Annotated in this window: 114 protein-coding genes, 2 tRNA genes, 4 pseudogenes and 1 riboswitch (2 of these 121 only partly in view); of the genes and pseudogenes, 102 read left to right on the forward strand and 18 right to left on the reverse strand. The window is 37.6% G+C overall.

The window, feature by feature from the left end; translation table 11 throughout:
- The 3 genes from EEI45_RS02835 to EEI45_RS02845 form a co-directional block, all read left to right on the forward strand.
- Positions 1-2,877, forward strand: partial view of a DUF1542 domain-containing protein gene (locus tag EEI45_RS02835; RefSeq protein ID WP_125164070.1) — the 3' portion only. The gene continues 384 nt to the left of window position 1, outside the view; the window shows 2,877 of its 3,261 coding nt (coding positions 385-3,261); the start codon falls outside the window, past its left edge; the stop codon is at positions 2,875-2,877.
- A gap of 335 nt (positions 2,878-3,212) precedes the next feature.
- Positions 3,213-5,792: a calcium-translocating P-type ATPase, PMCA-type gene (locus EEI45_RS02840; protein WP_125164071.1), complete on the forward strand. Its 2,580-nt coding sequence runs from the start codon at positions 3,213-3,215 to the stop codon at positions 5,790-5,792.
- Positions 5,793-5,915: 123 nt separating this feature from the next.
- The gene (locus tag EEI45_RS02845; protein WP_125164072.1) at positions 5,916-6,764 is read left to right on the forward strand and encodes a PRD domain-containing protein; all 849 of its coding nucleotides are present in this window, start codon (positions 5,916-5,918) and stop codon (positions 6,762-6,764) included.
- Between the two features lie 41 nt (positions 6,765-6,805).
- On the opposite strand, the gene nagE is transcribed toward EEI45_RS02845, so the two are convergent.
- Positions 6,806-8,242 (reverse strand): N-acetylglucosamine-specific PTS transporter subunit IIBC, encoded by a 1,437-nt coding sequence (gene nagE, locus EEI45_RS02850; RefSeq protein WP_125164073.1) that lies wholly within the window; start codon positions 8,240-8,242, stop codon positions 6,806-6,808.
- 462 nt (positions 8,243-8,704) lie between these two features.
- Here nagE and EEI45_RS09885 point away from each other — a divergent pair, with 462 nt between their 5' ends.
- The 33 genes from EEI45_RS09885 (at position 8,705) to EEI45_RS03000 (ending at position 37,526) form a co-directional block, all read left to right on the forward strand.
- Positions 8,705-8,827, forward strand: coding sequence for a hypothetical protein (locus EEI45_RS09885; RefSeq protein WP_267128142.1), 123 nt, complete (start codon positions 8,705-8,707; stop codon positions 8,825-8,827).
- A gap of 63 nt (positions 8,828-8,890) precedes the next feature.
- Positions 8,891-11,407, forward strand: a complete 2,517-nt coding sequence (locus tag EEI45_RS02855; RefSeq protein WP_228410479.1) for a sigma 54-interacting transcriptional regulator — start codon at positions 8,891-8,893, stop codon at positions 11,405-11,407.
- Entirely contained in the window at positions 11,404-12,216 is an 813-nt protein-coding gene (locus tag EEI45_RS02860) for a sugar phosphate isomerase/epimerase family protein (protein WP_125164074.1), read from the forward strand. Before EEI45_RS02855 ends, EEI45_RS02860 begins: the two co-directional genes overlap by 4 nt.
- Positions 12,217-12,630: a PTS sugar transporter subunit IIA gene (locus EEI45_RS02865; protein ID WP_125164075.1), complete on the forward strand. Its 414-nt coding sequence runs from the start codon at positions 12,217-12,219 to the stop codon at positions 12,628-12,630.
- 9 nt (positions 12,631-12,639) lie between these two features.
- Complete coding sequence (locus EEI45_RS02870) at positions 12,640-13,092, forward strand: PTS sugar transporter subunit IIB (RefSeq protein ID WP_125164076.1); 453 nt, start codon at positions 12,640-12,642, stop codon at positions 13,090-13,092.
- 26 nt (positions 13,093-13,118) lie between these two features.
- Positions 13,119-13,889: a PTS mannose/fructose/sorbose/N-acetylgalactosamine transporter subunit IIC gene (locus EEI45_RS02875; protein ID WP_125164077.1), complete on the forward strand. Its 771-nt coding sequence runs from the start codon at positions 13,119-13,121 to the stop codon at positions 13,887-13,889.
- A complete protein-coding gene (locus tag EEI45_RS02880; protein ID WP_456073047.1) occupies positions 13,876-14,700 on the forward strand; it encodes a PTS system mannose/fructose/sorbose family transporter subunit IID in 825 nt (274 codons plus the stop codon). Before EEI45_RS02875 ends, EEI45_RS02880 begins: the two co-directional genes overlap by 14 nt.
- A gap of 9 nt (positions 14,701-14,709) precedes the next feature.
- Entirely contained in the window at positions 14,710-15,705 is a 996-nt protein-coding gene (locus EEI45_RS02885) for an SIS domain-containing protein (RefSeq protein ID WP_125164079.1), read from the forward strand.
- Between the two features lie 96 nt (positions 15,706-15,801).
- A tRNA-Val gene (locus EEI45_RS02890) sits at positions 15,802-15,877 on the forward strand.
- A 306-nt stretch (positions 15,878-16,183) separates the two neighbouring features.
- Positions 16,184-17,092, forward strand: coding sequence for a hypothetical protein (locus EEI45_RS02895; RefSeq protein WP_228410480.1), 909 nt, complete (start codon positions 16,184-16,186; stop codon positions 17,090-17,092).
- Entirely contained in the window at positions 17,079-17,681 is a 603-nt protein-coding gene (locus EEI45_RS02900; protein ID WP_125164081.1) for a hypothetical protein, read from the forward strand. Before EEI45_RS02895 ends, EEI45_RS02900 begins: the two co-directional genes overlap by 14 nt.
- Positions 17,678-18,367, forward strand: a complete 690-nt coding sequence (locus EEI45_RS02905) for a hypothetical protein (RefSeq protein ID WP_125164082.1) — start codon at positions 17,678-17,680, stop codon at positions 18,365-18,367. The genes EEI45_RS02900 and EEI45_RS02905 overlap by 4 nt, the downstream gene beginning before the upstream one ends.
- Complete coding sequence (locus EEI45_RS02910; RefSeq protein WP_125164083.1) at positions 18,354-19,001, forward strand: ATP-binding cassette domain-containing protein; 648 nt, start codon at positions 18,354-18,356, stop codon at positions 18,999-19,001. The genes EEI45_RS02905 and EEI45_RS02910 overlap by 14 nt, the downstream gene beginning before the upstream one ends.
- Positions 18,995-19,504, forward strand: a complete 510-nt coding sequence (locus EEI45_RS02915; RefSeq protein WP_125164084.1) for a hypothetical protein — start codon at positions 18,995-18,997, stop codon at positions 19,502-19,504. Before EEI45_RS02910 ends, EEI45_RS02915 begins: the two co-directional genes overlap by 7 nt.
- A 137-nt stretch (positions 19,505-19,641) precedes the next feature.
- Positions 19,642-20,574: an alpha/beta hydrolase gene (locus tag EEI45_RS02920; protein WP_125164085.1), complete on the forward strand. Its 933-nt coding sequence runs from the start codon at positions 19,642-19,644 to the stop codon at positions 20,572-20,574.
- Positions 20,575-20,641: 67 nt separating this feature from the next.
- Positions 20,642-20,717, forward strand: a tRNA-Arg gene (locus tag EEI45_RS02925).
- 187 nt (positions 20,718-20,904) lie between these two features.
- Positions 20,905-23,031, forward strand: coding sequence for a bacteriocin transporter (locus tag EEI45_RS02930; RefSeq protein ID WP_228410481.1), 2,127 nt, complete (start codon positions 20,905-20,907; stop codon positions 23,029-23,031).
- On the forward strand, positions 23,032-23,724 hold the full coding sequence (locus EEI45_RS02935) for an ATP-binding cassette domain-containing protein (RefSeq protein WP_125164087.1): 693 nt from the start codon (positions 23,032-23,034) through the stop codon (positions 23,722-23,724).
- A 227-nt stretch (positions 23,725-23,951) separates the two neighbouring features.
- Entirely contained in the window at positions 23,952-24,989 is a 1,038-nt protein-coding gene (locus tag EEI45_RS02940; protein WP_125164088.1) for a hypothetical protein, read from the forward strand.
- The gene (locus EEI45_RS02945; RefSeq protein ID WP_125164089.1) at positions 24,970-25,824 is read left to right on the forward strand and encodes an ABC transporter ATP-binding protein; all 855 of its coding nucleotides are present in this window, start codon (positions 24,970-24,972) and stop codon (positions 25,822-25,824) included. The genes EEI45_RS02940 and EEI45_RS02945 overlap by 20 nt, the downstream gene beginning before the upstream one ends.
- The gene (locus tag EEI45_RS02950) at positions 25,821-27,335 is read left to right on the forward strand and encodes a lantibiotic ABC transporter permease (RefSeq protein ID WP_228410482.1); all 1,515 of its coding nucleotides are present in this window, start codon (positions 25,821-25,823) and stop codon (positions 27,333-27,335) included. The genes EEI45_RS02945 and EEI45_RS02950 overlap by 4 nt, the downstream gene beginning before the upstream one ends.
- A 68-nt stretch (positions 27,336-27,403) precedes the next feature.
- Positions 27,404-27,682 carry a hypothetical protein gene (locus tag EEI45_RS08975; RefSeq protein WP_228410483.1) on the forward strand — a complete coding sequence of 93 codons (279 nt, stop codon included), beginning with the start codon at positions 27,404-27,406 and terminating at the stop codon, positions 27,680-27,682.
- Between the two features lie 80 nt (positions 27,683-27,762).
- Positions 27,763-28,452: a pseudouridine synthase gene (locus EEI45_RS02955; protein ID WP_125164090.1), complete on the forward strand. Its 690-nt coding sequence runs from the start codon at positions 27,763-27,765 to the stop codon at positions 28,450-28,452.
- A 101-nt stretch (positions 28,453-28,553) separates the two neighbouring features.
- A complete protein-coding gene (locus tag EEI45_RS02960; RefSeq protein ID WP_125164091.1) occupies positions 28,554-29,357 on the forward strand; it encodes a hypothetical protein in 804 nt (267 codons plus the stop codon).
- Between the two features lie 132 nt (positions 29,358-29,489).
- A complete protein-coding gene (locus EEI45_RS08980; RefSeq protein ID WP_228410484.1) occupies positions 29,490-29,819 on the forward strand; it encodes a hypothetical protein in 330 nt (109 codons plus the stop codon).
- Positions 29,820-29,831: 12 nt separating this feature from the next.
- Positions 29,832-31,211 (forward strand): ABC transporter ATP-binding protein, encoded by a 1,380-nt coding sequence (locus EEI45_RS02965; protein ID WP_228410563.1) that lies wholly within the window; start codon positions 29,832-29,834, stop codon positions 31,209-31,211.
- Positions 31,195-31,446, forward strand: a complete 252-nt coding sequence (locus tag EEI45_RS08985; protein ID WP_228410485.1) for a hypothetical protein — start codon at positions 31,195-31,197, stop codon at positions 31,444-31,446. The genes EEI45_RS02965 and EEI45_RS08985 overlap by 17 nt, the downstream gene beginning before the upstream one ends.
- Positions 31,447-31,472: 26 nt before the next feature.
- The gene (locus tag EEI45_RS02970; RefSeq protein WP_267128143.1) at positions 31,473-32,918 is read left to right on the forward strand and encodes an ABC transporter ATP-binding protein; all 1,446 of its coding nucleotides are present in this window, start codon (positions 31,473-31,475) and stop codon (positions 32,916-32,918) included.
- An 11-nt stretch (positions 32,919-32,929) separates the two neighbouring features.
- On the forward strand, positions 32,930-33,910 hold the full coding sequence (locus EEI45_RS02975) for an ArsR/SmtB family transcription factor (RefSeq protein WP_125164092.1): 981 nt from the start codon (positions 32,930-32,932) through the stop codon (positions 33,908-33,910).
- 107 nt (positions 33,911-34,017) lie between these two features.
- Positions 34,018-34,392, forward strand: a complete 375-nt coding sequence (locus EEI45_RS02980; protein ID WP_181950066.1) for a helix-turn-helix domain-containing protein — start codon at positions 34,018-34,020, stop codon at positions 34,390-34,392.
- Positions 34,389-35,252: an IS3 family transposase gene (locus EEI45_RS02985; protein ID WP_267128160.1), complete on the forward strand. Its 864-nt coding sequence runs from the start codon at positions 34,389-34,391 to the stop codon at positions 35,250-35,252. Before EEI45_RS02980 ends, EEI45_RS02985 begins: the two co-directional genes overlap by 4 nt.
- A 372-nt stretch (positions 35,253-35,624) precedes the next feature.
- A complete protein-coding gene (locus EEI45_RS02990; RefSeq protein WP_125164094.1) occupies positions 35,625-36,410 on the forward strand; it encodes a hypothetical protein in 786 nt (261 codons plus the stop codon).
- Positions 36,411-36,935: 525 nt separating this feature from the next.
- Positions 36,936-37,526 (forward strand): ATP-binding cassette domain-containing protein, encoded by a 591-nt coding sequence (locus EEI45_RS03000; RefSeq protein ID WP_125164096.1) that lies wholly within the window; start codon positions 36,936-36,938, stop codon positions 37,524-37,526.
- Positions 37,527-38,107: 581 nt separating this feature from the next.
- On the opposite strand, the gene EEI45_RS03010 is transcribed toward EEI45_RS03000, so the two are convergent.
- Entirely contained in the window at positions 38,108-39,046 is a 939-nt protein-coding gene (locus tag EEI45_RS03010; RefSeq protein WP_125163807.1) for an IS30 family transposase, read from the reverse strand.
- Positions 39,047-39,111: 65 nt separating this feature from the next.
- On the opposite strand from EEI45_RS03010, the pseudogene EEI45_RS03015 reads away from it, so the two are divergent.
- Positions 39,112-40,457 (forward strand): annotated as a pseudogene (locus EEI45_RS03015) (IS3 family transposase).
- 157 nt (positions 40,458-40,614) lie between these two features.
- Here EEI45_RS03015 and EEI45_RS03020 read toward each other — a convergent pair.
- Genes EEI45_RS03020 through EEI45_RS09890 form a run of 4 tightly spaced genes read right to left on the reverse strand, consistent with a single transcriptional unit; the run spans position 40,615 to position 42,195 of the window.
- Positions 40,615-40,932 (reverse strand): DUF898 family protein, encoded by a 318-nt coding sequence (locus tag EEI45_RS03020; protein WP_125164098.1) that lies wholly within the window; start codon positions 40,930-40,932, stop codon positions 40,615-40,617.
- Between the two features lie 14 nt (positions 40,933-40,946).
- On the reverse strand, positions 40,947-41,234 hold the full coding sequence (locus tag EEI45_RS03025; protein WP_125164099.1) for an MFS transporter: 288 nt from the start codon (positions 41,232-41,234) through the stop codon (positions 40,947-40,949).
- 12 nt (positions 41,235-41,246) lie between these two features.
- A complete protein-coding gene (locus tag EEI45_RS03030) occupies positions 41,247-42,089 on the reverse strand; it encodes a linear amide C-N hydrolase (protein WP_267128144.1) in 843 nt (280 codons plus the stop codon).
- Positions 42,058-42,195 carry a linear amide C-N hydrolase gene (locus EEI45_RS09890; RefSeq protein ID WP_267128145.1) on the reverse strand — a complete coding sequence of 46 codons (138 nt, stop codon included), beginning with the start codon at positions 42,193-42,195 and terminating at the stop codon, positions 42,058-42,060. The genes EEI45_RS03030 and EEI45_RS09890 overlap by 32 nt, the downstream gene beginning before the upstream one ends.
- Before the next feature lie 213 nt (positions 42,196-42,408).
- Here EEI45_RS09890 and EEI45_RS03035 point away from each other — a divergent pair, with 213 nt between their 5' ends.
- Together EEI45_RS03035 and EEI45_RS03040 are read left to right on the forward strand one after the other, a co-directional pair.
- Complete coding sequence (locus tag EEI45_RS03035) at positions 42,409-44,100, forward strand: Na/Pi cotransporter family protein (RefSeq protein WP_125164100.1); 1,692 nt, start codon at positions 42,409-42,411, stop codon at positions 44,098-44,100.
- 22 nt (positions 44,101-44,122) lie between these two features.
- Complete coding sequence (locus EEI45_RS03040) at positions 44,123-44,494, forward strand: MazG nucleotide pyrophosphohydrolase domain-containing protein (RefSeq protein WP_125164101.1); 372 nt, start codon at positions 44,123-44,125, stop codon at positions 44,492-44,494.
- A gap of 57 nt (positions 44,495-44,551) precedes the next feature.
- Here the strand turns inward: EEI45_RS03040 and EEI45_RS03045 are convergent, their stop codons facing one another.
- On the reverse strand, positions 44,552-45,730 hold the full coding sequence (locus EEI45_RS03045) for an ROK family transcriptional regulator (protein ID WP_125164102.1): 1,179 nt from the start codon (positions 45,728-45,730) through the stop codon (positions 44,552-44,554).
- 223 nt (positions 45,731-45,953) lie between these two features.
- Here EEI45_RS03045 and EEI45_RS03050 point away from each other — a divergent pair, with 223 nt between their 5' ends.
- From EEI45_RS03050 to EEI45_RS09020, 17 genes and pseudogenes are all read left to right on the forward strand, one after another.
- Positions 45,954-47,231: a PTS sugar transporter subunit IIC gene (locus tag EEI45_RS03050; RefSeq protein WP_125164103.1), complete on the forward strand. Its 1,278-nt coding sequence runs from the start codon at positions 45,954-45,956 to the stop codon at positions 47,229-47,231.
- Positions 47,232-47,300: 69 nt separating this feature from the next.
- Positions 47,301-48,154: pseudogene (locus tag EEI45_RS03055) on the forward strand (DUF7916 family protein).
- Between the two features lie 21 nt (positions 48,155-48,175).
- Positions 48,176-50,251, forward strand: coding sequence for a family 16 glycosylhydrolase (locus EEI45_RS03060; RefSeq protein WP_125164104.1), 2,076 nt, complete (start codon positions 48,176-48,178; stop codon positions 50,249-50,251).
- 115 nt (positions 50,252-50,366) lie between these two features.
- A complete protein-coding gene (locus EEI45_RS03065; RefSeq protein ID WP_125164105.1) occupies positions 50,367-51,932 on the forward strand; it encodes a PTS transporter subunit EIIC in 1,566 nt (521 codons plus the stop codon).
- Between the two features lie 134 nt (positions 51,933-52,066).
- On the forward strand, positions 52,067-53,461 hold the full coding sequence (locus tag EEI45_RS03070) for a family 20 glycosylhydrolase (protein WP_125164106.1): 1,395 nt from the start codon (positions 52,067-52,069) through the stop codon (positions 53,459-53,461).
- A complete protein-coding gene (locus tag EEI45_RS03075) occupies positions 53,443-54,615 on the forward strand; it encodes a family 20 glycosylhydrolase (RefSeq protein ID WP_228410487.1) in 1,173 nt (390 codons plus the stop codon). The genes EEI45_RS03070 and EEI45_RS03075 overlap by 19 nt, the downstream gene beginning before the upstream one ends.
- Before the next feature lie 408 nt (positions 54,616-55,023).
- Positions 55,024-55,962, forward strand: a complete 939-nt coding sequence (locus tag EEI45_RS03080) for an ABC transporter permease (protein ID WP_228410488.1) — start codon at positions 55,024-55,026, stop codon at positions 55,960-55,962.
- Positions 55,963-55,970: 8 nt separating this feature from the next.
- On the forward strand, positions 55,971-56,882 hold the full coding sequence (locus EEI45_RS03085; RefSeq protein ID WP_125164108.1) for a carbohydrate ABC transporter permease: 912 nt from the start codon (positions 55,971-55,973) through the stop codon (positions 56,880-56,882).
- A gap of 53 nt (positions 56,883-56,935) precedes the next feature.
- Positions 56,936-58,009 (forward strand): ABC transporter substrate-binding protein, encoded by a 1,074-nt coding sequence (locus EEI45_RS03090; RefSeq protein ID WP_228410489.1) that lies wholly within the window; start codon positions 56,936-56,938, stop codon positions 58,007-58,009.
- Positions 57,997-58,380, forward strand: coding sequence for a DUF3502 domain-containing protein (locus EEI45_RS08990; protein ID WP_228410490.1), 384 nt, complete (start codon positions 57,997-57,999; stop codon positions 58,378-58,380). Before EEI45_RS03090 ends, EEI45_RS08990 begins: the two co-directional genes overlap by 13 nt.
- Positions 58,381-58,467: 87 nt before the next feature.
- Positions 58,468-58,725 carry a DUF624 domain-containing protein gene (locus EEI45_RS08995; RefSeq protein WP_228410491.1) on the forward strand — a complete coding sequence of 86 codons (258 nt, stop codon included), beginning with the start codon at positions 58,468-58,470 and terminating at the stop codon, positions 58,723-58,725.
- Positions 58,722-59,078, forward strand: coding sequence for a hypothetical protein (locus EEI45_RS09000; protein WP_228410492.1), 357 nt, complete (start codon positions 58,722-58,724; stop codon positions 59,076-59,078). The genes EEI45_RS08995 and EEI45_RS09000 overlap by 4 nt, the downstream gene beginning before the upstream one ends.
- A 25-nt stretch (positions 59,079-59,103) precedes the next feature.
- Positions 59,104-59,400, forward strand: a complete 297-nt coding sequence (locus EEI45_RS09005) for a hypothetical protein (RefSeq protein WP_228410493.1) — start codon at positions 59,104-59,106, stop codon at positions 59,398-59,400.
- The gene (locus tag EEI45_RS09010; RefSeq protein WP_228410494.1) at positions 59,321-59,668 is read left to right on the forward strand and encodes a hypothetical protein; all 348 of its coding nucleotides are present in this window, start codon (positions 59,321-59,323) and stop codon (positions 59,666-59,668) included. Before EEI45_RS09005 ends, EEI45_RS09010 begins: the two co-directional genes overlap by 80 nt.
- 9 nt (positions 59,669-59,677) lie before the next feature.
- Positions 59,678-60,586 (forward strand): sensor histidine kinase, encoded by a 909-nt coding sequence (locus EEI45_RS09015; RefSeq protein WP_228410495.1) that lies wholly within the window; start codon positions 59,678-59,680, stop codon positions 60,584-60,586.
- Positions 60,579-61,907: a response regulator gene (locus tag EEI45_RS03105; protein ID WP_228410496.1), complete on the forward strand. Its 1,329-nt coding sequence runs from the start codon at positions 60,579-60,581 to the stop codon at positions 61,905-61,907. The genes EEI45_RS09015 and EEI45_RS03105 overlap by 8 nt, the downstream gene beginning before the upstream one ends.
- Complete coding sequence (locus EEI45_RS09020; protein ID WP_228410497.1) at positions 61,837-62,076, forward strand: helix-turn-helix domain-containing protein; 240 nt, start codon at positions 61,837-61,839, stop codon at positions 62,074-62,076. Before EEI45_RS03105 ends, EEI45_RS09020 begins: the two co-directional genes overlap by 71 nt.
- An 11-nt stretch (positions 62,077-62,087) precedes the next feature.
- Here the strand turns inward: EEI45_RS09020 and EEI45_RS03110 are convergent, their stop codons facing one another.
- Positions 62,088-64,202: a GH92 family glycosyl hydrolase gene (locus EEI45_RS03110; protein ID WP_125164109.1), complete on the reverse strand. Its 2,115-nt coding sequence runs from the start codon at positions 64,200-64,202 to the stop codon at positions 62,088-62,090.
- 10 nt (positions 64,203-64,212) lie between these two features.
- The gene (locus tag EEI45_RS03115; protein WP_125164110.1) at positions 64,213-65,241 is read right to left on the reverse strand and encodes a GntR family transcriptional regulator; all 1,029 of its coding nucleotides are present in this window, start codon (positions 65,239-65,241) and stop codon (positions 64,213-64,215) included.
- 180 nt (positions 65,242-65,421) lie between these two features.
- Between EEI45_RS03115 and EEI45_RS03120 the strand changes: the two genes are divergently transcribed.
- From EEI45_RS03120 to EEI45_RS03180, 14 genes and pseudogenes are all read left to right on the forward strand, one after another.
- The gene (locus tag EEI45_RS03120; protein WP_125164111.1) at positions 65,422-66,714 is read left to right on the forward strand and encodes a glycoside hydrolase family 125 protein; all 1,293 of its coding nucleotides are present in this window, start codon (positions 65,422-65,424) and stop codon (positions 66,712-66,714) included.
- 3 nt (positions 66,715-66,717) lie between these two features.
- Entirely contained in the window at positions 66,718-67,560 is an 843-nt protein-coding gene (locus EEI45_RS09025; protein WP_228410498.1) for a glycoside hydrolase family 38 N-terminal domain-containing protein, read from the forward strand.
- Between the two features lie 101 nt (positions 67,561-67,661).
- On the forward strand, positions 67,662-69,401 hold the full coding sequence (locus EEI45_RS03125; RefSeq protein ID WP_267128147.1) for a glycoside hydrolase family 38 C-terminal domain-containing protein: 1,740 nt from the start codon (positions 67,662-67,664) through the stop codon (positions 69,399-69,401).
- Positions 69,385-70,769 (forward strand): annotated as a pseudogene (locus EEI45_RS03130) (glycoside hydrolase family 1 protein). The gene EEI45_RS03125 and the pseudogene EEI45_RS03130 overlap by 17 nt, the downstream one beginning before the upstream one ends.
- Complete coding sequence (locus EEI45_RS03135; RefSeq protein WP_125164112.1) at positions 70,770-71,648, forward strand: ROK family protein; 879 nt, start codon at positions 70,770-70,772, stop codon at positions 71,646-71,648. It begins immediately after the preceding pseudogene.
- On the forward strand, positions 71,645-72,538 hold the full coding sequence (locus EEI45_RS03140; protein WP_125164113.1) for an ROK family protein: 894 nt from the start codon (positions 71,645-71,647) through the stop codon (positions 72,536-72,538). The genes EEI45_RS03135 and EEI45_RS03140 overlap by 4 nt, the downstream gene beginning before the upstream one ends.
- Positions 72,539-72,585: 47 nt before the next feature.
- Positions 72,586-73,548 (forward strand): type I phosphomannose isomerase catalytic subunit, encoded by a 963-nt coding sequence (locus tag EEI45_RS03145; protein ID WP_125164114.1) that lies wholly within the window; start codon positions 72,586-72,588, stop codon positions 73,546-73,548.
- A gap of 91 nt (positions 73,549-73,639) precedes the next feature.
- Positions 73,640-74,308, forward strand: a complete 669-nt coding sequence (locus EEI45_RS03150) for a histidine phosphatase family protein (protein WP_125164115.1) — start codon at positions 73,640-73,642, stop codon at positions 74,306-74,308.
- A gap of 43 nt (positions 74,309-74,351) precedes the next feature.
- Positions 74,352-75,572 carry a GNAT family N-acetyltransferase gene (locus EEI45_RS03155; protein ID WP_125164116.1) on the forward strand — a complete coding sequence of 407 codons (1,221 nt, stop codon included), beginning with the start codon at positions 74,352-74,354 and terminating at the stop codon, positions 75,570-75,572.
- 26 nt (positions 75,573-75,598) lie between these two features.
- Complete coding sequence (locus EEI45_RS03160; protein WP_125164117.1) at positions 75,599-76,279, forward strand: HAD-IIB family hydrolase; 681 nt, start codon at positions 75,599-75,601, stop codon at positions 76,277-76,279.
- Between the two features lie 98 nt (positions 76,280-76,377).
- Positions 76,378-77,604 (forward strand): hypothetical protein, encoded by a 1,227-nt coding sequence (locus EEI45_RS03165; RefSeq protein WP_125164118.1) that lies wholly within the window; start codon positions 76,378-76,380, stop codon positions 77,602-77,604.
- Between the two features lie 10 nt (positions 77,605-77,614).
- On the forward strand, positions 77,615-78,739 hold the full coding sequence (locus EEI45_RS03170; RefSeq protein ID WP_125164119.1) for an SPFH domain-containing protein: 1,125 nt from the start codon (positions 77,615-77,617) through the stop codon (positions 78,737-78,739).
- Positions 78,732-79,085, forward strand: coding sequence for a hypothetical protein (locus EEI45_RS03175; protein WP_164503752.1), 354 nt, complete (start codon positions 78,732-78,734; stop codon positions 79,083-79,085). The genes EEI45_RS03170 and EEI45_RS03175 overlap by 8 nt, the downstream gene beginning before the upstream one ends.
- Before the next feature lie 3 nt (positions 79,086-79,088).
- Positions 79,089-79,631: a hypothetical protein gene (locus tag EEI45_RS03180; protein ID WP_125164120.1), complete on the forward strand. Its 543-nt coding sequence runs from the start codon at positions 79,089-79,091 to the stop codon at positions 79,629-79,631.
- A 30-nt stretch (positions 79,632-79,661) separates the two neighbouring features.
- Here the strand turns inward: EEI45_RS03180 and map are convergent, their stop codons facing one another.
- A complete protein-coding gene (gene map / locus EEI45_RS03185) occupies positions 79,662-80,414 on the reverse strand; it encodes a type I methionyl aminopeptidase (protein ID WP_125164121.1) in 753 nt (250 codons plus the stop codon).
- A gap of 364 nt (positions 80,415-80,778) precedes the next feature.
- On the opposite strand from map, the pseudogene EEI45_RS03190 reads away from it, so the two are divergent.
- The 5 genes and pseudogenes from EEI45_RS03190 (at position 80,779) to EEI45_RS03210 (ending at position 84,874) form a co-directional block, all read left to right on the forward strand.
- A pseudogene (locus tag EEI45_RS03190) lies at positions 80,779-81,609 on the forward strand (PRD domain-containing protein).
- 18 nt (positions 81,610-81,627) lie between these two features.
- Positions 81,628-82,299 carry an N-acetylmannosamine-6-phosphate 2-epimerase gene (locus EEI45_RS03195; RefSeq protein ID WP_125164122.1) on the forward strand — a complete coding sequence of 224 codons (672 nt, stop codon included), beginning with the start codon at positions 81,628-81,630 and terminating at the stop codon, positions 82,297-82,299.
- Entirely contained in the window at positions 82,299-83,681 is a 1,383-nt protein-coding gene (locus EEI45_RS03200; protein WP_228410499.1) for a PTS transporter subunit EIIC, read from the forward strand. The genes EEI45_RS03195 and EEI45_RS03200 overlap by 1 nt, the downstream gene beginning before the upstream one ends.
- A gap of 179 nt (positions 83,682-83,860) precedes the next feature.
- The gene (locus EEI45_RS03205; RefSeq protein ID WP_125164123.1) at positions 83,861-84,331 is read left to right on the forward strand and encodes a PTS sugar transporter subunit IIA; all 471 of its coding nucleotides are present in this window, start codon (positions 83,861-83,863) and stop codon (positions 84,329-84,331) included.
- A 123-nt stretch (positions 84,332-84,454) separates the two neighbouring features.
- Entirely contained in the window at positions 84,455-84,874 is a 420-nt protein-coding gene (locus EEI45_RS03210) for a hypothetical protein (protein WP_125164124.1), read from the forward strand.
- An 80-nt stretch (positions 84,875-84,954) separates the two neighbouring features.
- Here the strand turns inward: EEI45_RS03210 and EEI45_RS03215 are convergent, their stop codons facing one another.
- A complete protein-coding gene (locus EEI45_RS03215) occupies positions 84,955-86,025 on the reverse strand; it encodes an endonuclease/exonuclease/phosphatase family protein (protein ID WP_125164125.1) in 1,071 nt (356 codons plus the stop codon).
- Positions 86,026-86,254: 229 nt separating this feature from the next.
- Here EEI45_RS03215 and EEI45_RS03220 point away from each other — a divergent pair, with 229 nt between their 5' ends.
- From EEI45_RS03220 to EEI45_RS03245, 8 genes are all read left to right on the forward strand, one after another.
- A complete protein-coding gene (locus EEI45_RS03220) occupies positions 86,255-86,455 on the forward strand; it encodes a cold-shock protein (protein WP_003775691.1) in 201 nt (66 codons plus the stop codon).
- A gap of 233 nt (positions 86,456-86,688) precedes the next feature.
- Complete coding sequence (locus EEI45_RS09030) at positions 86,689-89,058, forward strand: S8 family serine peptidase (protein ID WP_228410500.1); 2,370 nt, start codon at positions 86,689-86,691, stop codon at positions 89,056-89,058.
- Complete coding sequence (locus tag EEI45_RS09035) at positions 89,055-90,620, forward strand: Ig-like domain-containing protein (protein ID WP_228410501.1); 1,566 nt, start codon at positions 89,055-89,057, stop codon at positions 90,618-90,620. Before EEI45_RS09030 ends, EEI45_RS09035 begins: the two co-directional genes overlap by 4 nt.
- 270 nt (positions 90,621-90,890) lie before the next feature.
- Positions 90,891-91,100 (forward strand): hypothetical protein, encoded by a 210-nt coding sequence (locus EEI45_RS09040; protein WP_228410502.1) that lies wholly within the window; start codon positions 90,891-90,893, stop codon positions 91,098-91,100.
- Between the two features lie 110 nt (positions 91,101-91,210).
- Positions 91,211-92,059, forward strand: coding sequence for an undecaprenyl-diphosphate phosphatase (locus EEI45_RS03230; protein WP_125164126.1), 849 nt, complete (start codon positions 91,211-91,213; stop codon positions 92,057-92,059).
- Between the two features lie 111 nt (positions 92,060-92,170).
- The gene (locus EEI45_RS03235) at positions 92,171-92,764 is read left to right on the forward strand and encodes a PepSY domain-containing protein (RefSeq protein ID WP_125164127.1); all 594 of its coding nucleotides are present in this window, start codon (positions 92,171-92,173) and stop codon (positions 92,762-92,764) included.
- A gap of 25 nt (positions 92,765-92,789) precedes the next feature.
- Entirely contained in the window at positions 92,790-93,317 is a 528-nt protein-coding gene (locus EEI45_RS03240; protein ID WP_228410503.1) for a dihydrofolate reductase family protein, read from the forward strand.
- 140 nt (positions 93,318-93,457) lie between these two features.
- Positions 93,458-93,991 carry a TetR/AcrR family transcriptional regulator gene (locus EEI45_RS03245; RefSeq protein ID WP_125164129.1) on the forward strand — a complete coding sequence of 178 codons (534 nt, stop codon included), beginning with the start codon at positions 93,458-93,460 and terminating at the stop codon, positions 93,989-93,991.
- A 39-nt stretch (positions 93,992-94,030) separates the two neighbouring features.
- Here the strand turns inward: EEI45_RS03245 and EEI45_RS03250 are convergent, their stop codons facing one another.
- Positions 94,031-94,531 carry an FUSC family protein gene (locus tag EEI45_RS03250; RefSeq protein ID WP_125164130.1) on the reverse strand — a complete coding sequence of 167 codons (501 nt, stop codon included), beginning with the start codon at positions 94,529-94,531 and terminating at the stop codon, positions 94,031-94,033.
- A 533-nt stretch (positions 94,532-95,064) separates the two neighbouring features.
- Here EEI45_RS03250 and EEI45_RS03255 point away from each other — a divergent pair.
- The 7 genes from EEI45_RS03255 (at position 95,065) to EEI45_RS03280 (ending at position 100,903) form a co-directional block, all read left to right on the forward strand.
- Positions 95,065-95,175, forward strand: a complete 111-nt coding sequence (locus EEI45_RS03255) for an AgrD family cyclic lactone autoinducer peptide (RefSeq protein WP_018580021.1) — start codon at positions 95,065-95,067, stop codon at positions 95,173-95,175.
- Between the two features lie 95 nt (positions 95,176-95,270).
- A complete protein-coding gene (locus tag EEI45_RS09045) occupies positions 95,271-95,705 on the forward strand; it encodes a LytR/AlgR family response regulator transcription factor (RefSeq protein ID WP_228410504.1) in 435 nt (144 codons plus the stop codon).
- A complete protein-coding gene (locus tag EEI45_RS09050; protein WP_228410505.1) occupies positions 95,680-95,970 on the forward strand; it encodes a LytTR family DNA-binding domain-containing protein in 291 nt (96 codons plus the stop codon). Before EEI45_RS09045 ends, EEI45_RS09050 begins: the two co-directional genes overlap by 26 nt.
- Positions 95,971-97,266 carry a sensor histidine kinase gene (locus EEI45_RS03265; RefSeq protein WP_125164131.1) on the forward strand — a complete coding sequence of 432 codons (1,296 nt, stop codon included), beginning with the start codon at positions 95,971-95,973 and terminating at the stop codon, positions 97,264-97,266.
- Positions 97,267-97,345: 79 nt separating this feature from the next.
- Entirely contained in the window at positions 97,346-97,909 is a 564-nt protein-coding gene (locus EEI45_RS03270) for an accessory gene regulator B family protein (RefSeq protein ID WP_125164132.1), read from the forward strand.
- Positions 97,910-98,142: 233 nt separating this feature from the next.
- Complete coding sequence (locus EEI45_RS03275) at positions 98,143-99,459, forward strand: uracil-xanthine permease family protein (protein WP_125164133.1); 1,317 nt, start codon at positions 98,143-98,145, stop codon at positions 99,457-99,459.
- A 142-nt stretch (positions 99,460-99,601) separates the two neighbouring features.
- On the forward strand, positions 99,602-100,903 hold the full coding sequence (locus EEI45_RS03280) for a class II D-tagatose-bisphosphate aldolase, non-catalytic subunit (protein WP_125164134.1): 1,302 nt from the start codon (positions 99,602-99,604) through the stop codon (positions 100,901-100,903).
- A gap of 35 nt (positions 100,904-100,938) precedes the next feature.
- Here the strand turns inward: EEI45_RS03280 and EEI45_RS03285 are convergent, their stop codons facing one another.
- From EEI45_RS03285 to agaV, 4 genes are all read right to left on the reverse strand, one after another.
- Positions 100,939-102,819, reverse strand: coding sequence for an LPXTG cell wall anchor domain-containing protein (locus tag EEI45_RS03285; protein WP_125164135.1), 1,881 nt, complete (start codon positions 102,817-102,819; stop codon positions 100,939-100,941).
- A gap of 165 nt (positions 102,820-102,984) precedes the next feature.
- The gene (locus tag EEI45_RS03290) at positions 102,985-103,905 is read right to left on the reverse strand and encodes a PTS system mannose/fructose/sorbose family transporter subunit IID (protein ID WP_125164136.1); all 921 of its coding nucleotides are present in this window, start codon (positions 103,903-103,905) and stop codon (positions 102,985-102,987) included.
- The gene (locus EEI45_RS03295; RefSeq protein ID WP_125164137.1) at positions 103,895-104,701 is read right to left on the reverse strand and encodes a PTS mannose/fructose/sorbose/N-acetylgalactosamine transporter subunit IIC; all 807 of its coding nucleotides are present in this window, start codon (positions 104,699-104,701) and stop codon (positions 103,895-103,897) included. Before EEI45_RS03295 ends, EEI45_RS03290 begins: the two co-directional genes overlap by 11 nt.
- A 19-nt stretch (positions 104,702-104,720) precedes the next feature.
- Positions 104,721-105,197 (reverse strand): PTS N-acetylgalactosamine transporter subunit IIB, encoded by a 477-nt coding sequence (agaV, locus tag EEI45_RS03300; protein WP_125164138.1) that lies wholly within the window; start codon positions 105,195-105,197, stop codon positions 104,721-104,723.
- A 194-nt stretch (positions 105,198-105,391) separates the two neighbouring features.
- Between agaV and EEI45_RS03305 the strand changes: the two genes are divergently transcribed.
- Positions 105,392-106,582 carry an AraC family transcriptional regulator gene (locus EEI45_RS03305; RefSeq protein WP_125164139.1) on the forward strand — a complete coding sequence of 397 codons (1,191 nt, stop codon included), beginning with the start codon at positions 105,392-105,394 and terminating at the stop codon, positions 106,580-106,582.
- Positions 106,583-106,639: 57 nt separating this feature from the next.
- On the opposite strand, the gene agaF is transcribed toward EEI45_RS03305, so the two are convergent.
- On the reverse strand, positions 106,640-107,077 hold the full coding sequence (agaF, locus tag EEI45_RS03310; protein WP_125164140.1) for a PTS galactosamine/N-acetylgalactosamine transporter subunit IIA: 438 nt from the start codon (positions 107,075-107,077) through the stop codon (positions 106,640-106,642).
- On the reverse strand, positions 107,078-108,253 hold the full coding sequence (locus tag EEI45_RS03315; protein WP_125164141.1) for an SIS domain-containing protein: 1,176 nt from the start codon (positions 108,251-108,253) through the stop codon (positions 107,078-107,080).
- 153 nt (positions 108,254-108,406) lie between these two features.
- Between EEI45_RS03315 and EEI45_RS03320 the strand changes: the two genes are divergently transcribed.
- The 11 genes from EEI45_RS03320 to EEI45_RS09060 all read left to right on the forward strand — a co-directional run.
- The gene (locus tag EEI45_RS03320; RefSeq protein ID WP_125164142.1) at positions 108,407-108,868 is read left to right on the forward strand and encodes a hypothetical protein; all 462 of its coding nucleotides are present in this window, start codon (positions 108,407-108,409) and stop codon (positions 108,866-108,868) included.
- A gap of 114 nt (positions 108,869-108,982) precedes the next feature.
- Positions 108,983-109,489, forward strand: coding sequence for a hypothetical protein (locus EEI45_RS03325; protein WP_125164143.1), 507 nt, complete (start codon positions 108,983-108,985; stop codon positions 109,487-109,489).
- A complete protein-coding gene (locus EEI45_RS03330) occupies positions 109,482-110,162 on the forward strand; it encodes a hypothetical protein (protein WP_125164144.1) in 681 nt (226 codons plus the stop codon). The genes EEI45_RS03325 and EEI45_RS03330 overlap by 8 nt, the downstream gene beginning before the upstream one ends.
- A 29-nt stretch (positions 110,163-110,191) precedes the next feature.
- Positions 110,192-111,124, forward strand: coding sequence for a hypothetical protein (locus EEI45_RS03335; RefSeq protein ID WP_228410506.1), 933 nt, complete (start codon positions 110,192-110,194; stop codon positions 111,122-111,124).
- Between the two features lie 17 nt (positions 111,125-111,141).
- Positions 111,142-111,534, forward strand: a complete 393-nt coding sequence (locus EEI45_RS09055; protein ID WP_228410507.1) for a hypothetical protein — start codon at positions 111,142-111,144, stop codon at positions 111,532-111,534.
- Positions 111,535-111,700: 166 nt separating this feature from the next.
- Positions 111,701-112,045: a hypothetical protein gene (locus tag EEI45_RS03340; RefSeq protein ID WP_125164145.1), complete on the forward strand. Its 345-nt coding sequence runs from the start codon at positions 111,701-111,703 to the stop codon at positions 112,043-112,045.
- A gap of 133 nt (positions 112,046-112,178) precedes the next feature.
- A riboswitch (TPP riboswitch) is annotated at positions 112,179-112,300 on the forward strand.
- A 70-nt stretch (positions 112,301-112,370) separates the two neighbouring features.
- Positions 112,371-112,667 carry a thiamine-binding protein gene (locus EEI45_RS03345; RefSeq protein WP_013852597.1) on the forward strand — a complete coding sequence of 99 codons (297 nt, stop codon included), beginning with the start codon at positions 112,371-112,373 and terminating at the stop codon, positions 112,665-112,667.
- Positions 112,639-113,430 carry an ABC transporter permease gene (locus EEI45_RS03350; RefSeq protein WP_125164146.1) on the forward strand — a complete coding sequence of 264 codons (792 nt, stop codon included), beginning with the start codon at positions 112,639-112,641 and terminating at the stop codon, positions 113,428-113,430. The genes EEI45_RS03345 and EEI45_RS03350 overlap by 29 nt, the downstream gene beginning before the upstream one ends.
- Positions 113,427-114,392, forward strand: coding sequence for an ABC transporter substrate-binding protein (locus tag EEI45_RS03355; RefSeq protein WP_125164147.1), 966 nt, complete (start codon positions 113,427-113,429; stop codon positions 114,390-114,392). Before EEI45_RS03350 ends, EEI45_RS03355 begins: the two co-directional genes overlap by 4 nt.
- On the forward strand, positions 114,376-115,143 hold the full coding sequence (locus EEI45_RS03360; protein ID WP_125164148.1) for an ABC transporter ATP-binding protein: 768 nt from the start codon (positions 114,376-114,378) through the stop codon (positions 115,141-115,143). Before EEI45_RS03355 ends, EEI45_RS03360 begins: the two co-directional genes overlap by 17 nt.
- Positions 115,144-115,222: 79 nt before the next feature.
- Positions 115,223-115,343 carry the 5' portion of an HflX-like GTP-binding protein gene (locus EEI45_RS09060; RefSeq protein WP_228410508.1) on the forward strand. It continues 257 nt past the right edge of the window, so only the first 121 of its 378 coding nucleotides appear in the window; the start codon lies at positions 115,223-115,225; its stop codon lies off the right edge, out of view.

Genomic DNA, 115,343 nt, shown 5'->3' on the forward strand with positions numbered 1-115,343 from the left:
CAAGCTGGCTATGAATATTACTTTAGAGCTGAGCTGAAGAGTGTTCAAGGTACAAGCAACGGGATGTTAAATATTTATCCTGGAACTGCTACTTCAGGAAAAAATGGCCTTGCATCTGAAAGATTTAGCGCAACCAATAAATTAGAAATTGTTAGTTTGCCTTTTGTTGCTGATGGAAGTGGAGAAGTAACGGTTTCTTTACGTCATTTCGCTACAAACGATAAAAATACACACCTTGAAATTCATAGAATGGGATTCTTCCTAAAAGATGATGATTTAATTCAAAATGATAGTATTGATGCATTAATTAACGACAAGAAGTCAAGTCTTGATGCAGAAGCTAAAAAAGCTAAAGAAACGATTGATAAACTTGAAAACTTATCACAAACTGAAAAAGAAGAAGCAAAAAAATTGATTGATAAAACGGTCAATGACGCTTCAAAAGAACTGGATAAAGCAACGACACCATCAGATATCGACGCAATTTACAATCAAGGTAAAACAGATATTGGAAACGTTGTCGTTAAAGCAGAACTTGATGATGCCAAAACAAAAGCAATCGCAGATTTAAATGCTAAGGCGGAAGAAGTTCGTAAACAAATTGCTGATAAACCAGCGCTCTCTGATCAACAGCGTAAAGATGCCAATGATGAGATCGATCAGACACTTGCAGAAGCAATTAAACGTATTGAAGATACAACATTGATTGCAGATATTCCTGAAAATTTAAAAACTGGAATGGATGCATTAGATGCAATTGAACAAAAATATGAAGCAAAAAACACAGAAAATTTAGATAAGAAAAAAGACGATTCTAAATCTGAACTCGATAAAAAGGCAGAAGATGCAAAGAAAGAAATCGACAAGTTACCTAACTTAAACGATGACGAAAAGCAAAAAGCCAAAGATGATATCGACCAAAAAACCAAAGAGGGTAAAGATGCAATTGATCAGTTAAACGATCCAAAAGAAATTGAAAAAGTGATTGATACAACGGATAAACGCATCAACGATATTGTTGAGGACAACAAACTTCTGGATACAAAAAATAAAGCCAAAGATGATTTGGATAAAAAAGCGGAAGATGCAAAGAAAGAAATCGACAAGTTACCAAACTTATCGGATGATGAAAAGCAAAAAGCTAAAGATGACATCGATCAAAAAACTAAAGATGGTAAAGAGGCGATTGATCAAGGAACAACACCTAAAGATGTTGAAGATGCAAAAAATACAACAGATAATGCGGTAAACGAAATTGTTGATCAAAGCACATTACAAGATGCTAAAAATAAAGCGAAAAAAGATTTAGAAGCGAAAGCTGATGAGACGAAAAAAGCGATTGATGCATTACCTGGACTATCACAAGAGGTTAAAGACAAAGCTAAAGGCGAAGTCGATAATGCATTGAATAAAGGTCTTGAAAATGTAGAATCTGGTAAGACTATTGAGGATCTTAATAAAGTTGTTTCTGAAACTAAAACTGAGATGGATGCAATCAAAGATGCACTTGTAAAAGAAAACTTTGAGTCACTTGAGAAACTCAAGGATGATAAAAAAGCAAACTTAAATGCAGAAGCAGAAAAGGCTAAAGAAACAATCGATAAACTAGAAAACTTATCACAAGCTGAAAAAGATCAAGCGAAGAAAGTTATTGATAAAACAGTAAGTGACGCTTCGAAAAATATCGATAAAGCATCAACACCATCAGATATTAACTCAATTTACAACCAAGGAAAAACGGATATTGGAAACGTTGTTGTCAAAGCAGAACTTGATGATGCGAAAATAAAAGCAATCGCAGATTTAAACGCTAAGGCGGAAGAAGTTCGTAAACAAATTGCTGACAAACCAGCACTCTCTGATCAACAACGCAAGGATGCAAATGCCGAAATCAATAAGACACTTGCTGAAGCAATTAAGCGTATTGAAGACACAGCTGTGATTACCGATATTCCTGAAAATTTAAAAACAGGAATCAAAGAATTGGAAGCAATTGAAAAGAAATATGAAACTAAAAACACAGGCAATTTAGACAAGAAAAAAGAAGATTCTAAATCTGAACTTGATAAAAAGGCAGAAGATGCGAAGAAAGAAATCGATGAGCTACCAAACTTAACCGATGATGAAAAGCAAAAAGCTAAAGATGATATCGATCAAAAAAATCAAGACAGCAAAGATGCGATTGATCAATCAAACAATCCAAAAGAAATTGAAGATGTGATTGATACAACGGATAAAGGCATCAATGAAATTGTCGATGATAATAAACTTCTCGATTCAAAAAATGAAGCGCAAAAAGATCTCGATAAAAAAGCTGAAGATGCGAAGAAAGAAATCGATAAGTTACCAAACCTTAGCGATGACGAAAAGCAAAAAGCTAAAGATGATATCGATCAAAAAACTGAAGATGGTAAAGAGGCGATTGATCAAGGAACGACACCAAAAGATGTTGAAGAAGCAATAAATACAACAGATAACGCGGTGAAAGAAATTATTGATCAAAGTACATTGCAAGATGCAAAAAATAAAGCGAAAAAAGATTTAGAAGCGAAAGCTAATGAAACGAAAAAAGCGATTGATAGCCTTCCTGGAATTTCTCAAGAAGCAAAAGATAAAGCTAAAGAAGAAGTGGATAAAGTCTTAAAAGAAGGACTTGAATCAATCAATTCCGGTTCAAAACTTGACCATGTTAAGAAATCATTAAATCAATCAATGAATCAAATGGATAAAATTATTAAAAACTTAGCGAAACCACAATCCGTTCTTCCAGCCGCTGGGATTACGGCAAGCAGTATCCGTCTCTATGGATTACTCATAAGTCTTGTTGGTATGCTAATCTTTGTAATCCAAACAAAGAAAAATCGTTATAATCATTAAAATGTTTTATTATAAATAGCCCTTTATTAACCGAAACTCAAACCTCATTTGAGTTTCGGTTTTATTTATGAAATTCAAACTCTTTATCCGTATCTTTCAACATTTAAAGTGTGTAAAATATCGTACAATATCACCCAAAACACTTTGACACCCATAGGTGCATTTGTTATTATTAATACATAAAGGGAGTAGAAGCCTATTCTTTAGGTCCACAGTTTCGTCAACACGACTTTAGAGTCCGGAACGTGTATAAATTCGAGACTTTATCCAAGTTTTTTAGGCACGGATAGGGTCTTTTTATTTTACTTACTATCCAATGTATAAGGAGGAAGCCTGTGAAAGATACAAAATGGTATGCAAAGTCACTGGAAGAAGTGGCAGCTAAGACGGATATCGTCAACGGATTAACGGATGCGCAAATTGAGGCATCACGTGAGAAATATGGCAAGAATAAATTGGCTGAAGCAAAGGGACGAAGTTTTATGATGCGTCTTTTGGATCAGTTTAAAGATGTAACAATTATTTTACTTGTTGCAGCTTTAATAAGTGGTATTGTAGGGGAACATGCTGATGCGATTTTAATTTTCGCAATCGTTGCATTGAACGCACTTATTGGAATGATTCAAGAAGATAAAGCTGAGAAGTCTCTTAAAGCACTTCAAGATATGTCTACTCCAACCGCAAAAGTAATACGAGGTGGAGAAGAACAAACTATTAATTCTAATGATGTAGTTGTTGGAGATTTGGTTGTAATGGATGCAGGGGATTTAGTTCCTGCCGATTTACGTATTGTTCAATCGAATTCTTTAACAGTACAAGAAGCATCATTAACGGGAGAATCTGTACCTGTTGAAAAACATGCAGATGTTGTCTGTGCTGAATATGCGGTCTTGGGAGACCGTAAAAATATGGCATATTCATCTGGTATGGTGAGTTATGGTCGTGGGCAAGGTGTTGTCGTTGCTGTCGGTATGGATACCGAAGTAGGTAAGATTGCGACAATGCTAACTGAAACAAAATCAGATCCGACACCGCTTCAACAACAATTAAATCAACTGGGTAGAATCCTGGGTGTTGGAGCGATTATTGCATGTGGAATTATTCTCCTTGTTGGTGTATTGAATAATCATGATTTCTTACAAATGTTCTTAACAGCTGTTTCTCTAGCGGTTGCAGTTGTTCCTGAAAGTTTACCAGCTGTGGCTACAATTGTCTTAGCGCTTGGTGTTCAACGTTTAGTTGAACGTCATGCAATCGTTCGTAATTTACCATCCGTTGAAACGCTTGGGTCCGCAACTGTTATTTGTTCCGATAAAACGGGAACCTTAACACAGAACGTGATGACGGTAAAAGAGCATTGGACTGAGAGTGACGTAAATGAATTATCACGTGGTTTATTACTTTGTAATGATGCACGTAAGGTCGATGGAAATTGGCTTGGAGACCCAACTGAGACAGCACTATCTGCATGGGCAGAAGCGCTTGATCTTGATGCTGTTGGCTTGATTCAAAAGCATACACGATTAAATGAGGTTCCTTTTGATTCAGGACGTAAACGTATGAGTACGATCAATGATATTGATGGTGATGCTACGGTATTTGTAAAAGGTGGCGTTGATGAAGTTCTTGCCGTTGTAACGCAGTATCAAGATGAAAAAGGTATACGTGCTATTACGCAAAAAGATATTGAACGCATTCAAAAACATAATCAAGAAATGGGTGTTAAGGCACTTCGTGTTCTTGCACTTGCTAAGAAATCTGTTTCAAATACGGATCTGGAAGCAACAGAAATTGAAAGTGAACTTACTTTTGTTGGTTTGGTAGGGATGATTGATCCTCCACGTCCCGAAGTAACAGAAGCTATCAAAACAAGTAAAAAAGCAGGTATTCGTGTTGTAATGATTACCGGTGACCATGCTGTTACTGCATCCGCAATTGGTCGTGAAATTGGACTGATTGAAGATGGACAACGTGTTATCTCTGGAAAAGAATTGGATGCAATGACAGATGATGAATTGTTTGAAAAAGTTCAACATATTGGCGTGTATGCACGTGTTTCTCCAGAACATAAAATGCGTATCATTTCCGCTTGGAAACGTCATGGCGATATTGTGGCGATGACAGGAGATGGTGTTAACGATGCTCCTGCTTTAAAACGTGCTGATATTGGTGCTGCAATGGGTATTGTTGGTACAGAAGTTGCTAAAGGTGCAGCGGACATGGTTCTTACAGATGATAACTTCGCAACAGTGGTAACCGCTATTGGAGAAGGTCGTCGTATTAAAGATAATATTATGAAGGCAATCTCATACTTACTATCATGTAATGTTGGAGAATTGTTACTGTTATTAATTGCCGTACTTCTTGACTGGGATGCACCCCTTCTACCAATTCACTTATTATGGATTAACCTTGTAACCGATAGTCTTCCAGCATTAGCGCTTGGTGTTGATGGTGCAGAAGATGGTATTATGGAACGTCAACCGGATCGTACAAGCTCACTCATCAGTAAATCAATGCTTTGGCGAATTGGGTACCAAGGTGCTGTTGTAGGGAGCGTTGCACTCTTTGCTTACATGTACGGTGCAGGGCGTCTATGGGCAGTTGGAGATACTGAAACTGGAACGACAATGGCATTTATCGTATTAGCATTCTCACAATTAATCCATTCCTACAGCATTCATTCAAGTGAAAAATCAGTATTCACATCATTCTGGAAAAATAAATACCTTATCATGGCAACGCTCATTAATGGGCTCATGATTCTTGCGGTATTATTCATTCCGGTTCTCAATGATTTATTTAAACTTGGAACATTAGATGCTCATCATTGGATGATTGTTGTGATGTTGATGTTTGTACCAATGATTATTGTTGAAATTATGAAACTACTTAAACTTAACGGTAAACATTAATTAAATTGAATAACCAAAGAGAGGAATAACCTCTCTTTTTTTATCACGATAAGACGAGTTTCACCTTTAAATAGAAGGGTCTATGTTATAATAGGCTTATAAAAAAGGGGATGGGTTTTTGATATGCACATAACGAAAATCTTTAATAATAACTGTGTCGCTACATTTATCGATGGAGAAGATATGGTTGTTACGGGTTCAGGAATCGGTTTCCAACATAAAATAGGGGACGAAATTGATGCTGCGCGCATCGAAAAAATGTTTAAAGTGGTAAGTGATAGCCAAGACGACTTTGAACAACTACTTAATAAAATACCAGTGGATTATTTTGAAGCGACGCGGGCCATCGTAGAATATGCACATTCTGTTTTGGATATATCACTGAGTGATACGATCAACGTGGCACTTACAGATCATATCTATTATGCAGTACTCAGATCGAAAGAGGATGTGGAATTACCAGGACTGTTTACAGAAGAGATTAAAATGTATTATCCTGATGAATTTAAAGTAGGTACATGGGTTTTGAATTATATTAATAAACTGTTTGAGGTTTCTTTGCCTCAAGATGAAATTGGGTACCTTGTCATTCATATTGTGAATGCAAGTAATGGAAATATATCGCACCAAGCTCAAAATACTATGATGTTTTTAAAGGATGTTATGGCGATTGTTCAGAGTGAGTTGGGTATAAAGATGAATACCAGTCAACCTGCGTATACACGTCTAGCAACCCACTTAAAATATCTTGCACAGCGAATTATTGGCAATCCAAGTTCCAGTCATCCATTTGATGAAAGTATAGGTGAACTCAATTTATTTATTGCGGCGAAGCTAAAAAAGTATAACGATTGTGTCGCGAAGATTAATCAATACGTCAATACACGATTCGATTATGAACTCTCGATGGATGAGCGCATGTATCTTGCCATACATCTATACCAAATTATGAAGCATGAAAAAAACCGGTAGCGATACCGGTTTTTTTATAGAGTAGGATAATACGTATACGATTATTTGATTAAATTTTTGAATTCATCGGCTACGAACTGAACGTTTGTACCAACGATAACTTGGAGACTGCTTCCACCGGGTCTTACAATACCAGCAGCACCGGTTCCTTTGATGGCTTTCTCGTCAACGTTTCCTGTGTCAAAGAGTTCAAGACGTAAGCGTGTTGTACAGTAGTCAATGCTCTTAACGTTCTCTTTACCACCAAGTGCATTAAGAATAACTTCAGCTTGGTGTGCAAATTTACTGTCGGTTGAAGCAAGCACTGAATCATCAAGTAGGACTTCTTCACGACCTGGTGTTTTAATATTAAACTTAACAATTAAGAAGCGGAAGAGTACATAATAAATTGCGAAGTATGCAATTCCAAATACAACGATCATATAAGGCTTGTTTGCAAGTGGTAGACGTGAGCTTAAGAATAAGTCAACAAATCCAGCACTAAATCCAAATCCTGCCGTCCATCCAAAGGATGAAACAATAAATAATGAAAGTCCCGTAAGGATTGCATGCACTAAGTATAATGCAGGCGCAACAAACATAAATGAGAATTCAATTGGTTCTGTTACCCCTGTAAAGAATGCTGAGAAACCTGCTGAAAGCATAAGTGATCCCACAACTTTTTTATTTTCAGGTTTTGCCGATTGATACATTGCAAGACCAGCACCACAGAGTCCAAACATCATAACTGGGAAGAAACCAGCTTGATACATTCCGGTAATACCTTTAACACCGGTACCACCCCAGAAGTTTCCAATATCGTTAATACCAATTGTGTCAAACCAGAATACGGAGTTTAAAGCGTGGTGTAATCCTGTAGGGATTAAGAGACGGTTGAAGAAACCGAATAAACCTGCTCCAAGAGGACCCATCGCAGAAATTGCGGTACCAAAGGATACAAGTCCACCATAAACGATTGGCCAGATATAGAGTAATGCAATGGAGATTGGCATCATCACAACTGCAGTCATAATTGGTGCCAAGCGTTTACCACTAAAGAATGCGAGTGCGGTTGGGAGTTCTGTTTTGGAGAATTTGTTGTACATTAATGCTCCAACTACCCCAGAAATAATACCGATAAAGGCATTATCAATTTTTCCAAATGCAGCATTCACGGCTTCAGGTGCAATCCCTTTTAAGTTTGCAACGGAACCCACAGAGAGTAATGTGGTAATCATTAAGAAACCAACAAGACCACTTAAGGAAGCAGCCCCATCTTTATCATTTGATAATCCATAAGCAATCCCTACCGCAAAGATAATTGGTAGTTTTTCAATGATTGCTTTACCCGATCCAATTAAGAAAGCGGCAAGAACACTGTTAGCTCCCCATCCAACAGGGTCAATCCAATAACCAATACCCATTAATAAACTTGCAGCCGGTAATACCGCTACTGGAAGCATTAGGGCACGGCCTAATTTCTGTAAATGTTTCATCATATAAGTCACTTCTCCTTTTCTATATGATTTAGAAATTGTTGCTTGAAGATATAAAAAGACCTACAAAAATAGCGTATCGCCATATTTGTAGGTCTTGCCTTCTTCAGTAACAATCCTATCTTACAAGCACATATTAGCACGAGGTGTAACCGCTGTCAATAAAAAGTGAAAGAAATGTGTGTCTTTATGTGATAAGTGGTAAATGAGGATATGATGAGACATTTATGGAATCCGTCGATTTAAATTCGGCGTGTGGTACTCTAAGGGTATCAACGCATATTTCGACACTATCCCCACAATATCGGTTATTACCGACAAATAAGTGTCGAACCATGCGTTCAGTGTTAGAACATCATGGATTTTAAGTGTTTTTGTCGAAGAATGATGAAACTAAAGACGAAATCTCATCCCCTTCGTACAATAGAGACAGTTAAAGTCACCATTGAAAAAGAAGGAGTATCTATGAATACAAAAGAACAAATTTATCAGTATCTTGTTTTCGAAACACAAATTCTACTCGATCATGACTTTTCCTTACTCACAACCGCAGTGATTTCAGAATCGTTACACTTAAGCCGTTCCTGAGTATCGCAATACTTAAATGAATTGTTTCAGGAAGGGCTCTTAATTAAGGTATCGTCACGACCGGTGTATTACTTTGATAAACACGAATTTGAGAAGCGCTATCGTGTTCAAAATGTATCGCGTGAGTATTTAAGTGTTAAAGCGCTCATGGATGAAATACAGAGTTCGGAAGGGTATGATTCCTTCCAAGATTTAATTGGTTTTGATGGATCATTAAGTCACATCGTTCAACAAATTAAGTCAGCCCTGCTTTATCCAGGCCGTGGATTGCCGATTGTATTGTTTGGAAAACGCGGAAGTGGTAAGACGTATTTATCGCGTATGATTCATAAATTTTGTGTGGAACATGACTTAATTCAAACAGGACAAAGCGTTTACCATCTAAAATTTACTGATCCGCAATGTGATTATGAACGCCTGCTTTTTGGGGATGAAACACAAAGTGGTTTGTTGGAACAAAAAGAAATTGGTGTGCTCTATCTTGAACATGCAGATCGAATGCGTCCAGACATCCAATACCAAGTATCCAATGTCATTAAAGATGGCTATTACACCAAAAACCACAAGGTTGTGAAGGTTCATTGTCGCTTGGTTTTTGGAACCTCTTATAATCCGGAAGATGCCTTTGATTATTCGTTACTTCAAAGTCTTCCAATTATATGTAAGATTCCGCACTTTGATCAACGTGGAACTCAGGAAAAGGAACACTTCATCCTGAAATTCTTTAAGCAAGAACAACAAAAACTCGGCTTAAAAATATTTATTTCATACAAGCTGTTAGAAGCATTGCTTCAACTCAAATTTGATGAAGACATTCATGAGTTAAAAAAATGCATCACGCGCATCTGCGCAACAGCCCTGGAATCAGCGCAACAAGGTGTCATGCATTGTCACTTATATCATTTACCAGAAGATAAATTGAACTACAGCATCTCAAATGAACAAGATATGAAGCAGCTTATTGAAATTGATACGTATGTCATTCATGAATCAACGGATAAGATCGTGCATTTATTTAAAAATATCTTAAAAGCGTTTAACGGTTTCCAAAGCAATCAGCTATCGTATCGTGAGATGTTAGAACAAGATTTTGAGTCCATGCGTAATTATTATGATTTGATGATTTTTGATCAATCGTATAGCCTTCAAAAAGTATATGGACTTGAGAAAATTATTGATGATGTGCTTGAAGATGTGAAACAAAAAAACAAAATCAACATTCCCAGCAATTGCAGTTTTGTCTTATCACGGGTTTTGTTGTCAACATCACATGAAAAAATAAAACTTGATCGATGGACGTATAAACATCGTAACGATATCAATGCTTTATTAGAGTTCCTAAAAGAAGAAATGTATGACATTTTCATGATTTCAAATGAGATTTCAAAGATGGTATACCAAGCTTTAGAGTTAAAGCTTAATGATTTCAATCTAATCTTTCTAATCCTAAATATTTATTTCTATAACGACAACATTAAACACAAAGATACGGCAGCCGTGATTGTATCACATGGATACTCGACGGCAAGCAGTATTGCGGATGCTGCCAATCAATTGTTAGAGGAACATATCTTTGATGCCTTTGATATGCCACTGGATAGTAGCAGTGAAGAAATCATTATGAAGGTGAATGACTATATCGCCTTAAATCCGTATTACAAGAATTTGATTTTATTGGTCGATATGGGATCGTTGGAATTAATTGGGGATCGCATTCTTAAAGATTTAAATGTTGGTGTCATTAATAATAGTTCAACGGCAATTGCCTTGCATATTGGTTCAATGGTTCGTCAAGAATATCCACTGGAAGAAATCTTAGCGAAAGCTTCGAAACAAGCCGTAACCAAGTATAAAATCTTGAATCGTGCAGAGAAAACAAAAGCCATGGTCTTTGTAAGTGATGCAACGGTATCCGTTGCAGATCGGAGGGTCAACCTCTTTAAACAGTCCTTGCCTAAATCCATTGATCTTCGTTTTATTCGGTATGACTTTAAAGAATTATTAACAAATGGTTTAAAGGATCCTTTATTTGATAAGTTTGAAGTGATGTTGATGGTGAAACCACACTCATTACCGCTGGATTCGATTCGCAGTGTAAGTTTGGAGGATATTGTCAGTTTTAAAGATATTTCCATTGTGGATAAGGCCTTGGAAGATTATCTGGATGCAGATGAGATTGAGGTGTTTAACCGGAATCTGCTTAAAAACTTTTCACTTCAAAATGTGATGCAGAATCTAACCATTTTAAATGCAAACAAACTTTTGAACTTTGTCAGTGATTCCACATCTCATTTAGAACGCAAGATGCAAAAGACATTCCAAAGTAAGACGATTGTCGGTATTTATATTCATGTCTGCTTTTTGATCGAACGTCTGGTAACTAAAACAGCTATTGACGACTATAAGGACGTGAAACGCTTTGAACATGACCACCAAGCCTTTATTCGTGATGTGAATGATAGTTTTGGCCCTATGCTCGAACATTATAATGTCATGTTCCCGGTATCAGAGATTGCACTCCTTTATGACTATATTGAAAATGATAAAAATAGAGAGCATGGAGAGGATGATTCATTTTGAAACTATCAGCAATGAACAGTCACTATCGATATTATAGTTTGAATACATTTTTTAAAACCATTTCAAGTCTAGGCTTTGATGCATGTGAGATATGGACCAGTCCACATCACTTCTTTGTCGATTACCAACAGTATGATGATCCTTTTGCACTTAAAACCCATGCAGAGCATTTTGGGTTAGAGATTATCGCAATCTGTCCAGAACAGACAAATCCAAAGCCCCATAACATGGCGACAGGATCTCTTGAACAACAAAATCGTGTGTATGCTTACTTCCGTAATATGATTGATATTGCGCATACAGTCGGTGCGAAACTGGTGGTAGTAACAAGTGGTTGGGCATTTTATGACGAACCCCTAGAAGCAGCCTATCAACGCAGTGTCGCAATGATGCGAAGATTGTGTATTTATGCGCAAGATAAAGGAATTCTTCTTGCCATTGAGGCATTACAGCCTTATGAATCACGCTTGGTGAATACCGTTCAAGATTTGAAAGCATATCAAGATGCTGTGGCGTGTGCAAACTTAAAAATTTGTCTGGACCTTGGGGCAATGACCCAGGCTGAAGAAACAATTGATGATTACTTTAATGTTTTTAAAGAAGATATTGTTCATGTGCATTTTGTGGATTCAGGACATTGTGCATGGGGGGATGGACAACGAAACATGCAGGAAGATCTTACAAAATTTAATCAATATAAGTATCAAGGTTATTATTCGCTGGAAACAGCCAAACAATGTTATGAAACAAAACCAGGTGATGCGGATTTACAAAGTTTAACGAAATATAAAGAACAGGGAGGGATCTAAATGAAACACTATATTATCGCAAGTCATAAACACCTGGCCGAAGGATTCTACAGTGCCGTCAAAGCCATTGTCGGAGATGTGGATTCCGTTCATATTATTTCCGCCTACGTTGATCATCATGATCTCACACAAGAAATTATGATGTGCTTCGAGGGAATCCCCCTTGAAGATGATTTGGTGGTCATGACGGATATTTATGGCGGAAGTGTCAATACAGAGTTTGTGAAGTTATTGGGGAGCCGTGATTTCCATCTCATTGCCGGCGTTAACCTAGCGCTTATTATTTCAATCATGGTTGAAATTCAAGGCCCCATAACGCGTGAAGAACTTATAGAAAAGATCGAAGAGTGTCGTATGTCATTACGATATTGTAATGACGGTCTTGTTGGAATGGACGTCGAAGAAGAATTTTAGGAGGAACTTATGATTGTATTATGTCGTGTTGACCATCGTCTCTTACATGGACAAGTTGCATTCTCTTGGACCAATGCCCTTGGTGCAGACTGTATCTTGATTGCAGATGATGATGTCGTTTCCGATGATATTTGGAAGACCACATTGAAACTGGCAAAACCAGCCAATGTTAAGTTAGTCATAAAGAATGTTGAAGATGCAATAAACGCATTAAACAGTGGCGTTACAGATAAGTATCAGCTGTTAATTGTCGTACGGACCATTGACGTTGCGTATAAGCTTGCGCAAGCATGTCCACAGATTCAATCCATTAACCTTGGTGGAACGAAAAAAGAAGGTGATGATGAACAAATCAGTAAAGCCATCTTTGTCAGTGAAACCGATAAGAAATTGTTGAAGGAATTAATGGATGCTGGAAAAGAAGTAGAAATACGGATGTTATCCACGACTCAAAGCAGGTAGTAAAACTATAAAAGGAGGAAGAATTCATGTTACAAGCAATATTGATTGGTTTAGTAGCGGCATTGGGTGTCTTCGGGGATCAACTGGGATCACTGTATATTAATCGCCCAATTATTCTTGGACCCATTGTTGGACTTATCTTAGGAGATGTTCAACAAGGTGTTATTATTGGTGCTACTTTAGAATTATTCTTTATGGGGGCCGTGTCAATTGGTGCCTATATTCCACCGAATGTAATTGTTGGTGGGACACTGGCTACAGCGTTTGCAATCTCGATGGGATCTGGAACCGAAGCAGCGATTGCGCTTGCTATGCCACTTGCATTAATCTCACTTGCAATTGGAAATATCTTTAACGTTGTCAATTCCTTTATCCTACGCATTGCTGATAAATCGGCAGAGGCAGGTAGTGTTGGTGGTATTAAAACAGCACACTGGAGTATTGGGATGATTACAGTGGTCCGTCGTTTCTTGTTAGTATGCCTAGGATTTTACTTCGGTGCTGAAGCAATGTCTAATGTTATTGCAGCAATACCAGAACAAATTATTGCCGGTATGGATGCAGCTGCGGGACTTCTTCCTGCGCTTGGATTTGCGATGTTAATGCGTATGATTTTAAACAAGAAACTTGTACCATTTTATTTCTTAGGATTTGTTTTATCTGCTTATCTCAATGTACCGGTATTAGGGATTGCGATTATCGGTGTCATTATTGTAATTGAAAAATTTGACTTCTTAGGGGGCTTTAGACAAGCACCGGCAGGATTAAATGTGGAGGACGATGATGATGACTTCTAACAACAGTGTAATTACCAAACAAGACATTACCAAGATGGCCTTCAATGCTGGAAGTTTAGGCATGGAGTTTTCTTGGAACTATGAACGTCAGATGCATCTTGCATTTGGCATGATGATGGATCCAACCCTTAAAAAAATTTATAAGGATGATCAAGAAGGGTATGCGGAAGCGTTACAACGTCATATTGAATTCTTTAATATTACACCCCAATTAGCACCATTTGTTGGTGGTATTGTGTGCTCGATGGAAGAGAAACATAAAGATGGAGAGGTCGATGCAACGGCGATTAGTGCGATGAAAACGGCGTTAATGGGACCCTTATCTGGAATTGGAGACTCGATCTTTGTAGGGTGTATTCGAGTTATTGCATTAGGTGTTGGTTTATCACTTGCGATTAGTGGGAATATCCTTGGACCCATCGCTTACTTTTTAATCTATAACATTCCTGCTTTCTTAGCACGTTATTTTGGAGCACATCTCGGTTACAATATTGGTTTTAATTATCTTGAGAAAATGCAACAAAGTGGTGTGATGGATAAAGTTCTTGCGGCAGCAGGTATCTTAGGGATCATGGTTATTGGTGGTATGTCGAAAGAAATGGTTTATACAGGATTGGCCTTACAAATTGGTACCGGAGAAACGGCACAACCCTTCCAAGAAATATTGGATGGGATTATACCAGGACTTGTCGGTCTAGGAACAACATGGCTTTATTATTGGTTACTTAAGAAAAAAGTAAATCCCCTTATTCTTATTGTTGGGACGATGGTAGTAGGTATTGCTGGTGTTTATTTAGGAATCTTTGGATAGGAGAAACGTATGTTAAAATTTGATAAAGAAAAGCAATTAGCGAGTTTTAAAGGGGGATTAGCCCTTCGACCTGAAATTGAAAAGGTTGCCGATGCAATTCATGATAAAGGTTATAACGGTATTTATTTTGTAGGGATTGGAGGAACTTATGCTTCTGCACTCCAAGTTGCTCATCACGTAAAAGAGATGAGTACACTGCCAATTTATGTGGAACATGCAGCGGAATACTTAGTAACCGGGAATAAGAACATTACAAAAGATTCAATTATCGTTTATTCTTCTGTAACTGGGACAACACAAGAGGTTGTGGCCGCGGTTAAGGTTTTAAAAGAAGTTGGGTGTACGATTGTCGCATTCGTCGATGAACCCAATTCAATCCTTGCGGAATTGGGTGATTACACCATCTCTTACGGTCTGAATGAACAACTTAAGTTCTTTATGTTTATGGATCGTTTAATGCAACGTAAGGGTGATTTTGATGATTATGAAGCAATGTATCAAGAATTTGATCAATACTTACCTGAAGCACTTGTTGATGTGGAAATCAAAGCCGATGCATTTGGGGAAGCTTATGCGAAACGTCATCACGATGATGCCATGCATTACTTTGTGGGTGCAGGGAATCAATGGTGTGCAACGTACTCCTATGCAATGTGTTATTGGGAAGAACAACATTGGCTTCCTACAAAATCAATTACAGCACCTGAATTCTTCCATGGTATGTTTGAGATTGTAGAACGCGACACCCCTGTAACGATCTTCGTAGGAGAAGATACATCTCGTCCATTATCAACACGTGTTGTCGATTTTATTCCGCGTATATGCGCAAACTATGAAGTCATTGATAGTAAAGATTATGAACTGAAAGGGATCAGTGAAAAATATCGCGGTCACATTTGTCATCTTGTAATGATGGCGGTTAACCGTCGTATTGATGCTCATATTGAGAAAATAAACTGTCATCCTACAGAAATTCGTCGTTATTACCGACAATTGGATTATTAAGCGAAAACCCACTTTAAACAAGTGGGTTTTCTTTCTTAAATTTTCAGTTCAAACGCATTGTTATTCGCTTATACATATGTTAGACTTATCTTCCATGGAGGTTTAGCTCAGTTGGGAGAGCATCTGCCTTACAAGCAGAGGGTCAGCGGTTCGAGCCCGTTAACCTCCACCATTTTTATTCTGGATCACCCACGACGAGGGTGGTTTTTTTATGCTTTCTCATCTGTGGATTTTGAGTGTGGGGAATGCGTCTAATTTCAGGGCAAATAAAATTAGAAGACAAGGAAATCCAAGAACAGTTTAACTCAAAATTAAATGCACCTTTGTAGGTTTATTTTTGACTTACGGCTCCTTTTATGACTATAATGAAACCGCTAAGCTTTTGTTTTTTAGAAAAACATGAGTAAACTCGGTAATAAATAGCGCATCATTTTTTGGGGAAATGGATGCAAATAGAATTTGGATAAGTGGGTGGGGAATGTTTATTAAGAGAAGAAATGAATTTCGGTATTATGTTTTGCTTTTTTGTGTATCACTATTTTTATTTGGCTTTATGTTCTTAAATGAATTGGATATCTATCAAATCATCGTTTCGTATTTCCAAAATAGTAACGAAAGTTTATTTAATTCTGATGTCGGGATATTCTTCTCAGACAGCAGTGAGATCACATTTATCAAATATACTTCAATTGAACTCCATAATGCATTGAAGTATTCAAGTTTTGAAGCGAGCTTAACAAGGGCTCTGTCACTTTTCCAAATCGTGGTTCCTTTACTTGCTTCATTTGCGGGATTAATAATGTATCATAACCAAACCAGTTGTAATGTTTTAAAATCATACCGTGTAAAAAAATATCGTAACTTTATTCGCAATGAACAGTTAAGAATCGCGATAAGCGTGGCGGGTTCAATTTTTAGCGCATACGTTTTATATTACCTAATCATTCTATTTATAAGTGGAGGACGATTTGACGCATACACAATTCACACATATTTATTTTTAGATGTACTTGGAAATAAGTTTTACTATCAACACCTCAAGTTTTATTATTTTTTACTGGGGATTGTAAAGTATTTACTCATTCCATTTGTTTTAGCTTATTTATCAACATCGATTGCGCTCTTCTCAACTAAAAAGAGTACGGTGGTGTTTGGGCTCTTAATTTATTATTTTGGTCTCTCGGTTCTTATGTTTCCTCTGGTTTCTGTGGGAACAATTGATAAGTTTCCAATTGCCATGTTGTTTGCGCCATCCACTATTTTTTCTATTAGTGATTACAATACAGCGCCCACAATACTGCTTTTTATCACAAACTCAATGCCCCTTATTTTAGGTTATGTATTATTTAACCATAAGACGCGAGGTAAGCATCTTGAGATTAGTTAGAAAAGCAGCATTTGCAGGCTATATCATGTATATTAGCTTTATATTTTTGATCGGTAATGCAGCTTCATTCCAAAATCTTTTCAATGATATATATTTTGTTATTGGTACGATTGTCTTGTACTTTTCGATTTATATAAAAGAATATTGTGAGATGATGACGGTACATCGATATGGATCAAAAATAAATTTTGCTTTAAAAACAATTGGGAACGCTGTGTATCATGCTTCAGTGCTTTATTTTATTTTAGTTCTATTTTATCTAATCCTATCGATCTATTTTTATTCGGGTTTCGATTTTTATTATTTTCTGAAAATAATGGTGCTGGTGGTAGTGTTAGGGATATCGGAAGTGCTCGTAAAACTTTTACGTCTTGGCTCAAAGTTACCCATAACAAGTATTGTAGAATTTCTGTTAATTCTTTCCTCTACAAGTTACTATATGCCAATATTGGATAATCCCATGAATCCGTTCTACATTTTTTATCATTTAGAAGGCTTAAATTGTGGGGTGATTATTTTAAACTATCTACCCTATGTATTCTTGTTGATGTTAGTTTTCTACTTAAAAATGGAGGATTTAGAATTATGACAGTATTGATTTATTTTATCACCTTGATACTTGGAATTATAATCTCTTTACTCCAAATGTTCCCAGGCCCGCATGGAGTCATAACATTGAGTGATCTTATGAATGTATTATATTTAAACTTTAATAGTTTTCCTTTGTACGGAATTGATCAAGCAAGCATTCAAAATGTCATTGTGTTTACGTTAATTACAATTACATTAATGAATACCGTTTTAAGGGAATTTAAAGACTTACAATCATTTTATGGTCTCTTACTTTATCGGAAGAATATAATCACTTCTTATACAGTTCTAGCGAAGTATCATGTTTTGAATGCAATTAAGATGATGGTCATGACCTTTTTATTTTTTGTTTTCATGACTTTAGTCTATAAAAGTACATTAACTACAATGCTTGTAACCATATTTTATCTCACCCGATTAACAACTTTAATGCTAGCGATTGGACTGTTATTTGAAGCAATCAGTATCCGGTTCAGTGAGAATTTGGTTACATCAATTTTTCCATATTTTATGATTATGATTATGATATCAATTGATTATTACAGTTCAATAAGTATTGTTTCTTTTGTTGGTGAATTAGAACTTGAATTGATGCGAATGATTTTAGCTTTCGTATTTGTTTTAATTGCCTTCGGAGGTTCCATACTTATTTTAAAAAGGAGTATTTATTATGATTCAATTTAATGGCGTTTCTAAAAAGTTTAAAGACCTACTTCTTTTTGAAGATGTCAATATTAATATAAGAGAAGGCAAAAAGACCGCCATCGTTGGTCCAAACGGTAGTGGTAAGAGTGTGTTATTGAAACTCATCGTCGGCTACTCTGCCCCAACATTAGGGAGTATTGTGATTGATGGGAAGAAATTGCAGCAGGATATCGATTTTGTACCCAATGGCGGTGTAAGTATTAATGCGCCAGAGTTTATTGGTTCATTAACAGGACTTGAAAACCTTCGTGAAATTGCACGCATTCGAAGATGTGTGAAAGAAGCGGATATTATCCTTCTCGCTAAAAAGGTTAATTTTGAAGCGGAGTTATCTAAGAAATATAAAACGTATTCCTTAGGAATGAAACAAAAAATGAGATTGATTCAAGCTTTAATGGAACGTCCTGATTACTTAATCCTTGATGAACCCTTTGATGGACTGGATCGATTAAGTAAAAAAATTGTGATAGAAATGTTGGATGCATATGTTGAAGAAACAGGATGTACCCTTGTTTTTACCAATCATGGGGAAGAAGTTTTTGAAATTGCCGATGTTGTATATGAAATTGATGATAAAAAACTAAGACTCATCAAAGGGGAATCGGAATGTTAATGAAAAGACGGGTTCTCATTTTTTCGTTACTTATAACACTCATTCTTGTTGGATGTACACATCAAGAAGAACCGACATTGTCATTAAATGAAGAAGTGTTAAAGGAAATTAGAAATTCCTCATTTATTTTTAATGATAACTATAAAGATCCGGTAATTAAATCCTATTCCGATCGTTATACTCAATATTATTTATCGCTTGGCGATCACAATAACGCCACAATTTATCAAGTAGTAATGGATAGCGAGGAAGATGAAATTCTTGAAATTGTAAAATCTGAAGAAGTGCCATTGATTGAGAAGCCAGGTTTTGGATACTATTTTGAGGCTGAATACAATGATACAAGTTATGAATCAGATTTTATCTACCTCGATTTTGATCGTCATTTTTTAAGAGTGTGTATTTTAGAGTCAAATCCGAGTGATTATCCAGCCACCGACATCCACGCTTACGGTCAAAATTTTTATCTAGAACCAACCGCTTTAGATTTTTTAGATCAATAATGCATTGTTTTAATTGATTTGAATCCTGAAATTTTTCACAGAACCTGTTGTTAAGGTTCTGTTTTTTATAGATTTACAAACTTAATAATCTATGTTATTCTTTTATTGCTTTGAATATCAAAGTATATGAGGTGACAATGAAACATTTAAAAAAACTAATAATCGTTGCGGGTATATTGGTGGTACTGCTTGGTTTTGCGGGTGGGTACTTCTTTAAACTTGCATTGATACCGGGGGAGAAAGATTTTATAGACGCGGATGTGAAAGCTATATGGAAGCCCGATCAAGAATGGTTAAAATCGGTGAATAAAACGTCTCAAGAACTTGTCAGTGATTCCGGTTTGAAACTTAAAGCGTGGTATGTTCCTGCGAAAGCAGAAACGAAAGATACAATATTAGTTGCACACGGTTATGGCAATAACAAAGACCGTGTGGGTCATTATATCCGACTGTTCCATGAGATGGGATTTAATGTGCTCGCACCGGATGCACGATCACATGGTGAAAGTGAGGGAAACCTTATTGGATTTGGTTGGCCAGAGCGATTTGATATTGAAGCTTGGGTCCAAAAAATCATAAATCAAAATGGTGAAGATTCTCGAATCGCATTATTTGGTCTTAGTATGGGAGCATCAACGGTAATGATGGCAAGTGGTCTTGATCTCCCAGACAATGTCATGGCTGTTATTGAAGATTGCGGTTATACCAGTGTTGCAGATCAACTGTCTTATAAACTCAAAGATATGTATAATCTACCCGCCTTTCCAATGATTCCAATTACAAATATGATTACGCAAGTCAAAGCAGGCTTTAATTTCTATGAAGCATCTGCAGTCGAGTCTTTAAAACGAAGCACGTTGCCTACGTTATTCATTCATGGGGATGCAGATGACTTTGTACCTTATGAGATGTTGGATACCTTATACCAAGCACATCCTGGTCCCAAAGAAAAGATCGTAATAAAAGTTGCAAATCATGCAGAGAGTTATGAAAAAGATCCTGTATATTACAAAAAATCCATTGAGTCATTTCTGACTCGTTATTTAACTCAAACACCAAATAATTCTTAACCTTAAAGAATGAAATACGGTCTTTTTAAAATATCAATTCTATGGTATTATATCCATGCATTGATATGCGTCCGTGGCGCAAGGGATAGCGCGTTTGATTCCGGTTCAAAAGGTTGCAGGTTCGATTCCTGTCGGGCGTGCCAATTTATAATTAATTAAGAGTCTCAAGATATTATCTTGAGACTTTTTTCTTTCTTTGAAATCATTAGGTTCTTCAGCTTTAGAGGGATTAATCTACACATAACTATAATATGAATAGGTGTGCGTTTATGGTACATTTAAGGAAAGGGGGGCCGTCTTATCAAAAAAATAAATAGGATTTTTACGATATTGTTAGCAATCTTAATTACTACAAGCAGTTTTCAAGTATTCAATTATGAGTACCAGGTAGAACTTGGGATTTTAGGTGCGGACCAAATTCATAGAGAGCATTTAAAACCTTACTATATTAATATTACTCCGAGTGAAGTGAATCGTTCGATTGATGATTTGATCGAAGACGTTAGAACTTTTAGTGAAAGATACAAATATAATGTTGCGATTACAACTTCAGAGGATGACTATTCCAATCAAGAAAATGGCTACTTTTATTTTATAAGTGGTAATGAATCGAACCTCTTAAGCCACATTATTGTGAAAGAGGGGAGATTAAAGGAAAGTTTTTTTATTAATGACGATTGGGTTATATCTAATAATCACCTCAAAAAACCAAGTTATTTAATTGATTATCTGGATAATCGTTTCTATGATTTTGATTCAACTTATAAAGATTCCATTTCAATCTATCCCTTGTCCAAAATAGAAGAATACTATCCATCAAGTGGTATTCAAACTTTAGTTACAATTTTTGTTGACGAATATTCAACTCAGATACAAGAGATAATTTTTGATTATTTTCAAGTTTATAATTATATGAATGGCCCTTCCGGATTTTTTGTAGCTGAGTTAGGACAAATGAATAATGTAAGTGTGGATAGAGAATTACAGCCGGCTACGGTTGTTGCTGTTATCGGTGTTCTTATGTTAATGGTACTTACTGTACTAAAAAATGGTAAGGAAATCGGGATACGTTATTTGCAAGGACAGTCAACAATACAAATTATAAAAAAATTATTTTTAAAAGACATTATAGGTCTATCAATTCTATTCGTTTTTACGATTTTTTGTACAGCTTTTGTCATCTCGGATTCTTATGGAACGTTACTATTTAAGTTTTTAGTAAAACTGATTCCATTTGTTCTTATTTATGTTTTTAGTATCTTAGGATGTTTGTTCATTACATATTTTTTGGTTGTTAAACGAACGTCTAATGAAATTTTAAAATCGAGTATGTCAATTGTAGCGATCTATGTACTAACACTTATTTTGAAAGGTCTCTCCATAGTTATTCTTCTTATTCCTATTTTTACTCGAATTCAAAGCATTGAATACAAACAGGGGCATATAAATTCATTGACAGAAAATCCAATGGTTTTAAATTCTAAGCGCATTGCTTATGCATCAAAATCTCCTGTGGATAAAGATTATAAGGACTATGAGAAAGCTTTGTTTGAGCTTGTAAGTCAAAATGATATTGCATACGCAAACCATGATGCATATGATTTCTACCTCACCGTGCTAAAACATGATCAATACAAGAATATTGAATTATCAATGGATGAATATGTACCACCATCTGTTCACATTAATAATGCTTATTTAGATTATGTCAGTATCACTGACGAAACAAATCGAATGTTAAATCCTAAAATGTTATCAAAAGATAAAAATTATATCTTGGTTTATAAGGAACGAGCTAATACGTATTATACTTACTTAGAGCCATATATGAGTAACTATGAAATTCTTTATATTCAACCAAATTCAACTTATGTATCCGCCAATAGAACGATAGCCATTCCATCAGGGACCATAAATGATCCTATTTACTTTGTAGACAATGTTTACTCAAGAGGGATTGATAACTTTACTGTGAGCTTGTTATACAACGGAGAAACCAATAGCCTTACAAATATCTTGGAACGTATGGATCAAGATTATGATGCGAGCTATAAAGTTGTGAAATCGCGAGATGTCTATGAATTAAGTATTTTTGAAGTGAAAAATGATTATTTAGTTTGTTTGCAATTGATTGGACTGTATTTTTTAATACTCCTAATAATAAACTATACATCAATTAAAATCTATGTTGATGGCTATAGCAAAAAAATTGCCATTAGATATCTCAACGGGACGAATTATTACAATCGCTATGCAGTGCTCATTAACGGATCAGTCTTTTCAACAATTGCTGCCTTTACATATCTTCTCTACCAGGCTTCAGGAGACAAAGCAATTGCTGCGGTATTATTAGGAATCTTAATCGCGACATTAATGTTGGAATGGATCACCATTAAGGTGAGCATAAGAAAATATGAATCGACGGAAGTGTCTACAATTTTAAAAGGAGATGACTAAATGGAATCAATTATAAAGTTAGAAGGGATTTCTAAACAGTTTAACGATATACCAATCTTAACTGAAATTAATCTAGAAATGCCATCTCATGAAGTTATTGTAATCTCAGGCCCATCAGGAAGTGGTAAAAGTACATTATTAAATATTATTGGACTCCTGGATACGCCAGACGAAGGCACAGTGACCTTGTTTGGAAAAGCAAATCCTAAACCGTTTTCTAAAGAAGCAACGGCATTATTACGCACAAAAATCGGTTATCTTTTTCAAAATTTTGCGCTCGTCGAGAACAAATCCGTCGAGTATAATCTAATGTTAGCCTTAGAGAACGTTAAGCTAAAGAACAAAAAAGAAAAGGTGAGTGAGGTCCTAAAAAAAGTAGGTCTCGATGGATTTAAAGATAAAATTGTTTATCAATGTTCCGGGGGAGAACAACAGCGTATCGCACTTGCACGAATCCTTTTAAAACCTTGTGAACTTGTCTTGTGTGACGAGCCGACAGGGAGTTTAGATGAGCGAAACAGAGATAAAATCATAGAATTATTGATGATGTTGAAGGATGAAGGGAAGACAGTGGTGATTGTTACTCATGATTCCTATCTTATGACACTGGCAGATACACACTTAGTCTTAGAAAGTAATGATGGTGAACCAGGTTTTTCAATCAATAAAAAATCCGGGACGATATCATTTTGAAGTGGCATGGAATCTAATAAGACCTTCAATTTAAAGTGATTAATAATAGTGTTCGTGAAAAAATCTCGAGAATTGAACTTGAGATTTTTTTTGTGGATATAAATCAAGAGTGAATCGGGTGGATGAATACGCTGTTTTTGACTTCGTGTTAAAAATATTTAGATAGCGTTTACATTTTATTAATGAATGCTATTATAGAGTTAGAAAGAACGTACCAAGGGGGAACTATGTTCAAAATAAAAAAGCTTTTATGCGTGGGATTATTGCTTCCGTTATCTGGTTGTGGGACAACTTTAGGTTCAGATTCAATTCAGATTCAGCCATTTGATTTATCAACGCCTTTAATCGAATCATCCATTGCTAAAACGGATCACGATGTGTATTTTGTCGAGAATGCATCGCTTTATTACTATAATATCAACCGACAAAAAGTAGCACGATTAACCGGGATGTCCTTTGCGGATGACCAAGAAGTTGAAAATGATCGGATATCCTATACACGCTACTTTGAGAGTTTTGTGCAAGATAGCGACTTAATTTATTATGGGGATTATCTTTATGGACTTTTCGCGCGAATGAGTGCTGAGGGTGGAAGTGCTTATTCGCTTGGACGCTTGAATCGCAAAGGGGAAGCTTATGAAGAAGTTCTCCGCTTTGAAACCTTACCGCTTCGTTTTCGAATTGATTCAGGCTTCATCTATGTTCTTTTTGAAGATGAAGTAACCGGGGGATCCATTATTGAAGTTTATGACCATCATTTTAAACTAATTGAACGTAATCTGTATCCTGAATCCATACAGACATATCAATTCTTCATTGATAAAGGGCAATTGAGAATTCCAGAAGAACCGTTGACCGTTTATGAAGATGAGACCATGCGACTTTATTATGAGATCCATCGGACAACGGATGATTCAAACACTTCTTTAGAAAATGCTCGCGTGACGGCAGTTTTTTCAAAGGGTGATTACGAAATTAGACTTGATAATAAAATTATTATGTATGCAAATAAAGATTATTTCTATACTTCAAGTCTTGATGGCATACAAGCATATGAACAGTATGATCATAATGGAACGTTGATCAGTAGCGTAGTACACGCTGAGACAATCACATCACGCGGACCGGAGAGCGCGATGTTTACGCGTAGTGATTTTTCACTGATGTTACGCGTCGTGGATGATCGTTATGTTTTCGGGAAATCACAGGAAGCTCACTTTATATGCGATTTGGCGATGAAGGAGTGTGATTATCTTGTTAAATAGGTTGGAAGTAAGGAATTTAAATAAGGCTTATGGCGCTACGAAAGCTGTGAATAATCTTAGCTTTGATATGGAGAACGGGATTTATGGGCTTGTTGGGCATAATGGTGCAGGGAAGAGTACTTTAATTAAAATACTTGCAACCTTGATGAAAGCAGATTCGGGAACAATATCTTTTAATGGAGAATTGATAAAAGATTACACCGTATTTCGAAGTCTTTTGGGTTATATGCCTCAAAATCAACCGTTACCTGCACAGATGACTGTCGAGCATTTTCTCTTCTATATCGCATCCCTAAAGGCGATTCCAAATGATTTAGCGAGATTGCGGATTGAAGATCTTTTGACGCGTTTTAATTTGGAAACAAAGAAACATCATAAACTAAGTTCTCTTTCCGGTGGGATGAAACAACGGGTCTTGCTTGCGCAAGCGATGTTGAATGATCCCGCAGTTTTAATCTTGGATGAACCAACCGCAGGTCTTGATCCTGTTGAACGGAGCAATCTAAGAAATGTAATCATGGAACTTTCTGGTGATAAAATTGTTTTGATTGCAACGCATATTATATCCGATATCGAATATATAGCCGATAAAATAATGCTTCTTCAAAAAGGAAATATCATTGCATTTGATACACCGGATAAACTTATTTTAAAGATGCGTGTCTTTGAATCCACGCTATCTTTTGAGGCGTATAAACGTTTCGCTCAAGAACATAAAATTATCAATAGCATTCGCATTGGGGAACAGGTAAGAATTCGCCACTTTAGTGATGGCATTGAAGGGATAAAGGTTAATCCAACAATCGAGGATCTTTACCTGTACGCACTATCATGATCCATCTTGAACTCAAAAATCTAAAAATGCGCATGAATTTTCGAATGCTCGTGGCGATTGTTTTAGCCTTTGTCTCTTTAAATATGGTTTATTTGAAATCTACAGGTGCGTATGATGCACTTTATAAGGAATATTCTAAACATACCGACTTGTTCACAAATGATTCAGTAGATGATGCCACAATGTATTTTGAAGAACAGATTAAATACATATCGGGTTATCATGAAAACATTGATCAAGAGCTTCAAGAAATCAATGACAAACGTGAGACGGGCCTTTTTGAAGATCCCAAAGATGTTCATAAATTGAATAAGGAACATGATTTTTATGAGAAGCTCAAACTTGAACCCGTTGAATTTATAAACATCCAACGCCATGAACTAATTTTACGCAGTCCAACGCCTAAGATTGTGATGCTGCTCTTTGGTTTTTATTTACTCTCCTTACTTTTTGGAGAAGATCTTTTAGAAGGGACACTTGAGATTTATCAGCCAACACAAAGAGGTCTTTCAAAATTATTTCGTTCAAAAATGGTGGTACTAACGGGGTTACTCTTCGTTGTGATGGTCCTTCTAATATTATTTGATGGGTTTAGATTTGGGTTTTCAAAGGCATCCATTCGCAGCATTCCCTATTTCAAACATGTTTGGCTTATGGGAAGTGTGTTTCACTATTCAATGTTTAGGTATATCTCAATTTTTGTAGTGACCCTAATGCTTTTACTGTTAACTTTAATTTTTATGACCCTTACGCGAAATACACTTCTTACAGTAATCGCAGGATTAAGTGTTTTCTTTGCTCAAGGCATGCAATATGCAATGATTCCGATTCATTCAAAATATGGCTTCCTTAAGTTTTATAATATTTACTATATGGTTGTCCAAGATAAAGGCGATTTCCCTTATAATTTACTTCTTTTTAGTGTAGTTCTGACTGGGATTTTGGGCATTGTTTCATATGGGTGCTACGTAAAACGTGGACCAATTCGTAAGCATAAGGGGGCGGGGATTCCGATTCGAAGTACACATCGAATTGTACATAGCATGTATCAACTTTGGATAAGTTCTTATGGGTTAATAATTCTTGTTTTTGTACTAATTTTTGGTATCTATAATATTAAAACCTTTTCGATTAGTACGACGTCAAATGAACAGTCTTATCAACTTTATAAACAAAATTATCTTGGCCCCATTGATGATTCAAGTATGATAAGACATAACCAAGCACTTGCGATAATTCAAGAAGCTGTAAGAGAAAAAGAAAAGATTCAAATAATGATTGAACGGGAACCTGAGCGCGCTCATGATCTCTACGTAGAGCATGATGCGGTATTTAAACGTGCCCATGAAATTTCAAATGCACTCCGATTTGATGAAGAACTGAAGCAGGCACAGATGTTGGGTGTTGATACCATGATTGATAATCGTGGTGCCTCAGTCATCGTTATGAAGAACCAAGTCTTCTATCGTCTTATCTTTATGGGTGTATTATTGGTCCCAATGTTTTCTTAGGCTATCAGCAATACCACCTTATCTATGATCGCCGTAATGAAGGGTTTATTCATGTAAGTAAAACGGGAATGAAAAACTATCGAAAGACCCATAGATATTCACTCGTGATTTATTCAATGATGATGAGTTTCACAATGATTGCGATGCATATTCTAAAAATTACCAAAGTCTTAAATGTAGATTTTTCAAATACAATGAAAGACCTCCTCATTACATCGATTCCGGTCACGTTAAAAACAGGCGTTGTTTTAGTGTGGGTTATGTTGACGCTCATGAGTTATGGTATCGGACGCATTGGAAATCTAATGTATTTAATCCAAAGGAATGTATTTAATGATAGCCTTTAAGTGATTTATAATCTTTTTAAAATTCATCCGTAATTCTAGAGAATACGATATAATAGAAGATATTGAAATGAGGATGAGATATGCGATTGGATAAATTTTTAGCTCATAATGGATTTGGAACACGAAAAGATGTAAAGATTCTTGTGAAAAAGGGTATGGTTACGGTAAATCACGATGTGGTACGGGATGCAGGTATGGTTTTAAACCTTGAAAAGGATGAAGTCTTTGTTCAAGGGGAGAGTGTATCGTACCAGAAGGATATTTACTTTATGATGAACAAGCCAGCTGGATATATTTGTGAACATAATCCTGAAATGTATCCCTCTGTTTTAGAACTGATAGAATCGTATCATCGTGATTTGGCTTTTGTCGGTCGCTTGGATGCGGATACGGAAGGGTTACTCTTAATTACAAACGATGGCCAGTTTTCACATCGTGTTGCGCACAGTAAAAGTAATGTTCATAAACAATATTATGTTGAGTTGAATAAACCGTTTGACCTGCGCTTTTGTGAGGAATTAGAAAAAGGGATGATGTTAGGGGATGAACTCTTGAAACCTGCTCAAGTTGAGGTTGTGGGGGAACGCGCCATCCACTTAACAATCGGTGAAGGGAAATACCATCAAGTGAAACGCATGATGCATGCCTGCGATAATGAAGTTACGTATTTAAAACGCATTAAGATTGGTGCGTTGGAACTGGATTCATACTTACAACCCGGTGAATATCGAGATTTATCGGAGGAAGAAATCAACTTATTCATCAAATAAGTGGTAATGCGATGAGTCTTTTGTGAGGTCCATATCTTTTTTGGCCGAAAGGTATTATTATGAAGATAGTTAGAGTTGGTTTACGCGAGAGGAGCATGAAGATGGAAACAACAAATCAATCAACCAAAGTTAAAAAGTTTAAATATGTTGGATCGGTTGCGATTATTTTAATTGTGATCATCATTTCCTTTGTTTATCATTTTACAAAAGGATCCAAACCAGTAATTGTATTTAAAGATAATGCGCAATTAGAACAATACACTTACTTAAGTAATGCCGCACTACAAGATGCGATTGATCTCGAGAAGAGTAATTTTGGAACGTATCACGTTGAGTTTTTGAAAGATAGTAAGATTGTGGATCCAGAGACCATCCGACAAGAACAAATCCAGTTGTATACAACGATGCATAACATTCCCTATCCATTTCCAGAAGGGTATGATGATAAGGGAATTATGGACTTGCTAGATAACGGGGATGAAATTCCTGTTGTCGGTGATTTAGAAATGCGCTTTATCGCTTCGTTTTCAAACGGTGAAGAAGCAAGCTTTGAGAAAGTCTTTAAAGCCGTTGATACAATTCCACCCAAAATAACGTATCGCGTGGATGATAAAGAAGTTGAAAGTGGTGCACGCATTGTGGTCCAAACAGGGGATAATGAAGGGGAATTGCGTGTTACGGATACGCGATTTGATCACGATATTGAGATTCAATTCAATGCTTCAAAATCACCGGTGAAAGAGGCGACACAGCTTAAAATTGAAGCTTCTGATGGAGTCAATGAAACGCAGTATCAAGTCTATCTCGATTATGTAGATCTGGAAAATGTTTCCGAAGAGATGTATCAAATCTTAAAAAATGCCGGAGTTATTAATTTAGATCGTATCCAAGTCAAAGAGTCGTAAGACTCTTTTTTTATGGTTCTCATTAATGTCTATCACGATGTTAGATATTTGTTGACTGAAAAGACCGCTTGTGTTAATTTTTATCTACCACAACATTAGATGAAGATATAACTAAGTGTAGGAGGATGGTTTATGATCAAGAAATTAAAACGCGCATGGCGCGAAAGCAATCGTTTCAATCGATATGTGGTACTCCTTTGTAGTTTCGTATTAATTGGTGCCATGGAATTAATGGCATCGCAATATTTTGGAGCACTAACCCAATCGATATTACTGCGTGATTTTACCCAAACTCAAACCAGTTTAATAGGGTTTGGTTGTCTTACCCTCCTTGCGGTATTGATGACCTATCAGGCCCAAAAATATCAAACTCAAGTGATTGAAACAATGCGCAGTCAATTTAAAACAAAAACAGTTGATTGCATTTTGGAAAGTGATTATCGTGTCAGTTCACAACTGTAACAAGGTGATCTCATTGGACGGCTTGAAAATGATGTTTCCAGTATTGTTTCCGCAACAAATTTAAGTGTCACCTTATCCAAAGCGGTTGTACTTTTAATAATCTTATCCTTTGGGATTCTTCATATTGATGTGCGTTTATTAATCTTGTATTTTATTCCCCTTCCATTGGCTTTTATCATTCAACGTTATGCTTCACAAAAATCCAGTGATTTCATCCTTCCATGGAAAACGGCTATGGGTAAAACCAATGCCCTCACGCAAGATGTGATGAATAACCGAACGACCATAAGAACCTTTGGTTTGTATGATACGGTTGCTTCATGGGTCGAAAAAGCACTGGTGGATTCACGGGATAAGGGAATCTACGGAATCCGTTCCCTCTACTTACTGCAATTTCCATTTTCAGTCTTTGCCATGCTTCCCAATTTCCTCATTGGTATTGGTGGAACCTATCTTATCGCACACGGTGAGCTAGAATTGGGTCAACTTGTCAGTGCCTTTCTTTTAGTTCAACTGATTTCAAATGAATTTAATGTTATTGCGAATATGGTTCAAAACATTCCGCAATTATTGGTTTCAACCGAACGAATTTATCCAATTTGGGATGCTGCGAAAGAAACATTCGGGAATGCGGTGGGATCAGAGGATAGCGATCCTGTTATTGCTTTTAAAGATGTATTTTTTGGATATCCAAATACGGATACTCTCGTATTAAAGGGCTTCAATCTTGAGATTTATGATCAGGAACACGTCGGGGTTGTGGGAACCAGTGGTTCAGGGAAATCAACGCTGATGAAGCTCCTGTTAGGACTGTATACGCCTCAATCCGGGGCGGTTTATTATAAAGGGATTTCGATTCAAGATTGGGATAAACAAGCCTTACGCAATGACTTGGCGGTGGTATTTCAAAATAGTGAATTGATGAATCAAAGCATTCGTCAAAATCTTCAGTATGGCAATCAGATGGTATCGGATAAGCAACTTCATGAGGTGTTGGATCACGTTCATCTCTCAGACTTTGTGGATCAAAACGGTTTGGACTTTATTGTTGGCGAAAAGGGAAACCGCTTGTCCGGGGGACAACGTCAACGCTTGTCGATTGCACGAGCACTGCTTAAAGAGAGTGATGTCTTGTTGTTTGATGAAGCAACTTCAGCTTTAGATGTGGAAACAGAACAGCTCATCCAGCATGTTATGGATACGACAGAACGTACGCAGCTGATTATTGCGCATCGTCTTGCAACCTTACGCAATTGTGATCGCATTATTGTGATGGATCAAGGGGCGGTTGTTGCGAGTGTAACGCATCAAGAACTAATAGATCAAGATGGGATCTATGCAAGTTTAATCGCAATTCAAAATGGAGGTGATCATCATGACAAACGTATTTAAAACCATGCGACGAATATCCAAAATTGGTTCGTGGGCTTTTGTTGGCGCAATTCTAGGCGGTTGTGTTGCCAGTCTCGCAAATTTTGGTCTTAACTTTACGTTTGGAAAGATGACGCAGATTTCCATCGAACAAGCTACAGCTGGAACTTTTGATTTACAAATCCTCCTCACAATAACCGGTCTATTCCTCCTTATGTTTCCACTTCTTGTAATGGGACAAACGGGAAATCTCTAAACGCAGAGAAACGTCTCAAAGAACACATGATTCATCATATCTTACGTCAAAAAGAAGCAACAATTCGTGCTTCACATACCGGAGATATGATGACCTTATTAACCAGTGATGCGGATGTCATTAATAATTATTATTTCCAAGGATTCAATTACATGTTTATTCATCCTACTGTGGGTGGTCTTGCAGCTTTAATCACAACATTTTTTGTGGATGTACGATTTGGGATAATTGCGGTTGTGTTGGGAATTGTGAGTGTATGGGTGGCAACACGGTATGCAGACGCAATTCAAACTGATTACGTATCAGCACGAAACTTTCAAAACAAAGCAACCAATCACGTATCCGATATTATCGCAAATGAAACGATGGTGCGTTTGTATAATGCACAGAATAAGGTGGTGGATGATTATCGTGAATTAAACCAAGCGCATGCAAAGGCCCTCATAAATGCGGAAATTAAAAAGCATCGAGTAACTATGTGGAATGATGGATTTGGGGCTTTGGGTAAAATATTGTTTGTGGGAATTGGCTTTTACTTAGCACGGACTACTGATTTTGAATTTGCGAAGGTAATGTTGTTGTTACCATTACAGGCATCTATTGGATATATGTTTGGAAACTTTGGTGTTGCTTGGAACTATATTTTGGAAGTTCAAACATCTGCGGATCGCATCTTAACGATGTTGGACATGGAATGTGAAGAGGGTCGTATTGATAGACCAGACCTAAGTCTTGGGAAGGGTCATGATTTAATTACCTTTGATCAGGTTCAATTTGGATATCAACCAGATCATACCATTTTAAAGTCTGTTGATTTTACGATCAGTCCACAATCTAAGGTGGCGTTTGTGGGAGAATCGGGAAGTGGGAAGTCAACCATTTTTCAATTACTTCTTGGCTTTTATAAACCCGATCAGGGGCGGATTTTGTTGGATGGAAAGGATGTGCAAGATTATTCGCTGCAAAGTGTCCGAAATCAAATTTGTTATGTCCAACAAGAATCCCCCTTGTTCAACACCACCATCCGAGAAAACATTCGTCTAGGCAGTAAAGGCATTGTCAGTGATGCGATGATTGAGGCAGCCGCACACAAAGCCGCAATCCATGATTTTATTGTATCGCTTCCCCAAGGGTATGATACACATGTGGGCGAACAAGGTGGAATGCTTTCAGGGGGACAACGTCAACGCATCGCGATTGCACGTGCACTAATAGGTGAAGCACCCATTCTCATTATGGATGAACCAACATCCGCATTGGACAGTGAGTCAGAACAACTGATTCAAAAAGCCATCGCAAACATCCAAAACGAAAAAACAATTCTTATTGCGGCACATCGATTGAGCACCATTCGAGATGCTGATAAAATTATTGTATTAAATCAGGGTGTGATTGTGGAAATGGGAACCCATGATTCGCTATTAACAGAGCACGGTGTCTATGAACGCTTTGTGCAGTCCCAACATATTTAAAGGAGTTTACGATGAAATTTGAGAAAAAACTAAATTATGAATTTGAAGCTTATGTAATGTTTCGACGTTTTTTGACCCAAGAGGCCCCTTATGCAGAGGATGCTCATGCAATTCATGATCGCATTGATTCAATTTATAAAGGGTGTGAAGCATCGATGCTTCAAGTTCAAAAAAATTACCCCCATGCAACTGAAATTCTTGAATTACTTGGCAATGAAAAAGCGCAACTGTACTATATTCCCTTTAAATGTTTTCTTGAAATCCAAACACGTAATCAAAACGAGATTAAGGCTTTATTGGTTGAAACCATTGAAGATATTTTAAAAGCATTTTTTAGTGAAGGATCCACGCGTCATGAAGGGATTTTCCAGGTAATCAATCATGCATCGTTAAGTTATTCTGAAAAGTGGGCATTAGTAAGTATGGTCGAGTCCGCTGATGTGCTGTATCACGAGTTTAAAGGTATTGTGACAGACCTTTCAAAACCGCTGAAACAAATGTTATCGGTGTTTGATCAAGAAATTGAGGTTTTAAACCAAGAGTGGACCGCGCGTCTTGAGTCAAATACTTATATTGAATATCTTCGTGATACGTTTGGAATTGTTTGGGATGATCATGAGGGGATTATTTATCCAAGTGTGATGGCTAATAATTCATTTGTGGATGTAACGTATTTGGGAATTACGATGACAGAAGCATTTTTAAGTCGAAATCAACTCAGCGATAAAAATGCATGTAAGATGATGAAAAGTATGGGTGATCCAAGTAAATTTGCGATTTTAAAAGCCTTGAATCATGGACAAAAATACGGAAAGGAACTCGCGACCCTGCTTGATTTAACACCCGCAACCATTTCCTATCACATCCAAGAATTATTAAATGATGGGTTGATTCAATGTGAACCCAGCAGCAATAAACGGGTTTATTATAATATTGCGAAAGACAGGGTTCGAGAATTGTTGGTGTTTGTGGAACACGAACTGGAACTCTAAAAAAAAAACACTTTAAGAGTGGAGTAGTAAACTAAAAGTAGACAAGTAAAAAAGACTTGTCTACTTTTTTGTGTAATAATAAAATCAGAGATAAAACGGAGGTATTAATGATGGGAAGACCCAAAGGTGGATTAAATAATAAATGGACTTATGAGGATCGTATTAAAGTCGTTACACGTCATATTGATGAACATATAAGTGCTGCGAAACTATCACAAGAAACAGGAATACCTAAAGGAACGATTAATGGTTGGATTGATCGATTCATGCGTGATGGTAAAGAGGGTTTAAAAAACAAGAAAAAGACAGGAAATCATTTTTCTGCGCTTCATACGAGTAAATCATTAACTGAGCTCGAACGACTTCAACTCGAAATTCTAAAACGAGATATTGAGATTGCACGATTAAAAAAAGGGTACCAGGTGAAAGGAGTTGGTGTAAACAAGGAGTTCGTTACTTTAAAAGACAAGAATTCCAAATAGCACATGACTTATCTTTTAAACATCCGATTACGTTCATTCTTAGATTTATGAATTTGAACCGATCTGGTTATTACAAGTGGTTAAAGCATAAGAATGATCTCAATATTTATGAACAAAAAAGAGCGATTCTTAGCTTTGTGATTAAAGACTGGCATCGCCGTTTTCCAAGTTATGGTTATCATGATATCGCTGCAGTCATGAGAAAGCAAAGTGATTTAGGGATTGAATTTTCCGATAATTTAATCCACAAGTGTTGCAAGTTTTTAAATATTAAATCAAAAGTTAAACACTATTCCTATAAAAAACCTGGAACACAAAGTCGAATTTATCCTAATATTATAAAGAATCAATGGAGGGCAACCAAACCTTTAGAAATTATTGTTTCAGATATGACACATATTCGAAACAAAGGGATTAATTATGAATGGACTTTAATGGTTGATACCTTTAACAATGAAATTATCAGTTCTGCATTATCGCGTACAACTGGTGATCCTAAGCCTTACTACAAGTGTCTCGAGGATCTCCTTGCGCTACTTAAGGATAATAAAAAAACAGCTCCCACGATTCTTCACACAGATCAAGGAGCTGTCTACCACTCTAAAGCTTTCGCTAAAGCGCATGAAAATTATAACATAATTAGATCTATGTCGCGAGCTGGAACACCTACAGATAATCCAATTATCGAATCATTAAATGGATGGATTAAAGCAGAAATGGCGTGTGATTATCAATACTGGTCCGTAGATAACTTTGAAAATTTTATCGAAGAATATGTACATTATTTCAATTTTGAAAGACCTGCTTACTGTTTAAATTACAAAACCCCTATCCAATATAAAATGGATAAGGGTTTCTAGTCTTTTATTAATGTCTACTTTTGTTTGACAACTCCATTTAAGAGTGTGTTTTTTTACGGAAATAGAGGAATTAATGATTCAACCATGGATATAGTCCGGGTTAACATCTTGGATTTTTCAAAGGAAAGGGTAAGTCTCTGTGTGGAAACCTCTAAGTGGAAACCTCTAAGTTTTTCACAACTGGCGTTATTCCACAATTACGATAGACATCGTATAGATACAAAATGATTTGAGTTGATAATTCGATGAGAATACTCCAGTAGTGTATCAAAAACACAATAAATACATACAAAAATATCAAGATAATAGACAAATAATGCGTTGTACAGCATTGTCTCGAATGATAAAGTTATTTTTAATACGGGGGAAAAAATGTACAAATCAAGTAAAAAAAATTTACTATCAATTATGTTACCAATAATTGTAGTCCAAGTTATTTTTGTTTTAAAGCAAGAAATATTTAATTTCGATGCTTCTTTCTATTATTATACAATAACAAATCCAGGATTCTTTTTTGTTTATTATTTAATAATAATTAGTTTAGAGAGCATATATGCTCTAAATTTCGAATATCTCATCACACAAAATAAATTTGATGATTTAGTAATATTAAGAACTGGATATTTTAAGTATTATTCGAGCAAGATCAAAAACGTAATAAAGCGAACTCTTTTTATTTCGTTGTTACAACAAATTTCGTTACTATTAATCATTATATTTATCAAATCTCCACTGACCTTTGAAGTCAATGATCCGACATTAACGCAAATGTTACCGTTTAGCACACATAATACGATTAATTTCTTTGTTTATTTTTTACTTTCAATTATCGGAACCACAGTTTATTGTGTCTTTTTAAGCAGTTTAATTTATTATATAAAAAATAAATACTTATATACTGCACTAAGTCCATTAATTTCTATCACAACTATTTTTATAGTTGGAGTTTTTATCATTCCATTTACGAATAAATTAAGTGCATTGAAGAACTTATCAATGTATTTCTATAGCTTGGTTATAGGAAATCTTCCAACAGTTGGCAACTTCTCATCGGGAGCAAACAGACTTAACATATTCCTTGCTTCTATTGTTCTGTACCTTTTAATATCGATTCTTTTTTATGTTATAACTGTTAAAAAGAGAGAAACAGAAGGATGAACCCAAATAGAAAAATACTTTCGTGTGTTTCAAAGAAACAGTATATCTTGTTGTTTATATTTACAATTCTAAATATAATTGAATACGCTCTTATTTATAATTCAGGAGCGCGTGCTATCGCTGTTTTGTTGAATCATAATTTTTATTGGATGAGTTTAAATGTTGTATGTCTAATAATTGGTTTTACTATAGTTTATAAAATCTCAAAAACAAAAATTTTTCTGTTGGCTCGTGTAAATGATCGCGAATTATCGATAAGGTTACAGAGGACTATTTTTTTAATTTTTTGCTATGGTACGCTAGCACATATAATACCCGTAATATTTTTTGTTAAATTTGAATTTCTCACAATTTTATTTATCTATATCTTGTCACTACTTATACTGTACTACAGTATATCTTTACTCTTATCCTTCGTAATTTATTTTAATAACCGATATTTTTTATTTGTTTCGCTCTTAAGTTTTTTGTTAACTTTTGGATTTCACGTTGTGTTTATGTCAGTTTTATAAAAAGGAGTAACCTATGTTAATATTAGAAAATATAAAAAAAAGCTATAAGGATTTAACTGTTTTAGAAAATCTAAATTTAGAACTAAACGATCATTCAATCATTTATATAAAAGGTAAAAACGGATGCGGTAAATCAACTTTACTAAAAATTATATCTGGAATACTAAAAGCGGATGGTGGCAGTATAAAAACAAATTATAAAAATATAGGGGCTCTTATTGAAAATCCCTCTCTTATAGAAGACCAAACATTAATAAAAAACCTCAAATTTTTATTTCATATAAAATCAAATTTTAATTATGAATATGTAAAAGAATTAGCAGACGCTTTTGATTTAGAAATCGATAGTAAAATCAAAATGAAAAATTATAGTGTTGGGATGAGACAGAAAGCGGGTCTAATTCAGGCAATCATGGAAGATCAAGATCTTATTCTTCTTGACGAGCCAACACGCGGTCTCGATGATGAATCTATTTTAAGTTTCACAAATATAATCAGTAATATGAAGGCGAAAACAATCATAATTTGTTCACATGATGAAATAGAAGACATAAATTTTGATAAGAAATTAGAGCTCGTAAATGGTAAATTGGAAAAAATATAGATTTTTCTTACTTAACCTATTATTAATATTGTCTTGTATAACAAAAAATGTTGCAGATAGTAGTCAGATTGAACACCTTATTTTTAAAATCCCTTCGAGTAATTTCACATTAATGAAACTTTGTGCTTCTTTATTAGTTTCTATTTTTAATATTCTATATGTATTTGATTTCTTGACTCCATATTTGGATGTTGAGACAAATATTAAAATCAGAAAAAAAGAGAAGTATTATTATTTTATATTTGAAAAATTAATATTCTCAATCATAACAATTTTTACAACAAATTCGCTTTTTATTTATTTTGTTCAAGCAGATTCTTTAGGTGTTTTCATACATTTAGAATACTACTTATTACTTTGTCTTTTTGGAATCATGTTTCTTTACAACAAGAAAAATTCACACATTACTTTTTTTGTGTCTTTAGTAGCGATGATTGCCTATAGACTTATTTAAAGGGAATCAATTCATTTGTAATTACAAAATTAACCAAGGATTTAGTTCAGTGTTCGCACATTGTTGTTGTTTGTGAAACATGAATTCTAAGCAAAAAACACACTTCTAGAGTGTGTTTTTTCTTTTATCAAATCTCAACCGCACCACTTTCACTTTTATTAAAGTCTATCTCATAGGCCGTTTTGAAGTCAAATATTTTTCGCGGCATTGAGTTAATTTTGAAGCAAATATCATCAAGATATTGTTGCGCTATATCATACATTGATTTTCCTTTTGGTATAAACCTTCTAACGATTGCATTCGCTCGTTCATTGGTTCCACGTTGAAAAGAACAGTATGGATCACACTTATATAGTTTCACACCCAACCGCTTGGCTGTAATTCCTAATGTTTTAAATTCAAGTCCATTATCTACTGTTATCGATTTCGTGGTTATATTATTCTCTTCAATAAATTTTCGAATTAAGTTTGATGTGTAATAGTCATATCGATATTCTGCTTTAATAAGCCAGGTCATTCTTGAGCAGCGGTCTACAATGGATATAATCGCTGCAGATTCATGTTTCTTACCGATTATAGAGTCGATTTCGAGATGGCCAATCTCGTTACGTTCCTCAATGTATTTAGGTCTAAGGCTAATTGGAAGTACCGTTTTCTCTTCCAAGTTCCATCTCAAGTGATTCATCATTCCACTAATTCTCTTTTTACGTTTTCGACGTTTATAGCACATTCTATTTGGTTTTATATCAAGTTTACCTTGATTAATCCAGTTATAGACTTGCTGCGATGAAACACACGGTTTATATGGATGATATCGTTTATAGTTACTCAAGCATACTTCTACCCAATGAACTTTAGGATCATAGTGAGAATGCAGATATTCGATTAAGTGGGAATATTTTTCTCGAATATCAATCGTTCGTTTCTTATAGACATTATTTTTATATCTAGAAATCGTAGAATGAGATATATTGAGTTTACGTGCTGCCTTGCGCATAGAGTAGCCGATGCTTAATAGAATATCAATTTGGTCTTTCATTTTTTTATCTAATTGTTTATACTTCATATGGGAGCTCCTTTTAGTGAACCGCACCCCGAATCTTGGACAAAGATGAGGAGGTGCGGTTTTTTATGGCTAAGCTAACACGAAAACAAAAAATTGAAATATATGAAAAACGAAAGTTAGGACAATCAGTATGTTCATTAGTAAATGAGTATGGTATTAATAAATCAAGTATTAAATATTTGGTAAGACTTATCGATCAACATGGACCCAATGTTCTAAGACGAAACAAAAATCACTTTTATTCTCATGAATTTAAGTCAGAAGTAATAAATCGGATATTAATGGATGGAGAAAGTACAATAGCTGTCGCCATCGAACTTGGATTAAGTTCTGATGGATTGATTTACAATTGGATTAAAAATTATAAAGAAAACGGCTATAATGTCATAGAACGGAAACGAGGTAAACCATCTATGACAAAACCAACTAAACTGTTAACAGTTAATGATGAACTAAAGGCATTGAAGAAAAACAAGTATTTGGAAGCGGAGAATGAATATTTAAAAATTGAATGCCGTAGTGAAACAAAGGTGGAGCGCGAAAGAAGAAAACCAGAGTAGTTTCCTTACTACGACAAAAATATCCCTTAGAGATTCTTTTAAAAATATCCGGACTCGCTCGATCTACTTACTACTTCTACGTTTCAAAAATTGATTTTGATACCAAAAACGACGAACTCATGCAAGAGATTATAGAAATCTATTATGATCACAAAGGACGATATGGTTATCGTAGAATTACTTTAGAACTAAATAATCGAGGAATTCGTGTAAATCACAAGAAAGTCTTGAGACTTATGAATAAAATGGGATTACATTCAATCATAAGAAAGAAACGTAAGTATTCTTCATATAAAGGGACAGTGGGAACCATTGTTGAGAATCGAGTTCAAAGAGATTTTGAAGCTGATAAACCCAATCAAAAATGGTTTACGGATATCACTGAGTTTAATGTGCAAGGGAAGAAAATCTATCTTTCACCAATACTTGATGCATATGGTAGATACATTGTATCTTACAACATATCTACAAGTCCTAATTTGGATCAAACTAGAGACATGCTTCACAAGGCATTTTCTTGTAACGATACGCAAGGAACAATTATTCATTCGGATAGAGGATGGCAATACCAACATCAATTTTATGTGAAAGAATTAGAAGCACATTCGATGATTAGAAGTATGTCAAGAAAGGGAAATAGTATTGATAACGGACTCATGGAGGGCTTTTTTGGGCTACTAAAATCAGAAATGTATTATGACCAAGAACATAAGTATAAAAAGGTAGAAGAATTAGTTGATGCAATTGATGAATATATCGACTCTTATAATAACAAGAGAATTAAGAGCAAACTAAAAGGACTGACCCCTGTTCAATACAGGAATCAATCCTTAAATTTAAAAGATAATTAGCTTGTCCAAAATTTGGGGTTCAGTTCATAGTCGGGTGGGCTCCTTTTATTATACAAAAACAACCGCACCTTGGGTGGTGCGGTTGAGATTTGAATTTAGGAAAAACAGCGAGTGTAACACGCTGTTTTTTTATTAACTTACGAAAGTGAAGCCTTAATTAATACTCATAACGTCCTAACATTTCAGTGTTCTCAACGCGCCACGAAATAAGTTTAACGCGGACAATGATGCCATAAAGACCAAATGTGATGAGGGTTAAAAACCACCATAAAACCCAATGACCAAAAAGACTTACAGAATCACCGTTAAAGCGGAAGCGCTCACCATTAATGACAGTATGTTCTGATTCCCAACGATATGTTCGAACGAGAATCCAAGGTGTCCCTAAACCGAGTGTAAAGATTGCAATAATAATATTAACCAATTGTAATGTAATATAGGACCAGATTGATCCGTCAAAGTATGATGATTTCATATAAATCCTCTTTTCTATTTTTTAGTTCGATGCTTTAAAAAGTAAAATACGATGGAACCAATTCCAAGTATCAGAATGGTTGCGAATATCATTGTTTGCCAGGAGCCAAAGACTACGATCGCGATATAATTAATCATTGCAATGATAATTCCTAATAATGTAATTAGACCATAGAAGCTCTTCATCGCAATCCCAAATTGGTGACTAATTATATGCTTCTTTTTTTCGGCATAAAATCCTGCCAAAACTATCGCGATGGTTACGACAATAACGAGCCAATTAAGTTTGAAAAATGTACTCATAAGATCTTCCCCCTATATTTTAATGAACTCAGATTGATTAAGATTATAATCATGAAGACTATAGCTGTACGTGTTGAAACTATCATAAGTCCTATAGGCATAGGTTTGTGATGAAGGAATCATAAACGACATATATTGTGTATAGTCAATGGTTTTTCGCTGTGTTATAACGTTACCTTTAGCAATATCAACACCATTAAGGATGTGTTGAGCGGTAATAATGAGTTCATGATCTGACTCAGGTTTTTGGGCGCTTAGTTTGGAATAGAGCGCTTTAATAAATCGAGAAGGCGGTGTTAAATCCCCAGGAATTCCAAAAGTCCCACTGCCTTGTCCGAATGGCTTGAACTCTTGACCGTAGAGCGTTCTTGCTTCTACATGTCCCGGATCAAGGCCGATATAATTTCGAATGTTGGTTAGATGCCAAGGATAATCGGGACTATTTGTGAGGACGCCAATTTGATTTGTATAAATTTGGATTCCTTGTGGTGTCGGTTCTACAATAATCGAGGCACCGGTTGCATCTTGAAATACCCAATGCAGGGGTGGTACAATTCCTAAAAATTCAATAACATGATGTGTGATCGGATGTCGTGCAAACATTAGCCGAACATCTTCAACAGTCTTGCAGTGTGCAAGAACCCACATCACGACTTCATGCGGTGCAAGTGATTGATTGACTATCGCATCGTGCTCATAATGCGCAAAACCTTCAAAGTATAATGCAGCAGCGGCGAGACCGTATTCATTGACGCCATCTGCCAACGCGTAAGAACCAATGTTTTTAGCGAGGCCAAAATAAGCAAAATGATTTGTAACTTCATTATCTAAAAAAAGCAAAATGAAGCGGAACATGGCGTGGAATGAGAATCATTTCTGGATCAAGTTCGAAAGAAAAATCCATCGTGCGAGCCATTAAAAAATGATCCTGAGTACTTTTTAATGTGATGTTTGTACACATAAAAACACCTCCCAAGTTTACCTTGCATGACCATTATAGGGGAATTCTTAATAGAATACATAAAACGAAGCCGATTTCGCAAGAATATCATGATTCCATCACAAAGCATAATGACGCGACATTCCTTTCATCCATAATTTATTAACAAAATATCACACGAGCTCTGGCATTGGATGATACGATAAATATAAGAAAAAAGCCGGGAGGTGTATGATGATATTACTTGGAGAAGTTGCACAGTTTTCAGATATTGCATTTAATGTCATACTAGGTGGTTTTGGTATGTTTTTACTGGGAATCAAGTTGCTTGGGGATGGTTTTAAAGATGCAGCGGGATCAAAAATACGGGATTATATTGAGCGCTATACGGGTAATTTACTTTCTGCGATTCTTGTAGGTACTGTTATTACAGCATTAATGCAGTCCAGCACCGCTGCGACCGTTATTTCCATTAGTCTAGTGCTGGCAGGCCTTATGAGTCTTGAAGCCGCGATTGGAATCTCTGTGGGAGCGAATTTAGGGACGACGGTAACGGCATTAATGATTGGTTTGAATATTGAAGCGATGGGTTATTATTTTGTCTTTATTGGGGCCTTAATCCTGCTCACAAAGAAACGATATAAAAGTGTCGGGCAAATATTCTTTGGACTTGGAATTACGTTTGTAGGGCTTGAGTTGATGAGTGATCAATTGATCATCTTACAAGATGTTCCACAGTTTGAAGCATATTTGGTTAAGATGTCTGATAATCCATGGCTTGCGCTTTTAGCGGGAACGATTGGTACTGCAGTTATCAACTCTTCGATGGCTGTGATTGCCCTTGTACAAAAAATATATGCAGGGGGCGGTATGACAATGGTTGCAGCTTCCGCATTTGTTTATGGATCCAATGTCGGCACAACTTTAACGGCAATTCTTGCTTCTGCGGGAGGATCTGTATCGACGAAACGAGCCGGTTGGTTCCATGCACTTTATAACGTGATTGGTGCCTTGATAACCATGTTATTTATCTATCCGTACTCGAATTTTATTCTCTATATTAATGGGAAGATGGGTGGATCACCAGAAATGGCTGTAGGAATTAATCATTTTGTCTTCAATTTAATTTGGGTTGTGGGGATTATTCCCTTTATTCCCGCATGTATTCGTCTTTTAAAAGTTCTAATACCAGGGGAAGATCGCATTAAAGAACGAGAAAAAATTGAAGCGTTGGATTATGAATTAATTAAGAAGTTCCCGGATGGTGCGTTTCAATTAGCACAAAAACAAACACTTCAGATGGCTGATTTGGTTGTTGAATCTTTGGAAACAACACATGACTACCTAACAACGCAAGACGAAGAAGATTTAGATGTCATCGGACAGTTGGAGGAGATGGTTAATGATTTGGACTACAATTTAACGCGCTATCTTCTTGCGATTGCGAAGGATACGCAACTTGATGGCCGTATGGCAGAACAGTACTCAACCAGTGTTGATATCGTGAAAAATATTGAGAGAATGGGAGATATAACGACAAATATTGCGGAGTTTTATGAACGCATCTTTGAAAATCGAGGTACGTTCTCAGAAGAAGCACTGTTTGATTTGGAAACAATGTATAAACTCGTTTTGGATATGATTCAACGAAGTTTTAAAATGCTTAAATCGGATTCACTTCAAGGATATGAAAAACTTGTACAGGATGAAGACTACCTCGATTTAATTGATGAGAAGTACCGTGAACGTCATTTCCATCGTATCTCGGATGGTATTTGTGACGATCCGATTGCAAGTAGTTTGTATGTAGATATTCTTGCGTCTTTAGAACGCTTAGGGGATCACTGCATAAATATTGTGGAGAAGGTAAAAGAACGTAATCCCGAGGAAGGGGTTGAGAAGATTCGTATGGATTCCATAAATTAAGAAGTGTGAAAAGGAGTAGGTAATGGAAATTACAATAACGGAACTACAAGAATATTTAAAGGATCATTACCAAGATGGTGGTGTCGATCAAAGTTTGTTTATGAAACTGGTCGAGGAAATGGGGGAAGTGGCTGAGGTTCTAAATAAAAAAGCTGGTCGTAAATCATCAAGTGATGAAGATTTAGACTTGCAATTAGGTCATGAATTGGCAGATCTAATGCACTATGCCATGGCCATTGCGGCACTCAATGACATTGATATGAATGCAATGATCCTCTCAAAAGATAAAGAAGCTTCAAATAAATATCATCATACAACAGATTTAGAATCGTTTGTCTCAGCACAAAGAGTCATCAAATCACGCGCAAAATCATCAAATAATATCCCGAAATAGGATGTGAAATGCATTTATGGATACAAAAAAGAGCCATCTTCTTAAAGTAGGCTCTTTTTATTCGCAAAGTAAGGTTTCACTAATGGCCAGTGCGCATGCTGCGCGGGCTCCATTTGCCTTGGAATAGGGTTTAATCTTTTTCTGAATTGTTTGTCGAGAGATGAATTCGGAATCGTGCTCGCGTATCTTATTGAGCAGTAATGTCGAAAGTTGCTCATCATCAAACAATTGACCGTGTAAATAAATAATATCCGTATCGAGGGTAACGATGATGTTATTAAGGGCAATGGCTAAAAAATTAATTGCATTTTCTAATAACTGTATGACTGCAGAATCGCCAAGATGATAGGCTTGCAGCAGGGTATCCATCGATAACTCATGTTCTTCGGTTACCAGTTGTTTGAGATAGGTGTTCGCAGAACTATTAAATAATAAACTTGTTTTGTGAAGCAACCATGTTTGACTCGCATAGGTTTGAAGGCAACCAATTTTACCACACTCACATTGTTCGCCAAATGGATTCACAACAAGATGTCCAATTTCTCCAACAAAGTAATTATTTCGTGCATACAGATTCCCTTGGTATATATATGAACAGAAGATTCCTCGTCTAAAATGTAAGAATAAGAAATTCGCATCCGTTTTATCATGTCCGAATAAACGTTCACGTATAGCCATCGCATTTACATTATTCTCAAAATAGACGGGATACTTTAAATGTTTCTTTAAATAATCCAGTGAGAAATTTGACCATGAATGGTTATTGGTTAAAATGTGGGATGATGATTTATCATAATGTCCTGGTATGGCAATGCCAATACTTGTGATGGGGGTATCGCGATGTTTATCCATAAAATCATGGATCGTCTTTACCAATAAGTCGTGACGAACATGGTCTGATTTAGAGAGTGTGTATGCCTCTTCAAAGAGAATTTCATTAAGGTTATCGGATAACGCTAAGGTGAAAGAGTGTTCAAATAACTCCACACCGAGATAATAGGAGTGATGGGGAAGAAGACCTAATAAAATTTTGCGTCTTCCTACACGTGTATTATCGGTATCCTCTCCGATTTCACAAATAATGTTATCGTTAATTAGGTGTTGGGTTAAATCACTAACAGTCGCGGGGGTAATGTGAAGCGACTTTGAAATATCAATGCGTGAAAGCGGTCCCTTTGAATATAATAAATCAAGGATTAAAGCCGTTTGCTTTGTTTTTGCTTTACTGAGTTGCATATTTCACCTCCATTAAGAACATTGTAACCTATTAATTATAATTTGTAATCATTAATGGGGGAAATTTAACAAAACCAACACAATTATCAAATGTAAGGCTTTACATTTAAGGTGAAGTGTTCTATAGTGTAGGTAGTTGGTAATATAAAATAATTAATTACTGAGATATTGCGCACATTTTCATTCTAATTGTTCTATATTATAACCAAAAGAGGAGGATATTATGAATAAAGTAGGAGATTTTTTAGAAGAAAAAGTTCTGCCTGTAGCAGCGAAACTTTCAAGTAATAAATTTTTAATTGCAATTCGTGATGGTATTACACTTTCAATGCCATTAATTATTATCGGTTCTATTTTTATGGTTATAGCAAGTTTTCCAGTACCAGGTTGGGAAGCATGGTTGGGAGATATTGGTGTTGCCGGCTATCTTTGGAAGGGTGTCGACAGTAGTTTTGGATTAGTTGGATTAATTTCAGCATTTGGTATTGCTTACAGTATTGCAGATCAGCACAACACAGATGGAATTTCAGCAGGGATTATTGCTTTATCAGCATTTATCGTTGTAACGCCATTTGTTAAGGGGGAAACAGGTGCTGGTATTGCGGTTGGACTTGTGGGTGCTCGTGGGCTCTTTGTAGCGATCATCTTAGCAATTATTAGTGGTCTTATCTACCAATGGTTTATCAATAATAATATTGAAATCAAAATGCCAGATACAGTACCACCTGCAGTTGCGAAAAGTTTTAGTGCAATTATTCCGGGTGCAGTGATTATTACAATGTGGTTAACCATCTTTGGTTTACTTGATAAATTTGGTTTACCAAACTTACATGATATTGCAGCTGTTGTGTTAGGAAAACCGTTTGGATTACTTGGAAATAACATTATTGGTACAATGATTGTTGTTGCATTTAACAGTATTTTCTGGTTCTTAGGAATTCACGGGGGCCATGTTGTAAACTCAATTATGAAACCAATTTGGATTGCAAACTTAGATGCGAACCGTGTTGCTTATCAAGCAGGCGAGGCATTACAACACATTATTACAGAACCATTTATGGATAACTTTGTATACATCGGTGGTGGTGGAGCCACAATCGGTCTTGTACTCGCAATTGCATACTATGCACGTAAGAAAAAAACAAGTTTACGTACTAAAGCTCTTGCGCCAATTACAGTTGTACCAGGACTCTTTAATATTAATGAGCCAACAATGTTTGGACTTCCAGTAGTGCTTAACTTATTATTAATTGTTCCATTCATCTTAGCACCAATGCTTAATGCACTTATTACTTATTTCGCAATGGCATCGGGACTTGTTCCTTTAACACGTACTGTAGCAACATGGACGATGCCTCCAGTAATCAGTGGATTCTTAACAACAGGTAGTATTCGTGGATCAATCTTACAAATTATCTTAATTGCACTTGATATTCTCTTATACTTACCATTCTTTGCAATGGTTGAAAAAGGATTTAAGGCAGCAGAAACAGCAGAATAGTAATTATTATATAGAAAGTGTGAAATGATGAAACGATTAATTAGTGCAAATACGAGTGATATTTTAAACATGACCGCTGAAGAACTTAAACAAAGTATTAAAGCGAGTGAGGGACGCGTAGTTTTATCGGAAAACTACGCTGCTCGCGAAAGCTTTGTGGGAGATATTAGTAACTCTGAGATTGCACGTGCATGTGGTGCAGACTTAATTTTACTCAATGGCGTCGATGTATTTAATCCGGATTTATTTGCAATTGAATGTATTGAAAAGAACTTTGTGGATGAGCTTCATCGTTTAGTTGGAGCGCCCATTGGTGTCAATTTAGAACCCATTGATCAAAATGCGGAAATGACGGAGTCACGTTTTGAGATTGCTTTAGGAAGACAGGCAACTGTAGAGACAATTGAAGAAATTGAACGTCGTAATTTTGATTTTGTTTGTTTTACGGGAAATCCAGGGACAGGGGTAACCAACGAAGCCATTATTTCTACCATTAAGATTGCGAAGGAGAAGTTCTCCGGGGTCATTATCGCAGGTAAAATGCATGGTGCTGGTGTTGTGGGACCAATTATTGATTTAGAAACGGTGGAAGCGTTTATTAATGCAGGCGCGGATGTGATTTTAGTCCCTGCTGTTGGAACGGTTCCAGGATTTGATGCGGATGAACTTAAAGAAATTGTGCAATTTGCACATGCCCGCGATACGTTAGTTATGAGTGCAATTGGAACGAGCCAAGAAGGATCAACTCAGAAATTATTGCGCAAATGTCAATTCAAAATAAGATTTGTGGCGTGGATATTCATCACATTGGTGACGCTGGATATGCAGGATTAGCTCCGGTTGAAAACATTTTTGCAATCGGTCAAGCAATTCGAGGTATTCGACACACATTGTCATCATGTGCCCGTTCAATAAATCGATAAACATTAATAAAGGAGCATGAAATGCGTAAAGGTTTAAAAAATATCGTTACAGTATTTATGGTTTTAGCTTTATCAATGACATCAATCTCAGCACTTGAGGGTGATGCTAAGAATTTAATTCAAGATGGTGATTTTGAACAAGGTGGAACTTCATGGACGCAACGCAATAAAGGCGAAGTTCAAGACAAAGTTTCATATGATGGAAAATATGCAGGGGTTTTGCCAAATACAGCAATTTCAGGCAACTTTGCAAATGGATTTATTGGTCAAGTTATTCGACTTGAACCGAATACAACTTATCACGTAAGTGCTTATGCGAAAGTAGATGTTAAAGGGGCGGATGCCATCTTTACAGCACGCTTTTGGAATGGCCAACAAGGTGATGTTATTAAGGGAGAAAACGGTCAAACCGTAGATCAACTTGTATCATCTACAGAATGGCAAAAAGTAAGTTATACATTTAATTCAGGTACGGAACAAGGAGCACTAATTCAACTTGTTAAGTGGTCTGAAAAAGAAGAAACAAAGCAATCCAATGCTTATATTGATAACGTTGTGGTAACGAAAGATTCAAATGTTTCAGAAGAAAAAGAAGATGACGTCTTTACAGAAGTGTGGCGTGATGATTTTGATCAAGAATCCCTAAATATGGAAGATTGGGGTTATGAACTGGGTTCGATTCGTGGTATTGAACAACAACATTATGTAAACAATCCAGAGAACGTATTTTTACGCGATGGTAACCTTGTGCTACGTGCAACCGATCGTGATGTTGCGGATCAATATTTACATCCACGTGATGCATCCCGGAAGGCAATTTATAATTCAGGAAGCATTCGTACGCATGGTCAACGCGAATTCTTATACGGAAAATTAGAAATTCGTGCAAAACTTCCAAAAGGAAGAGGTGCATTCCCAGCGTTTTGGACATTAGGTGCTGACTTTACACTTGATGGCAAGATTAAAGCGGAACAAGGTCGTGGATGGCCAAGCACGGGTGAAATTGATATTATGGAATTAATTGGTGAGGATCGCGATGGTGCTCATGGTAACCGTACTGTTTACCAAACCGTTCATTATTGCCCTGCTGAGGATAATGTAGGACGTTTTTCTGGAAATGGAACTGCGCATACCATTCCTCAAGGTAATTTTAATGACGAATTTCATACCTTTGCATTAAATTGGACCGAAGATACCCTTGAATGGTATGTTGATGATCAAAAAGTTCCTACTGTACCGTATGGACAAGATCCAATGGCTAAAGATATTTTCAACAAGCCGCAATACATTCAGCTAAACTTAGCGATGGGTGGCGCATGGCCTGGACCTGTAGGGGAAAACCTGGCCGGCACTGAGTTTGTGATTGATTCGGTATCGTATCAACAAACTGCTGCGCAAGCGAAAGCGGCTCAAGCATATTATGATCGTGCTCCCAAACTGGAGGGGGTTAAACCACTCACAGTTATGCAAGGAGGAACAATCAATCCACTTGAAGGCATTAATACTCTTGAAGGTTATGATTTAGATTTCTCAATAGAAGATACACCGATGTTTAATCCACGCGGTGGAAATTCAAATGTGAAACTTCTTGTAAAGGGTATGGATGAGATGGATCTTATTTCAAATCTTCCAGAAGGTACCTATAATCTTCATTATAGCGCAACACCTCAAGGGGTGGACTTAACACAAGATATTAAAACACCGGTTGCACGTCAAGCAACCACCCTGGTTGTTTCAAAGCAAGCCTTTCCTCAATCGTTTGAACTTGAAATAACCAAAGGCGATGCTTTATCAACGCTCACATTACCACAAGGATGGACATGGAAGAATCCAGATTTTGTTGTTAATGAAGCGGGAATGTTTACGGTTTTATTTGGCGTCAATAAGGACGAGCATTCCGTGCATGTATCACTTCGAACAATGACAGAAACACCCAAAGAAGAGAACAAACCTGCGGAAGTGCTTGGCGAGAAAAAAGACAAGGACGTCACATCAACGGAATCGACCCTACCGAATACGGGTCAATACACGTCAAGTTTCGCAATTGTGGTTGCGTTATCACTCACATGTATTGGTTATGTGCTTATAATGGGATAATACGCCTTAAATCAAACACTTATTTGGTGTTATCTTAATTTATCATTTTTTATCAAAACCATCTTGAAATCCCTTACTTTTTTCGGTAAAGTATAAACACTTGAGGAGGTAAAGTATGAAAAAGAAGGTTTTTGATTTTCTACAGCAATTAGGACGTACCTTTATGTTACCAATTGCTTTATTACCCTTTGCAGGACTTCTACTGGGGTTGGGTGCAACCTTTACCAATCCATCATTAATTGAAATGTATCATTTAGAAGGGATTTTAGCGCAAACGGGAGTGTTGTATAAAATTCTAGTAATTATGAAGTCTTGTGGTGAGATAGTCTTTGCGAACTTACCGCTTTTATTTGCAATCGGGGTTGCTTTTGGTATGGCACGAGAATCTAAGGAGGTTGCTGCACTTGCAGCTGCTATTGCGTATTTGATGATGAATGTAGCCATGGCATCCACGATTGAACAATTCGGTAATCTTGAACATTTAATGCAACCCTCGGGTTTGATTACCCATGTTTTAGGGATTGAAAATACATTAAATACAGGGGTGTTTGGTGGAATTATTGTGGGGGTTATGGTTTCGGTGCTCCATAATAAATTTTATCAAATTGAATTTAATGATGCATTTTCGTTTTTTAGTGGGACGCGATTTATTCCCATTATTTCATCCTTATTCGCAATTGGTTTAGGTATTCTTTTTGTTTGGATTTGGCCAAGCATTGCGTTTGGGATTGCTTCTCTAGGTGTCGCAATTTCAAAAATGGGGTATCTTGGAACCTTTATTTATGGATTTATTTATCGTGCGTTAATCCCGTTGGGATTACACCACGTCTTTTACTTACCTTTCTGGCAAACCGCTCTCGGTGGAAGTACGATGGTTGCGGGGACGGTTGTTGAAGGGGCACAAAATATTGTCTTTGCACAACTTGCGGCAGGGGTTCCGGTAGATCCGTCGTACGCACGCTTTTTCTCAGGATTGTTTCCTTTTATGATATTTGGATTTCCAGCAGCTGCACTTGCAATGTATAAAACGGCATATCCTGAAAATAAGGCAAAAGTTAAAGGCTTGTTGGTGTCTGCATCCATTACTTCAATTGTAACGGGAATTACGGAACCAATTGAATTTTCGTTCCTGTTTGCATCCCCATTCCTCTACTTTGGTGTACACGTTGTTTTGGCGGCATTATCATTTATGCTGATGCATATCCTTGCTGTTGGTGTGGGTCTTACCTTTTCGGGAGGGCTTCTTGATTTGATTTTATACGGGATTTTACCTGGAAATCAAATGACCCATTGGATTCCAATTGTCGCTGTTGGGTTTCTCTACGGTTTAATTTATTATTTTGTCTTTATATTCGCAATTAAAAAATTTGATCTAAAAACCCCGGGACGGGAGAAAAACGGGAATGTACAACTTTACACTAAAAAAGATTTAAACGATAAAGAGGATGTTTCCGCATTGATTGTGGAAGCGTTAGGTGGGCAAGCGAATATTGTCAGCGTTGATAATTGTGCGACACGACTTCGTATTGAAGTTACCGATGCAAGCCATGTAAACAAAGACCAATTGAGTCAAACGGGTGCTGCTGGATCATTAATCAGCGGGAATACCGTACAGGTTATCTATGGACCCAAAGTTACAAATATCAAGACGAAAATTGATCAATATCTCAATAAGAAATAAAGCACATCAGATCGATGTGCTTTTTTATCTAAGTATTTATTTTAGACATTTCGATACATATTATTGAACATCCTGTTTTGTTGATGACGCAGGTAGAAAAGCATGATATGACTTAGTTGTATAAGGAGGGGCTTATGGAATCTTACTCAAAGCGCACCATCACTCCTGAAGTAAAAGAGTATCAACTTCGTGACGGTGTCGTTCAACTGAAATCTAAAATCTTTATTAAAACTGAGCGTCTTATTTCAAAAGCAATCTACAAGCGCATTCAACAAAATCATAAAACCCTTGTCGATGTGGGTGGGGAGGATGTGACGACCCTTCGGATCTTACCTCTAAATCATGAAAACCTTCGTGGTAGTTATGCCATCACAATTGACGAGACCATTAAAATCTATGCAAACGATGAAGAAGGCCCCCTTTATGCAGTTCAAACACTTCTTAAATATGAACAAACCCATGGTGAACTTCAAAAAGGTAAGATTAAGGATGAACCCAGCGTAGAGGAGCGTGGTTTCCATTTGGATTGTGGACGTAAATATTTTACGCCGCAATGGATTCATCAACTGCTGGATACCTTAGCATGGCATAATTTTAATATGCTTCAATTACACTTTAGTGAAAACAAGGGCTTTCGCTTGGAATGTACACAGTACCCTGAAATCGAAAGCCAAAAAGCATTAAGCTTACAAGAACTTAAAGAAATTATGGAACTTGCGGATGAATACTGTATCGAAATTGTTCCGTCATTCGACAGTCCCGGTTATCTTAAACATGTTTTAAAATCATATCCGGATTATGCACTCCCTGGATCTGAGGGTGAAGCATGGGATATTACCAATCCAGACGCATTGAACATGATTTATGAGCTGTACGATTACTATGCCGAGGTCTTTCAAAAATCACGTTATTTCAATATTGGGGGTGATGAATTTATTGACTTTGAGCAGTTTGATGCGTTTCCAAAACTTAAGACCTATGCCCAAGACCAGCTAGACGGTAAAACGGGATACGATACGTATATTCATTACCTCAATACCATTACGTCACGACTGGAGGCAAAAGGATTTACGGTACGATTATGGAATGACGGTTTATATCGTCTTAATCAAAATCCTGCCATCGAGTTAAAGACGTCGATACAAGTCTGTTACTGGACCAAGTATAACCGATATATGGCACCGATAGAGGCGTTTGAAAACCGAGGCATTGCCTTGATTAACTTTCATGCTGAGAACTTCTATTATGTCTTACATCCTGAAGTGGGGGTAAAATGCATTGATCCACAAGGGTGGTTTGAAACATGGACCCCCAATCATTTTCCTTCCAATCAATTCACCCCGAACGTAACAGGTGCTTATTACTCATTATGGTGTGATGAGCCCGAACTTCAAAGCGAGGTTGAAATTATGAAACAAATCCATATGCCACTTTGTGCGATGGGCGCAAAATCATGGCGAAAAGAAAGTACAATGACTTATCAAACATTCATTCAAAAGGAGCAAATACCATGGACGCAAACCGATTAATACAAAAAGCACAAGCACTCTATCCAAACACTGATGTAAATCGAGCAAAAATACAGCTAAACCATCATGTACTTGAGAACTATGCATATGATGGCTATCAAATTCATTATGATGACGACTTAATTATTGTGGCTTCGAATACAGAACGGGGACATTTTTACGGTCTTTTGGATGTTTTTTCGGGCAATCCTTCCACAACACTCAATCAAGCAAAGGTAGCAGAACGTGGGTTGCATGTGGATATGGGTCGTAAATTTTTCAGTGAAGCATGGTTTATGGATACCATTGAGTTGATGGCACGCCTTAAACTCAATACATTACAGATGCATTTTTCAGAACATTTAGGCTTTCGTATTGAGTCAAAACGTTTTCCACAAATCGTATCAGCCGAGCATCTAAGTCATGATGCGATAAGACGGATCATTAAGCACGCGAACGATTATTATATCGATGTTATTCCATCGTTTGATTCACCCGGTCATCTTCAAGTTGTATTAGAAGCGTTCCCTGAATATTTAATGGAAAACACAACAATGGGACTTGATATTACCAATCCAGATGCCCGCGCCTTTATTAAAGAAATATACGATGAGATGGATGATTTATTTGAGACATCCACAAGTTTTCATATGGGAGCCGATGAGTTTATCGATTTTGGAAAATACGATGAGTTCCCGCAACTTGAAGCATATGCCAAGGAACACTTTGGTCCAAATGCGAAAGGCTTTGATACCTTCGTGGATTATGTTAATGATATCGCGTCTCACATTCAAGGTCGAGGTAAAACTGTTCGAGCTTGGAATGACGGTTTGTATCGCATCGACCAAGAACCCACTATAATCCTTAACAAAGACATCATCATTACCTATTGGACCAGTTGGAATCCTATGATGGCGCCGGTTCAAACCTTTGTGGATCGCGGTCATGATGTGGTGAATTATATCGATAGTCTACTGTATTTTGTTTTGGGGGAAAATGCAGGGTATACATATCCAACCGAAACAACCATCATGACATCCTTTGAACCAGAACGCTTTCCAAATCGTCATGAATCTTGCGAGGGGGATTTAGAACAAAGTGCCACAACCCTGGGTGCAATGTTTTCAATTTGGTGCGATAAACCGGAAGCTTATCGACTGAAGAAGTTGCCTTAAAGATTCAAGATCCGCTACGTGCATTTGCTTTAAAATGCTGGCATGAAAACTAAGATTAATAGGTGAATACCTATAATCCGTTTCTTGTGAGCTTCTTAAAATTTTCGTAAACTTTATGTATCAAGAGCCTATAATTCTTGATAATCGAGTACACAAGGTCTTGTAACGGTGTCTCCTGTTTAAGACCTTAAAAGACATGCTTACGCATTGAGATCCCTGCTTCCTTCTCGGTTGTGGTATTGATAGGATCAATGCGAAAAGGATGTCTTTTTTATAGTTTTTTTTGGATAAAGATAACTATAATTTGTTGATTTATTAGTATATTTTGTCGCTTATATCTCTGAAATGAAAGCGGTACACTTAATATGTAAAACAACAGCAAGACCTTTGAATTTATAGATGTTTGGGGTGAATCAATTGAAAAAAGTATTACGCAATATTAAAAAAAATGCACCGTTTCTTTTAATGGCACTACCTGGGGCAATTTGGATGATCTTCTTTTTCTATATTCCAGTCCTTGGAAACGTAGTCGCATTTAAGGAGTTCAGATTTTCTCCGGATGGATTTTTCGCAAGTCTGTATAACAGTAAGTGGGTAGGATTCCAGAACTTTAAGTTTCTGTTTGCTACCGACAATGCTTATATTATGACGCGCAATACCGTGTTGTATAACTTAGTCTTTATTATCGTCGGAACGTTTCTCGCAGTAGTCTTGGCTGTTATTATGAGTATGTTACGATCGAAGGAAAAAATAAAAGTATTTCAAACGACGATGTTATTTCCATACTTCTTATCCTGGGTTATCATAGGATTCTTTGTATATTCATTCTTAAGTCCTGATAAGGGTGCGTTAAACAGTATTTTAGCCATGATGGGTAAAGAACCTGTTAACTGGTATAATGAGCCAAAATATTGGCCGGTATTTATTGTAATTATCGGAATATGGAAGAATATCGGATATAACAGTATTATCTACTTTGCTTCCATTATGGGAATTGATCCAACGTATTATGAAGCAGCAATTGTGGATGGTGCCAACCGATGGCAACAAATTCGTCACGTTACGATTCCACAAATTATTCCATTAATCAGTATTATGTTGATTTTAGCGATTGGAAATATTATTCGCTCGGACTTTGGATTGTTCTATAACGTAACGCGTAACTCAGGTCCACTAAACCAAGTTACAATGGTTATTGATACGTATGTATATAAAGGCTTATCGGCATCGGGGGATTTAGGGATGTCATCCGCTGCGGGTTTATATCAATCCGTTGTAGGATTTGTGATGTTAGTTTCTGCTAATGCCATCATTCGCCGTGTTGATCCTGAATCAGGATTATTCTAGGAGGATGTATGAAAAAGAAGAAAATTGAAAAAGTAGAAGTAAGAAGTTTTAGTAAAAATACCGACCGCGTCTTTAATGTTATTATTGGATTATTCGCGTTATCTTGTATCTTTCCCTTTATCTTTGTAATTGTTGTTTCGTTTACTACGGAAACAGCATTGATGGTAAATGGTTACTCACTCTTTCCAAAAGAAGTAAGTCTGGATGGATACAAATTCTTATATGACTTTAAAGGACAACTTTTAAATTCATTTGGTATTACGGTATTTATTACGGTTGTTGGGACACTGATTAATACAACCTTTACATCAACGTATGCGTATGCAATCTCACGTCCAAACTTCAAATACCGTCGTTTCTTTACCAAATTCGCATTACTCACAATGTTATTCAGTGCGGGAATGATTCCCAACTACATTGTGATGACTAAATTATTGGGACTTAAGGATACGGTCTGGGCATTAATTCTGCCAATGGCTTTAAGTCCATTTAATATCATCGTCATGAAAACATTCTTTAAACGGACCGTTCCGGACGCAATCATTGAATCAGCCCGTATTGATGGCGCAAGTGAGTTTCGTATTTTTATTCAAATAGTTTTACCACTTGCGGTTCCTGGTATCGCAACCATTAGTTTATTTGCGGCACTGGCTTTCTGGAACGACTGGTTTAATGCACTCTTGTATATCAACTCTAAATCCTTATACCCGCTTCAATACTTATTGATGAAGATTCAATCAAATCTTGATTATATCTCACAAAATGTAGGGTTATCTGGAATTAACAGTGGTATCGGTTTACCGAAAGAATCTGCACGTATGGCGATGGTTGTTCTGTCCACATTGCCGATCGCAGTATCTTATCCATTCTTCCAGAAATACTTTGTCAGTGGTTTAACCATTGGGGGCGTAAAGGAATAAGAGCGATATAAACAGCTTTGCCTAATTATGATATTTTATAGAGGAGGAACATCATGAAAAAAGGCGTTTTTAAAACGTTTACAGTTTTAATGGCTGCTTTACTTGTATTAACAGGTTGTGGCAAAAAAACTGATAAACCAGAGGGAGAAGTTGTAACGTTACAACTTTATCAAGTAGGGGATGCACCCAAAAATCTTGATGAATTAACGGATGCAATCAATAAAATTTCTGAAGAAGAAATTGGGGTTAAAGTTAAATTTAACTACATTGGTTGGGGAGACTATGAACAAAAAATGTCTGTAATGGTTACAGCAGGTGATGAGTTTGACTTAGCATTTGCGAATAACTATACCATTAACGCACAAAAAGGTGCTTATGCAGACTTAACCGATTTAGTCAAAGAACACGCGAAAGAGTTCTTTGATTCCGTAGATCCAATTTACTACGATGGTAACGTAATTGACGGTAAACTATACGGTTTCCCAATTAACGGGAACGTGTTTGCACAACAAATGCTTACATTTAACTCCGATTACCTAAACAAATACAATATTGATGTATCAAACATCAACAGCTACGCAGATGCGGAAGCAGCACTTCAAACGGTAAAAGATAATGAACCTGAAGTAGCACCATTCGCAATCGGTAGTGGCTACAAAGCAACTCTTGGAAACTTTGACTATATTTTAGGTGATAAGTTACCATTTGCAATCAACCTTGATGGCGATACAACAAAAATTGTGAATGCTTATGAAACATCACAAGGTATGGAAACCTTAAAACAAATTCACGGACTTTACAAAAAAGGATTAATTCCTCAAGATGCAGCAACGTCCACAACCGGATATGCACTTGAAAGTCCAGTATGGTTTATGCGACAAGAAACACAAGGACCTGCAGACTATGGTGATTCTCTACTATCACAAGTAGCGGGTAAAGAAATTATTTCACGTCCATTAAACAAACCTTTAAAATCTACAGCTCAAGCACAAATGGGTAACTTTATCGTTGCAATCAACTCAAAACATAAAGTTGAATCGGTAAAATGGTTAAACTTATTAAATACCAATGCACAAATGATGAATACATTGATCTATGGTATTGAAGGCGAAGCATGGAAAAAATAGATGATAACCACTTAGAATTATTAGATGGTTATAAAGAAGATAATCATATGGCTGCATGGAATACAGGGAACAGTGCCCTTTTACTCCAACAAGCTAAGATTACCGATGAAATGATTGCGAAACGTGCAGAAGATACTAAAAATGCACCTGTTTCACCAATCTTAGGCTTTAACTTCAAGACAGATGAAGTTAAAACAGAGATCAGTGCTTTAATGAACGTTATGGAAGAATACTCAGCAGTTATCAATACGGGAACGGTTGATCCAGAAGTTAAAGTTCCAGAATTTGTGGAAAAACTTAAAGCAGCAGGTTGGGATAAAGTCTTGGATGAAATGCAATCACAATACGATGCATTCCAAGCAAGTAAATAATAAATAAATTGAACAAAGAGCACAAATTGGGGTATCGTTTGATATCCCGATTTGTGCTATGATTATCATGTCAGGGGGTCTATTTCTATGGTTGCTTCAACAATAACAAACGTCTTTGAACGCGTTTATACCGTTATGAAGATGAGTTTAATGTTTTGGGCACTCACCTTAATGGGTGGTGTTATTTTAGGTGTTGGTCCAGCGTTTCTTGTTTTGATGGATTTGTATCATGAACACGGTTGGGAATATCGTGGTTATGCATGGCGTAATCTTGTGTCATGTTTCAAAACTCACTTTAAACGTGGAATGCGTTACTGTATGCTGTTTTGGTACCGCAAATCTTGATTGGGTATAATGTGTACCTTGCAACGCAAGTGAAACATCCATTATTTTTTGTGTTAGATTTTGTCTTGATTGCAATGTTTATATTCCTATCAATTGCATATATCTACGGTTTGGTTTTAAATGCCGCATTTGAGATTGAATTCTATAACCTTATTAAACTGAGTGTTATTTCTGTATTCGTAAATTTTTTCAAAATCTTTCGTATCGTTATGTTAATGATGTGTGTACTCGCACTAACATATCGATATAAGGGATTAATTCTTTTTGGTAGTATTGGAATCTATATTGCGCTTATGCATTGGAGTCTAAACGGTTGGATCCATGAAGTTGATGAAAAGATTGAAATCCTTTAACGCGAATACAGAAAACACAAGTTTAATGAAAAAATTGATTAAGTCTTATTCGGTTATCTTAATCATCATCATTACAATTTTCGCGATTACGGTAGGGTATGTCACATCAAAACGAGACTACGATGAGGCGGTACTACAGAATAAAGCAATCAGTCAAAAAATGACGGAAATTATTGAAAGTTATGAGCAGGATCTGCGTAAAATTGTTTTTGATTTGTTTAGACGCGGATCATGTACAAAGTATGAAAGATTACTTTTATATGGATCTGCCTACGTATTATACGCAACAATTATCACAAGACCCCTTTATCTTCTTTCCTAAAGATATTCAGAAACTCTACGATCGTTATGATGGGATTGAGGGGTTTATGATTACTTTAAATAATTCAAACGATTTGTATTATTCGCATACCTTACAGAAAATGGGTTATAACCCAAAGCGTGTTCCCAATATTGGTGAACAACTTATGTTTCATCGAATCTTAACCAATTATGATTCATATGATCCTGTAGGGATTATCGATCTCATTGCGGATTCACAAAGCATTAATACACAAATTGATTCCATCAATCATTCCGTGCCACGTTAAATCTATATTTTGACCGATAATGGGAAAATTAAATATACTTATACTGATCGTGAAGATGAAGGTTTGGGTGTGATGTTGCGTCAAAGCTATGAGACAGGACGTGATTACAGTACGTTAATTGATCAACATTATCTTAAACATGAAGTACCCCTTCAGAATGGAAATCGTGTAGTAGTTGCTGTCAATCGCGCAGATATTGTCGCGAAATCATTTAAAACATATGCTTCAGTTATTTTGGGGAGTATTGTTTTGGATGTGCTTTTATTATGGCTTCTTTTTAGAACCTTTGGTCGATACAGTCACCAAGTTGATGATATCTTGCAGTCCATGGGACGCGTCAAAGATGGTGCCATTGACTACCGCATACCAACCGAAGATAAAGAAGATGAATTACGGGATATTTCTATTGGTATTAATGAAACGTTAGACAGCATCAGTCGGTATGTGGAGGAAATATACCAACTTGAGTTCTGTGAGAAGTATGTTTATTTGCATCAAATGCGTTATCCAAATCGCGTAGCGTATAAATTTGATATTGAACCCGGTTTGGAACAAATCATTATGCCGAAATTCACCATGCAACCCCTGATTGAAAATTATTTTGTTCATGGGATTGATTTTGGCCGGGTGGATAATGCGATCAAGGTTACAGCCTATCGTGAAGCAAGCCAAATTGTATTAGAGGTCTCTGATAAGGGTAAAGGCATGGATAACACCCGCTTAGCCCATATTCAGAAACAGATCGACGAGTCTGTCTTTAACATCAACGACCACAATTCAGTGGGGTTATTAAATGTTCATCAACGCCTCAAAACATACTTTAGTGATTCTCATTACAGTATGACAATCAGCATCAATAATCTTAAAGGTTTTACCGTCACCATGCGCTTCGATGAGGAGGGGGATAAAAATGTATAACGTATTACTGGTTGATGATGAGTATATGATCTTAAGTGGTTTACAGAAAATAATAAATTGGGATGAGTTAGGCATTCAATGTATAGGTACTGCTTCCAATGGCCAAGAGGCCTTGGAATTTGTGAGAAGTCACCCTGTGGATATTGTGGTAACGGATGTAAGCATGCCTGAACAGTCTGGGATTGAATTTGTACAAGCTGCCCAAGAAGAAGATATCAACTTCAACTTTGTGGTCTTATCAGGATATCAAGAGTTTGAGTATGTGAAAGAAGGCATACGTCTTGGGGCGGAGAACTTTTTACTTAAACCCATTAATAAAGATGAGTTAAATGAGACATTACGAAAAACAGTATCCAAGCTTGATAGTGAAAAACGACATGCGCATACGGATACACTGCTGTTTGAGAATACGCTTGAACGATGGGTGAATGATGATATTGATAATGTGGATTTGCGTCGTATTCTAAAACAGGTTGATAAACCATTACAAGCCAATGCACTGTATACGTGCATGATTATTACCCAAATTCCAGAACCGGAACAAACAACATGGATTCAACGTCTTATGGACCACAATCAATACTATGCGTTTTATGATGATCACGATCTTGTGATGATTTTAGAAGGCAATCGCATTGCGTTTGATGCAATTCGAAAAGATCTTTCAAGTCATATTGACCACCAAAAACAAATTCTTGCGGTGGGGGAACTGTTGGTGCCCCTTGAAGAAGTACCAAACAGTTATCAACAAGCGGAAACGCTGGTAAGTGTTTCGCGATTCTACGGAGACCATCCGATTACCGAACGCATGATGCTTAAAAATAAACTTGAACAGAATGAATCGATGTATGAAATTTCATTTAAAAAATTTCATCATGCCTTATCGATTGGGGATATCCATTTAATTAAATCTGAAATCGGAGCAATGTTTAAGCTGCTGTTTGAATATGAGGCAGATCCTGAATATGTTCGTTATATTGGATTTGTGATTTTCTCCGATATTTATCGCCAACATGAAAGTGTGGGTTCACAGATGTATCATGACTTGCTTCATGAGTTAAATAAATGTGATAGCATCGCGGAAATTCGTGAAGTCTTGCATCATGCTTTAGAGGCGACACGCAATGATCAGGTCTTAAAACAACATAATCCAAATATTCAAAAAGTCCTTCAAATTGTTTTGAAAGACTACGCTAAAGATATTACCATAAGTTCAATTGCGGATACATTGCATATGAACGCGATGTACCTTGGTCAACTTTTTAAGAAAGAAAGAAACAAACAAGAGTTTCTCGCAATACTTAAATCATTTTCGGATTAAGGAGGCCCAAAATCTTCTCTTAAAATCGAATCATAATATTAATGAAATTGCGGAACTTGTGGGATACACCAGTTCGGGATATTTTTATAAAAACTTTAAAAAAGAATGCGGTATTTCACCGAAAGAATATCGGGAACGTTATTTAAAACAACCGGAACGCATTCGATAAAAAAAGCACATTTATATGTGCTTTTTTGTGTTTGAATAGGGTGTTTTCTCATTAAACCATCCATCATTGGGGACAACACCGAGTGTTATCTCGAGATTGCCGCCACTCATGAGCATTTCATGAGTTAAGACACAGTCATGATAAGGGCTTCCGTTATATTGGATTTCACTTATAAAATTGCATTGCGGGTGATTGTTATGGGTGGTGATGGTGAAGGTATTCCCGTTGCTTAGGTGAATTTGTGCGCTATCCAACAGAGGGATCCCAATCACGTACTCGAGACTTCCTGGACAAACTGGATAAAATCCAAGGGCACTGAAGATGTACCAAGCACTCATACTCCCATTATCCTCGTCGCCTGGAAAAGAATTAGAGAAGCAATGGGTCATTAATTGTCGTAGAAGAACTTGACTTGAGCTTGCTTTGTTTGCGTAGGTATAAAGATAAGGAATGTGGAAGGATGGTTGATTTGAGATTGCCAGCTGTCCGAAGTCAATCTCAGCCATTTCACTCATTTCATGAATTTCAAAACCGTAACTTCCGACATCAAAAGTTGGTTTTTGATTTACGAGTGCATCTAACTTTTGTGTAAACGGGATGGCTCCACCATACAAGTTGATTAGGCCTTGAATATCGTGATAGACGCCAAAACTGTTTTGCCAAGCTGAACCTTCGGTATAGGCACCACCCCAACGATGACTGTCGAAGGGTTCTTCAAAGTTTCCATATGTATCGCGAGGTCGCATAAAACCTGTTTGAGAATCAAATAGGTTTTGGTAATTATAGGAACGTTTAAGATATGTTTCTGCTTGCTCAGGCTTTCCACAATACTTTGCAACTTGCGCAATACAGAAATCAGAATACGCATTATCAAGGGTTTGATTGACACTTTCGCCATAATGATTGGGTACATATCCATATGCGAGATAGTCATTTACGGCACGACGACCGTAGTTTGAATTGGGTGATTCTGTAGATGCTGCGTGAACCATAAGTTCAAGCAGTTGTTCGCTATCTTCAGTTCCAATCCCTTTTAAAATGGCATCACAAATCACGGCATCAATGAGTGTTCCCGGCATGAGTCCGCGCTCATCTGGGGAAAGCCACTTGGGGAGATAACCTGTATTGTTTGCGTGATTAATAAATCCCTTAAGACTCACTGCATAGTGTTCGTGGTTGATAAGACTCATCAGTGGGAAGACGGTTTTATATGTATCCCAAAAACCGTTGTTTGTAACCATATAACATGTTTCGGTTTCATGTGTCTTTGTATTGTAGTAACAAGGCTTCATGGCTTCGTCATATTCATGAAATGTCATTGGGAATAAATGAGCACGATAAAGACAATGGCGGAACATGTGACTTTGTTTGGGGTTGTGGTGATGAATCGTAATTCGATCAAGATGTTCAGACCAACACATCGCGGCATGATCACACATGGTATCAAAATCATTGCATTCGCGATTTTGATTTCGGTGCGCTTGCTTGAGTGATTGATGTGAGAAACTCGCATGGATTTGTAAGAGATTGGAATCGGTTTGGAAAACATAAAAATCATTTACCTGAACCAGCGTTCCCGGTTGATTCATTTTAAACACGAAATACATCTTGAGATTGGGGTCTTCACATCCAGAAGGATTTGAAACCCAACCCTCAAGGAGTTGCTTGTTTTGAGGTAAGTGGATTTCATGGATGGCACTTAATGCCACAGAGATGGGTTGGGTTCCTTGTAGCCGGATTGAAGCGCCATACATTGAAGCTGTGAGCTCATTTGTGAGTTGGTATCTTGAACTGTAAAGTTTAAGATAATGGGGTTCGAAAACGGCTTCGTGTTTACGATAGGTGGCTTGAATATCGTAAAGTGAACTTACACGCTGTGTTCCCGTAAACGGACTGATTAACATCGATGAAAAATCACCCATCCAAGGACTGGGTTGATGTGTTACTCGAAACCCTTGGAAGGTTTCACTTTCAGGATGAAACCACCAACTTCCTTTTGTGCCGTCCGTTTGGGGTGCGAAATAGTTCATTCCAAAAGTCACGCCTGTATAGGGGAGTGCATTTCCATTTGAAAAGGCATGGTGATTATCGGTGCCAATTCGTGTATCAATATTGAGTGATTTCATACGTTCTCCTTTAATCAGTTGATTTTCGTTTGATGAGTGTTACATCTAAAACTTGTCGGGATACTGGATGGTTTGGGTCTTGAATGCGTGAAAGCAACGCTGACATGGCGACACGTCCAATTTCCTCAAAATTCTGAGCGATGGTTGTTAAGGGGGGATCAACATAAGCACTTGCCTGTGTATTATCAAAACCAACAATTTTCACGTCTTGTGGAATCAGGGTGCCAAGGTGTTTGAGTTCATTCATAAGCGTTAAGGCTAAAATATCATTGCCACAAACAAGACCACAATGTTTTGATTGAATTCGATTGAGTAACGCGGCATCGATGCTGTGATCTGTTTGTGACCATAAAAAGGGCGCTTGATGTGTATAGTTGGATGATTCGGACAATGCTCTTAAATAACCGAAGTAACGTGTTCGTATGGAAGAGACATTTTCAATGTCTTCCGAAGTCACAAACAACACTTCATCCACACCTTGTTCCATTAAATGTTTGGTTGCCTCATAGCCACCTTGATCGTTATTTGAAACAACCGTCGTAATGGGCATCCCGGAAACTTCCTTGTCTAAAATAACGACGGGAATATTTCGTGCATAGAGGGTAAAGACCGCCTCCAATGCATCGTGATTGTCGGTGGGATAGAAAATGACTCCAGCATAATCATCGTATTGTGTTTCTAAATCGTATCGTTGAATATGCAAGCGATAAGGTGTTCCTGGAAGCGCTTGAAGCATTCCGGATGTGTAATCACCGAAATTTGAAGCATCGGGGAAGGGCATCATAAACAGTAAATCAAAGACATCATCGGATGTCTTTTTTGTATTGGTTTCGGCCACAAAACTCCCTTTTCCTTGAACACGATATATTAAACCATCTTGTTCAAGCTCGTTTAATGCACGTTTCGATGTAATCCGACTGACACCATAAGTGGTTGAAAGTTCCAGTTCAGTTGGAAGCTGACTGTGTACGGATAAGGTTCCGTTCATGATATCGCGCTGGATATTGTTTTTTATTTTTTCATACAAGGGTTTTGTCATTATTTCGTTCCTCTATCTTGTTGGTATATCATATCGAAATTATAGCATTTTTAAAGGCGAAATCAATCCAATAAAACGTACATAAAAACCTATGATTTGTTCGTTATGAAATAAATTGGTATATCATACAATGATTTTGTAAATGATAATCATAAATTGATATATCAAGTAGGAGGGTTTATGACAACGTATAATACAGTACCGCAATCAGTGGAGAACTTGATTCGCAAAATTCAGACAGAATGTGGCGAAACACATAAAGCATGGGGAAATGTTTTTGAAAATGTTTTTTCGAATACCTTGCTGACTACCGTTAAACGGATTTCAAACGATGACACCTTTGTGTTAACCGGAGATATTCCAGCAATGTGGCTTCGAGATTCGACAGCGCAAATTCGCCCATATTTAGTTCTCGCAAATGAAGATGAATCCATTCGCGACATGATATTAGGCCTTATCAATCGTCAGATTTTCTGCATCAATCATGAACCGTATGCGAATGCATTTAATGAAACAGAGAATGGAGCAGGTCATCAAACGGATAACACCTCCATGACACCTTTTATATGGGAACGAAAATATGAAATTGATTCTTTGTGCTATCCCATCCAATTATCCTATCTTTACTATCAAACGACCCAGGATACCCGTGTATTCACAGAATCGTATACGCAAGCGGTTCGTTCCATTTTATCCGTATGGGAAACGGAACAAAATCACGAAACATCACCGTATACCTTTACCCGACCAACCGACAGACCGGAAGATACCTTGGTAAACGAAGGTCGTGGAACACCTGTGGCTTATACCGGGATGACATGGTCAGGATTTAGACCCAGTGATGATGCTTGTGAGTATCACTATCTCGTGCCATCCAATATGTTTGCGGTTGTCGTTTTGGAGTACATCGAAGAAATTTATTCAACGGTTTTAAATGATGTTGAGATTGTGGAACGTGCCCACAAACTTCGCAATGACATTAAAACGGGTATTGAATCATTTGGGGTGGTGGATTCAGATTGTGGCTCAGTTTACGCCTATGAAGTAGATGGTCTTGGCAATTCAAGTTTGATTGATGATCCCAATGTTCCATCCCTTTTATCTGCCCCATACCTTGGATATTGTGCGTGGGATGACCCGTTATATCTGCGAACCCGCAATCATATCCTAAGTCCCTCCAATCGTTACTATGAGTCGGAACCTTGCTTCTGGGTGTGGAAGTTCCCATACCCGAAAGGTTACATTTGGCCAATTGCCCTTGCGATTGAGGGTCTTACAACACCTGACCAAAAAGTGAAAAAGCAAATCTTGGATACTTTGGTTCAAACAGATGGCGGCACCAAAATGATGCATGAAAGTTTCAATGTTGAAGATCCGACACAGTATACGCGCGAATGGTTCTCTTGGGCAAATATGATGTTTTGTGAACTGGTCATGGACTACTTTGGAATTCGCGTTGGAAAGGAAGGATAAACGATGAAGAAAATTGTACATATTATTTTGCACAGTCATTGGGATCGTGAATGGTATTTGCCTTACGAACAACACCATATGCGCTTGATTGAACTGATGGATGATCTTTTGGATTTATTTAAAAATGATCCAGAATTTAAAAGTTTTCATTTAGATGGGCAAACCATTCCACTGGATGATTATTTGGCGGTACGTCCTCATCGTCGTCAAGAAGTGCTTGACGCAACCCAAGCTGGAAAATTAAAAATTGGACCTTTCTATATACTACAAGATGATTTTTTAATAAGTTCTGAGGCAAATACACGAAATATGTTAGTAGGACTTGATGAAAGCAAGCAATGGGGAAAGCCAGTCATGTTGGGATATTTCCCGGATACCTTTGGGAACATGGGACAAGCGCCCCAATTAATGAAGCAAGCTGATATTCACGCAGTTGCTTATGGGCGTGGGGTTAAAACAACGGGGTTTAATAATGTTGTTGTGGATGAGACGTATGTATCAAATTATTCCGAATTGATGTGGGAAGGAGCAGACAAAACTGAAATATTCAGTATTTTGTTTGCGAATTGGTATAGCAACGGAAATGAAATTCCTGTTGAAAAAGAGGCTGCTCAGGCCTTTTGGGATCAAAAACTTGCGGATGTTGAGAAATCCGCATCTACACGTCATTTACTCATGATGAATGGGGTTGATCATCAGCCGGTTCAAAAAGATGTAACAAAAGCCATTCGTACTGCTCGTGAACTGTATCCCGACTATGAGTTTATTCATAGTAATTTCGATGATTATCTCGAAGCGGTGATGGCAGAATTGCCAGATGACTTAGGCCGGGTTAAAGGGAACTGACAAGTCAAGAAACAGATGGTTGGTATACACTTGCGAATACATCATCTGCACGTGTTTATTTAAAACAAAAAAACACCGAAGTCCAAAACCTTCTTGAACTTGTGGCAGAACCTTTAGCTACGATGGCAATGAAGGCAGATTCCCCACATGATATGCTTCGTTATGCGTGGAAAACTCTGATGCAAAATCACCCTCATGATAGCATTTGTGGTTGCTCAGTCGATGCGGTACACCGACAAATGATGACCCGTTTTGAAAATGCGGAGGAAGTGGGATTGTATGTTAGAGATCTTGCATTAGATCATTTGGAAAAACAAATGGATACGTCGATGTTTCCAAAGGCCAGTCGTCCCTTCACAATTTTCAATACACTTGGTTTCAAACGCCATGAAACTGTAACCGTCACATTGGAATGGGAACGTTTAAATTTCAACAGCGAACAACCCGACCACCTTTATAAGCAACTCGAAGCACGTATTTTACCATCTCTTTGTGTTCAAGATGAACAAGGAAATACGGTTCAAGCAGAAATTTTAGATACTTGGGTGCAGTTTGATTACGACTTACCCAAAGATGGATTCCGTGTACCTTATATGTCCAAACGCATTAAGGTGAGAATGTCGTGTGAATTGCCTGCGCTCAGTTGGAAGAGCTTCGCACTTGTTGAAGGGGAACATGAGCCTGAGCACATTGAGAAACCTGTCGAAAGCAATACGCTTGAAAATCACCATTTGAAAGTGACCATACATGAAAACGGAACGGTGGATGTTTATGGCAAAGTGAATCATAAATCCTATTTAGATGTGTTTTATTACGATGATGCGGGGGATATTGGGAATGAGTACATCTTTAAACAACCTTACGGGGACCAAACACGAACCAGTCGCCATGTTCAAGCGCACGTTGAGGTACTGGAGCGTAGTCCACTGATTCAACGTATCGCGATGACTCAAAATCTTGAGATTCCCGTAAGCGCAGATGAAACGTTATTGTATGAACAAATTTCTGTTACCGAAATGCGTCAGCGTATGGCTCAACGAAGCCTTGATACAGCACCGCTCACCCTGACAACAGAATTTACGCTCGAAGCAAACAGTCCGGTATTAAAAATCGAGACACGATTTACAAACGAAATGAAAGATCACCGTCTCCGTGCGTGTTTTGATGTTGGGTTTAAGACCAGTCATCATCAAGCTGAAAGTATTTATGAAGTCGTAACCCGTCCGAATGCGGTAAGTAAATCATGGGAAAACCCTTCGAATCCACAACACCAACAAGCTTTCTGCGGGCTTTACACTCAAGATCAGGGTGTGGTTGTTGGGAATATTGGCTTGAATGAATATGAAATTATCAATAATAACACGATGGCTGTAACGTTACTTCGAAGTGTCGGAGAAATGGGGGATTGGGGATATTTCCCAACACCGGAAGCACAATGTTTAGGAGACCATCAAATGACCCTCTATCTTGCATGTCATGGAAAGGGTGATCGTGTTCAAACATATCAAGCCGTTAAAGCAAAACATGTTGGCTTCCAAGTGAAGCAATGTAACCATCACAAAGGAAACCTTGCACCGACTCAGACATATCTAAACGTTACAAGCCAACATATGTGGATGACGGCTTTAAAACGTAACGAGCATGGTGAAGATCCAATCCTGCGTTTATACAATATGGAATCGGATGCCGGTGATTCTTTGGAGGTATCTTTCAATCAGCACACTGTTATCAAATCCGATGTCTTAGAACGCGATAAAGGACATTTTGATGGGATTATCAAACCAGCAGAAATTGTGACCCTTCGCTTTAAAGAGGAGGATGCTCATGAAACCGACAGATAAAATTAACTTACCGAAAGACTTTTGGTTCGGAGCTGCTGCGTCCGCGCCACAAACAGAAGGGGCTGCGCAAATCGATGGCAAAAGCCCTAGCACATGGGATATGTGGCACACATTAGAACCGGAGCGCTTTGATCAAGCGATGGGTCCAAATGTAACCAGTGATGTTTACCATCACTATCGTGATGATGTTAAACGCATGCAAGTAATGAAACTGAATTCATATCGTACTTCAATTGCATGGACTCGTCTTTTACCCGATGGAAACACCTTGAATCCAAAGGCAGTCACATTTTATCGCGACTATTTTAAGACAATGCGAGAAGGTGGGATTGAACCGGTTATCAATCTTTTCCACTTCGATATGCCTTGGTGGTTGATGGAAAAAGGGGGATGGGAGTATGAAGGAGTAAGTGATGCATTTGCTTATTATGCACAGGTTTGTGTTGAAACATTTGGGGATTTGGTGACCTATTGGACAACATTTAACGAACCGATTGTTCATGTGGAGTGCAGTTACCTCTATGGATATCACTATCCTGCAATTCATGATTTTAAAAAAGCGATTCATGCAGGATATCAAACTATCTTAGCTCACGCCAAAGCCATTCAGGCAATGCGGATGGTTAATCCAAATTTAAAACTTGGCACCATCCTCAACCTAACGCCGGTCTATGGTAAAAGTGATCACATTGCCGATCGGAAAGCACAAGAAGCGGCGGATTTACTGAATACGAAAAGTTTTCTTGATGGCATGGTACTTGGAAGGTTTTCTGAACCATTGCTCGATTTACTGCGTGAACACGATCTAATCCCGGATACAAACGATGATGATCTTGAAATTATTTCAAAGGTGAAGCTTGATTTTATCGGTGTGAACTATTATCAACCACGTCGTGTTCAAGCACCTGTAAAAGCAACATATCCAGCGCAAGATCCAAAAGATCTCTACATTCCTTATACTTGGCCAAAACGGAGAATGAATCCTTATCGTGGTTGGGAAATCTATCCAGAAGCGCTCACGGATATCGCAACACTTATTAAAGAAGATTACCACAATATCCCTTGGTATTTATCTGAAAATGGCATGGGAGTTGCGGATGAGATGCGGTTTGTCGATGAAAACGGAACGATTCAAGATGATTATCGCATTGAGTTTATCTACGATCACCTAAGTGTTTTGGAACAGGCGATTGCGGATGGTGCTCATTGTTTTGGATACCATTTGTGGACTGTTGGTCTTGGCTTAATGGATATCGAAATCGCTATGGATTCTATCGTGTTGATTTAAAAACACAAAAACGCTATCCAAAACAAAGCAGTTTTTGGATGCGCGATGTTATTGAACACCATCAAAAGGGGGGCGAATGAATGAAATACTTTGTCTTTGATTGGGGCGGAACGTCTGTAAAATATGCGCTTTGGGATGGAGAAGCCTTAAGGGAACACGGCGCATTTAAAACCCCAACAACGTGGGAACATCTGAAAATTGAGATGTTAGAGCGGTTTAAACCTTACCAACATAAAGTGGCAGGGATAGCGATCTCTACACCGGGTAGTGTTGATATCGAAAAAGGCGTTATCGGTGGTTTAAGTGCGATTGACTACATTCATAACTTTGAGATTGTAACGGAGATGGAATCGCTATTTGGTCTTCCGGTAAGCATTGAAAATGATGCGAATTGCGCGGCGCTGGCGGAAAGTTGGCGTGGTGTTGCGAAAGATCTAAACAATATCCTCTTTGTCGTGATTGGTACGGGTATTGGGGGTGCGGTTATTGTTGATGGAGTGCTGCAACGCGGAACACAGCGCTTTGCAGGTGAATTTGGCTGCATGATTTTTGATGGGGAAACGACATGGAGTATGGCCGGTACTGCCGTTCATATGGCAGAACGCTATTGCCTTCGCAGTGGTCTGGCACTCGATTCGGTATCGGGAGCGGAAGTGTTTCAACGAGCGGAACGTGATCCAATTGCTCTAGAGGAAGTGCATAAATTTTATGACGCTCTTGCCTTAGGGCTTTATAATCTTCAATTCACGCTCGATCCCGAATGCATTGTTTTAGGAGGTGGCGTTTCGAAACATCCAGAATTAATTTCTGAACTCAATCATCGCATTACAAGTCTTTTAAAACAAGCGCAACTTGAAGACGTAAACATTAACCTAAAGGCTTGTGCATATCATAATGATGCGAATCTGATTGGCGCGGTTGCATCACATTTAAGTCAATGTGGAGGGGGAAAATCATGAAGTATGCCGTAAGTGTAGATATAGGGGGCACCAATACACGCGTAGCCCTAATCGATGAGATGGGAACCATCATTACGCGCACAATGTTTCCAACGGACACTCAAGATCCTAAGGCGAATCTCGAAAAAATTTATGAAGTTGTAGTGGCATTCGATACACCCATCCTGGGTGTAGGCATGTCATGTCCGGGTCCACTTGATCTCAAAAAAGGGATTGTATTGACCCCACCCAATCTTACAGGATGGCATGGTTTTCCATTAAAACAAAATGCGGAGTCCATTTTTAAATGTCCTGTCTATGTTGAAAATGATGCAAACCTTGCTGGGCTTGCGGAAGTGTGTCAAGGCGCGGGACAAGGCTTTGAAATCGTTCAGTTTTTGACGATTAGTACCGGTGTGGGGGGCGGTTTGGTAATCAACCAAAAAATATTTCAAGGTGCCCATGGATTTGCGCAAGAAATTGCGAACATGATTCTTGTTCCTGGGGGACATCAATTAAAACCATTGATGCCTGGAAGTTTAGAATCAATGTGCAGTGGAACTGCACTGGTTGCACGTGCCAAGGCTTTAGGCCTTGAGGTAGAACATGCAGGTGATGTGGTGGCTTATGCGACAAAAGGAAATCTTGATGCTCAACGGATTCTTGATGAAAGTAAAGAATACCTGGCGAATGCCCTTGCCGGCATGGTTGGGATGATTGATCCGGATCTTATTGTATTAGGCGGCGGTGTGGCATTAAACATCGATGGGTATGTTGAGGATGTGACGCACCGTGTGAAAGAAAAAGTATACGATGTTCAAAAAGAAAACATTCGAATTGAGAAAGCAAAACTGGGGGATGACAATGGTCTTCTTGGTGGGGCTTTACTCGTGTTTAATTCACTTTCATAAGTGTTGTGGTTGGCCACAACACGTGACCAACCTTAAGGGAGGTTAATATGGCTGTAATTAAACTAAGTCCTGCATTTAAAGATTATCTTTGGGGTGGGACACGCTTAAAAAAAATGTATCAAAAACAAACAGATTTAGATATTGTGGTAGAAAGTTGGGAAGTATCGACCCATCCAGATGGTCCGAGCTATGTAGTAAGTGGTGTAGACTCAGGAAAAACACTTGCGGAATACATCAAATATTATGGAACCCAAATCTTGGGTACACATGCACAGGATTTTAATTTTTTTCCTATCTTGGTTAAGTTTATCGATGCGAAAGAGGACCTATCCATTCAAGTGCATCCTAATGATGAATACGGACTCAAACATGAAGGGGAATATGGTAAAACAGAAATGTGGTATATTGTTGAAGCAGATCCTGATTCCGCAATCTATTATGGTACCAAACATTTAATGAGTCGCGATCATTTTGCCCAAGCAATTGAAGCGAATACGGTACTTGATGTTTTAAACCGTGTAACTGTTAAAAAGGGTGATGTAATCTTTGTGGAAGCAGGAACCATTCATGCCATTGGCGCAGGAATTGTTATCTGTGAAATCCAACAGAATCCCAATACAACCTACCGTGTTTATGATTATAACCGAAAGGATGTCTACGGTAATCTTCGTCCACTACATCTAAAACAAGCTTTAGATGTTTCAAACTTAAAACCACTGGATACCGACTTCAAACCCCAAGGCGACCTTGAAGTCCATAATAATTATCAAAAACAATGCCTTGTATCATGTCCCTACTTTCAAACTTCAAAAATGAATCTATCGGGTGCTTTCGAGTATGTCGTAGGTCCGGAGAGTTTTGAAGCGTGGGTCGTATTAGAGGGTGCGATGGATGTGATTCATCAAGAACAGAAACTATCTCTTCTACCAGGAGAAACACTCTTCCTTGAGGCCAATACAAAGGATATCCACATTTCTGGAACAGCAACATGCTTATCAATATCTGTTTAAAGTGCCGTGTGCACTTTTTTTATTGGGGTATCTCAAAGCAGGAATGTTTAGAAACTGCTCTACTATGAAAGTATGGTTGTTGGAGGTAAATATGAGTAAACCAATTAATGTATATGTTATTAGACATGGAAAAACGATTTTTAATAATTATGATCGCATGCAAGGGTGGAGTGATACCCCTTTACTTGAAGAAAGTGAAGTGCTTGCACGTCAATTAGGAAAAAACTTAAAAACAATTAATTTTGATGCAATTTATTCAAGTGACAGCGGTCGTGTATACCAAACGCGTGATTGTATTGCGGAAGGTTACGGCCATGCTTTACCAATGCAAGCCGACCGTCGATTCCGTGAATTCTTTTTTGGTCATTTTGAAGGGGTTCCGGTTGTGGAATTGTGGAATAAAATCGCAAAGGATCGCGGGTATGATAACTTTGAACACTTACAAAAAGAAGTGAATATGATTGATCGTCTCGACTGGATTCATCAATTTGAAGATTGTGGTGCGGAATCTGCCGCTGATTTTGAAAAACGCATTGTAGCGGGTCTTGATGATGCATTGGAAGATGCACGAAAACAAGGCTATGAAAACGTGATGCTTGTTTGTCACGGGGCGGTTTGTGCACAACTGTTTAAGCTGTATACAGAGGGTGTCTGGCTCAATCGAAGTCCAGAAAATCTAAGTGTCTCAAAACTTGTGTGTGACGAGGACTCGCGTATTTTTGAGTTTGTAAACAATACTCAAATTTTGAACCAATTGTAATGTAACTTATTTTGAATTATAATAAAAACAAAGAGGTGAAAGAATGAGTAAGCATTCTATGCACAGAAAACTAAAACTCAAACCCGTAACCATTGATGATATCGATCAGTTTAATGAATTGTTGCGGTATGTATTTCAAGTTACCGGGGAAGAAATAATCAGTTCGGGATATGAAGACGAAGATGAAATTGTACGTGCGAAACGTCCAATCTTGAGTCAAGCTGATGTTTTTGGTTGGTACAACCAAGATGAACTCGTATCGCAAATCGCAATCTATCCCTGTGAAGTGAATGTCCATGGGACCTTGTATCAAATGGGTGGTATTACAGGTGTTGGAACGTATCCTGAGTATGCCAATATGGGTCTTGTTCGAGAATTAATTCAAAAAGCGTTGGAATCCATGCGTGAAAATAAGCAATACATTTCGTATTTGTATCCTTATAGTATTCCATTTTACCGACATAAAGGTTGGGAGATTATTTCCGACCAAATGTCCTTTACCCTTAAAGACACTCAACTTCCAAAAACCGTTCCTGTCAAAGGACATGTTGAACGATTAGAAATTGATGACGATGATGTTTATCGTGTCTATGATCAGTTTGCACGAAATAACCATGGGGCCATGATTCGTGACCGTTTAGCGTGGGAGGAATACTGGCGCTGGGAAAATGAAGAAGATCGTTTTGCTGCGGTTTATTATAATGCGGATGAAGACCCCACCGGATTATGTTTTTATTGGATCTCGGATGAGATTTTCAATATTAAAGAGATGATTTTTATTAACCAAGATGCGCGTAAAGGTATTTGGAATTTTATTGCAGCTCATTTTTCGATGATTGAATCTGTGAGTGGTAAAAATTATTCGGGAGAACCGATTGCATTTTACTTAGAGGACAGCGATATTGTGGAAACAATTCAACCGTACTATATGGCTCGGATTGTGGATGTACAAGGATTTCTTCGTAATTATCCTTTCGCGGATGTTTGTGAACCCTTTCATTTTGTAGTGGAAGATCAAGCAGCACCGTGGAATCATCGTATTTTCGGAATTAATTGGGATGATGAGGAGCACATTGTCATTACGTCTGAACCGATTGGGCCTGAAATTCAATTGGATATTGGGGCTTTGACGACCTTATTAATGGGATATAAATCCGTATCCTATCTGTCACGACTGGGACGTATTGTGGGCTCACAACGAGCGCTGAGAAATTTAAAACGCATTGTTGTATCCGACCGTGTATATTTTTCGGATTACTTTTAAACAAATAGAAAATAAAGAGGCAAATTATGAATTGTGTTTTTGATATTGATGGAACCATATGCTTTGACTATATGAATGTAAGTGAGGAAGGGACACAGCTCTTGGAGAAGCTTGAGGAAGCAGGCCATCACGTAATGTTTGCATCCGCAAGACCGATCCGTGATATGTTGCCCGTTCTTAAAGAACGTTATCGAAACTATACGTTAATTGGCGGTAATGGGTCAATTATTTCTCAAAATAATCAGATTGTGGATGTGTGTTTATTTGAACCCACTTTATTAAAGTCAATTATGGAAGTTTTGGAAGATGAATCGGTAGTCTACTTGGCGGATGGGAAATGGGACTTTAGTTATAATGGGGATGGAGTCATGAAATTGATTGTTTTAGAAGCGGAAGATATGAATCGTGTTCATGATCGTCTCAGTGATTTGCCGGTTTCTTTTTATCGTCATGAATCCACCGATACTTTAGATATTCTCGCGTTTAAAACGTCCAAATATGATGTGCTAAAACGCTTGGGAATTGATGATTATATTGCAATGGGAAATGATGTTAATGACATCGAGATGCTCGATCATGCCAATCCCGGAATTATGATCAACTTTAATGAACGCCTTGCACCTTATGCAGATTATCAAGTAGATTATGATGAACATTATCTTAATACCATTTTAGAAATTATTGAAAATCATAAAAAGACAGTATAAACTGTCTTTTTTTTTGACGTTTAGAACATAATACCAATGTTTTATAACATTGCACCATGAAATTCGTTGAGAACTCCTAAAATTAAGATAAAAAAGGGGTGGATGCATTGAATTGTAAACAATTAAAAAAACGGATTAAAGATTATAAGGTGCTGGCTCTGCTCATTCTGGTGGGATTGATGACGGTAACATGGTTGGGATGGGAAAATCGCCCAGCGCAAATGCGTTCAGCCCGTTATACCAATGTGCAAAACTATGAAACCATCACGGGATCCTATGACTTTACCGATACATATACTTATTTTGAGTCATTGGGTGCTCCAGTCTCGCAATCACTTTTCAAACTGGAAAAACCCTACACCTATAATGCCAATAAAGTTGATGTTGTTTTTCAAGGATATGAACTTGTTGAACTTGAACAAGCAATTCAGATTGGAACTGCATCACGAACGCCAAAAACAAAACGGTATTTGATTATCCATGTAGTTATGGAAAATCACCAACAAGAACCAATTGTGGTGAAGAATTTTCAAAATTTCAATTTTGAACGGGATTATCTTACCGCGATTAAAACCGATGCCAGTTACCCAAATTTAAATTGGACCAGTGCATCTGCAACGGGTGGGCAAATTACGATACAACCCGAATCGTCCCAAGCAGGAGATCTCTTGGTTGCGTTGAGTCCGACTCATTATGCCAATCTCTTTATGGATGGCGGCATTAAAGTGGAGTCGCCTGAAATCGATTTTGAAGATGACTTATCGGATGATCGCTTGTTTGAAAGTTATCGTCAATTGGATCTTCCGATTGCTGAAACCGCAGTTGCGAAAATCTATGATACATCAGCTGCATTACCGACAAATATGCTGCGTTCAGCGAATGGTCATGGTGTGGTAACTGAGCAATATTTACCCGATGTTACGTTTAAATCTGAGGACGGACTTTTATCCGCAACGTTGGAACGTATCGATTTTATTAATGCTGAATACAAACCATCCTACCGTGAAGGAAGACGCTACGCGGAAAAAGGGGTGCAACGGTCTATGGTGTATCGGGTCCGATTTGAAAATCACGGTACCCGACCAATCCAGGTGACTGATTTACAAACAGCACTTGAATCGGTCAATACAGGGCGTAAACGTTCGAATTATCCAGCATCAAGTCGAAGCTTCATTAATCCAAATGAACCGAAAGAAGTTTTGTATGAATTGGAAGAACACAGCAATTCTGTCATGAAAATCAATAGCGGGGATCAACTCGAATTCACCGTTGTATCAGAGAGTAATCGCACCTTATTAACGGGAACCTTTATATTAGAAAAATAGGAGGCTTATTATGGCATTAATTGATATCGTTAAATATGAAGGAAATCAAGATATCTTCGCTTGGAAATATCCAGGCGATGAACTCACAACATTTACACAACTTATTGTGAATGAATCACAGGCGGCAGTTTTATATAGAGAGGGCGTTGCCTATGATGTTTTTGAAGCAGGAAGACATACCTTAGATACCGCAAACATTCCGCTTTTAAATAAAATCGTCAACCTTCCTTTTGGTAAGAAATCGCCATTCAAGGCTGAAGTATGGTTTGTTAATAAAGCACATACACTTGATATTAAGTGGGGAACAACATCACCCATTCAAATTCAAGATCCTAAGTATGGGATCTACTTACCTTTAAGCGCATACGGTCAATTTGGAATTACGGTCAACGATCCAAAGGCATTTCTCATAAAACTTGTTGGAACGTTAAAAAGTTTTGGTCGTGATGAAATTATTAACTATTTTAGAGGATTTTATAACACGCATGTGAAAGATGCAATTTCTACCTACCTTGTGGAAAAACGTGTTACCGTGCTGGAGTTGAATGCATATCTTAAAGAACTTTCAGAATACGTTAAAGAACAAATGCAGCCAACATTTTCTGAATATGGAATTGAACTCATAAATTTCTATATTGCGGATATCAGTGTTCCAGATACTGATGCTGCGGTTATGCGTCTTAAAGAAGCACTTTCAAAACGTGCTGAGATGGATATTGTTGGATACGACTACAAACAGGAGCGTTCTTTCGATACATTGGTAGGTGCTGCGCAAAATGAAGGAAGTTTGGGCAGTGTTATGGGTGCTGGAATGGGATTAGGTCTTGGCGCAGGTCTTGGTAAAACGATGAGTGAAACCATGGGCACGCTAAGTCTTGATAAGGATACGTCGTGTCCTCATTGTGGTGCGAAAGTCATGGACTCGGATAAGTTTTGTGGGACATGTTCCGAAATGCTTAATCATGAAGAAAAACAATGTCCTGGATGTCATGCAGGCCTCAAGGATGCTTCGCAAAAATTTTGCCATGAGTGCGGAATCCAACTGCAAAAACAATGTCCATCATGTGACGCACTGTTAACAAATAATGCGAAATTCTGTGGATCATGTGGAAAGAAGGTTGATGACCATGAATAAAAACTATAATATCATCGGGTTAATTACCGTGCTTGCGACGATCTTGATTGGATATCTCAGTGGGATGATTACCGAGATATCGTTTATCTGGATTTTAACTACTGAGGTTGTTTTCTTTTTAATCACCGGGTTTGTGGGTACGATGAAGTCAACATTCTTAAAAAGCAGTGTCACGACCATCACAGCACTCTATGCGCTCTTATCAATCAGTTATACACTTATCGTAGCATTTCCTATTCATCAAGCAGACCAAACCCTTTTAATTGGTCAAATTGTGATTCATGCACTTCTTATCATCTTACTTTTAATTGTTAAGCATAAAGCTGATCGCTTGGAAATGAAATAGACTATGCAATTTAAAAAAATAACTATTAACCCCAAAACAAGACTTTATCAACGCAAAACAGGACGTTTAGTGTGGGGTGTTGTGCTGTTTTTCTTTGGACTTTTCGGATTGGTCACGGAAGTGCAAGATGCATACCGATATGATTACAGTGGAATGATTCTTGGTGTTGCATTTATGTTTGGTGGCTTGGCGATGGTTTATTCCGCAACCAAATCAAACTTAAACTTAGAACGATATCTCGCATACAATCAACTTATCTTTAAAAAAGGAATTTTTTCGATTGATACCCTTGCGCGATCAATGGATCAAACATATCAAGAGACTTTACAAGATTTAGATCAACTTGTACGAAAAGGTTATCTTCAAGATATGAGTGTTAATCGTGATTCAAAAATGATTGAAGGTTTATTTGTCTCAAATTATAAAGCGCGCGTCCAGTCGAAGATGATTCGCTGTCCTGGGTGTGGTGCTTCAAATGAAGTAATCCAACATGAAACCATTCCTTGTGAATATTGTGGACGTAAATTAAAATACACGGATGCATAAAAAAAACGTTCGGGCTGATGCCGGAACGTTTTATTTTTGTTTGGTTGTAATGAAGGGACCATCTTTCGTAATGGCGAAAGTATGTTCATATTGACAGCTAAGACATCCGTTATTGGTACGGGCAGTCCAGCCGTTATCGTCTAATTTCGCATAAGGTGTGCTCTCATTAACAATCGGTTCTACCGTAATCACCATGCCTTCTTTGAGCTTAGCACCTGTTCCGTAAACACCGACAAAAGGAACCATGGGCTCTTCGTGAATGGTAGGACCCAGCCCGTGTCCTGAAAAATCCAATGACATCTTATAACCGAATTGTGTGATGTATTCATCCATGGCTGCACCGATATCACCAACACGATTGCCAACTTGTGCTTGTTCGATGCCGATGTAAAGCGCTTTTTCAGTAACTTCCATTAATTGTTTTACTTCTGGACTTGGATTATTTCCAACACAGTATGCCCAACATGAATCGGAAAGAAATCCATTAAGATCAACACAAAAGTCTACCTTAACGAGATCGCCATCTTTCAATTTTTTATGGGTAGGAAAGCCGTGACACATTTCGTCATTTACACTACAACATGTTGCGTATTTATAACCTTCATAACCGATTTGGGCAGCAACGCCACCGTTGTCCTCAATCATTTTTTGTACAAATTGGTCGATATCATGTGTTGATATTCCTGCTTTAATAAAGTCTCGTAAAGCCTCATGAATGGATGCGAGTAATTGACCGGATTGATACATACCGTCAATTTCGCGTTTTGATTTAATCGTAATCATAGATACTCCTTTTACTTATATTTCTATTATACGCTTAATTTGAAATAATTAAACCGCGTGGCAAAACGGCGCGTTGTGATATCTTGGTGATAAATTTGATAAAAAATGATAATTAATTTAATATATGTATAGAAATGGAAGATATTCCGGTAATGATTTTCAACAATGTGAAATTTTAAATATATTTTACAAACTCGTTGATTTTGTAAGGGATTTCGGCTATAATCCATATGCGTGCAACTATATTTCGCATATAGGCATTAGCGACTCGAAATTATTTTCGTGAGCTCTTGTTTTCAGCGAGGATAGTTGTTTTTTTTGTTGCAGGAGCTCTAGTGTAATCCAGGAAGAAGGAGATGAACGTATGAAGAATCAGTTCAAAGTAGTTCGAGCATTCACCCATAATATTGTCTTTGCCCAACTTGATAAGTATGACTATATCTTGATTGGCAAGGGCATCGGCTTTGACGCTAAGAGCAAAGCGGTCATCGATGAGGAATCTGTCACAAGTTTTTACCGTATTCAAGATTTAGATAAAATGAGTCAGTATGAAAAGATCGTTATGAACACGGATGATCACGTATTGCTCGTTACGGAAGCGGCAATTGCTTATGCGGAAAAAAACCTTAATTATAAATTTGATGAATCGATTCATATCTCATTACTCGATCATATTAATTTTGCGATTTATCGTTATCATAATCGCGTTAAGATGAGCAACTTCTTCACCGAGGAATACTATCTTATGTATTCTGAGTTTTATGATATTTCAAAACATATGGTTGAAATGATCAATGCCGAATTGGATGTAGAACTCCCTCATTCTGAGGTTGGCTCGGTAATTCTCCATTTACATGCTGCCATGCATCAAGGTAAGGTTTCAAACAGCGCCTTTTATGCTCAGGTGATTACTGCATCCGTCGACTTTATCAACAATCGTATTCCAGAAGAATTCACTCAAAATAGTGTGGGAAAAGCACGTTTAATTACACACCTCAAATTTGCATTTAAACGTTCAGAAGATAATGTAACCCTTACGAATCCATTGATTGATATTCTACGTGAACGGTATTGTGAAGCCTAGGAAATCTCTGAAGATCTTGCATTAATGCTTGATCAATAGTTTAATATTCAACTTCCTGAATCAGAAATTGGTTATATTGCACTACACATTTACAATTTACAACACTCTTAGTGTTGAGGAGGTTAGATTATGTTAGAAGCTGTGAAAGGCGGACTTATTGTTTCTTGTCAAGCACTTGATGGGGAACCGTTACAAAGCTCGATGATTATGGGTCGTATGGCGATTGCTGCAAAGGCAGCAGGTGCTGTAGGAATTCGAGCTCAAGGGGTTAATGATATCAATGAAATTAAAAAGATGGTAGATTTACCGGTCATTGGTATTATTAAGAAAAACTATGAAGGCAGTGAAGTGTTCATCACTGCAACACATCAAGAGGTTGAAGCACTTCTTGAAACGGAATGTGAAATGATTGCACTTGATGCAACAAACCGTGTTCGTCCCATGGGCGTGAAAACGGAAGACCTCGTCAAACAAATTCATGATGGTGGACGTCTAGCAATGGCAGACTGCTCAACTCTTGAAGAAGTCATCGAGGCAGAACGTATTGGTTTCGATTGTGTTTCATGTACACTTGAAGGCTACACATCGTATTCTAAAAATGTTGATGGACCGGATTTTGAACTGGTAGAGAAGATGGTTCAATCGGTAAAGGTTCCCGTAATTGCGGAAGGGAAAATACATTATCCCGAGCAATTAAAACGTATTATGGATTTAAAGGTTCATAGTGCTGTTGTAGGGGGTGCCATTACCCGTCCTCAAGAAATTGCGACACGCTTTATAGAAGCGATTAAGGAGAAATAATGTTTAAACAACTACAAAAAATTGGTAAATCATTTATGTTGCCAATTGCAATCCTTCCAGCTGCTGGATTGCTCTTAGGGATTGGGGGAGCACTATCAAACCCAAATACTGTAGCAGCTTATCCATTTTTAAATCAACCAATCTTACAGGCTGTATTCCAAGTTATGTCTGCAGCCGGAAGTACTGTATTTGGAAATCTTGCATTACTCTTAACAATTGGTCTTTGTGCAGGTCTTGCGAAAAAAGATAAAGCAACAGCGGTTTTAGCGGGTGTTGTTGGTTATCTTGTCATGAATGGAACCATGACGGCGCTTCTTGGGATTTTTAGTCCTGAAGGGGCAGCGATTGATACTGGTGTTATTGGTGGTATTGTAATCGGTAGTGTTGCGGTATATTTCCATAACCGATACCACAATATTCAATTGCCACAAGTTCTTGGATTCTTTGGAGGATCCCGTTTTGTGCCAATTATTACTTCGTTTGCAGCAATTTTTGTAGGAGCCGCATTCTATCTTGTTTGGCCTCCCTTCCAACAACTTCTTGTAAGTTGCGGTGACTTTATTGCTACTTTAGGTCCTATCGGAACATTCCTTTACGGATTCTTAATGCGTTTATGTGGTGCTGCAGGGCTTCACCACATGATCTATCCAATGTTCTGGTTTACAGAGCTTGGTGGTGTTGAAGTTGTAAATGGTGTTTCTGTAGCGGGTGCTCAAAAAATATTCTTTGCGCAACTTGCAGATCCAAACCATGTCGGTCTTTATACACAAGGAACGCGATTCTTTGCAGGTCGTTTCGCAACGATGATGTTTGGTTTACCTGGAGCATGTCTTGCAATGTATCACTGTGTACCGAAAGATAAAGCCAAACAATATGGTGGTTTATTCTTAGGTGTTGCACTTACATCATTTATTACAGGGATTACAGAACCGATTGAATTTATGTTCTTATTTGTATCTCCAGTCCTTTATGTAATTCACGTGTTCTTAGACGGTGTATCCTTCTTAATTGCGGATGTTCTTCGTATTTCAATTGGGAACACATTCTCAGGTGGATTTATTGATTTCTTACTCTTTGGAATCTTACAAGGGCAAGCTAAAACACACTGTCTCTATGTCTTACCAGTAGGGGCACTTTGGTTTGTAATTTATTACTTTGTATTCAAGACATATATCTTGAAATTCAATGTACCAACACCAGGTCGTGGTGAAGATGAGGCAGCTCCAGAAGCAGCGGTTACAACGAAAGATTCATTAAAAGATGACTCCATTAAGATTATTGAATATCTTGGTGGTCAAGAAAATATTGAAGATGTTGACGCATGTATTACACGTTTGCGTGTAGCGGTAAAATCTCAAGATGGCGTAAACAAGGAGGTTTAAAAGCACTTGGTGCTACGGATGTACTTGTGGTTGGAGATGGCATTCAAGCGATTTATGGCGCGAAAGCAATTCTCTATAAAAATAATATTGTTGATATCTTAGGTATTGACGAGTAGGTTTCGTTACTAACATAAGTACGAGTTTGAACAGAATTTTTAAAATATAAATGGAGGTTCACCATGTTTGAACGATTTAAGAAAAAAGAAGAAACAATGAAAGCATTTGGAACTGGAATTGCACGTTCATTAACGTCGGTTCCAGATCAAGTCTTTTCTCAAAAAATGATGGGTGATGGTTACGCAATCGAACTTACAGATGGTGAAATTGTTGCGCCAATGAGTGGAGAGGTTACGATGATTTTTCCTACAGGTCATGCATTCGGTATTCTAACGGATTCAGGGATTGAGGTTCTCATACACATTGGTATTGATACGGTAGAATTAAAAGGTGAAGGATTTCATGCTGTAGTACAACAAGGTGATAAGGTGAAACAAGGCGATGTCTTAACGCATGTTGATATCGACTTTGTGAAAGCACAAGGCAAATCCTTAGTAAGTCCTTTTATCTTTACATCAGGACAAACCATTACACTTCATAAAGAAGATGAAGCTGTTGATCCCTCAACAGCAGACCTTCTCACAATTCAATAGATAATATACAAAACACGTTTCATCGACAATCGTTGAAACGTGTTTTTTTGTATAAAAATATCACACGTTCTTAACTAAAATTTCGTGTTAACTTTGTATAATCTTACAAAAAGGAGGGTCATGATGAGAACGTTTAAACGACCTCTGACACGTGTTTTAAACAGGTATCTTCTAAGTGCTCTAATAATCTTTGTTTTTTTAAGCGTGCTTACATTGATCCTTCAAAACCAAACACGCCTTGATTGGGCCAATGTTTTAGGCATCTATGTATCTCTTGGTGGAGTTGTCTCTATTTTGTGTATTTATTTTATTATTCTTAAGGATGCCATTCGATTTGAACTGGATGATACCCGTATTATTTCGTACCAACTCTTTCGTGTCAAAAAACGTTATGATTTTAATGACTATCACATTACTGTACAGGATTCAGAAATGACGCTCCGCTTTGAAAATATGCATACCTTTAAAAGTGACGTGATTCATTGCCAACCGTTAGGTCATGCTGTATTTAAGAAATTAGTCGATCATTTACCCCATGATTAAAGATAAGACAATTGGATGCAATCATATGCTTGATCCAAACGTTGGTCCTAGTAAAAAACGTAACCGTATGGCTACTTTTTTTATTTTAACTTAAAGGTCATGGATACCGGGTTGTGATCGGAATGTTCAAAGTTAAGTGTTCCATGTCCAATTGTTTGCTTGATTTCAATATTATCCGATACAAGGAAACCATCAATGACTGCGGTAAAGGTCTCTTGAGGACGGTAAGCCTTATCGACGGCCCGTACCGAAGGATTTGTAGGATCTACACCCCAATGATACCCTTTGGGTGCAAAGTCGTCAGGAAGCTTCATAATCCAATCTGGATAAGCATCCGTCCAACGAAATTGTTGCGCATCCGTTGTCGGTAACTCATGATTAAAGTCACCACCTAAAATAACGTAATTTCCCTGAGCATACTCGGTTTCAAACACATGACGCATTTGGGCAAGTTGTTGAACACGGACTTTACCGCCTTCATCAAAAGCAGAGAAGTGAGCGTTAATAAGAACGAGTTCTTTACCGTTATCCGTTGGATAGCGCGTAATACTAAATGCTCGTTTTAGATCAAATAATTGTTTAATCATTGGTTCTTCTCCATCAAAACGATAACGTTCAGAAAGCGTTGGAACGGATTTTGAAAGGGTTACAATACCACTTTCTGCTCCACCCATTGGATGTGTAAAAGGAACCGGTACGTATTTCACTTTGTAATTGGGAGCATAAATACCGTTGTATTCGGTTTTACGCAACAATTCATACTGATTAATGTCATAACTGCGATTACCGGATAAATCAACTTCTTGAAAGAACGCAAAATCAGGATCTTGCTTGATGAAGAATTGATTGATCGCATCCATATTTGTCATCACTTCATCGTAGGAATCAGCCCCAGCTTTACTTCCGCCATCCATAAAGAAGTCTTGATCTTTTCCTAAAGCACTATAGCCAATATTATACGTTAAAATTGAATAGAGTTTATCCGTTGTAATCGTGGACTGGTGGGTTCCCTGATCAATCTCGAGTTGAATGCGCGGCTCAGGCTTATAATCGGTAACAAAAGCATAGGTTATAAATCCACCCAGCACAATTAGAACAATCAGTAAAAAAGCTAAGACCACTTTGATTATTAATTTAAATAGATTCTTCATAGGCATCCTCATTTCTATAGATTAATTTTACGTTAGATTGTTGGAAGCAACAAGATAAATGGATGAAACTTTTAAATATGGGATTTTGGTGAGAAATGAATAAGTTTAAATGTTTAGTAGTAATTGGGAAGATGTTGTGATATACTTTAGAAGTTATAAGATACTCATTGCAATTGTGTGAACAAGGTAAGCATGACCTTCTTAATTAACTAGAACTGGAGGCATACTTATGGAATCAGGAAAAGTAAAATTCTTTAATGCAGATAAAGGTTTTGGATTCATCATTACTGACAGTGGAAAAGAAATTTTCGTACACTACTCAGGAATTATCAGTGATGGTTTTAAAACTTTAAATGACGGTGATGTTGTTACTTTCGATATTGAAAGTGATACACGTGGTGATAAAGCTATCAACGTTAAAGTTGCTTAATTAAAACATTATCATTTAACTCTCGGAAACGAGAGTTTTTTTGTGTCTTTAAAGAGACATTTTTTGTTTTATATGGGCAATGTTGTACTTAAATTTCTCTGAATTTGATATAAAATCACGCGATTTTTGATGATTTTGGAAACTTTCTTAAATCTTAACCTATCAAAAAATAATTCATGTATTATAAAAAAAAGAAAATAATAAATACTATATATAAGGATAGCGGTGATTTTATGAAGAAACGATTTAAAGCGATGATGCCCATAGTTCTTTCACTTCTTTTAGTGATTACAACCGGCACAAATATCCGTGCAAATGACGAAGGAATTGGTGCAGAACTCACACCAGTGGATGATATATCGATCGTTCAAGCGATTCTGGATGAAGAAGCGACGGATGTTGAAGAGGAAGCATCTGAGGTTTCAGTTGATCCCAGTGACCCAGTCGATATTATCGTAGAACTGGAAGCACGACCAATTTTAGATTACGAAAATGAGATCCATAGGGTTGGTAGTTTAGGGGCGTTTTCAGAAACCAAACAAGCTCAAGACCTCGAAGAAAACTTAATCAAATCTCATGACGTTGTAGTTGATAAGATTTCTGAAGTGATTCAAAAGGATGTGGAAGTAGAGCGTAATTTTACACGGGTTATGAATGGTTTTTCTCTGAAAGCATCCTTGGATGATCTTAATTTAATAAAAGATATCGAGGGCGTTAAGAGTGCTTTTGTCAGTCAAACCTATGACATTCCCGAACCAATGGTTGATAGTAATCGTACCATTGGTTCGGATACCGTTTGGACGCAATCACACTACAAAGGAGAGAATACTGTGGTAGCGGTTTTGGATACGGGTCTTGATACAGGACATCCTGCCTTTGCGGTAGCACCAACACAATTTAGAATTAATAAACAAAAGATCCAAACGGTTTTAAATAATAAAAAACTCAAGGCGACAGCCAATACACCTGGACTTACTGTAGATCATGTTTATATCAATGATAAAGTTCCATTTGTTTATGACTATGCCGATAACGATCCGATTGTTGATCCGAGTGCGCATAATTATGGACGTTTAGCCCATGGAACTCACGTTGCAGGAACTGTAGCGGGAAAAGATCAAGCAGATTTTAGAGGAGTTGCACCGGAGGCGCAACTCATGATTTTTAAAGTGTTTAGCGATAAAGGCGGTGGGGCCAGTGATATTAGCTTGGTATCGGCATTGGAAGATTGTGTTTATTTAGGCGTTGATGTCATTAATATGAGTTTGGGTAGTGATGCGGGGTTTATGCATGATGCCTACAAGCCTACAAACCATATGTATAATCGTATTCGAGATAACGGTATTGTCCTTGATGTTGCGGCTGGAAATGCCATGTCCGCTGCTGTGAAAAACTTATATGGGAATGATTTAACGCTTGCTTCAGATCCCGACCACGGTATTGTTGGGAGTCCGTCAACGTATGCGTCTCCGGTATCTGTAGCAAGTGTGAATAATACGAAATATCGTCCGGGAAGTAAGACCGTTGATCCAACTCAAGTCACCCTTTCTGGTTTCTCCAGTATCGGGACAACCCCTAACATTAGTATTAAGCCAGAAATTTCAGCGCCAGGGGCATGGATACGTTCCGCGATGCCCAGATTAAATGGACGTAATTATGATGAGATGTCCGGAACATCCATGGCAACACCGCATGTTGCAGGGGCATCCGCATTAATGAAACAATACTTAAATGATAAATTTGGAAGCCTTACCAACATTCAAAAAATGGAACTTACCAATAATCTATTGATGAGTACCGCCCATCCAATTGTACAAAAAGATGGTGCGCCCCAACCGGTTCGAAAACAAGGGGCAGGGATGATGGATATTAATGCTGCTATTAAGACCCCAGTTTATTTAAGTGTTGATCCAAAGCAAAATCATGATGGCTCCAATCGCCCTAAAATCGAATTGGGAGATGACCAAAACAAAACGGGTAATTATACGTTGAAATTTAAAGTTACCAATATCGGAACACAAGCCGAAACGTATCAAATTCAAGAAAAAGTGAGTGTACCCACAATCAAACGCAGTATCATGGATGATCATCGCGAACGTGTGTTTATGACGGATGATAACCGAAGTGCGGATGTAACACGTTCAGGATCTACATCGGTGACGGTTAAGCCGCAGGAAACAAAGGATGTATCGATTACCGTTCAACTTACCCAAGCTGAAAAAAATCGACTCAACCAGGAATTTGAAAATGGCACGTATGTGGAAGGTTTTGTACAACTCACGCATGCCAGTCATCCACAAATCAGCATTCCATTCTTAGCGTTTTATGGTGATTGGGAAAAGCCACCCCTCTTTGATCATGCCGCGGAATATGAGATGGGTGTCCGTGCAAGTAACTATGCACACCGTTATCGTTCTGACAAAATGCCCATGGGTGGTAATATTTTTGATCGTCGGATGATTCATACAAATCCAAGTCGTTTTGTACTCTCTCCAAATGGAGATGGCTTGTTTGATAAGTTGAATGGAATTAATTTAGGTCAATTAAGAAATGTTGAATCCATGACCATGGAAATTACCAACAAACAAAACAGGTCATTATGAAAGAAGAACGTCCAAATATTCGTAAAACCTTCTACAACAATACCTATGGAAAACAAGTTCCAAACATCCTTTTCTGGCCTTTCTCAACCTTTACAGGCCTAGATCAACATAAAAATCCGCTCCCAGAAGGTCGCTATGATTTAAAAATCAGTGCTGATTTGGGATATCGTAAAGGAATTGATCAAGAACTTGTTCATACAATTCATATCGATCATACAAAACCGGTCATTCCACAAGATAAAATTAAGTTTACAGAAAAAAATGGAACGGTGATGATGCATGTGGAAAGCAGTGATAATACATTTTTAACGCAAACTGCCCTTTATCCTGTTTATAATGACAAAGTCCAAGTAAACCGTCCGCTAAAGAAACAGTATACACCCTATGATCTTGTATCCCGTCATGCCTTTGATGTGGATGTGACGAATTTAAAAGGTCAAGAAGTTGTGATATCCGCAGTTGATGCCGGAATGCTTGAAACCAATTATAAAACTGTGGTACCCGGCACACCCAAACCACACCTTAAAGTGGATGAGTTTAAAATAAAAGTGAGTGAACAAATTCAACTTGAACCAGGTAATTTTAAATGGCAGACACCAACGTTTGAATCGGAAGATCGTGATGTTGCGGGTGTGAATGATAAAGGACTTGTAACGGGCATTAAACCTGGAGCGACTTTTATTAAAATCCAAGATAAAAATGGCATTGATCTTGTTGCACTTATCGAAGTATTTGAAGAAGAATCGCTGAAACTTCAAATGAAGGTTGGAGAAAAACGTAAGCTTGTATCTTATGAGTTAGAGGGAACACGTACCTTTGATTCGGATGCTCCACACATTGTTTCAGCTCTTGATACGGGCGAAATTGAAGCCCATCAAAACGGTAAAGCAAAAATTACGGTTCAAAATGCGTACGAAAAATTAGAGTATGAGGTTGAAGTTGTGGATCAACCACAATACAAATCAACGCTAAGCTTTGAGAAAAACGTCTACGAAATTAATTCGGGAACGGTTGTTGCTCCGAAATTTACAATAGAAAACAATGATCCAAGCAATCCTGAAGTTGTAACACGATTACTTACAAGCAACGAGGAACACGTGAGCATAGCCGGCCTTAAATTTACAGGGGAGCATGCTGGTGAAGCTGCAGTCATTGCGGAACTTAAAAATGGAACACGAGCCGTTGCGAAAGTAAAAGTAGGGGGCTTGGATATGAAAAAATTAGATATTCTAATCAGTCAAGCATCCAATTTAAATGCTGCCGATTACACCCAAACTTCCTTTACGAACTTAATGACCACACTTCAAGAAGCGAAAACACTTCGCAATCAAAAAGGGATTGATCAAAATCTTATTGATAATATGGTCGACAAGCTCAAACAATCCCTGAACCAACTTGTTTTGGTCATTAAAAACTTACCGAGTTCAATGGACGTTGAAGTAGGGAATACCTTTAAACTCAGTCCGAAACCAGCTCAAGGAAAATGGATTTGGGATGAAGCATATCTTGAAGGAACACCTCAAAATAATGGTCAGGATATGATGTTTAAAGGGCTTAAATAAGGTCAAACGGACATCCGTTATCGCACTAAAGATGGTGAAGAACAATCCGTCGCGGTTACGGTTAAAGCCAAACCGGAACCCATAGAAATCGATCCAGTTGTTCCCACAAATCCAATCGATCCCGAAAAGCCCAAAGATCCCGAAAATCCCAAAGATCCCGTAAAACCAAAAGATCCCGTAGATCCCGTAAAACCAGCGGATCCTGTAGACCCAATAAAACCAAAAGAACCAAAAGAACCTCTAGATGGGGGATTAAAACCAATTGACGATTTGAAAAAACCAATTATTAAACCCAAAGATCCTGTTTCACCACCATCACGTGATGAAGGTGTCAAACCTGAAAAACCAGTAGTTCATTTTGGTATCGTAAGTGAATCTTTACCGCAAACAGGTATTACACCTCAATATCGTGGTTATACACTTTTAGGATTAGGTCTTGTGTTACGAATTATAAGTGATAAAAAGAATCACATAAAATAACAATCATGATGTTTTACTAAAATTTACACCAAATTCATCACAACAAGTCCTCAATATGTTATTCTAATCATAGTCTGTTATAGGCATAATATAAATAGGAGGACTCTAGTTTGATTGAGTTATTAAAAGTTATAATCCTCGGTATCGTTGAAGGAATTACAGAATGGTTACCTATCAGTAGTACAGGTCATATGATTCTTGTAGATGAATTCTTAAAATTGAATGCACGACCTGAATTTAAATCCATGTTTTTTGTGGTGATACAATTAGGTGCAATTCTCGCCGTGGTCGTTATTTATTGGCATAAGCTGTTCCCATTTAAGAAAAATAAAGCGGGAAACATAACTGTCGAAAAAGACATCATCAATATGTGGTTAAAGATCGTGGTTGCTTGCATTCCAGCTGGAATTGTTGGAATTCTATTTGATGACTGGATTGACGCACATTTGTATAATCCGACCGTTGTCGCAATTATGTTAATTTTATTCGGGGTAATTTTCATTGTTGTTGAAAATCGCAATAAAAATGCGAAACCAAAAATCACAAAAATTTCTGAAATTACATATCAAACGGCATTGATTATTGGACTATTCCAATTAATTGCAGCTGTATTCCCAGGGACATCACGATCCGGTGCAACAATCGTTGGGGCATTGATTATTGGTGTGTCCCGCATTGTCGCTACAGAATTCACATTCTTCTTGGCAGTACCCGTTATGTTTGGGGCAAGTATTTTAAAATTAGCGAAGTTCTTCATTAAAGGGAATGGATTTATGTTCTCTGAGTTTGGCTTACTAGTTGTCGGAATGGTTGTGTCCTTTATCGTTTCGGTATTCGCAATCCTTTTCCTATTAAATTATCTTAAGAAGAATGACTTTAAAGCATTTGGTGTTTATCGAATTGTTTTAGGGGTAATTGTTTTACTGTTCTTCTATGTTGTGAAACCACTGTTATTCTAAAATAGAGAAGCTTCGGCTTCTTTTTTTATTAAAATCACAATACAACACACAGTTGTTATGAGATGTGTGTGCTAAAATGTAAATAGAAGATAATGAGGAAGGACTGTCGACATGAGAAAGATCATTTGTATTTGTTTGATGTTAGGGATTACTGCTGGGTGCTCCGATCGCGGGAAAACTGCGACTTCGATAAAGCCACATCCCGTTGATAAAGAAGTTCAAAAGCTTCCACCAATCAAACCAAATACAGAAAATCCAAACCATCTCCCTGAAGTTTCCTTCGAAGATGCACTTGATTTTTATTTCTCGTTACACGATGAACAATCAATCATTACGGAAGTTGCCTACGGACCCCTTCATGAAGAGGGAGTCTATGAGGTTAAGGCAGCGATTGAAGGTAGTGAAGTTGAAATCGTATTTAATAGTAATCATGCCATTCTTTCGGAGACAAATGAATACTTGGACCATGAAGAACAGCTTGAGGTTGAACGGGATGGATTTACGCGGGATGAATTTGATACGGTGATTCCTGTTTCGGATGCAATGCATCAAGCATTAAAAGTTAAGCCTGGACATTTTGTGGAAGTTGAACTCAAGAAGAAGGATGATGCCTTAGTCTATGAGGTTGAGATTGTTGGTGCACATCAAAAATCGATCGATATTAAAATTGATGCGATGACGGGTAAAGTGATGCGCGAAGACTAGTTCGTAGAACTTAGGAAGTGGTATGATGAGACAAATTAAACTATTCATTGCCATGAGTCTGGATGGCTATATCGCGGATGAGAAGGGAGCTATTGATTGGTTAGACCCTTATAACTCTTTAGATGATGATACTTATGATTGGTTCTACAAATCCATTGATACCGTCGTCATGGGGCGGAAAACATACGAACAGGTTACAGAAGTACTTTCACCGGATGTCTATCCGTATGAGGATTCCTTTACCTATGTTGTTTCATCACAGGATATAAAACTGCGTAAAAACATGGCAATCATCTCGGACGATGTTGTTGGAGTACTGAATGCCATAAAGCAACAAGAAGGCAAGGATCTTTGGATTGTTGGTGGTGGAATGTTAGTTTCAGAACTTGTGGCATCAGCGATTATTGATGAATATTGGATTGCGGTTGCTCCGGTTTTACTGGGGAAGGGGATTCCATTATTTGATGAATCGATAAACAGCCACCACCTTGATCTAATTGAAAGTGATACAAAGGGCCAGTTGGTTTATATGAAGTATCGAAAGCGCGATTAAGTGCGCTTTTTTGTTGTTTTGATACGGAATCAATTTAATTATGAAATAAGTGTGAAAAATGACCGCAAATTTCCTTGACTTGTCCATGTGGCAGTTGTTTTATAAGTGGAATGACACACTTATGTCGCAAAGAGGTTATGATGAAACAACAAGAAATTATTCGAAGAACTGTGCCCTTTATAATTATGAATCCGACCGCTACGGTAAATGATATCGCAAAAAATGCCGGTATCAGTCGCGCGACGTTTCACCGTACGTTTACAGGGCGTGATGAGCTTTATGACGTAATGGCTCGCGCTTGTATTGAGGAGATTGATACAGCCCTAAAGGGACTTGAACGTAAACTGGATTTATTTGAATCTTTAAAAGATATTGTAGATGTACTGATTGAATTGGGTGATCGCGTGTACTTCTTATATTATTATCCGGATGGTCTGAATTCGGATGAACTTCGACAAGAATGTCATGCAATCCTTAAGCCCCTTTATACTGTTGTAATTAAAATGTATAAAAAGAAGATGTTGAATCAAAACGTTAATGAAGTATGGATTATCAATACCATCAATAATTATGTTTCAATTGCATGGGTTCAGGTGTATGTGGGAAATGTAACGCAAAAAGAAGCCGTCGAAAATACAATGCAGATGCTACTACATGGAATTGTAGCTTACTAAAAAAGTCTCAACGATTGCGGTAGTTGAGACTTTTTAAATTTAAGACAGGTCTTCTTTATGATTAATGTACTTATTAATAATGACCGAGATAAAGATTCCGAATAATGTTTCTAGAATCCGGCGAATCATGTATTGGATGGCATCCCCTTGTGTGCCATTATGATTAAGGAGTACCGCAAGAACCAAAATTGCGGACATGGATGTTGCATATTCGCGAAGGTTTAATATTTTACATAACGTTAGATCAACTAGTAGTACCAGTACAATCAATACGGTGTATCCTAAGGAATCATTAGGGATATTAAAATAGATGGTAATAAGAAGAAAGAGGATACCGATAATCCCTCCAAAGAGGGTACCTAATATTCGATCGAGTGAAGCACGTACAGCATGCTCAGGCGATGATTTCATCATCAATACGGCAGTAATTGCTGCATAGAAGGGAGCAGGATAATCTAATGTCCAAGCAACAATAAGACAAATTGCAACCGCAAGGGTTGTTTTGAGAATTCGTAATCCAGGTAAATATTTCGTGTCCATTTGGCACCTCAAGTTTCTTTTTTTGTGTAAAAATACAAAATATCCTTAATTTCATACAAATTATACATAAAATATCAAAATATGTCATTCTTCCGTTATTATAGGTTTGCATAACAATACAAAAAAAAATCATAACCTTCTTTGTATGTATGCAGCACACACCATAATAATGATTCATCAGTGTGTGATGAATCGTGTGCAACCGTCTTTGGTGAGACGACTGCTTTTCGATAAAGTTAAGTAACAGTTAGGAATGTTTAAACGAAGATGAACACACTTCGGAGCTCTTATTTAGGTATGGTGGGATATTCTAAATAATATATTGACTTCCTATAAATCATTATATCGCACATAATCGATTTTATCGCTTGGTTATACTTGACCATATAGTCAAGCATTGTTACTTCAGTTATTACGAATAACGATCCGTTTGCATTCTATCATTGATGTAAACGAAGCACATCGTACCAAAATTTGTTTTGATCAAGGGGATGTGAAGCAATACAGATTTTTGGGGCGGAAGGAGGAGGCCAATGAAAAAAATAGTTAATCACGTTGTACAGGGTCTGTTGAAAATTTCAGATCAAGCAACAACATTATCGCTATGGTCTTTCTATAAGCCGGAATTGCCAAAGAAAAAATAATAAAAAAACCTTGGTTAGTAACGGACCAAGGTTTTTTTATGGTTCAATTATAGGGAAAGGTTATGCTATAATTTAGGCAAAGGAATGGTATGGTTATGATTAAAATAGCAATTGTTGATGATGAAACGATCATGCATGATCGTCTTCGGGAAGTTGTGAATCAAACACTGCTTAGCCGAGATATTGATTATCGTGTCTTAATCTTTGATAATCCAGATGATGTGTTGTCGTGTGTAAAACAGACCAAGATCGATATTGTTTTATTGGATATCGAATTGGGTTCTCGAAATGGCGTTGAATTAGCGAAACGTCTTTCTTTGGATAGTCCAAGTACAGTCGTTATCTTTATCACCTCCTATGAGGGCTATATTAAGGACGCTTTTGGGCTTAATGTCTATGACTATATCTTAAAGCAAGAATTGGATTTACAGTTGCCAGAGGCGTTAATTCAGCTTACGACGCGCTTAACCCAACGCGATAGTATTGTTTTTAAATTTGGAGCTTATGGAGATTGTTTTTGCGCTCTATGAAAACCGTAATATTACGATTTATACTCAAGATGAGTCGTATGTTATGAAGTCCACTAGTTTGACGAAGGTCTATGAAAGTTTGCCTGAATCAATGTTTATCCAACCTAACAGTCGCTATATTGTGAATATGATGTATATTCAAGAAATGCGAAAGGGCGTTATTAAACTGAAGGGATATGATGACGTAATTGAAGTATCGCGCGGTCAGTTTAAAAATTTATATCAAAATTATTTAGATTTCTTAGTAGAAAGTGAGCGATTGTAGATGACAAATGAAGGCATGATGCTGATTGGGGAAGCATTGTTTTGTCTTTTAGATGTATTGTTGCTTTTTAGAGCTGCGCAAGTCTTTCTTACAACTAAAGATAATCATAAATTTAAATTCTGGGGTGTTACCTTCCTAACATCCTTTTTGATTTTTAGTGCCACCGTTTCGACCGCGTTTTCTTCTTTTGTTTCGATTATTATGGGTGTTTTACTAATTGTTTATGTGTTTGTATTGTTTGATGGTAGTGTGTTTGCGAAAGTAATGTCCGCCATTGTCTATTATCTTCTCTTAGGTATTATCACGATTCTGGTAATTTCCGCAGTCGTTAAAATTACCAATATTCATGTTGATGTGCTAATGGGGGCAACCGAATTAAGAATGATTGTGATGTTTGGTATTAAGACCATTACAATCATTCTCATTGAGTTGTTGCGTCGATTTTTAGGCCCCAAGCAGTTTACTCAAGATATTTTTGTTTCCAACTATACATTGGGTTACCTCGTGGTTAATCTGCTCGTAATTATCGTCCTTTTTGATATTGTGTTAACTCAGGACTACATTATTTCGAAAAATCTTATTTTCTATTTTATTATTATCCAAACAATCTTAATCTCGATTATGTTTATGATTATCAGTAACTATTTTGAAATGAAAGTAAAAAACGAGACATATCAAACGATGATCGATGCATTCAATCTCTATCAAAAACGAGAAGTGGAGCGTGTTGAATCCGATGTGGAAGTCATGAAACTTAAACATGATCTTAAAAACCACATGGCCTCACTTTCCTATATGATTGAATCGGGAAAGGATGATGAAGCGCGGAATTACATTCATGAGCTGATTCATCATGAAGCTTTAAAGACGTATGTGAACACTCCCAATCCGGTTATAAATGCAATCGTAAACTCTAAAATCACGCAAAACCCACATATTCATTTTGTTACGCGGGTTGGTATTTCTGAATTTCAAATTGAACCCTATGACTTAACGGTGTTGCTTGGGAATGCATTGGATAATGCGATAGAAGCTGCAGGTAAGTGTGAACGACGGGTCGTTAAACTATATCTTGAAGAAAACAGTCAGTTCTGTAAGATTCAAGTCTTGAATACATTTCATGAAATGCCACGTATAAAAGATGGCGTTTATCTGTCATCAAAACGGTTAGGGGATAAACGTGGTTTTGGAATGGTTGCCATGAAAGAAACAACCGAAAAATATATGGGGAAAATGGATAGCAAGATTGAAGATGATTATTTCAAATTAACGCTAATCCTTTCCAAATCATCATAATATGCATAAAAAGATACAATATAAACCATTTCGATTTATCAAGTATCTTTTTTTCATATAATACAAATAGAGGTGTTACATGAAAAAAATATCATTGAAACTAAGTCATAATTTTTATAAATACGGGTATATTGATGAAGATGATTGTGATCGCATGCGTTTTGCTTTGGAAGTTGTGATGTCCAATCTTTTTACGTTTGGTTTTATCATTCTAATGGGGATTGTATTTCATTGCTTTCGACCCACACTGGCGTTTGTTGTGATGTTAGGGGCTTTGCGGAGTTTGGATGATACGTTCCACTCAAGTACCTTTTTGGGATGTTTTACTATGACGGTGATTGCCTATGTCTTCTCGGTATTTGGTCCAAGTGTGATTGACACGAGTTTCAAGGTTCCTTATATGCTCTTATCATCAGCATTTTGTGGATCAATCATGCTTGTATTTTTATTTAACCGCAATAACATTCGCCTAAATAAAAACACCGGATTTATGAGTTACATTATTATCATGTGTTTCATCTTATTTATTCTTGCTTTAGCACTCCCAAGTATCTTTGATATTGTTTTAGTGGTGATGAATGTCATTATGGTGGTTACGATAACGTTTGCGTTTGGCCAAATTATTCATCTTCGCGAAGCATAAGGATACCCAGAACAATTAAGATCTTTAAATTACGGTTGTATTTATCTTTAAACCTATGCTATAATCTCGATAGTATGAGTCCTTTAAGTTGTGACAGAGAGCACAACAAGGTACGCAGTCAACTTTTGTATTATGATGCATAAAGCTGCTTTTTACCTTATTTAAACTTAAAGGACACCTTCGGGTGTCCTTTTGTATAAAAGACCATACGGGAGAAAGAAGAGGTTTTACACATGAGTCATAATCTTACAGTCGGGGTTCAAGAAAAACCCAGCTCAACAAGCAAGTGGATTATTCTAAGCTTGCAGCATGTTTTTGCGATGTTTGGGGCAACCATTCTCGTTCCATTTTTAACGGGATTGGATGTAGGGGTCGCACTGGTCGCAAGTGGTATCGGTACCTTGATTTACATTCTATGTACAGGTGCTAAGGTTCCAATTTATTTAGGAAGCTCCTTTGCATATATTGGAAGTGTTGCTGCCGCAATCGCTTCAACCGGAGGCGCAGCAAGTGCTTATACCGGTCTTATGGTTGTAGGTCTTATCTACTTAGTTGTTTCCATCATCATTACATTTACGGGTAGTGGTTGGATTAAGAAATTATTACCACCCTTTGTTGTAGGGCCGATGATTGTGATTATCGGATTATCCCTTGCACCAACAGCGGTTAAAGAAGCAGGTTTAATGGGTATTGATGTTCTCTTAGAACAAGGTAAATATCTTGGTGTACAGGGTGCTGCTTGGAAAGTTCCTTTAGTAGCATTTGTAACATTTATGAGTGTTGTGCTCGTCTCAATTAAAGGAAAGGGCTTTATTAAAGTTGTTCCATTCTTAGTCGCTATTTTTGTAGGATACTTTACATCAGTTGCTTTAGGACTGGTGGATCTGGGTACCGTGTTCCAAGGATACAGTTTCTTCCAAATTCCAAAATTCCAATTTATTGGAACATATAAACTTGATTTCACAGCCGTTGCGGCTTTCGCACCATTAGCGCTTGTAACGATTGCGGAACACATTGGAGATCACGTAGTTCTCGGTGAGATTACGGGTGAAGATTATCTTGATAGTCCAGGATTAAACCGTACCATTTTAGGTGATGGATTGGCTACATTTGTCTCGGCTGCCCTTGGGGGTCCGGCTAACACGACTTACGGTGAAAATACAGGCGTTATTGCAATGACCGGTGTTGGTTCAGTGTATGTAACCGGATTGGCTGCAATCTTCGCAATCTTACTTGGATTCTTAGGTTGGGTTCAAGCCTTTATCACAAGCATTCCTTGGGCTGTTATTGGTGGTATGACGATTGTGCTTTATGGCTTAATTGCATCAAACGGTATAAAGGTGCTGATTAAAGATCGTACCGATCTCTCCGATATGAAAAACTTGGTTGCCGTTGCATCCATGTTGGTGATTGGTCTAGGTGGTGCGAGTGTTCAAATTACATCACAAACGTCATTAACAGGGATGAGTTTAGCGGCGATTGTCGGAATTCTCTTAAACCTATTCTTAAATTTCATCGATAAACCAAAAGAAATAAAAGAGACTTATTAAAAAAACGGCTTCGGCCGTTTTTTTCTTTCGAATGTTTCGTTTGCATTTTTCAAACGTAAATCGAAAAGTACAACTGAATTGTTTATTAAACTAAATCACTGTTACGTTGAACATGATAATCTATACTCGAGAGGTGACATAGATGAAAAAAAATCCATTATTTTTATTAAACAATAAACGTCCTGTGGGTGTTTATTCTGCATGTACGGCAAGCGGACCCGTACTTGAAGCAACATTAGAGTTCGCAAAAGAACACAATTCTTCAGTAGTAATCGAAGCAACTGCAAACCAAGTAAATCAATTTGGTGGTTATACAGGCATGCAACCTGCTGATTTTAAAGCGTTTGTTTATGAATTATCCGACAAAGTTGGATATGACAAATCACGCATTATTCTTGGTGGTGACCATTTAGGTCCTTTAACATGGACGGATTTAAATGAAGATGAAGCAATGAAAAATGCATGTGACTTAGTCTATGCTTATGTTCGTGCAGGCTTTACAAAAATTCACTTAGATACATCAATGCGTGTTGCAGATGATAGCACTGAAGAAGTGTTATCAAATGAAACTATTGCACGTCGTTCAGCAATGATGGCAAAAGTTTGTTTAGAAGCTTATGATGATTTACTCAAAGAAGATCCCGAAGCAGTATTCCCTGCATTTATTATTGGTAGTGAAGTGCCAATTCCAGGTGGTGCTCAAGAGGAAGAAGATACTTTAGCAGTAACATCTCCTGAAGCATTTAAAGAAACATACCGTGTATTCCAAGAAACGTTTAAAGCAGCCAATGTGGAAAAAGTATTTGATTCAGTAATTGGTATTGTTGTACAACCGGGTGTTGAGTTTGGTGATGCGGATTTATTCCAATACAATCGTGAAAATGCAAAAGAACTTACAGATACGTTAAAACGTGAATTTGATTCATTTGTATTTGAAGGTCATTCAACAGACTATCAAACACCGACACATCTACGTGAAATGGTTGAAGATGGTATCACAATCTTGAAGGTTGGGCCAGCATTAACGTTTGCATACCGTGAAGCACTCTTTGCCCTTGCACATATCGAAAGCCAAATCTGTACGGATCCATCAAACTTTGTGGATGTTTTAGAAGCAGCAATGCTTGACCAACCGGGTAACTGGCAAAAACATTACCATGGAACCGAAGCAGAACTCTTTATTAAACGTAAATACAGCTACAGTGATCGTGCACGTTACTACTTGCCGGTACCTTCAGTTCAAGCAGCGATTACAAAACTTGTTGCAAACTTAGATGCTGTGGAAATTCCAATGACATTGATCTCACAATACATGCCATACCAATACCGTCGTATTAAAGATGGTATCGTAGAGAATCATGCGGATGCCCTCATTAAAGATTACATCAAGCTTTCCCTTGATGATTATCAATATGCAACGCATGTTGATGAGCTTGAAGCTTAGTTAAAGAAAACCCATTCTAATTGGAATGGGTTTTTTTAGTCTTTACGGCGACGTGTCGCCATGAACATACCAACTACGACAATACCAAGACCGATAAAGGGTTTGATACTCGCATTCATTCCTGTATTAGGAAGTGAATCCATATCGACCGCATCATTACTATGAATCTGTCCCGAGTTATCATTAATTACAAAGACCGTATTTTTTGATGTTGTGATATTTCCATTTTCAACACGTTCTTCAAGGTTGTTTTCGGATTGTATATGTGTTGGACCTTGTGGTAAGTTAGGTTTTACTTCGGGTTTTGTTTCCGGGCGAGGATTGGGTTTAATGGGTGTTTCTGTTTCTGGAAGTGATGGTGTTGGTGTTTCCACATCGCCATCCACAATTCCTACCATAACCTTCTGTTCGGAAACACTATAAGTTGTGGGATCCGAAACGGATACTGTAACTTCATAATTGCCAAGTTGGTTTAAATTCACAACGGTATCAAAATTTGAAGTTAGTTGAATTTGTGCAAGCATACGGGATGCATCCACACGACGCACATGAGAGTTGATATCTCGCAGGAAGTCTGTTTCTTCACATACAGTACCCAGTTTGTATTCAATGCTTGAATCGACCACAAGCTTTAATGCATGGCTTCGATTCCAAGAAGCATATAAAACAGTATCCCCTTTAAGCGTGTCGGTTTCTGTTACAGGTTGTAATCCTTCTTGATCGTAAGTCCATCCAATAAACTTATGCGTTTCATGAGATAGGGTTGGGAAGGTTCCTACGGACTCTTGAGCATAACGGTATTGTGACTCAGGATTTACAACATCACTTAATTGTGTATTAAATGAGAGAAGGTTTTTATTTACATTGAGTTGTACGGCATTTGTTGTAACTTCGGTGCTTGAACGATCAACACCGATCACAAGGCGGTAGAATGCGCCATCGTTGTCTTTTGTTGCTTGAAGTGAAAGTGTTGCTTCGTTTTCGTTTTCAAGATAGGTAAAGACATCGTTATCGGCACTTACTTGCCATTGATAGTTTAATTTAAACGTTACCGGTGCGGTGATGGATGCTGATGTGCTGAGTGTTAGTGATTCATCAAGATTATAAGAATCTTGAATGGTTAAAGGCTCATATGAAATCTTTGCATCATTTTCCACTTCATAGTAAACATAATTACCGAAGCTAAATGAATGCCAAGCACCATGGGCATGAGGGCATAATGATTCATCTTTTTCTTGGCTGATTTCAAAGATTTTTCCATTATTTACGATATTTGTTTCGCCATCAAATAAATCAAATGCAAGCACGTTGTTGTCTTTGCTGTTAAATGAGATTTCTTTTAAATTCCAACCACCATTCAAAAGGGATTGGTACGGACCAGACAGACCCGTTTCAGCGAGGGGTGTTTCAGATTTCGGACGTAGAGCCAAGGCACCTTTACCGGTATCAAACATGCGAAGTCGAATGCCATTTGGATTCCCCGGGGTTACTGTTGCCAATGGATTCCCATCAATATCAACCCAAGGGTTTGGTACTTTCCATTGTCCTTCTTCATTATCCCATACCATCGCAGTAGCGGCTTTGCGGTCCCCGCCATACCAATCTTTCTTGTAATAGACATGATCGATTGCATTGGTGACATATTTTAAACCTCGTCCCTCAGGAGCGGTTTTAAGGCTGAAGTTGGCATTAAAGTCGTAACCATCAAAGCGTTCGGTATTTTTCCCGTTATTGTTGTTTACAACTTCATAATAGAAAAAGTCGGAATCAACACGTCCGGATGCATGCGCAAATTTTTGGTCGATGATGACATCTTCGACGATGGTTGGTTCTTGCGCAGATACTGCGGTAAATGTTGTCGATACTAAAACTGCGGTGATAAGTCCAAGACTTAGTTTTTGTAAGGTTTTTTTCATAACTGGTTCTCCATTCTTTGATAGAACCATTGTATAATCCAAGTCCGTTTGGAATGGGTTATCTGTCATAAAAAACACCATAGATGTTATAAAACCTACATAAACTACACAAATTACATTATCTGGACAAATAAAAAAGGGATGCGAGCATCCCTGATTTTCTGATTATTTTGCTTCTTTCGGTGTCGGTAATTTATACCATTCCACAATTGGTGTATAACCACCTTGGATTGGATTACCGTTTGCATCAAGTGCACCCGAGTCTTCAGCCCAAATACCAAATGCAGTACCTACAAGACCCATTACAAGTAATAATCCAATACATTTTGTAGGGGTCCAGTTGTGTTTCTTAACAAGTACAAAGAGCATCAGTGTAATAATTAACGGAATCAATTGAGGTAAGATACCATCCAAGACTTCTTGGAAGTTAATAAAGGCCCCACCACCTTGATCAATTGAAATACGTAGGGATGTAGCACCATAGTTTGATACAAGTGCCCCAACAATAAATACACCGAGAATGCTTGCGGCACGTGTAAACTCTTTCGCATTTTCTGTAAAGAGTGATACAGCGTTTGTACCAAGCTCATACGATTTATGCATTAAGAAGTAACGAACTGCAAATTGCGCAATATTGAAGATTAAGAGGAATAAGATTGGTCCCATTAAACTTCCATTAATTGCCATGTTAGCAGTAAGTCCCGCCGTAATTGGTACTAATGTTAACCAGAAGAGCGCATCCCCAATACCACCAAGTGGTCCCATAGCCGCAACACGTACGGCACGAATGGTTGGAATATCAGCTTTTTGTTGTTCAAGTGAAAGCACAATACCCATTACAAACGTAACAAGGAATGGGTGCGTATTAAAGAACTCTAAGTTATGTTCCATGGATGCTGAGAGATCATCTTTGTCTGTATGAATTTTCTCAAGTCCAGGTAAAATACCGTAGAGCCATCCACCTGCTTGCATACGTTCATAGTTGAACGATGATTGTAAGAAGAGTGAACGCCAAACCATTTTATTTAATGTTTTCTTATCCAGTTGTTGCGCTGGATTGAGATCTTTATATGTATTAGATTCCATCTTCATCACCTCCACCTGCTGTTAAGTCACGTAGTTTTGTATTTGTTTGGAAATCGTAGATTGCGATTGCGGGACCAATCATTGCGATAATAAGCAATGCGGAACCACCAAGTCCTGGAACTTTACTGATAATCGTAGCGAATGCAAATCCAAGGAAGAAGAATCCCCAGAGTTCTCCGGAAAGCATAATCTTCATAAGAATTGCGAATCCGACATAACGCATCATTTTACCACCCGCTGCAAGACCAGCCATAAACCAACTGTTATTGGATGACCAATCAACGATTGCTCCACTAAAGGAAACACCAAGTTTCATACCTACCATAATGATTACTGCAAAGAGAAGCCCGATTAAACCCATTCCGATATAGTTGATTTGTTCAATGGCTTTTGGATTCGCAGCTTTTGCTGCCTCATCCGCTTTCTTCATTAAAGGTGACATTAAGGTAAAGGCTGTTGTTACAGCATATTGACCTAATAGTGCAAATGGAACCGCCATCCCCACAGCGGCACTTGGATCAACACTTGGCATGGAAACTGCAAAGATTGTTGCCATGATTCCACCAATAACTGCATTTGGTGGTTGTGCTCCCCCAACAGGCATACTACCAATTTGAATTAATTGATATGTTCCCCCAACAACAAGCCCGGTTTTCATATCACCCAAAATCGCTCCGACAACGGGACCAACAACGATTGGTTGGTATAGCGATTCAAGGAAACTGAATTGATCAATCGCAACAATAAATGTAACGATGAATACGAGCAAGTATTGAATAATTGAAAAACTATTCATAATTCTTTCCTCCTATATATTATTGAAATAATTTATCGATGTTTTCAGCACTTTCGGTTGGAACTTTGCGTATTTCAAGTTCAACACCCAGTTCTTTCAATCGTCTAAATGCTTCCACATCATGATCATCAACAGCAACAACTTGTGCTACTTGACGTTTTCCTTCTGACAAATGCATGTTTCCAATATTGACTTTCGTAATGGGAACACCACCCTCCACAAGTGTTAATACATCAGCAGGGCTTTCGCAAACAATAAAAATCTTTTGTTTGTCTGAAGCCTTATGAATTGTTTCGATTGTCTTTTGCAAAGTCCAATAGCGTGTGGTTGCATAACTTGGTGCAGCCATATCCATTAAACCTTGACGCATTTTATTTGATGCTACTTCGTCATTTGCAACAAGAATTAAGTTGGCTCCGATTGCGGAACACCATTGTGTTGCGACTTGACCATGAATTAATCGATTGTCAATTCGTGTTAATACAATATTAGGCATCTAAACTCTCCTCCTTCTGCCATAAGAGATGTAAGCGCTCTTATATTGTAAGTGTACCCTATCATTCACAAATAATATTTGCACAATTTTATACTTGTTTTGCACTTTTGTGTTTACTCGTTTGCTTATCACACAATAAGAACAAGAATATCTTATGATTAAATTAGAATATTCGTAATAAAAAAGGAGAAACTATGTATTTAAAAACGACAAGCCCACAATTCTTGAAGTATGGACAAGTACAAGATCACCCTTCAAACTATAAAGTTCATCGATTCTTTGTAGAAGGAAAGGTTCCTAAATATTTAAAATCGGTATCAGCACCCGTGACCCTTGAAGTTCTAGAAGGGATTGCATTGGTTGTGATTTTAGATCGTTCAGGCGATCCGGAACAGTTTGTAATCCATCGGATTGCACGATTAAACCCAGATATTCCTTATACTGTAATTCCGCTTACCCAAAGTGCTGTGATTGAAGAATCCATTCAATCGGACGGTGTTTACGCGGGACATCATTACGAGAATGAACAAGAAGTTGGGTACCTACCCATTCGTCCTAAATTTTATGTAACAGATATTTTTTCCTATTATTACAGTGTAAAGGGAAGAAACTATCATTTTTCGGGAGAATCGCATTTCTATTGGGAAATTACGTATGTGGATACGGGGGAGTTGGTGACGGAAATTGATGGCAAAGAATTCACGCTTGAAAGTCAAAGCATGATGTTATACTTCCCAAATCAATTTCATAAACAGCGCATTGCGGGCGATAAATCATGTTCTTACTTAACAATCATGTTTGACATGAATATCAATGTGCATGATATTGATCACATTAAGAATAAGGTCTTTACGTGTACGCAAGAAATGTATAATTTGTTTAATAGTTTTATTAAACATTCAACGATTTTAGAAACATATAATGTGCCGTATTCACGAGATTTAATGATTTCATACCTCCAAGAATTGATTATCTTAGTCATCCAGTATGACAGTCCAAATCATACACAGCATTTGAACTCCAATCCCATTCAAGCGAATTTTGAAAATGAGTTGGTTAATGAGATCAACAAGTATATCTTAAATAATATTTGTGAACCCATATCTGTCGAGGATTTATGCGATCATTTTGCGATCAGTCGTTCAAGTTTACAGGTTTTGTTTAAGAAAAACATGGATATGCCTCCAAAGCAGTATATAAATGACATTAAGATGATGCGAGCACAAGTCATGATTTTAGAAGAAAACTTACCCATTACTGAGGTAGCGATGCGTTTAGGTTTTAGTTCAATTCACTATTTCTCGCGTAAGTTTAAAAAACAATTCGGCTTGTCTCCCACCGAGTATGCGCAGTCCTTATACAATAAAAATACCAGCGATGATTAGCTGGTATTTTTATTTGATTTGATAAGCTTTGAAAGATTATCAAATTCGATTTAATGATTAGATGCCATCGCCATCTTCAAGATCATCATCGCGTTGTAAGTCTGCGATGTCAAAGAGATCGACTTGCGATGCTCCGGTTTCGCTTAATGATAAAGCGAAATCATGGAGTAATGGTTCACCAAGTCTCATAAGACTGGCTTCAAGTAACATGGATAAATTGGTTCCTGTGAGAACTTCCACGTTTTCTTGTTGTGTCGCAATCATGACGGCTTCTTTAAACGGTGTTCCACCTTTTAAGTCTGTAAAGACAAGAACACCATCTCCAGTGTTAACGTTGTTGATTGCAACTTTTAAGTCTTCAGACAACGCCTCAGGTCCTTTTTCTTCTAAAAAGAGTACGGATTCATATGAGGGTTGTTTCCCAGCGATTAATTCTACAGCAGACGTTAAACCTTCCGCAAAACGTCCGTGTCCTGTTACGACAATACCAATCATCTATTTTTCCTCCTCGTAGGAATATGGATAAATAATAACACCTTGTGCGACACGGTTTACAAGTCCTGATGGCCATGGATTATCCGGTGACTTATCTAAATCAAGCGATTTATAAAGTGAAAGTACTTGTGCATACATCACCATATTAAGTCCAACTAAATCTTTGTTTGTATCTTCATTATAGTTAATTGAAACATAAACATCAACGAGTTCACGAATTGTATCGTCGTTCATTGTATCTACAACCATGATTTGGTTTCCATTACGTTGAGGACTCATTTCCTTAATAATATCAACTTGATATTGACGTGTGTAAGGATCTTCTTTCATGTAGACTACCGTCAGGGTTGTACCATTTACAATTGATTTAGGTCCATGACGGAAACCAAGTGGTGAGTTATGCATTGTCACAACTTCACCTGCAGTCAGTTCAAGCATTTTTAATGCGGATTCTTGAGCAAAACCGTTTTGATCTGCATCGCCAAGATAAACAATACGATCAAATTTAAAGTTTTCTACAAGTTCCATTGCGACTTTATAGCCTTCTTCATTAAATGCATAACCCACACGGATAATATCTTTAATTGAAGGGTAGAGCGCTTCAAGGTTGTCAGTGTTGAAAGCCAAGAACGCAGCAAGGAACATGTTTGAGAAACTGCTTGTCATTGCGAATGAGAGGTCATTTGTTTCTTTTGGTAATTTGATTGAGAAGATGTTTTCATCATCACGTAGTGCAAGCTTTCCTTCATGATTACAGGTAATCACTAAGTGTTTCGCATTTTTATTGATTTCATTCACAACATCTACCGCTGCAATGGATTCAGGTGAGTTACCGGAACGACCAAAGGATACAAGTAATGTAGGTTTCACAGGATCAATAAAGAGCGATGGTGTTGCTACGATATCCGTTGTTGCGATGGATTTAAAGTTTGAATTAAACTCTTTAACGAGTACAGGGGCGAGTGCATTTCCTACAAATTCACTGGTACCTGCTCCAGTAAAGATTACATCGTATTCTTTTTCATTAATCACTTGATTAATAAAATTTTGGATTTCTTGACGACGTTCTAGAATAATGTGGTATGTTTTATCCCACGTTTGCGGTTGTTGGTGGATTTCATTTGCAGTATCAAACGCTTTGAGATCCTTCCAAGTTTGTTCGTTGTTGTTAAACATAGTGTGTATGTCTCCTATCTTTCATTGTTCACTGTCATTATAGGTAAGCGGTGAGGGGACCTCAACCAAATTGGTTAAAGATACAAAAACCTCGTTAAAAAAGACAAGTGAATTCGAAATTGTTTACAGTACAATAAAGAAAAGGAGTCAATTATGAGCGAAAACCCAAAAAATACATTTACTGATTTTCTAACACGTGATGTGTACCGAGTGAATAAAAATCAAGAAAAACAGGTTGTTTTTTATCGCAATCGCTATGTCATTGCGATTATGATGGGGATTTTTCTTCTCAGTTTTAACGTTCCACCATACCTCAGCCTTTTATTGGCAGGCGGCTTTGCTATTATTGCGGAACTTCGTTATCGTTTTGATTTTCTAAAAAAATGTCAACGGGTCGCATTGGCACAAGTTAAACACAAAACGGTTGCTTCATCCAATATGCTTCTTAATAGTGCGTTGTATGGTGTTTTAGCGATTTTATTACTCTATTTAGCGTTTAATGAACCAAGTGTACAATCGTATCGATGGTTTTTAGGAGGCCTCGGTGGTATTGGGGTGATTGTGGCACTTGTTTATATCATTCAATATATTTCAAATCGAAATGACAAAATTTAAAGGTGCGATGCACCTTTTTTCTTATGAATTATCCATGAAAACCCAAGTCAATAATCTAGCCTGGGTATGCTTTGTGCTAAGATAGAAGAGTAAAGACCGACAAGGAGGTATTGTATGCAAACAATGATTGAAGAATATCGACTTAAAACTAAGGGAAATTTTGGAACTATAATTTATAAATGGGGACCAGCAGTGCTTTTAGGTGGAGCAGTGCTCTTATTGGTATTAGCGCAAATGACATTTGGAAATATCTTTGATGCCATGACCCATATTGAACGCTTTGCCGGCAATGTGATGAAGACGAAAGTCATGGTTTCGCTTTTGATGGTTGCCTCAATTTGTGTGGGTTTGTTGATGGTTTGGGATTCTATCGCTTTTAAAGAAAAGCGTGGGGATCTAAATCGTATTTACAGTTTGGTTGGGACGCTGTTTTACTTTTTAACTTTAGTTAATGTCAATAAAATTACAAAGATTTTTGAAATCGCTGAACCAACACAATCGGTATACCGTATTATTGCATGGGGTGTAATCGCGGTATTAGGTTTAGTCTTCGGTCTCATTCATGCTTATAAACAAAATTCACGGATTGTGATGGAACGCGAGGTAACCTATCATGCTTAATTCAAAACAATTAGAACGGTTAAAACTCGAACATGTGGAACCGTTGGATGAAGCGTTGGATCAGTTACGACGTGACATTAAACCAAAGGTTTCACCCCAAAAATATGCGAAGGTTGTGGCTTCAGTAGCAAACCATTATGCAGCACTTTATGAAAACCAACCCGAAAATGATGGTGTGGATGAAATGCCCCAAGTTGAAGAACTGGAACAACCTCGTGAGACATCAACAGCAGGATTCAGTACCCAATTTTTTGCGAACTTACTTACAGGCCTTTCTGTCGTAAGTTTGGGTGTGGTGATGATGAGTAATCGTAGTTTTGGGAAGATTACGAGTATGTTTGATCAAGGGAGTCCTTTGATTTGGATTATCCTCAGCATTTTACTTTTTGTATCGATGCTTGTGATTCGTATGATCGAGCGCAATGCAAACGCACATGCTAAGTATTACCTCAGCCGTAAATTGGTTTTATGGATGAGTGGTCTGGGTTTAATGAATGCGCTTATGGGTATTTTTGTCTTGATGAGTGCGAGCTCATTTAATTTAGTTTTAAAACTTATGTTTTCACTAGTCTTAGGAAAAATTACCGCGGTCATTTGTCTTCTGACAGTGATTGCATTTATCGTGGTCTTTGTGAAACAAGATGAATTAGTTCTTGTGAAAGTACAAGCGTAGGAGGCATACAGCTGGAAGAAAAAGATGAATTGGATGACATTCTTGATGAAGTTGATGCGAAAGCCGCAGAGCTTGATGCAGAGGCAAAACGACTCGAAGAATTGGAAGAAATCGAAACGAACCATGAAGAAGACGAAATCATCGACGATCTTGATGACATACTCGATGAGGTGGAATCAAAACCGGATGACGTTATCGAAACTGTTTATGTTGTGGAAACATCCCCAAAATCAGTTGAAGAAACTGTGGTCAAAACGTCAAAACCAAAACGTTCTGATAAGCACATCAAGACAAAACATAAAAAATCAAAGCATAAACGCAATGCGTTAATCGCCTTATTAGTTTTAATTGTCGCATGCGGTGGTGGCTTTGCGGTCTGGAAACTGAAGTTTAGTGGACAACCTTTTGACGCATTTAAATATGTAAGTGTTGAATTTGAGGGTGTTGATACAAAAGGAACGGCTACATTTGAAGTGGATTTGGATGCCATCAACAATCCTGATCAAAAAGAAATCTATGAGAGCTTAACGTATAACTTGAGTCCTCAAGAAGGGCTATCGAATGGAAACCGGATTAAATTAACGGTTGAGAAATCAGAATTGACAGATAAGCTTCTCAAAACCCATAAGTACCGTCTTGATCATTTGGAGAAAGAGGTCGTGGTTAAAGGTTTATATGATTCCGAGCAATTTAATCTTTTCGAACAATTCACATTTAAATTTGAAGGTATGGACGGAAGTGGGACTGCTGCCTATGATACGAATTTAGATGTTGAAGAGGCATATCTCCAAACGATTGTGGAAGGGACAACCTTAACGTTCTCTAAAGATAAAAATCTTGTGAATGGTGAGGAAATCACCGTCAAGGCAACCTTTAATAAAGAAGCAATGGCTGCCATGAATCAACATAAAGTTAAAATTTCTGAGGAACAAACAACCCAACCGTTAAAGTTGAAGGCCTGAGTGATGTTTATGCAAGCATGGATGATGTGAAGGAATATAAAGAGTTACAAAATCTTGCATTAAGCAAAATCAAAGCAGATTATGCGAAACATCCGGATACGTATACGAATTTTAAATTAGAGTATGCATGTTATGCAGCAGATACTCAAAATAATGTGAATGCGGTCGATTACTTTAATAAACATGGGTATTCAAAAGGAAGTTTGATGTTTATTTATAGCTTTTATCGCATCCGCGGCAATGATGTTGCGCATTTTGCAGATAATTACGGTTATACCAATATGGTGCTTCGTGATGGGAGTCTTGATCGGGATGCAATGTTGTTGATGTCACCTTATCAAGATGGTGCTACCGTTGAAAAAGTATTAAATGAATTGCAAGCAAATAATTTTAAGTGTGAGGCCCAATAAGCGGCTTTAGAGTTTGAATTAGGACTGTCAGAGTGTGTGACAGTCCTTTTACGTTCTCGCTTTTAGTATTTGCATTCACTTCTTTAATGTAAGCGCTTGCTATATTTGTGTAGTTTGTGTATAATCTGTGTAGAGAGCTAAACATGCATATAGTTAGGGGGATTTTATGAAAAACTATTATGCCGTGTTTATTGCATTTACGCTCATTGTTCTTACACGAACCGTGATTCATCCAGACTTACTTTTGACCGTAACGGGTATCGTAACGTTTTTGGTGATTCTTGTATTTGCGACAACACAAATATTTAATTTAAAGCATGAAGTGAGTGATGAGAGATTGCTCTATCTTAACGCTGTATTAAATGTGTTTACAGCTTTCTTATATTACAACAATGTTTATAAAGCGATAACATTAACACCCTATGATTCGCTGTTATTCGGGTTAACAAGCGTTCTTGCATTCATATCTCCAGTGTTACTGTTTCTTGCTCGTGATGCAAACCACATTTGAGTGCTTTATACATAATCGTAATTGCTTGTGAAAATATAACCAGTGCCAGGTTATATTTTTTTTGTCTTTTGATTGCATATTAGTGTGGGTTTAGTATAATGGGGTTAGTTTCTGATAGAGACTAAGAAAATTGAATTCGTACAAGGGGTGCTCGTATTTCGGGCTGAGAATAAACGGTTACGTTTTAAACTCTAAGCTTTAAGCTTTGTACCTGATCCAGCTAATACTGGCGGAGGGATGTATTAATCGCATACTTTTTTTTGAGTAAACGTGTATACCTCTTTTCGTACGAGAAGAGGTTTTTTTATATTATAAGGAGGTTCATATGAACGCAAGTGTCGCAATTCAAATTTTACCGAATACAACATCAAATGAAGAAACAATTCGTATTGTGGATGAGGTGATCGCATATATTGCGCAAACGGGTCTAAACTATGTTGTCGGACCGTTTGAAACATCGATAGAAGGGGATTATGATGAATTGATGGAAATTGTTAAGAACTGTCAACTCATTGCGGTTAAGGCAGGTGCCGATAAAGTATCAGCATATGTAAAGATTGCTTATGCGCCAACAGCGCACATTCTCACCATTGATGAAAAAATCACAAAACATCAAAAATAGATTATTGTCCGTATCCGCAATTGTTGGATTGTTGGTATTATGGCAAGGTCTTTCATCACTTGGAGTGATTCCACGGTTTATGTTACCCGCTCCCAGTGATGTCGTGAAAGCATTTAATAATGATTTTAGTTTACTTATGTATCATGCGAAAACAACGCTCTTAGAAGCTTTTTTAGGATTAACATTTGGGATTTTGTTAGGATTTATCTTTGCGGTCATTATGGATCATGTTTCATGGTTTCATAAAATGTTTTATCCGTTGATTATCTTGACACAGACAATTCCCACGGTTGCATTAGCGCCCCTTTTAGTACTTTGGATGGGTTATGGATTACTTCCAAAAATTACGTTAATCATTTTAACGTCGTTTTTCCCTATTACAATGGGATGTATGAATGGATTTCAGTCCTGTGATAAGGATGCTTTAAACTTAATGAAATCAATGGGAGCAAATACCTTTGAAACTTTTCGTCATATAAAATTTCCACATGCCTTACCTTATTTCTTTTCCAGTTTAAAAATTTCAGTATCGTATTCTTTAATCGGTGCGGTCATTGCGGAATGGTTGGGGGGATATAGTGGATTGGGCGTTTATATGACGCGTGTACGGAAATCGTATTCGTTTGATAAGATGTTTGCCGTAATTTTCTTTATATCTTTCTTAAGCTTGGTATTAATGGGACTTGTTTCGTGGTTACAAAAACGAGCTCAGCCATGGCTTGATGCGGAAACCTTACAAAGAGATGGAGCAAATAATTCATGAAAAAGAAATTAATGGGGATATTGGTTTTGGGGTTACTTTTAACGGGATGTGGCGCTAAGTCGTCCAAGCCGGTTCGGATTGTATTGGATTGGACCCCAAATACGAATCATACTGGGCTCTATGTAGCTCAGGAAAAGGGATTCTTTAAAGCGCAAGGTCTTGAGGTGGAGATTGTACAACCGCCTGAAGGATCTACAACATCGTTAATTGGAGCAGGGGGTGCAGAATTTGGTATTAGTTTCCAAGATACCATGGCACCGGCACTGGCAAGTGAACATCCACTCCCAATTACTGCGGTAGCAGCTTTAATTCAACACAATACGTCAGGTATTGTTTCATTAAAAGAAAAAGGCATTGATGCACCCCGTAAAATGGCTGGACATACGTATGCCACATGGGATTCACCGATCGAACAAGCGATTATTCGTAAAATTGTAACGGATGATGGTGGGAATTATGAGGATATTAAAATGGTTCCAAATACCGTTACGGATGTGGTATCAGCACTCCAAACAGATATTGATGCAGTCTGGATTTTTAAAGCATGGGATGGCATGGCCATCCAACAAGCCGGTTTGGATACACATTTTTTAAACTTTGCGGATTATGGCCAAGAACTTGACTTCTACAGTCCCGTCTTGATTGCGAATAATGGTTATTTGGAAGAAAATGGGCAAGAAGCAAAGAAAGTTTTAAAAGCCTTAGAAGAAGGGTATGAGTTTGCGATTGAAAATCCTGATGAAGCAGCGGAGATTCTTGTGAAACATGTACCGGAACTTGATCTTGATTTGATTAAGGCAAGCCAACATTTTCTTGAGAAAGAATATAAAGCTGAAGTTACGAAGTGGGGTACCTTTGATGGTGCGCGTTGGAATCAATTCTACGCATGGCTTTATGATAATCAATTAATTGATATGCCCATTGCTGAGAATGTAGGATTTACCAATGACTATCTCAACTAAACCTGTTTTAGTGCTTGAACATGTTTCCATGGCTTATGGATCAAAGCGTGTCTTGGATGATGTTTCGGTGACGTTAAATCAAGGTGAAGTTGTATGCATCTTGGGAGAAAGTGGTGTTGGCAAGACGACATTATTTAATGTGATTGCAGGACTTCTTCACCCTGATAAGGGTTCCGTATCTTTACATAAACAGGATATTACAGGGACGACGGGTCATGTTTCGTATATGCTTCAAAAGGATTTATTGTTGCCTTATAAGACGGTCATTGATAATGCGTCATTGCCGTTGCGGATTCAAGGTAAGAGCAAAATAGAAAGCCGTGAAGCGGCTCTAAAATATTTCGCGACCTTTGGCTTAGAGGGAACGGATCATCTGTATCCTGCCCAATTATCGGGTGGAATGCGACAACGTGTCGCATTTCTGAGAACATTCTTATTCTCAGATGATGTTGCTTTATTGGATGAACCGTTTAGCGCATTGGATACAATTACCAAACATCAAATGCAAACATGGTACTTGGATATCATGAGTCAGTTAAATCTGTCCACATTTTTTATAACGCATGACATTGATGAAGCGATACTCCTTTCGGATCGTATTTATGTCTTAAGTGGAAAACCGGGGAAAATTACGTATGAATTAATCATTGATACGCCCAAACCTCGAAATGAAGACTTTTTGTTAACGGATGCATTTATAAATTATAAACGGATCATTAAAGCTCACTTAAACGATACCAAATCAGAATAGACCCAAAAGATACACACGGATAAGTGTGTATCTTTTTCATAAAACTTGTTATATTGATAAGAGAAGGTTGAGGATATGCATGTTAGATACAAAAACAATTAAAGAACGCGTCGTTTTAGTTGGCGTGGATTTTGGGAAAAAAGATTTTGACTTGGATTCATCCATGATTGAATTGGGGGATTTGGTTGAAGCGGCTGAGG

The organism is Erysipelothrix piscisicarius (assembly GCF_003931795.1).
Classification (GTDB): domain Bacteria; phylum Bacillota_I; class Bacilli_A; order Erysipelotrichales; family Erysipelotrichaceae; genus Erysipelothrix; species Erysipelothrix piscisicarius.

Coding starts and splice junctions, on each gene's coding strand:
- EEI45_RS03320 (WP_125164142.1), top strand. CDS start 108,407: ATGAGCGAAAACCCAAAAAATACATTTACTGATTTTCTAACACGTGAT.
- EEI45_RS03240 (WP_228410503.1), top strand. CDS start 92,790: ATGAGACAAATTAAACTATTCATTGCCATGAGTCTGGATGGCTATATC.
- EEI45_RS03350 (WP_125164146.1), top strand. CDS start 112,639: ATGAAAAAATCACAAAACATCAAAAATAGATTATTGTCCGTATCCGCA.
- EEI45_RS03285 (WP_125164135.1), bottom strand. CDS start 102,819: ATGAAAAAAACCTTACAAAAACTAAGTCTTGGACTTATCACCGCAGTT.
- EEI45_RS03180 (WP_125164120.1), top strand. CDS start 79,089: ATGCAATTTAAAAAAATAACTATTAACCCCAAAACAAGACTTTATCAA.
- EEI45_RS03035 (WP_125164100.1), top strand. CDS start 42,409: ATGATATTACTTGGAGAAGTTGCACAGTTTTCAGATATTGCATTTAAT.
- EEI45_RS03000 (WP_125164096.1), top strand. CDS start 36,936: ATGTTAATATTAGAAAATATAAAAAAAAGCTATAAGGATTTAACTGTT.
- EEI45_RS03060 (WP_125164104.1), top strand. CDS start 48,176: ATGCGTAAAGGTTTAAAAAATATCGTTACAGTATTTATGGTTTTAGCT.
- EEI45_RS03195 (WP_125164122.1), top strand. CDS start 81,628: ATGTTAGAAGCTGTGAAAGGCGGACTTATTGTTTCTTGTCAAGCACTT.
- agaV (WP_125164138.1), bottom strand. CDS start 105,197: ATGCCTAATATTGTATTAACACGAATTGACAATCGATTAATTCATGGT.
- EEI45_RS08975 (WP_228410483.1), top strand. CDS start 27,404: ATGAAAAACTATCGAAAGACCCATAGATATTCACTCGTGATTTATTCA.
- EEI45_RS03340 (WP_125164145.1), top strand. CDS start 111,701: ATGAAAAACTATTATGCCGTGTTTATTGCATTTACGCTCATTGTTCTT.
- EEI45_RS03025 (WP_125164099.1), bottom strand. CDS start 41,234: ATGAGTACATTTTTCAAACTTAATTGGCTCGTTATTGTCGTAACCATC.
- EEI45_RS09030 (WP_228410500.1), top strand. CDS start 86,689: ATGAAGAAACGATTTAAAGCGATGATGCCCATAGTTCTTTCACTTCTT.
- EEI45_RS03295 (WP_125164137.1), bottom strand. CDS start 104,701: ATGAATAGTTTTTCAATTATTCAATACTTGCTCGTATTCATCGTTACA.
- EEI45_RS03275 (WP_125164133.1), top strand. CDS start 98,143: ATGAGTCATAATCTTACAGTCGGGGTTCAAGAAAAACCCAGCTCAACA.
- EEI45_RS03205 (WP_125164123.1), top strand. CDS start 83,861: ATGTTTGAACGATTTAAGAAAAAAGAAGAAACAATGAAAGCATTTGGA.
- EEI45_RS08990 (WP_228410490.1), top strand. CDS start 57,997: ATGGAAAAAATAGATGATAACCACTTAGAATTATTAGATGGTTATAAA.
- EEI45_RS03115 (WP_125164110.1), bottom strand. CDS start 65,241: ATGACAAAACCCTTGTATGAAAAAATAAAAAACAATATCCAGCGCGAT.
- EEI45_RS03250 (WP_125164130.1), bottom strand. CDS start 94,531: ATGGACACGAAATATTTACCTGGATTACGAATTCTCAAAACAACCCTT.
- nagE (WP_125164073.1), bottom strand. CDS start 8,242: ATGATGAAACATTTACAGAAATTAGGCCGTGCCCTAATGCTTCCAGTA.
- EEI45_RS03280 (WP_125164134.1), top strand. CDS start 99,602: ATGAAAAAAAATCCATTATTTTTATTAAACAATAAACGTCCTGTGGGT.
- EEI45_RS02990 (WP_125164094.1), top strand. CDS start 35,625: ATGTACAAATCAAGTAAAAAAAATTTACTATCAATTATGTTACCAATA.
- EEI45_RS03235 (WP_125164127.1), top strand. CDS start 92,171: ATGAGAAAGATCATTTGTATTTGTTTGATGTTAGGGATTACTGCTGGG.
- EEI45_RS03045 (WP_125164102.1), bottom strand. CDS start 45,730: ATGCAACTCAGTAAAGCAAAAACAAAGCAAACGGCTTTAATCCTTGAT.
- EEI45_RS08985 (WP_228410485.1), top strand. CDS start 31,195: ATGACAAACGTATTTAAAACCATGCGACGAATATCCAAAATTGGTTCG.
- EEI45_RS02920 (WP_125164085.1), top strand. CDS start 19,642: ATGAAACATTTAAAAAAACTAATAATCGTTGCGGGTATATTGGTGGTA.
- EEI45_RS02980 (WP_181950066.1), top strand. CDS start 34,018: ATGATGGGAAGACCCAAAGGTGGATTAAATAATAAATGGACTTATGAG.
- EEI45_RS03160 (WP_125164117.1), top strand. CDS start 75,599: ATGAATTGTGTTTTTGATATTGATGGAACCATATGCTTTGACTATATG.
- agaF (WP_125164140.1), bottom strand. CDS start 107,077: ATGATTGGTATTGTCGTAACAGGACACGGACGTTTTGCGGAAGGTTTA.
- EEI45_RS09025 (WP_228410498.1), top strand. CDS start 66,718: ATGAAGAAAATTGTACATATTATTTTGCACAGTCATTGGGATCGTGAA.
- EEI45_RS03210 (WP_125164124.1), top strand. CDS start 84,455: ATGAGAACGTTTAAACGACCTCTGACACGTGTTTTAAACAGGTATCTT.
- EEI45_RS09045 (WP_228410504.1), top strand. CDS start 95,271: ATGATTAAAATAGCAATTGTTGATGATGAAACGATCATGCATGATCGT.
- EEI45_RS02845 (WP_125164072.1), top strand. CDS start 5,916: ATGCACATAACGAAAATCTTTAATAATAACTGTGTCGCTACATTTATC.
- EEI45_RS03170 (WP_125164119.1), top strand. CDS start 77,615: ATGGCATTAATTGATATCGTTAAATATGAAGGAAATCAAGATATCTTC.
- EEI45_RS03135 (WP_125164112.1), top strand. CDS start 70,770: ATGAAATACTTTGTCTTTGATTGGGGCGGAACGTCTGTAAAATATGCG.
- EEI45_RS02915 (WP_125164084.1), top strand. CDS start 18,995: ATGTTAATGAAAAGACGGGTTCTCATTTTTTCGTTACTTATAACACTC.
- EEI45_RS02895 (WP_228410480.1), top strand. CDS start 16,184: ATGTTTATTAAGAGAAGAAATGAATTTCGGTATTATGTTTTGCTTTTT.
- EEI45_RS09050 (WP_228410505.1), top strand. CDS start 95,680: ATGGAGATTGTTTTTGCGCTCTATGAAAACCGTAATATTACGATTTAT.
- EEI45_RS08995 (WP_228410491.1), top strand. CDS start 58,468: ATGGTTGCTTCAACAATAACAAACGTCTTTGAACGCGTTTATACCGTT.
- EEI45_RS02865 (WP_125164075.1), top strand. CDS start 12,217: ATGAAACACTATATTATCGCAAGTCATAAACACCTGGCCGAAGGATTC.
- EEI45_RS03155 (WP_125164116.1), top strand. CDS start 74,352: ATGAGTAAGCATTCTATGCACAGAAAACTAAAACTCAAACCCGTAACC.
- EEI45_RS09885 (WP_267128142.1), top strand. CDS start 8,705: ATGAATACAAAAGAACAAATTTATCAGTATCTTGTTTTCGAAACACAA.
- EEI45_RS02880 (WP_456073047.1), top strand. CDS start 13,876: ATGATGACTTCTAACAACAGTGTAATTACCAAACAAGACATTACCAAG.
- EEI45_RS02950 (WP_228410482.1), top strand. CDS start 25,821: ATGATCCATCTTGAACTCAAAAATCTAAAAATGCGCATGAATTTTCGA.
- EEI45_RS02970 (WP_267128143.1), top strand. CDS start 31,473: ATGATTCATCATATCTTACGTCAAAAAGAAGCAACAATTCGTGCTTCA.
- EEI45_RS03040 (WP_125164101.1), top strand. CDS start 44,123: ATGGAAATTACAATAACGGAACTACAAGAATATTTAAAGGATCATTAC.
- EEI45_RS03085 (WP_125164108.1), top strand. CDS start 55,971: ATGAAAAAGAAGAAAATTGAAAAAGTAGAAGTAAGAAGTTTTAGTAAA.
- EEI45_RS03145 (WP_125164114.1), top strand. CDS start 72,586: ATGGCTGTAATTAAACTAAGTCCTGCATTTAAAGATTATCTTTGGGGT.
- EEI45_RS03120 (WP_125164111.1), top strand. CDS start 65,422: ATGACAACGTATAATACAGTACCGCAATCAGTGGAGAACTTGATTCGC.
- EEI45_RS02905 (WP_125164082.1), top strand. CDS start 17,678: ATGACAGTATTGATTTATTTTATCACCTTGATACTTGGAATTATAATC.
- EEI45_RS09010 (WP_228410494.1), top strand. CDS start 59,321: ATGAAAGATTACTTTTATATGGATCTGCCTACGTATTATACGCAACAA.
- EEI45_RS02935 (WP_125164087.1), top strand. CDS start 23,032: ATGGAATCAATTATAAAGTTAGAAGGGATTTCTAAACAGTTTAACGAT.
- EEI45_RS03265 (WP_125164131.1), top strand. CDS start 95,971: ATGACAAATGAAGGCATGATGCTGATTGGGGAAGCATTGTTTTGTCTT.
- EEI45_RS03175 (WP_164503752.1), top strand. CDS start 78,732: ATGAATAAAAACTATAATATCATCGGGTTAATTACCGTGCTTGCGACG.
- EEI45_RS03030 (WP_267128144.1), bottom strand. CDS start 42,089: ATGTTCCGCTTCATTTTGCTTTTTTTAGATAATGAAGTTACAAATCAT.
- EEI45_RS03090 (WP_228410489.1), top strand. CDS start 56,936: ATGAAAAAAGGCGTTTTTAAAACGTTTACAGTTTTAATGGCTGCTTTA.
- EEI45_RS02875 (WP_125164077.1), top strand. CDS start 13,119: ATGTTACAAGCAATATTGATTGGTTTAGTAGCGGCATTGGGTGTCTTC.
- EEI45_RS02955 (WP_125164090.1), top strand. CDS start 27,763: ATGCGATTGGATAAATTTTTAGCTCATAATGGATTTGGAACACGAAAA.
- EEI45_RS09055 (WP_228410507.1), top strand. CDS start 111,142: ATGGATGATGTGAAGGAATATAAAGAGTTACAAAATCTTGCATTAAGC.
- EEI45_RS03110 (WP_125164109.1), bottom strand. CDS start 64,202: ATGAAATCACTCAATATTGATACACGAATTGGCACCGATAATCACCAT.
- EEI45_RS03330 (WP_125164144.1), top strand. CDS start 109,482: ATGCTTAATTCAAAACAATTAGAACGGTTAAAACTCGAACATGTGGAA.
- EEI45_RS02975 (WP_125164092.1), top strand. CDS start 32,930: ATGAAATTTGAGAAAAAACTAAATTATGAATTTGAAGCTTATGTAATG.
- EEI45_RS02910 (WP_125164083.1), top strand. CDS start 18,354: ATGATTCAATTTAATGGCGTTTCTAAAAAGTTTAAAGACCTACTTCTT.
- EEI45_RS03140 (WP_125164113.1), top strand. CDS start 71,645: ATGAAGTATGCCGTAAGTGTAGATATAGGGGGCACCAATACACGCGTA.
- EEI45_RS02870 (WP_125164076.1), top strand. CDS start 12,640: ATGATTGTATTATGTCGTGTTGACCATCGTCTCTTACATGGACAAGTT.
- EEI45_RS02960 (WP_125164091.1), top strand. CDS start 28,554: ATGGAAACAACAAATCAATCAACCAAAGTTAAAAAGTTTAAATATGTT.
- EEI45_RS08980 (WP_228410484.1), top strand. CDS start 29,490: ATGATCAAGAAATTAAAACGCGCATGGCGCGAAAGCAATCGTTTCAAT.
- EEI45_RS09005 (WP_228410493.1), top strand. CDS start 59,104: ATGAAAAAATTGATTAAGTCTTATTCGGTTATCTTAATCATCATCATT.
- map (WP_125164121.1), bottom strand. CDS start 80,414: ATGATTACGATTAAATCAAAACGCGAAATTGACGGTATGTATCAATCC.
- EEI45_RS03070 (WP_125164106.1), top strand. CDS start 52,067: ATGGAATCTTACTCAAAGCGCACCATCACTCCTGAAGTAAAAGAGTAT.
- EEI45_RS03255 (WP_018580021.1), top strand. CDS start 95,065: ATGAAAAAAATAGTTAATCACGTTGTACAGGGTCTGTTGAAAATTTCA.
- EEI45_RS03345 (WP_013852597.1), top strand. CDS start 112,371: ATGAACGCAAGTGTCGCAATTCAAATTTTACCGAATACAACATCAAAT.
- EEI45_RS09890 (WP_267128145.1), bottom strand. CDS start 42,195: ATGTGTACAAACATCACATTAAAAAGTACTCAGGATCATTTTTTAATG.
- EEI45_RS03075 (WP_228410487.1), top strand. CDS start 53,443: ATGGACGCAAACCGATTAATACAAAAAGCACAAGCACTCTATCCAAAC.
- EEI45_RS03290 (WP_125164136.1), bottom strand. CDS start 103,905: ATGGAATCTAATACATATAAAGATCTCAATCCAGCGCAACAACTGGAT.
- EEI45_RS03050 (WP_125164103.1), top strand. CDS start 45,954: ATGAATAAAGTAGGAGATTTTTTAGAAGAAAAAGTTCTGCCTGTAGCA.
- EEI45_RS03020 (WP_125164098.1), bottom strand. CDS start 40,932: ATGAAATCATCATACTTTGACGGATCAATCTGGTCCTATATTACATTA.
- EEI45_RS03065 (WP_125164105.1), top strand. CDS start 50,367: ATGAAAAAGAAGGTTTTTGATTTTCTACAGCAATTAGGACGTACCTTT.
- EEI45_RS03105 (WP_228410496.1), top strand. CDS start 60,579: ATGTATAACGTATTACTGGTTGATGATGAGTATATGATCTTAAGTGGT.
- EEI45_RS03010 (WP_125163807.1), bottom strand. CDS start 39,046: ATGAAGTATAAACAATTAGATAAAAAAATGAAAGACCAAATTGATATT.
- EEI45_RS09035 (WP_228410501.1), top strand. CDS start 89,055: ATGAAAGAAGAACGTCCAAATATTCGTAAAACCTTCTACAACAATACC.
- EEI45_RS03305 (WP_125164139.1), top strand. CDS start 105,392: ATGTATTTAAAAACGACAAGCCCACAATTCTTGAAGTATGGACAAGTA.
- EEI45_RS03200 (WP_228410499.1), top strand. CDS start 82,299: ATGTTTAAACAACTACAAAAAATTGGTAAATCATTTATGTTGCCAATT.
- EEI45_RS03220 (WP_003775691.1), top strand. CDS start 86,255: ATGGAATCAGGAAAAGTAAAATTCTTTAATGCAGATAAAGGTTTTGGA.
- EEI45_RS03215 (WP_125164125.1), bottom strand. CDS start 86,025: ATGAAGAATCTATTTAAATTAATAATCAAAGTGGTCTTAGCTTTTTTA.
- EEI45_RS03315 (WP_125164141.1), bottom strand. CDS start 108,253: ATGTTTAACAACAACGAACAAACTTGGAAGGATCTCAAAGCGTTTGAT.
- EEI45_RS02940 (WP_125164088.1), top strand. CDS start 23,952: ATGTTCAAAATAAAAAAGCTTTTATGCGTGGGATTATTGCTTCCGTTA.
- EEI45_RS03355 (WP_125164147.1), top strand. CDS start 113,427: ATGAAAAAGAAATTAATGGGGATATTGGTTTTGGGGTTACTTTTAACG.
- EEI45_RS03270 (WP_125164132.1), top strand. CDS start 97,346: ATGAAAAAAATATCATTGAAACTAAGTCATAATTTTTATAAATACGGG.
- EEI45_RS03325 (WP_125164143.1), top strand. CDS start 108,983: ATGCAAACAATGATTGAAGAATATCGACTTAAAACTAAGGGAAATTTT.
- EEI45_RS02885 (WP_125164079.1), top strand. CDS start 14,710: ATGTTAAAATTTGATAAAGAAAAGCAATTAGCGAGTTTTAAAGGGGGA.
- EEI45_RS03245 (WP_125164129.1), top strand. CDS start 93,458: ATGAAACAACAAGAAATTATTCGAAGAACTGTGCCCTTTATAATTATG.
- EEI45_RS03360 (WP_125164148.1), top strand. CDS start 114,376: ATGACTATCTCAACTAAACCTGTTTTAGTGCTTGAACATGTTTCCATG.
- EEI45_RS03150 (WP_125164115.1), top strand. CDS start 73,640: ATGAGTAAACCAATTAATGTATATGTTATTAGACATGGAAAAACGATT.